Here is a 115,343-nt window from a genome sequence, read left to right on the forward strand (position 1 = left end):
CTATCCTATACGAGGAGCGATTCACCGATGTATATCGTTATCGCGATCCTGAGTCTCAGGGAAAATAGGCAGACTAATGTTTAACACCAACTGCCTGAACACAAAAAATCTGACATTCCCGCAGGGACCGCCGGAACATGCCCGGCCAGCCCTGTGCAGCACCGCCGCGCCTCAAGAAACCTGAACGTTCTCGTAAATACGGCGATGCAACAACGCAGCCGCCAACCCTTAACGTATCGGCAACCCGTACATCAACCCCCCATCCGTCCACTGCGCATTCAACCCGCGCTGGATCTTCAGCGGACTATCCTGCCCAACCGTACGCTCAAAGCTCTCGCCATAATTGCCGACTTGCTTGATGATGTTATAGGCCCATTTCTCATCCAGCCCCATATTCTTGCCGGCCCCCTCCGTCACCCCCAGCAACCGGCTGACATTCGGATTAGGACTCTTGAGCTGCTCATCCACATTCCTGGACGTCACGCCAAGCTCCTCCGCGCCGATCATCGCCTGCAGCGACCACTTGACCACATTGAGCCAGCCATCATCGCCCTGCCGCACAAAGGGACCGAGCGGCTCTTTGGAAATAATTTCCGGCAACACCACATACTCGTCCGGATTGGACATCTTTGAGATCCGAATCGACGCCAGGCCCGAGGCGTCCGTCGTGAACACATCACAGCGGCCTGCCGCGAACGCATTCACCACCTCATTGAACTGCTCAATCACCACCGGCTTATAGTTGACATTATTGGCACGCGCCCAGTCAGCCATCGTGTTTTCATTCGACGTGCCCGTCTGCATGCACACCGATGCGCCATCCAGCTCCTTGGCGCTCTTGACGCCCAGCGACTTGGGCACCAGAAAGCCCTGGCCATCGTAAAAGTTTATGCCCGCCGCGATGGCGCCCAGCGCCGTATCACGCTGCTGAGTCACCGTTGTGTTGCGTGCAAGCAAATCGATCTCGCCCGACTGCAGCGCCGTGAACCGCTGCTGCGAATTGAGCGGCACCGCCTTGAACTTGGTGGCGTCCCCAAACACGGCCGCTGCCACAGCCCGGCACATATCCACGTCCAGACCCTGCCACACGCCCTTGGCGTCAGGCGCCGAAAAACCGGCAAAACCCGTGGTAAAGCCACAGTTGACGACACCCCGCTCCTTGACCACATCAAGCGTGGCGGCCTGGGTTGTCTGCAGACCTGCCAGCAGCATGGCGGCACCCAGAGCGTATTTGAACTTGCGCATAAGACTTCCCCTGTAAGAAACAAGATACTTTTTTGGCATCTTACTTCAATCCCGGCCACAGTCCGCGCCACGCACTTACATAAGCTTATGCCCCCGCGCCAGGCGCCACATCCCATCCGTTGTCAGGGATGGCGGCCCGCTGCGCATAGCGGGGCCCGGCGATGCCCGGCCAAAGCAAGGCATTGCCGGCCAGCACCGCTTCAATCGTAGCTGCGGATATCCTCGATCACCTTGCCGTCATTGGGCAGGCTGCCCGGCGCCACCGGTTCGATGTCCGCACGCAGCTTGGTCAGTTCGCGCACGGAGTCCGCCAGCCGCGACAGCGCTTCCTCGCTGGCTTGCTCGACCTCCGCCTTGAACACCATGACGTCGTGACCCATGCTGCCGCTCACAATCAACCTGGCCTTGCGCACTTCGGGATGCCGCTTGAGCACGCCGGCCACCTGGCCCGGATGCACAAACATGCCGCGCACCTTGGTCGTTTGATCCGCCCGACCCATCCATCCCTTGATGCGCATATTGCTGCGCCCGCAGGGCGACGCCCCTGACAGGATCGCAGACAAATCACCCGTGCCAAACCTGACCAGCGGGTAGTCCGGATTGAGCGTGGTGACGACGACTTCGCCCACCTCTCCGGGCGGTACAGACTGCCCCGTCCCCGGCCTGACAATCTCCATAATGATGTCTTCATTGACCACAAGCCCCTCGCGCGCCGGCGTTTCGTACGCCATCATGCCCAGATCGGCGCTGCCATAAGCCTGGTATCCGTCGATACCGTGTTCGGCAAACCAATCCCGCAGCGATGGCGGAAAAGCCTCTCCCGAAAACAGCGCTCGCGTCAGCGACGGCAAGGCAACGCCCATCTGCCCGGCCTTTTCAACGATGATGCGCAAAAAACTTGGCGTGCCCACATAGCCTGCTGGCTGCAGGTCGGCAATCGCCTGTACTTGCTGCTCGGTCTGCCCCACGCCGCCCGGGAATACCGTGCACCCCATCGCGTGCGCAGCCGTTTCCATCATGGATCCGGCAGGCGTAAAGTGATACGAAAAGCAGTTGTAGACGAGATCGCCAGGCCGGAAACCCGCTGCATACAGCGAACGGGCGAAGCCCCAGTAGTCCGGCCGGCGGCTTTCAGGCTCATAGATGGGGCCAGGCGACGCAAATACACGCGCCGCTTCGCCCCAGCCTATCGCCGAGAACCCGCCGAAGATGCGACTGACGGCCGGCAGGTCGCTACCCCCCTGGCCCTGCCGCATCGCAAGCTGCGCCTGCAACAGCTCGCTCTTGCGTATCACTGGTATCTGTTCCAGATCGGCGCGGCTGCGTATGTGCGCGGGCTCCACACCCTGCAATTGCTGCGCGATGGCAGGCGCCCGCTGGCGGGCCCTCTCCAGCGCGGCGGGCAGGCGCTCAAACAGGGCCTGTTCACGAGCATCTGGCGCGGCAGCCTCGCGTTCCTCGTAATAGTTTTCCATGCTGTTTCCTTGCGGCTCGCCCAGCTAGGCGAGCCAGCGCTTGCGGCGCCGGTAGAATTTGGTGTCTCGGAAATTCTTGCGCTCGCCACTGGATACGCCCAGGTAAAACTCCTTGACGTCCTCATTCTCGGCCAGGGAGCTTGCTTCGCCGTCCATCATCACACGGCCATTTTCAAGAATGTAGCCATAGTCGGCATAGCGCAACGCAATGTTGGTATTCTGTTCGGCAAGCAGAAAACTGACCCCCTCCCGCTGATTCAGATCGCGCACGATTTCGAAGATTTCCTCGACAATTTGCGGCGCGAGCCCCATCGACGGCTCATCGAGCAAGATCATATTTGGACTTGCCATCAGCGCACGGCCAATCGCCGCCATCTGCTGTTCGCCGCCGGAGGTATAGCCTGCCTGGCTGCCGCGACGCTGCTTGAGTCGCGGAAAATACTGATACACCTTATCCAGCGACGCGCTGATTTCACCGCGGCTGACCTTGCGTGTATAGGCGCCGGTCAGCAGATTCTCTTCGATGGTCAGATGAGCAAAGCAGTGCCGGCCCTCCATGACCTGCACAACACCGCGTTTGACCAGATCCGCAGGGGTCATCCTGTCGATACGCTCGCCTCGATAATCGATACTGCCTTTCGTCACCTCGCCGCGTTCGGCCCTGAGCAGATTCGAGACGGCGCGCAGCGTCGTCGTCTTGCCGGCGCCGTTAGCCCCCAGCAGGGCCACAATCCTGCCTTCGGGCACACAAAGCGATACGCCCTTGAGCACCAGAATGACGTGGTTGTAGATGACTTCTATGCCGTTGACATTCAGAAGGATAGTGGACGCCAGCTCAGCAGGCGCTCCGGCGTCGGCCGCGCGCGCATCGGCAGCAGCGACGCCTGTCTGCGTAGTGTCTGCGGCAGTGGCTTGCCGGGTTGACTGGACATTCGGGTTCATGTTTGTATTTCCTGCCTTGTCTTGTGGCCGATCGCCGCGAAACAGCGGCGGCCGGTCAAAGAGGCTTGACGCGCGACGTGGTTTCTCCATCCCGGTTACGCGGCTCAAACCACGCGACCGGGATGGCCACCGTCATGCTAGCCCTTGCTGCAATCGCGTTGTTCCAGCTTCTTTTCCTTCGCATACTTGGCGCCCAATTCCTTGATGAGCGGTTCGACGTATTTCTTGTCGGATTGATACCAGTCCGACACCACGTTGAACTTCTTCCCATCCCACTGAATCACACGCGCCCAGTCATCACCCATGTGATCGGCGCAACTGGTCTTGACCGGCCGCATCAGCTTGGCAAAGCCCAGTTCTTCCAGTCGTTCCTGAGTAATGTTCAGGTTCTCCATACCCCACTGCGCCTGCTCGGGCGTCACATGCTTGCCCTTGCCGAATTTTTCCTGCGCCGTGCGAATAGCCTCGACCTGCAGCATGGAGATCATCATGCCGCGGGTATAGCCGATGGTGCCAAAATACTTGCCATCGGTATCGGAGCCCATCCCCTTGTCGTAGACGTATTTCTTCATGTCTTCGTGCACACGCCCGTGTTCGGCGCTGTTGTGGATGGTCAGGCCGTTATAGCCCTTGGCGACATCGCCAAGATCCTGCACGTCGTTTTCCGAACTGGCCCACCAGATGGCGTACATCTTGTCGCGGGGATAGCCAACCGCCTGAGCCTCGCGGATGGCGGTTGGCGTCATGATGCCGGCGCTCCAGAGCAGCACGTAATCAGGCCGGTTCTTGCGCACCTGCAGCCAGGTGGACTTCTGCTCCACCCCCGGCGCCGTGACCGGATACAGCAAGAGCTCAAAGCCATTGTCTTTGGCACGCGACTCGAGCAGCGGAATAGGCTCTTTGCCGAAGGGGGAGTCGTGATAGATCAGCGCAATCTTCTTGCCTTTGAGCTTATCTTCGCCGCCCAGCTTCTTGGCGATGTCCTGGATCATCACATCCGCGGCGGTCCAGTAGGTGCCCAGCAGCGGGAAATTCCACTTGAACACGGAACCATCCGCCGACTGCGACAAGCCATAGCCCACCGTCAGCACAGAAACATGGTCGGTAAAGGCCTTGTCGGTTACTGCAAAGGTAATGCCCGTGGATTGCGTATCGAAGCTCGATGCGCCGCCGTTCTTGTTCTTGAGACGCTCATAGCATTCCACGCCTTTGTCCGTGGCGTAGGCGGTTTCGCATTCCTCGTAAACAATCTTGACGCCATTGATGCCGCCGTCGCGCTCATTGACCAGCTTGAGATAGTCCATTTTTCCGTCCGCCCAGGGTATGCCCAGCGGCGCGAAAGAGCCGGTGCGATAAGCCAGCAGCGGTATGAATTGAGTTTCGTCGGCGGCGGCGGCCGGCAGCGAAACCGTTGCCAGTGTCCCCCCTAACGCCAGTAGCGTAGCGGCCAGTTTGATACGTGTTTTCATCTCCAGTCCTCCTGATGGTGTCTGTAGCACCGTTTGGATGTTGGCCGGACGAAACGCCGCGGCCAGTTTGCTGATTGACTGCGATGTGCAGTCGGGTCCAAAAATATTTTGCCGTGTTGATAATCCTTGGTTGATACCTGCATCTTCTGTCGCCGCGTCGTGAACGAAAAGCGCGTCAATGCGGGAACGGCCATAGCCGCAATTTCTCCTTGCCTATGCTCCAAAGCCTGGCCAGCCCATGCGGCTCGACGATCAGAAAGAACACGATCAATGCGCCAAATACCATGTGCTCGATATGCGAGGCCGTATCTACCGCCAGTGTGATGCCGAACAAGTGCGGCGCGTTGGTCAGAAAGACGGGCAGCAGCACCATGAAAGCAGCGCCGAAAAAGCTGCCAACAATGGATCCCAGCCCGCCGATGATCACAATAAACAGCAACTGCAATGAACGGTTGAGATCGAAGGCCAGCGGCTCCCATGATCCAAGATGGATATAGGCCCACAGCGCCCCCGCCACGCCGATGATGAACGAGCTGACGGCGAAGGCGGTCAGCTTGGCATAGACAGGCCGGATACCGATGACCGAGGCCGCCACGTCCATATCGCGAATGGCCATCCACTGGCGCCCTATTGCGCCGCGCACCAGATTCTTGGCAAGCACGGCAAACACCAGGACAAAGACAAGCACGAACAGATAGCGTTGCATGGGCGTCTGGATGGGCAGCCCAAACGCACTAAGCGCCGGCACAGAGACGTTGCCTGACGAGGAGTAATTGGTGAAGAACGGAATGCGCAGGAAAGCCCAGTCAACAAAGAACTGAGCCGCCAGCGTCGTTACCGCCAGGTACAGACCGCGTATCCGCAGGCTGGGCACGCCGAAGACCACGCCCACCAGCGTGGCAAACACGCCGCCCAGCAGAATCTGTGCCACCAGCGGCATGGCGGGCATGCGCACACCGAAGTTCCACGCAGCATAGGCGCCTACCGCCATGAAAGCGCCCGACCCGATCGATATCTGGCCGCAATAGCCGACCAGGATATTCAGACCGATGGCGGCCAGCGAGAGAATCAGGAACGGCGTCAGGATCGCCTGCAAGAAGTAGTTGGACGCCAACAGCGGAACCAGCACGAAGGCAACGGCCAGCAGACCCAGCATGAAGACCCTGTCCTGCCGGATAGGAAAGATCTGCTGGTCGGCACGGTAGCTGCTTTTGAACTGGCCATTTTCACGGTAGAACATAATCGATCCCTGGTCCGCTTGCTACTGCCTGCCTGCTGATTCCCGCAGGGGACGGCCGTATGTTGCGTGTTTTCTGTTTATTGGAATACTGCATGTCGGGGTTTGAATACATCGTTAAACACGATCGATGATTTTCTCGCCGAACAGGCCCTGTGGCCGGAACAGCAGGAAGACCAGCGCGAGCATGTAGGCAAACCAAATCTCAATACCCCCTCCCACGAAAGGCCCGAGATAGACTTCGGAAAGCTTCTCGCCCACGCCGATGATGAGTCCGCCGATAATGGCACCGGGCACAGACGTCAGCCCGCCCAGGATGACCACAGGCAGCGCGCGCAGGGCGGCGGTTGAAAGCGTGAACTGCACGCCGAATTTCGATCCCCACACAATGCCCGCCACCAGCGCCACCAGACCCGCGACCGTCCAGACCACCACCCAGATTCGATTCAACGGAATACCAATGGACTGTGCCGCCTGATGATCATCCGCGACAGCGCGCAGCGCGCGGCCCACGGCGGTGTACTGAAAAAAGAAAGCCAGTATCGCCACCAGCGCGGCCGCCACCACGGCGGCTGTCAGATCCTCGAGGCTGATGAGCACCCCGCCTTCGAACATGGACTCCAGAACAAAGATCGGGTCCTTGGGCATACCCACATCAATGGAATAAACGCTGCTGCCGAAGATGAGCTGACCCATGCCATCCAGAAAATAGGCAATGCCGATTGTCGCCATGAGCAGGGTCGTGCCTTCCTGATTGACCAGATAGCGCAAGACCCAGCGTTCGATGACGATGGCGATCAGCCACATGAACACGGCCGTCACAATGAAGGCAAGAATATTGGCCAGCACCAGGCTTTCAATTCCCAGCCAATGCGGTATCCAGGCAGAGAAACGGGCCATGGACAGCGCAGCGATCAGCACCATGGCGCCCTGGGCAAAGTTGAATACACCTGATGCCTTGAAAATCAGAACAAAACCCAGCGCCACCAGCGCGTACAACATGCCGGACATCAGGCCGCCAAACAGGGTTTCCAGGAAAAATGCCATGACTGTATTTCCTTGCTCAGTGGCCGGCGCCAAGATAGGCGCGTATGACGTCGGGATTCTGGCGCACCTGGTCAGGCATGCCATCGCCGATCTTCTTGCCGTAATCCAGGACGACAACGCGATCCGAGATATCCATCACCACGCCCATATCGTGTTCGATCAGCACAATCGTCGTGCCGTACTCATCATTGACGTCCAGGATGAAACGGCTCATGTCCTGCTTCTCTTCGATATTCATGCCGGCCATGGGCTCATCCAGGAGCAGCATGCGCGGCTCCATCGCCAGTGCGCGGCCAAGATCAACCCGTTTCTGCAGGCCGTAGGGAAGACGCCCGACCGGCGTCTTGCGGTAGGCCTGAATTTCCAGAAAATCGATGATGTTCTCAACGAACTCGCGATGCGCGATCTCTTCGCGTTCGGCTGAGCCCAGGCGAAAGGCCTGCGCCAGCACGCCGCTTTTCATGCGCAGATTGCGACCCGTCATGATATTGTCGAGCACGCTCATGCCCTTGAACAACGCCAGGTTCTGGAACGTGCGCGCAATGCCCATCTCTGCGGCGCGGCGCGAACTCATCCGCGAAAACTTCACGCCTTCCAGCGTGATCTCGCCCTGCTGCGGTGTGTATACGCCATTGATGACATTGAGCATCGAGCTCTTGCCGGCGCCGTTGGGCCCGATGATCGCGCGTATTTCATGTTCGCGCACGTCAAAGGAAATATCCGTGAGCGCCTTCACCCCGCCGAAAGCCAGAGAAATATTATTCATGTCGAGGATGACATCCCCGATGCGTTGACCCCGATCGCCTTCACTCATCATGCAGCCTTCTTGGTATTGGACGGGTAAACGGTGGCAGATGCAATCCGCAAATCCGCCGCAATTTTTCCCGACCGGCCATCTTCGAATTTCACCTCTGTCTCGATGTATTGCCTGTCCTTGCCTTCAAACAGGGCATCCACGAGCACGCTGTATTTCTGGGCGATGTAGCCGCGCCGCACTTTGCGCGTGCGGGTCAGCTCATCGTCATCGGGATCCAGCTCCTTGTGCAGGATCAGAAAGCGCGCCACTTGCGAGCCAGCCAGCTTGGGGTCCGTCGCAAGATCGGCGTTGACCTGATTGACGCAATCGCGGATCAGCGCATACACCTCGGGCTTGGCGGCCAGATCGGTGTAGCCGGCGTAGGGCAGGCCGCGACGTTCGGCCCAGTTTCCCACTGCCTCCAGATCGATATTGATGAAAGCGCATACCTCTTGCATCCCATTGCCAAAGGCCACGACTTCCTTGATGTGCTGGAAAAACTTGAGCTTGTTCTCGATATACTTGGGCGCAAACAAACTGCCATCTGCCAGCTTGCCCACGTCCTTGGCCCGATCGATGATCTTGAGCTGGCCATCGTCGTCCAGATAGCCGGCATCGCCGGTGTGATACCAGCCATCAGCGGTATAGGATTCCGCCGTGGCTTCGGGATTGCGGTAATAGCCGGTGAACAGGCCCGGGCTGCGCACCTGGATCTCACCATTTTCGGCAACGCGTATCTCCACCCCCTTGACGGGTGGCCCCACCGTATCCGCCCGCACATGGCCATCGGCCTGCACACAGACAAAGACCGAGGTTTCTGTTGAGCCGTACAACTGCTTGAGATTGACCCCGATGGAACGATAGAACACAAACAGGTCAGGCCCGATCGCTTCGCCTGCGGTGTAGGCAACGCGCACGCGGCTCATGCCCAGCGCATTGCGCAGCGGGCCATAGACCATCAGGTTGCCCAAGGCATACTTGAAACGATCCCACAGGCCCACGGTCGCGTCCTTGTCCAGGATGCGCACACCTACACGGCGCGCCAGCCCCATAAAGGCGTGAAACAGCTTGCGCTTGATGGCGGACGCATCCTCCATGCGGATCATCACATGCGTCAACAGGCCTTCGAGCACCCGCGGCGGCGCGAAGTAATACGTCGGTCCAATGTCGTGCATATCTATCGACACCGTCTCGGGCGACTCGGGATGATTGACCGTAAAGCCAGTGACCAGAAACTGGGTGTAGGAGAACATGTTCTGTCCTATCCATGCCGGCGGCAGATAGGCCAGCACATCTTCCTGGTCGGTCAGGTGCTCCAGTTCCTGGATGGCGATGGCGCGATCGATCAGGGCATTATGCGAAAGCACTACACCTTTGGGCTTGCCTGTCGTACCGGACGTATAGAACATGGCGGCCGCATCATCGGGCTTGATGGCGGCCATGGCCTCATCCACATACCGGGGCTGGGCCGCCGAAAACTCGCGGCCCAATTCCTGCAGGCGCTCGAACGACAACAAGCGGCTCTCTGCGTAATTGCGCAGGCCGCGCGGATCGTCATACACCACCCATTTAAGCCCGGGACACCGGTCAGAAATCTCCAGCATTTTGTCCACTTGCTCTTGATCCTCGACCACCGCGACGTGGATTTCCGCATCCTGCATGACGTACTGCATTTCCTGCGCGACCGCGTCCTGGTACAAGGGCACAGGGATGGCCCCTATGCACTGCGTCGCCATCATCGAGAGATACAGACGCGGACGATTCTCGCCTACAATGGCGACGTGCTGGCCAGGCTGTATGCCCAGCGACGCCAGCCCATTCGCCAGCTCGCGCACCTGTTCGGCGAGCTCCGCCCACGTGATTGTTTGCCAGATACCCAGGTCTTTTTCCCGCATGGCCGGGCGCTGTCCGCGCACACTGGCATGATGCATCACCAAGGCTGGAAATGTGCGGGGCCCTGCGTGTGTCGTCGGCGAGGTTTGCACCACGTTGTCTCCTTCTGCCTTTACCTTGTCGTTATGACAGGACTCTAGCTGGTTTTTGTATCCAGTTGTTTTATTTTCAGATCAACCGCATGTAAAGTTATAAGTTGCACCGCACTTCAACTGTCACGGATATGACATTCACGCTTTTTCTAGGGTAAATCCCCATGCACCCGAAAGATTCACTGCAAGATACCGCTGCATGGTTCGGCCTGCTCGATCAGGAGCAACAAACGCGCGTTCGCCACGATGTCCAGTTCACCCACTACACGGCGGGCGCAATGATAGAGCGCAAGGGCGGCCAGGCATATGCCTGGATCGGTGTGCACGCCGGCTTGGTGAAAGTATCCGTCGGCAACCCTGAAGGAAAAATGGCGTCGCTCACCGGCGTGCCGGTGGGAGGGTGGATAGGAGAAGGTTCGCTGCTCAAGCACGAAGCGCGCAAATACGACGTCGTGGCGCTGCGCGACAGCGTCATCGCGCGCCTGCCCGAATCGACATTCAACTGGCTGCTGGACAGCAGCATTCCCTTCAACCGCTACTTGCTGCACCAACTCAACGAACGCGTGGGCCAGTTCATCGGCAAGGCCGAATACGATCGCCTGCTGGCGCCTGATGCGCGTGTGGCGCGCTGCCTCGCGGAGCTTTTTAATCCGCTGCTGTATCCAGGCAAAGGCGAAATGCGCCTGGACATCACCCAGGAAGAAATCGGGTTTCTGGCGCGTACTTCACGCCAGCGCACCAACCAGGCCCTGCGGGCGCTGGAAGACGCGCAATTGCTCAAGGTCGAGTACGGCGCCGTCCAGGTGCTCAACCTGGACGGGCTCAAGAGCTATGGCCAGTAAGAGGCCTGGCGATGCTTAGTCAAGCTTGATGCCGGCTTTGTCGATAACCTCGGCCCACTCCGTGCGCTGAGCATCGGCATACTGCTTGAAATCCTGGGCCGTCATGGGCAACGGCTCCACCCCCATTGCACGTATCTTGTCGGCGATTTCCGGTTGCTTGAGCGCGGCTTGCAAGTCGGCACTCAGCTTCTTGACGGCTTCGTCAGGCATGCCCGCAGGCCCAACCAGCCCTTGCCAGGCATAAGCATTGAAGTTTTCCACGCCAGCCTCGGCCATCGTAGGCACGTCGGGCAGCAGCGCAATGCGCTCGGGCGTGGCCACCGCCAGCACTCGCAATTTGCCAGCCTTGATGTTGGACAGCGCCGCAGCCGAATCGACAAAACCGATATCCACCTGGCCCCCGATCAGATCCTGCAACGCGGGCGCTGCGCCTTTGTAGGGAACGTGCAGAATGTTCACATCCGCCCGCTGCTTGAACATTTCGAGAGCGAGATGGTGGGGCGACCCGGCGCCCGCGGAGGCCGAGCTCAGGCTGCCTGGCTTTTCCCGCGCGGCCTTGATGACATCCTGCACGGTCTTGAAAGGCGACGCTTCATTCACCGCAAGCATGAGCGGAAAGCGCGCCAGACCGCCAATATAGGTAAATTTCTCAGGATCATATTGCAGCTTGGAATACAGCGATGGGTTGTACGCGAGCGTGCCCGAGTCTGCCGTGCCCATCACATAGCCATCCGCCGCCGCATTCTGAACGAATGTGGCGCCGATAATCGTCGCCGCGCCAGGCTTGTTCTCAACCACCACCGTCTGCCCCAGCGATGTTTCCAGGCCGGTGGCCACCAGACGCGCGATCACATCCGAACCGCCCCCCGCCGGATAGGGCACCACCCATTGCACGGCGCGCTCCGGCCACGCTGCCTGCGCGCCTGCCGCCACGGTCACCAAAGCGACAGCCGCCAGCGTTTTAACGGAATTCATTAATTTGGACATAGACTTTGGCTCCTTGGACTGTTCAGGTTCACCAGTATGCAACGGGTTCGTCGATTTTGAAATAAGGACCGACCCCGAGACCATCATTCGGCGTAAAAACCACACGTGCGTCCCTATTTATTTTTATAGCGTTTTATCAGGGACAGACACGCCCGTTGATTTAGAATAGTTGCATCCTCGGTTTCTTTATCCCATTGTCCACTCCCATCCAAAGCAAGGTTGATGTCATGTCAGAAAACCCCAAGCATTCTTTACCCTCTTACCTCGACGCCAAACATTTGGGGCCGTGGGGCGTCTATCTTGAGCAGGTAGAGCGTGTAACGCCCTATCTGGGCAAGCTGAGCAAGTGGGTCGAGACGCTAAAGCGCCCCAAGCGCGCTTTGATCGTCGATGTACCCGTAGAACTGGACGACGGTACGATCGCACACTTCGAGGGGTATCGCGTCCAGCACAACACATCGCGCGGCCCCGGCAAAGGCGGTGTGCGCTTTCACCAGGATGTCACACTGTCCGAAGTCATGGCCCTGTCCGCCTGGATGTCGGTCAAGGCCGCAGCGGTGAACCTGCCATTCGGCGGCGCCAAGGGCGGCGTGCGGTTGGATCCGCACAACTACTCCAAAGCGGAACTGGAGCGCATCACCCGGCGCTACACCAGCGAAATCGGCGTCATCATCGGGCCCAACAAGGATATCCCCGCCCCCGACGTCAATACCAATGCGCAAACCATGGCATGGATGATGGACACCTATTCCATGAACGAAGGCGCCACTGCCACGGGCGTCGTAACCGGCAAACCGATTTCACTGGGTGGCAGCCTCGGGCGTGTCGAGGCTACCGGCCGCGGCGTCTATGTCGTGGGCTGCGAGGCCGCGCGCGATGCGGGCATTCCCATCAATGGCGCCCGTATTGTCATCCAGGGTTTTGGCAATGTGGGCGGAACGGCCGCCCGCCTGTTCCATGATGCCGGCGCTAAAGTCATTGCGGTGCAAGACCACACGGGCAGCATCCACAATGCCAACGGGCTGGATATTCCGGCCGTCCAGGCCTACGCGCTGGAACACGATGGCATTGCCGGCGTTGCCAACGCGGAAGTCATCGCTCCCGAGGACTTCTGGACGCTGGAAACCGAATTGCTGATCCCGGCCGCACTCGAAAGCCAGATCAACAAAGACAACGCCGATTCGATACGCGCCAAGGTCGTGATCGAAGGCGCCAATGGCCCGACCACGCCGGAAGCCGACGACATTTTGGTTTCCAAGGGCACGCTGGTCGTGCCCGATGTATTGGCCAACGCTGGCGGCGTGACGGTCAGCTATTTCGAATGGGTGCAGGATTTCTCCAGCTTCTTCTGGAATGAAGCAGAAATCAATCACCGCCTCGAAGCCATTATGCGCTCGGCGTATTCTTCGGTTTCCGCGGTTGCTGCGGAGCACAAGGTCAGTCAACGCACGGCTGCCTTCATCACCGCCTGCACGCGCATACTCGAAGCACGCGAAGTGCGCGGCCTTTATCCATAATCACGCTGGGGGCCCAGCACCAGACGCTAGGCCCCGCTCATGCTCGCTCGAAACACCGCCACGGGCAGCTGTTTCAATACGCTGGATAGCCCTAGCCGAGCCTGTGCATCGGCTGTCAGGTTTACGCCCGACAGCCCTTCCCTGAGCACCGCGCCTGCCAGCGACGGTGGCAATACCAATTGTGTTCCTTCCCAGAACGCAGGTGCTGCCATGGGCAGGCGTGTGTCTTGGCCGCTGTCGTCGTAATCACCATGCGCTTCGTGGCTCCCGCACACCGCTTCCGCACAGAGGCGCGGAACGATGACAATCAGCGCCTCGCCCGCCCAGGTCCGCATGAAGGCCAGCACATTGCCGTGGCAGGGGCCTTCCACCGCCAGCGGGTGGTACTCGCCCATCGAAAACAATGCCGGGGCTTCGCGCCGCATATGAAGCAATCGCGCAATCATGGCTTGCTTGACATGGCCTGTGCGCCATGTGGCGAGCAGGCCGGGCACGGTGGAATGGTCGTCTCCGATACGCGACAAGGCTTCGTTGCGCGCCTTGAAATCCACCTCGCTGCGATTATCCGGATCGACCAGGCTAAAGTCCCACCACTCAGTGCCCTGATAGAGATCGGGAACCCCCGGCACGGTCAGCCTCAATACGACTTGCGAGAAGCTGTTCAGCGCGCCCGCTGGCGCGATATAACGCGCAAATCTTCCAATATCGCGAATCAGTGCATGATTTTGATGTTCCAGCACCATGCTGATCAGGAAATCTTCCGCAAGCTGCTCGTACCAGTAATCGGGCGAAAACCAGCCGGAGCGGCGCTTGGCCTCACGCAAGGCTTTGGTCTGCCATTGCACCAGGCGGCGAACATAATTGCGCAGGCTGGTGCCATCGTCACGCAATAAGTCCAGGTCCAGCGGCCAGGCTCCCACGATAGTCTGAAACAGCATATAGCGCTCGCCTGCCTGAACGGGATCCGTCTGTGAATCGCTTATCCCGGGCCAATGCAGCCAGCGATGGCAGGCATGCAGCCATTTGGCCGGCAGTTCGCTCAGAACCGCGAGCCGGGCTCGCGCATCCTCGCCCCGCTTGTGATCATGCGTGGCCGTGCAAAGCATCGCCGCGGGTGCGCTGCGTGCGCGCCACGCATTGACATGGTGAAACGCCTGCGGCGTCATGGAAAACACACCCGGATCGGACCCCACCTCGTTACGCGAGAGCAGACGTCCGTAGCGATAGAAAACCGTATCCTCCTGCGATTTCGCGGCAAGTGGCGGGGTCAGTTGCTGGAATCGCTGTATCGATTCGCGCGTCGCACCAAAAGGCGCCCGCTGCGAATCCATATAGCTGCGGTACACCGGAAACGTGGACAGCATGCCATCTATCATCTTGCCGGCCAGTGCGGGCGTCCAGTGCACCGCATCATCAGGGGTGGCTATCGACAGACAACGCAGCAAGGCAGCGCGCTCGGCCACAAAGTGACGGCGCAGCAGTTGCATGCGCGCATCGCGCACATGCTGCGACACGGTTCTATGATCTGCGCTGATCTTTTGCCAGGCCTCGGTCAGCGGAAGACGGCCTCCTTCATCGTGCAGCACCGCGCCGACCTGATCCATGAAATCGTAACCTGTCGTCCCATCGACATGCCATTCCGAACTCAGACGCTCGCCCGGCGCGAGGATTTTTTCAACAATGACCCATGGGGCTTGCTGGCGCAGCTCAGGCGGCCGCAGCCCACGCCTGTCTTCCAGCGCAGCGCGCAACGTCCGGCAATAGCCGGGCGGTTCGGCCAGACCATCGACATGATCGATACGCACCCCGTCGATGATGCCTTGCGCGTAAAGACGCAAGGTCATCGCATGAACGGCTTCAAAGACTTCGGCATCTTCCACGCGCACACCGATCAGATCATTGATCTCGAAAAAACGGCGCCAGTTGATGCAGCGCGCGGCGCAACGCCACCATGCCAGCCGATAATGCTGACGGGCCAGGAGGTCTTGAAGGCGCTTGCGCCCCTCGACATCCTCCGGGCCATGGCGCTTGAGCACATCCTGCTGACTCAAGCCCGATTCAGGCAAGGAGCCCGGCGCCAGCGGGTAGCGGGCCTGGCCCGCCTTGATCTGAAACACGCCAGCCGCGCTGTCATGCACCAGCCTGATCTGCCCGTTCTTGAGGCTGTGTTGAAACGAGCCTGGCAGAAATGGAGCCAGAACGCGCCCCTTCAGGCTGGTAAGATCCGAATCCCAGTCGATGTCGAACCAACGCGCGTACTTGCTGTCACGGCCATGGGTCAACACATCCCACCACCACGCATTACCCGCATGCGTGGCCATATGGTTTGGAACAATGTCAACGATCAGTCCCATCCCCCACTCTCGGGCATCCCTGGCCAACGCCAGCAACGCCGCCTCGCCACCCAGCTCCGGATTGACGACATTGTGATCGATCACGTCGTAGCCGTGCGACGACCCTGGTCGGGCGCGGGATATCGGAGACAAATAGAGATGGCTGATGCCCAGGCTGCTGAAATAGCCCAGATGTGCACGCGCGCCCTCCAGGTTGAATGCCTGATTCAATTGCAACCGAATAGTGGCGCGTACGCTATTCATGGAGACCCCGGCGTTATTGTGGCAAAGGTATCCTGCGGCAGGATGGTGTCCGGCCGGCTGGTTCTACCATGCATTTTTCTACCCGCGAAGATGATTCTCTCCCGCTCCAGGGCAGGCGCAGGCAGAGTCACCGTACTGCCTGACAGGTTGCAGTATAGGCAGAGCACACTGCCATTGCCCATACGCCATGAGGCGTGTATGGCGAGCGGCCCAAGCACCTGGGCATCAAGCGCCGAAGCACCATCAAGACAGGGCAGAATTTCTTCGCGACGTATGCGCAGCAAGTTCTGGTAAAAAACCCGCCACGCCTGGTTTCGCTGCTGTTGCAGCGCGGGTAGCGCGCGGGATGCCTCCCAGGTTTTTACGTCATTGGGATCGGGCACTGTGCCGGCCTCGTGAACGTGGCCCGCATCTACAAATTCATTGCGCCGTCCGTCGCGCACCGCCTGGGCCAGCGCCGGATCGGAAAAACTGGTGAAATACAAAAATGGCGCGGTCGCTCCGTATTCCTCGCCCATAAAAATCAACGGAATCTGTGGCGACAGCAATTGCAGGGCGACCGCTGCGCGCAGTGCGGCGACGTTATCGGCACACAGCGTGGTAAGCCTTTCGCCAGAGGCCCGATTGCCGGTCTGGTCATGGTTCTGCAGAAAAAAAACAAAAGCAGATGGGGCAATGCCCTGGGTCGGCTCACCGCGCCGCTTGCCCTGCCGAAAGCGGCTGGGCTCGCCCTGATAATCGAAGCCCTGCATCAGGCATCGCGCGAGGCGCGCCTCCGGATGATCGGCGTAGTCAGCATAGTAGCTCTGCGATTCACCAGTCAGCATATGATGCAACACATGGTGGATATCATCGTTCCATTGCGCCGCGAAACCCTCGCGCAGCAGGCTGGATGCGTTGTCGTCGTTTTCGATGATCAGATGCACATGACGATCCGGCGATAGATGCTGGCGGACATAGGCCGCCATCTCGCGCAGCCACGACTTATCGTCAATGGCATGCACCGCATCCAGCCTCAGCCCATCCATTCTGTATTCCCGCAGCCAATACAATGCATTCTCGGCAAAAAAGGCTCTTACCTGAGGCTGTCGAAAATCAATCGCGGAGCCCCATGGCGTCTGGATATCATCGCGAAAGAATTGCGGCGCATAGGCATGCAGATAATTGCCATCCGGACCAAAATGGTTGTAGACCACGTCCAGGATCACTTGCAGACCCAGACTGTGCGCCGTATCAACCAGCTCCTTGAGCTCATCAGGGCAACCATAGGCGATGTCAGGCGCATAAGGCAGCACGCCGTCGTATCCCCAGTTGCGGGGCCCAGGAAAATCCGCGATGGGCATCAGCTCAATGGCGGTGATGCCCAGCTCCGCCAGGTCGGGCAGGCGTTCCTGCACGCCGCGAAAACCACCCAGCAATCCGACATGAATCTCATACAACACCGTTTCTGTCCATGGGCGACCGCGCCAGCCTGAGGTCTGCCAGCGATAGGCGGTATCCGGAACCTGGCTTTTGCCATGCACATCGCCAACCTGCTCGCGCGACGCGGGATCAGGCACACGCAGAGCGCCGTCTATACAAAAGCAGTAAGACGCACCGGGTGCGCAACTGGCCACCGCCTGAAAGAAGCCGTCGCCGTCGTCCCGCATCGGAATCGGCGAGTCTGATGCAAGGACCAGGCTGACTTGGGCTGCGCCCGGCGCCCATAGCCGGAACCGCGTCTGGCCATCGGGCAGCGGATGTGGCCCGAACGTGTAGGCGTAGGGTTGGCTAAGCTCCTGTGCGTTCACGCGCGCACTCATGATGTAGACTCACCAAAAGGCCTAGGCATTTCAGACGGCAGAGATTTCTCGCCCGCCAATCGTTCCGGAGTCCTGGCTGCTGCGCCGCCGCGTCATCGCATTGGCCACGCCCAGTGTTGCATTTGCGCCTGCGGGACCTGCAAGGGTTCTGCCCGGTTGCAGAATACGTGGGCCGAACAGCGTACGGCGCTGTTTCTCCGGGATGCGTCCCATGATCACGTCGGGGCGCAGGCTCTGATAGGCTGCCATGTAAGCAGGCGAGGCCGTCCGCCAGCTGAAGTCTGCGCGCATGCCATTGACTTGCATGGCGCGCCAGACATCGGGCAGCCGGTGCAACGACATGGCACGCGCAACAGCCCTGACCATGTCCTGCGCAGTCTCTCCACGGAACAGTACGCCAGTCGCCGTACGCATCGCGCCCGGCGGCACGCCCGGGCCAGGATCCAGTATTGTGTCCACCATGCCGCCGACCCGCGAACCGATGGGTATGGTGCCATAGCGCATCGAATATAGCGGGGTAAGTCCGAACGGCTCGAATCTGCTGCCATGCAACAGGATGTCCGCGCCCGCATGCAACAGGTGGGAGCGTGCCTCATCAAACCCGATCCACACCGCGCAACGACCCGGGTAAGCTTGAGCCATCGTGCGCAGCGCGTGCTCCAGCCCTTTGTCCCCTTGTCCCATCACGCAAACCTGCAGCTCGGGGTGCGCCTCCAGGGCCTGGGGGATTGCCTCAGCCGCCAGATCCGCCATTTTTTGCGTGGTCAACCGGCTGCACATGACCATCAACGTGGCGTCCGCACGCGCCTGGAGTCCAAAGGCCCGCTGCAGCTCGTACTTGCAGACGGCCTTGTTGCCCAGCTGGAAGGCGTTGAAAGGATGCCCGCGCAGATAGCGATCGGCCTGAGGGTCCCATTCGGTTGTGTCGATGCCATTGGGGATGGACACGATGTCGTCACGGCGGCTGCGCAGCAAATCCTGCAAGCCGCAGCCAAATTCCGGCGTCAGGATTTCACGCGCATAGTTATGGCTGACGACAGTGATCAGGTCTGCGCATCGTATTCCGGCTGACAGAAAATTGATCTGGTCATAGAGCTCAAGCGCGCTGCACGCGGCGGGCTCGTCTCCCATGCAGAGATCCTGCAAGCTGCCAAGCGGGAAATTGCCCTGAAAGGCAAGATTATGCAGCGTGAGCACCGTCTTGACATCGTCCAGCCCCTGTTGCCGTATCAACAGGGGTGCAAGTGCTGCATGCCAATCGTGCGCGTGCACAATATGGGGGCGCGCAATGCCGTCGATACCGCCCGCGATACGCGCAGCGGCGTGCGACAAAGCCGCGAACCTGACATGGTTATCGCCGTACACATCGCCTTCGGGAGACAGGTACAGGCCAGTTCGGTTATACAGCGCGTCATTCTGGAGCAGCAGCACAGGCAGATCAATTTCCAGGCAATGCCCTCCGATCAAGCTGGCCCGGCCTCCCGGCAAGCCGTCCAGCACCGCCAGTTCCCGGGGCGCACGCAGCCGGGAAACTGTGCCCGGATACGCTGGCAGCAACAGCGTCACGCCGAGGCCTTCCGTACTCAATGCATGGGCCAGACCGCTGACCGCATCGCCCAACCCTCCCGTCTTTGCCAGGGGAAAGGCTTCCGCACTCACAGCAAGTACATTTAACGTCACATTTATTCTCCCGCCCCCGGCTCAGGGGCCGGGGAATTATCGCTGTCGCGCCGGAAATCCAGCGTCTGCATCCAGCCCGGCCAGCACATACGGTAAAAAATACCGGCGGTCGTAAAAGCTATACGAGGCGCTTGCGATGCCAAGGGCGGGACGTGTCCTTCATCCAAGATCGAAGCAATATCCATGCCAGTCGCCGTGCCCATCAAGGCAAACCATGGGGGACGCCGTTGCGCGCAGGCATGAGATTTGCAGGGAATGGGCAACAAGGCACGCGGCAAGCAGTTGCTATTGCGCGCTTCGTATCAGACCCGGAATGGAGACTCTTTATGAAAACAATCACACAGACTGCACAGCCGTCCGCCGCCGATATACGGGGCGCCGCGCAGGGATGGATGTATGCGCATGTACCGGAGCCGCCAGAGCACGACCCGAATGTGCCGCCGGGACATGATCCGAACACGCCGCCGGAGCAACCTCCTGTCGAGGATCCAGACAGGGATATCGATCTGCCCCCGAGGGAGGCGCCCGAAGAAATTCGAGACCCCATGCCTCGGCCAGACAAGCAACCTCCGCAGCGAGGCGAGGGGCAATGGCACGCCTAGCGAAGGTCCTTGCCGGTCGGCGCGCTGTCGTCGCTTTCGCCGTATTCCTCAAGCCGGTTGTAAAGGGTTTTGAGACTGATGCCCAGCATCTTGGCGGCTGTCTTCTTGACGCCGCCGCATTGTTTGAGCGTGGCCAGGATGATTTGCCTGTTGGCATCGGCAAGGGATGCACCCACAGGCACCAGGACGTCGCTGTTCAGTTCGGGCGCGTGAGCGTTGAGTTCGAACGACTTGATATCGCCGTCGAGCACGTCATCTCCCAATATATAGCTACGGTATACGTAATTGCGCAGCTCGCGGATGTTGCCCGGCCATGCATACTTTTGCATGGCGTCGCGTGCCGACTTGGAAAACGCCTTGCTGCTGCCATGCTCTTCGTTCAACTTGCCCAGGAAGAAATCAGCCAGAATGAAAATATCGTCGTCACGCTCGCGCAAGGGCGGCAGCTCCAGCGGGAAGACACTGAGTCGATGGTAGAGATCTTCACGCAGCATGCCATTGGCCACCGCCTGCTCGGGGTTTCGGTTCGTGGCGGCCACAACGCGGACATCCGCCTCGGTTTCCTCGTGGGTGCCCACACGCATGAATTTCCCGCTCTCAAGCACGCGCAGCAAACGCACCTGCAAGTCCATGGACATCTCGGTGATTTCGTCGAGGAAGATCGTGCCGCCCCGCGCACGTTCAAAATAACCCTTGTGCTGGCGGTCTGCACCCGTGAAACTGCCTTTTTCGTGGCCAAAGAGCTCGCTTTCGATGAGATGAGGCGAAATCGCGCCGCAATTGATGGGGATGAAAGGATGGTCGCGGCGCGTACTGGCCAAATGAATGGCTTCGGCAGCCAGCTCCTTGCCGGTTCCGCTTTCGCCCACCAGCAGCACGGTGGCCTGCGTCGGCGCCACCTTTTCAATATGCGCACAGAGCAGCTGCATGGCGCGCGACTGGCCTATCATTTTGGCAAAACTGTCCGACGAGACAGGCGGCATGGCCTTGCCTGCCATCAACTTGATTTCGCCAAGAATCCCGCGCAGCCGTCGCAGGCTGACAGGCTTGAGCAGGTAATCGATGGCACCGCAGCGCAGCGCTTCGATGGCGCTGTCTACGCTGGAGTAACCTGTAATAAATGCAACGTGCGTGTCGGGAAGTTCCAGCTCCCGCCAGAACTCCATGCCATTTCCATCCGGCAGATTCATGTCCAGAAAGACAACATCGGGTTTTTGTCGTTCTATCTGTATACGGGCCTGGCGGATGTCGGCGGCCTGTGCCGTTGTGTAACTTTCGTCCGCTGCGATATCAGCGATCAGCTCTCTGATTGCAGCATCGTCGTCGACGATCAAAAGATGCGGCATATGCGTTTGTTCAACAAGATACGTCGTCCCAATCCCTGTTTCCGTCTGTGTGGGACACTGCTACGGGGGAGGTTTTATGGCAATGTGGACAGATACTGATGGCAGTTAGACCAGCAAATTTAACTTTCATTAACCAATCGTACGCGGTTTTCTCACTATCATTTGAAAACAAAAGCATCTAATGCAAGAAATTACTATTTTACCGAACCCCAGAGGCCTTCGTTATCAAACTGCCAGCCATGATCAAATCTTCTAAAATCCTGGGTCGCTCCGGGGCAGCCTTTGACTTGGCGCGCTCTATTGTCAAAGCTGCTCCTACAACTGCCTCGGTACTGATTATCGGTGAAAGCGGCACCGGTAAGGAAATCGTCGCGCGCGCAATCCACAATCGCAGCGAACGGAAGAATGCGCCCTTCGTCGCCATCAACTGCGGCGCCATCACGCCATCGCTGGCCGAAAGCGAGCTCTTCGGTCACGAAAAAGGCAGTTTCACCGGCGCGTCGGCAACCACCATGGGCTGTTTCGAGCGCGCGCACCCCGGCACGCTCTTTCTGGACGAAGTCACCGAAATGCCGCTGGCGATGCAGGTGCTGTTGTTACGCGTGCTGGAAAGCAGCCGGTACAACCGGGTAGGCGGCACCGAACAAATCAATGTGGATCTGCGCATCATCGCCGCAACGAACCGCGATCCCAAGGAAGCCGTGATGGCCGGCACATTCAGGTCGGATCTGCTCTACCGGCTTGCGGTGTTTCCGATTCGCGTCCCCTCGTTGCGCGAACGCAAGTCTGATATCGCCTACCTGGCGCAGCGCTTTCTGGATGAACTCAATCAACAGGAAAAATCAAGCAAGCGCTTTTCCAAATCGTCGCTGGACAATCTTGAAGGCCACAGCTGGCCTGGCAATATCCGCGAACTCAAGAACATTATCACCCGAGCCTTCATCCTGGCGGACAATGAGCTCGATATCCCACCCTTCAGCCCCACGCGCCGCCCCGGCAGCCTTGAAGTGAAGCAAGGCTTCCTGAAGATTCCGATCGGCACCCCGCTGACCAATGCCCAGCGAGCCATCATCATGGCCACCCTCGAGCATTTCGCGGGCGACAAGCAACGGGCCGCCCTGGCGCTTGGAATCAGCCCCAAGACGCTCTATAACCGTCTCGAACGATTCGGGGATAGCCCAGACACCTGAACAATCCCCTGACGCCGCCCCAATGGTCCTGACGCCCCTTGCTGTTTGCACATCTTACACACATCGGTAAGTTTGCCCTTTGATGCGCGCAGGCACGCCATGTGCTTTCCCTGAGCAAACCCCTGAATCCAAACTTGGCATGGTTTTTGCTTGAATCCCTGGTAGAACACCGCTGGAATGCGGTCGCCAGACAAGTAAAAAAAGGGGATTCAAATTGATACAACTCGTCTATGAGCTGCAGGCCAGGCAACAGACTACCCTGACACCCCGGCTGCAACAATCCGTTCGACTGCTGCAGATGTCCACCCTGGATTTCAAGCGCGAAGTCGCCGAAGCGCTTGCCAGCAACCCTTTTCTGGAGGATCAGGAAGAAGGAGGCGCCGGGCAGGATAGCGCGTCGGGCGCGGACAATGCGAAACTGGACGTCGAAGGCAGCCACGACGCCTATGCCCACGCAGGCGATCTCCATGAGCCCGACCGCGACGCCGCCGCGACCAACGGTATGGGCGACGCGGACAGCTACGACGAGGCACCCGAAATCCAGCGTATCGCCTCAGCGCCTGTCGAATCGCGGGCCTACTCCGGCGACTATCCCGCCACGCGCCAGAACAGCGAACGCAACACCGATGTGGGGCAATGGGCGCGGGCCGAAACCAGCCTGCAGGATGCGCTGTACGCAAATCTGTGCGGCTTTTCATTGAGCGAGCGGGACAAATGCCTGGCATTTTTCATCATTGAAGCGATTGATGACGATGGCTATCTACGCGAACCGTTAACGGAACTGGCCGACCCGGCGCAGTTCTCGCCCGCACCAACGCAGGCGGAATGGGAGGTTGCACTGCGTCTGGTTCAGCATCTGGGCGCGCCAGGCATCGCCGCGCGTGATTTGTCTGAATGCCTTGCGCTGCAGATCGAAGCCATGCCTGAGGACACGCCTGCGCGTGCGGTCGCCTTGCGCATCGTCAAAGACCAGCTCGAGCGTCTGGGCCGCTGCGACTACCAGGGCATGGCCAAGGCCACGCTGTGCAGCGTCGAGGACGCACGCACCGCAAGCCTGCTGATCCGCACGCTGACGCCGCGTCCGGGGCGCCGCTACGGCGCGGTGGATCCATCCAGCTACGTGATTCCGGATGCCTACGTCCGCAAGGTGGGCAAACTATGGATCGCCACGGCCAACAACGAGGCCATCCCGCAGGCACAGATCAACGACGCCTATGCGCGCCTGTTTCGCAAGACACGGTACGACGAACGCGCCATGATGGCGCAGGCTCTGCAGGAGGCGCGCTGGCTGATTCGCAGCCTGGAACAACGCACTCAGACCATACAGCGGGTAGCCCAGGCGATTGTTGCGCGTCAGCAGACTTTCTTCGACTATGGCGAGGTGGCGCTTCGTCCATTGATGCTCAGCGAAATCGCCGAGGAATTGGATATGCATGAGTCGACCGTCTCCAGGGCCACGAGCAGCAAGTACCTGGCGACGCCTCGGGGCATCTATGAGTTCAAGCATTTTTTCACGCGGGAGCTGGCCACCAAATCTGGCGGCAGCTGCTCGGCCGGGGCGGTGCGGGCACTCATCCAGGAAATGATCGACGACGAAAACCCCAAGGAGCCCTTGTCCGACGTCACACTTGCGGACAAGTTGGCGCAGGAAGGGATCATGGTCGCCCGCCGCACGGTGTCGAAGTACCGGGCCCAGATCAAATATCCACCTGCGGAATTGCGCCGCGCGCCATGATGGCTAAAATGGGCGGGCCCTCTGGTTTCTGGAATTGTCCATGCCCCATTACCGCCCGCCCGTCATTGCCCTGCTCGGCACTGGCGGCACGATTGCCGCCACGGCGCCCAGCACAACCGCCGTCGCCGACTACACCGTCACGGAAGGCGTACAAGCCTTGCTTTCGGCCGTTCCCGAAATCAATGCGCTGGCTGAACTGCGGCCCCAGCAGGTCTTCAATGTAGATAGCCGCTGCATCGACAACGCCATGCTCTTGCAGCTTGGCACAGCCGTCGACAGCCTGCTGGCCGATGACGCCATCGATGGCATCGTGATCACGCACGGCACCGACACACTCGAGGAAACCGCTTATTTTCTCAATCTGGTCATCAAAAGCCACAAACCGGTTGTCGTGGTAGGCGCCATGCGGCCGGGTTCGGCCATGAGCGCCGATGGGCCGCTCAATCTCTATAACGCCGTCCTGCTGGCCACCTCGCCACACGCCCAGGGGCTCGGGGTGCTGGTGACGCTCAATGATGCCGTGCATGCGGCACGCTATGTGCGCAAGGCCCACACCACGCATGTACAGGCCTTCAGTTCCGAAGATGCTGGCTGCATCGGCCGCATCCACAACGGCCGCGTGATGCTCTCCCGCGGGCCGGCTCCATGCCATACCCGCGATACGGAATTCTCAATGCAAGGGCTTCAAGGGCAACATCAGCTGCCCTGGGTGGATGTGCTCTACGATCATCAAAATGCCGGACTGCATCTGTACCGGGCCGCCATCGAGGCAGGCGCGCGCGGCATTGTCGTTGCCGCATGCGGCAACGGCAGCCTGTCTACGCAAGCTGAAGAAGGCTGCAGGCTAGCCGTGGCGCAAGGCATTGTCTGCGTGCGCAGCAGCCGCACCGGCGCCGGCCTGGTTTCCGCAAGCCAGCAGGATGCCGCGCGCCGCCTGGTGTCCAGCAACACACTCAATCCGCAAAAGGCGCGCATCCTGCTTATGCTCGCGCTGACGCGCAGCACCGACCCAGCCGCCATTCAAGCCTGCTTTGATCGCTATTGACTGGCGTTTCACGCCGCGCATGAAAGCATGCACGCCACGCCCGGCCTGCATGCCGGCAAGCGGCGACTCAACGCTGCAGCTGCCGCGCACTTTCGAATACCCGCTGCGCGCCCGTAAAAGGATCCTTGAACGCGACGCGGCGCGCCAGCAATTGCAGCGGCCGCGAAAAATCATCGTCCCGTAGATATGTTTTCAGCACAGGATAAAGCCTGTCGTTGACAATGGGCATGTCCAGCGCGCTCATATGCGCGCGTAGCTGGTGCTTGCGCCCCGTCAATGGCAACAGCCGGTACAGGCCCAGCCCGCCGCCCAGCGTTTCCATCAGCTCAATGCGCGTTTCGCTGTTGGGCATTTCCGACAGCCGCGATGTCACCACGAACGCCCCGGGTGCCGTATCGATGCGGCTTTGATACACGCAGGGCAGTGCCAGGCCCTGGTTCAACGCCGCGATCGCCTCGTATTCCTTGTAAACAGCCCGCGCCTGGAACAGTGATTGATACGCGCCGCGTGCCTGCGGATCCAGGCAAAACACCAGTACGCCCGCGGTATCGCGATCCAGTCGATGCACAGGCGCAAGCAGTGGAAGGTCGAACTGCAATCGCAAGCGTGTCAGGGCGGTTTCGTGCAGGTGACGCCCACCGGGAATACTGGCCAGGAAATGCGGCTTGTCCACGACCAGCAGACGCTCATCGCGGAACAACACCGGCAGATCAAAAGGTACGGCAGGCTCGCGCGGCGCTTCGCGGTAATACCACAGCCAGATGCGTGGACGGTATGCGGCGCCGGCATGCTGGGCGACACCGGTCTCATCCACAATGTCGCCACGCGCCAGCCGCTCAGCCAGGATATCCGCCGGAACATGTGGAAACCGCTGCGAAAGATACTCGCCCATGGTCAGCCAAGGTCCGTCCGGCAAATAAACACGGCTGGCGGCCACGCCCTGCCGAGGCGGCAAGGGCGCAACGGCCGGCAGGCGGCCGCCCGACCCGGACTTGCGCCGTGCCGGACGTGGACCATTCAGCATGTCATCAAGAGCGCCCAAGCAAACCTAACCCACGCGTTCAAGCCGGAACAGGATCAGGCAAGCCCTTGCGGCGCATCCGCACGCCTTGCTTGAACCAGATCAGCGCAAGAATCAGCAGCGCAGGCAAATACACCCAGAACTCGGAAGGCCGATCCGGATTAGGCACCAACACCTGATCAATGTCCCAACCCTGCTCCCAGCCCGCCTTGCGGGCCTGACTGCCGAAACGCACCGACGCAATCTGGGCCTGGTCGCCCATCGCCATGACGGTGAGCCCCGCCGCCATCAGGCGCTGCTGACCGGCCGCATCGCCGGTCGCCGTATTGCCTTCGGGCAAGGCAGGCAAGGGAACAGCCACGGTTTTCTGCAGCTCATCGCCTTCCAGATTCATGCCTTTCAATACCGTGACCAAGCGTCCCTTGGCGGGCATGTCGGCGGTAATCTGCAGCAGTTGGGAGGGCGGATGCGCTTCGTACTTGGCATAAAGGTGATTCATGAACCAGTCTGGGCGGAACAGCATGAAGGTCACGACAAACAGCAGCGCCACTTCAATCCATGTTGCCTTGGTGCGCATCCAGAACATGGTGCCGGCGGCAAACGTCAGGGAAGCAAGCGTCGCGCCGCCAACCACCAGAAACAGCTCCCACCAACCATTGATATCGATCAGCAAGAGCATGGGATTGAAGATGAACATAAAGGGCAAGACCGCCGTGCGCAGCGCATACGTCACACCCTGCACGCCCGTCTTGATGGGATCTTCGCCCGAGATCGCCGCCGCCGCGAACGTTGCCAGCCCAACCGGTGGCGTGATGTCCGCCATGATGCCGTAATAAAAGACAAACATATGCACGGCAATCAAGGGAATCACCAAGCCACTTTGCGCGCCCAGTTCAACGACAACAGGCGCCATCAAGGTCGCCATCAGGATGTAGTTGGCCGTAGTGGGCATGCCCAAACCCAGCACCAGGCACACACCGGCCGTGAAGAACAGCATGGCCAGCACGCTGCCCATGGAGACCAGTTCCACAAACGCGGTCATGCGCAGCCCCAGACCCGTCAGCGTGATGGCGCCCACAATCAGCCCTGCGGTACCGCAGGCGATGGCAATGCCTATCATGTTGCGAGCGCCTTCCTGGAGGCCGGTAATGGCATCGGACAGACCTTGACGCAGGCGCGGCGCAATCGGTTCCTTGCGGAACAGCGCCATCAATGGCCACTGCGTCACCATTTGCGCCAGCATGGTCACCACCGCCCAGAAGGCGGACAGGCCAGCCGAGAACTGTTCTACGGTGAGACACCACACCAGCACGCCGATCGGAATAAGATAGTAAAGGCCTGCGCGCACGGTCGGCCATGGCTCGGGCCTGACCGGATTGGTAATGCTGATTTCGGTGGGCAGATCCGGATGCGACGCGGCGATCTTCACCAGCCACAGATAAAGCAGCACCAACAGCCCCATCAATATCCAGATGGCTGCATCGCCGGCAACCCCCTGTACGCCCACGCCTATCCAGTAGACCAGGCCCATGACGATCACGCTGCCCGCGATCCCCATGCCCCATCCCGCCATCTTCTGCAGCGCCGTGCGCGGCTTGCCAGCCGACATCATGGGCTCTATGCCCAGCTTGAGGGCTTCCAGGTGAACGATATAAAACAAGGCCACGTAGGAAATCGTTGCAGGCAGCAGGGCGTGGCGAATGATATCGGTATAGGGGATGCCCACATACTCGATCATCAGAAACGCTGCCGCCCCCATGACAGGCGGCATGATCTGGCCGTTGACGGACGACGCGGTCTCGATGGCGCCCGCGCGTATGCCGCCATACCCGGCCCGCTTCATGAGCGGAATCGTGAAAATCCCGCCTGTCACCACATTGGCCACCGAGGATGCGGAAACAATGCCATTAACCGCCGACGAGACCACCGCCACCTTGGCGGGGCCGCCCCGCAAGTGGCCCAGCAAGGCGAACGACACCTGCATCATGTAATTGCCCGCGCCGCATCTGTCCAGCAGCGATCCGAGCAAGACAAAAATAAAGATATAGGATACCGACACGCCCAATGCCACCCCGTAGACGCCTTCGGTGGTCAGCCACATGTGCGACACCAGCCGCTCGATGGAGGCGCCGCGGTGCGCCAGCGCGTCGGGCAGCCAGGGCCCGAGAAAGACGTAAGCGACAAAGATAATACCCAGGACCGCCATCGGCGCGCCCAGCGCGCGCCGCGTGACTTCGAGCAGCAGCAGCATGCCGATTGCCGCCGTCACGACGTCCATGGTCGTGGGGATGCCGGGCCGGGTCGCCAGTTCCTGATAGAAGAAAAACAGGTAGGCGCCGCAAAAGCCAGCCATCAGGGCCAGCACCCAGTCGAACCAGGGCATCTGGTCGCGCGGCGAGCTCTTGCGCGCCGGATAGGCCAGATAGCCAAGAAACATGGCGATGCCAAGATGCAGCGCGCGGGCTTCGGTATCGTTGAAAATCCCGAAATTGAATGTGAAGGGCAGCGGTGACGCCGTCCAGAGCTGGAACAGCGACCAGATAATTGCGCCGCCAAATAGCACGGCACCCGTGATGCCGCCTACGTTGCGCCCGCCGCGATCCACGTCCGCGACCAGCTGTTCCAGGTGAGCATTCGTCTGCTGCGCGGCGGTAGCCGGCGATGGTGTCGTGCCCATGAGCGTTTCCTATTGTGTTGCTATGTGAATCGCCTCGCCAAACAGCGCGTCGTGCTGGCCAGGACAAACGTGCATGCCAGCTTGTGGCCACGGGCATACACACAACCGCGAGCATACCTCACAGGGTATGCCCGCAGCCCTGCCGCTTACAGCAGGCCTTTTTCCTTGAAGTACTTCTCGGCACCCGGGTGCAGTGGCGCGGACAAGCCGTTGGACACCATGTCCTTGGGCTCAAGATGTCCGAACGCGGGGTGCAGTTTCTTGAAATCCTCGAAGTTTTCGAACACGGCCTTGACGAGCGTGTATACCGTTTCTTCGGGTACATCGGCCGATGTCACGAACGTTGCCAGCACGCCATAGGTCTCGGTATCCTGGGGATTATTGGGATAGAGCCCCGCAGGAATCGTGGCCTTGGCATAGTAAGGGTACTGCTCAACCAGCTTGTCCACGGCCGGGCCCGTCAGCGAGACCAGTTGCGCACCGCAAGTCGTGGTTGGATCCTGGATGTTGGCGGAGGGATGGCCGACTGCATAGAAAAAGCCATCAATCTTGCCGTCGCACAGCGCTGAGCCATGCTCATCGGGCTTGAGCTCGGACGCGAGCGAGAAGAACGAGTAATCCTCGCCACGTGCCTGCAACAGCAGATCCATGGAGGCACGTGTGCCCGAACCAGGATTGCCGACATTGAAGCGCTTGCCCTTGAAGTCATCAAACGATTTGATGTTGGCTTCCTTGCGGGACACAACGGTAAAAGGCTCGGGATGAATGGAGAAGACCGAACGCAGCTTATCGAACTTGCCGGCGTCCTTGAACTGGCCTTCTCCGTTATAGGCATTGAAGCCAACATCGGATTGCACCACGCCCAGATCCAGCTCCCCGGCCTTGATCGTGTTGATGTTGAAGACAGACCCGCCCGTGGACTCGACCGAACAGCGGATACCGTGGGACGAGCGGTCTTTGTTGACCAGACGGCAGATCGCGCCGCCAGCGGCATAATAGACGCCGGTTACGCCGCCCGTACCGATACTGACGAATTTTTGCTGGGCTGCGGCGGGCAGCGGTGCCGCCACCGCAGCGACCATGGCTGCCGCACTGGCGGTCAGCGCCAGTCGCTTGCCGAGTGAAGACGTAAAGAATTTACGCATTGACGATCTCCCTGATGACATACTGGAAAGAAGCCGGCTCGTAGCCGGCAGAGTGTGTACGCCTGCGGTCTTGGCGCAAGCGACTGCGAGAACAATACACGGCCTGAGATTGCGCGAATGCACGTAAGAAAACCGCCTTGGCAATTTAACCTTGGATATTTAAATTTGGCGGTGCGGTTCAGTCTCCGAGGCTGACCACAGACCTGTTGCACGAACGAATATGATCCCAACGCCGAAGTATCAAGTCTTAACAGGCGATATGCTACATCGGCTCGCCACACTGTAAGCAACTATTGCGTCGGGGTTTTTCCTAATATTCAGTCAAGCAAGGTAAAAAATGCCGGGTTCGCGAATCACCCAAGCGCCGTATCCAGCAGCATCATCAGGACAAACCCCGCCATCAAACCGATTGTGGCCGCGGTTTCATGGCCCTGGCGGTGTGATTCGGGGATGATTTCGTGGCTGATGACAAAGAGCATGGCGCCAGCGGCCATCGCCAGGCCCCAGGGCAGCAGCGTGGCCGACAGGCCGATCACCACCACGCCCACAATGGCAGCCAGAGGTTCGATCAACCCCGACAATACGGCTACGCCAACAGCCATGCCTCGCGAATAGCCTACCCCTGTCAGGGCCAGGGCAACGACCAATCCTTCGGGGATGTCCTGAATGGAGATACCGGTTGCCAAGGCCTGGCCGCCTATCATATCCGGCCCTGCAAACCCTACCCCGATCGACAGCCCTTCAGGAAAATTGTGCAGACAGATCGCCAGCACAAACATCCATACGCGCTTGAGCTTGCGCGCGCCCCCGCCCTCCACGCCTTTGATGAAATGCTCGTGCGGCACAGCTTTGTCTATCCATAGCAGCAGCCCGGCCCCCAGCAAAATGCCGGCGCCAACAATGCTGCTGGATCCCCAACTGCCGGCCCCCTGATCCTGCGCCACCTGCAAGGCAGGAATAACCAATGAAAACGAACTGGCCGCAAGCATCACGCCAGCGCCAAATCCCAGCATGGCATCATGCGCGCGCTGAGAAAACCGGAACGACAGGACGACTGGCAAGGTGCCCAGCGAGGTGGCCGCCGCCGCGACACAGCCCCAGGCAAGCGCATTGAGCAAGGTGTCGTTGCCGGGAACCATAACGCCGTATACGCCCACCATCGCGAGCACCAGCGTGATCGCGCCGATAAGGATGCTTACGGCATAGAGCGGCCGCAAGGCCGGGGTGTGGTCAAGCGCTGTCATGAAACGATCCAGTCGTACGAAAGGTTACTAGCTTACTCCCGCTGGGCCAGGCCGTGAGCGCCCTGGCTCACGTGCTACATCCTGATTGCGCCTGATCGCCTGTGGAAGGCGCTGCATCGTCGTCAGCACGGGCTTCGGTAACGATCAGGGTTAGCCTTTCGCCCTCGACATCGACGTTCAGCGGTTCGAGCGCGGGCAGCGTCTTGTTGGCCCGGGAGGAAAGCTCGCTGAACCGGGAAGCCTTGCCGTAGAGCCCTTGCTGGCCAGCCACGGCAATGACGGTGCTGTTGTAGTGCCGGCTGACGGTTTCCAGCGTATCGCCCAGTTTTTTCAGGCGCTCGGCCACCAGCACCACCTGATTATAGAGATCGCCGGCGCGCGCGCTCAGCTCATGCGCCTGCTCATTGCTGCGTGCAGTCATCCACAGATTGGCGACAGTCTTGAGAATGGGCATCAAGGTAGTGTGCGACACCATGACGACATTGCGCTGATAGCCATAATTGAACAGGTCGCGATTATGCTTGAGCGCCTCGATGTAGGCGGGTTCTATGGGCATGAACATCAACACGAAGCTTGGGCTGCGCATGCCCACCAAATTGCTGTAGTCCTTGCGCGCCAAGTCGTCAATATGGTTGCGCACGGCGCGCACATGCGCATCGAGCGCTGTTTGCATCTCTTCTTCGGTTTGGGCTGCCACGGCACGGTCGTAGTCCACCAGCGACACTTTGCTGTCGATGATCATGTGTTTGCCATCAGGCAGTTTGATGACGAAGTCGGGCTGGCGGCTGTTGCCCTGCGCGTCCCTGAAGCGGGGCTGGGGTGTGTAGTGGTCTTGCTTGACCAGGCCGGCCAGCTCAAGGGTACGTTCGAGCTGCATTTCACCCCAATTGCCTGTGGTTTTCTTTTCGCCCTTGAGCGCCAGCGCCAATGTGCTGGCCTCCGCCCCGATGCGCAGCCCCATGTCCATCACGCGCCGGATTTCCACGCTCAGCGAGGTATTCCCGCGCACGGTTTCGTCGTGTACCTGATTGATACGATTCTGGAACCTGTCGATCTGATCGCGCAACGGCTTGAGCAAGGCATCGAGCGAACTCTGGCTGTTTTGCGTGAGATTGCGCCCTTTCTCTTCCAGAATCTGATTGGCCAAATTCTGGAACTCGATCTTGAGCTGGGCGCGCGACTGCTCGAAGCCCGCTTTCATTTCCTGGAAACTGGCCAGTTTTTCCGCATGAATGGCCTGCAGCTCGATCAGGTCTTTATCGACCGAACCCAGACGCTCCTGCAGCGACTGGCGCGCCGCCTCGCCCGCCTGCAGGTCGTGACGCGCCTCGGCCAGCCGCTCCTGCAGGCTCTGAATGGTTGATTCGCTATGCGCCAACTGGCGATCCAGCCGCGCGCGCGCGGCCTCTGTGGCGACCAATTGGGTACGGCTCTGCTCCAGCGTGTCGCGCACTTCTTCAAGCTGCTCTCCGTGGTGCCGCGCCATCGACTGGGCCTGAAAATATTCGGCGCGCAGCAGCGCGAGACGGCGCCCCATCACGAGCACGGCCAATAAAATACCCGCTGCCACACCCGCCGCAATCAACCATATTTCAACGGGTCCGATGGACAGATGAGTCATGCGTGATTCCCTTGTGACCATGCAGTTTCTGCAGGCATGATAAATTACACTCGCTAACCATCATAGTATTCCAGGCAGGGCTGCAGCGCCTAGCGCGCACGGCCCGCACAGACGCAACGGACAGCATCATGCGCAACCCCTTTGCCCATGTGGTCGGATTGGCAGTGTGGGCGCTGATCGGCATCGCCCCTGCCGTTGGGGCTGACTGGCCTCCCGAAAACAGGGCGATACAGATTATCGTGCCTACCCCCGGCGATGCCGGCATTGGCGTGGCCGTCGCCAGGCTACTGGCCACGCAGCTTGAGGCCCAGCTTGGCGGCCACTTTTCCGTATCGACCTACCCCGCCAACCATGGGCCGGGCAGCACTGCATTCCTGGACAACGAACCCGCTGATGGCACCACGCTGCTGCTGTGCAATACCACGCTGCCCGGCTCAGGCTTTACGTATGCCCGCATTCTTTCAGGCCCTGAACAGCGCCTGGACGCCATCGGCCTGGTCGCGCAGCTGCCCAATGTGCTGGTCGTCAATAACGAACTGCCCGCTACTACCCTGGCGCAGTTCACTTCCTATGTGGCCCGCCATCCCGGCGTGATCAATTTCGGGTCTACCGGCAACGGCAGCGCCATGCACCTCGCGGGTCAGTTATACATGACAGAGACAGACAGCAATATGGTTCATGTGGCGTACAGCTCGGCGGGCATGGCCACCAACAATCTGATTTCGGGCCAGATCCAGTCGATGTTTCACCTGATGCCCAGCATTTTGCCGCAAATACAGAACCGTCAGGTCAGGCCGCTGGGCGTCATGAGCGCGCAGCGTCTGGCGGTGCTGCCCGATGTTCCCACCATGGCAGAACAAGGCTATCCAACGCTGCAGTTCGGCGCGTGGATGGTGCTGATGGCCCCCAGCGGGACGCCTCGCTCAGTGATTGATCAGGCCAATCGGGCCCTGAACCATATTCTCCAAGCCCCATCAGCGCAACAAAGGCTTGCCGACATGGGCGCCATCCCGGTCGGGGGCTCGCCCGAAGCCGCCCAGGTACGTCTGGCGATAGAACACGAAAAATGGCAGTCCATTATGTCGCAGGTTGTGCAGCCCGTGCACTAGCCTGCCAGGCTGCCGCTGTTCAGGTTTTCTTTACGCCAAAGCAGTTCTCCAGCCCGGGAAACTGACCGTCACGCACCTCGCTGGCGTATTGTTCGACCGCCGTCTTGATCACCGCGCCCACATCGGCAAATTGCCGGGCGAATTTCGGAATGCGGCTGCCGCTCAGCCCGAGAATATCCTCGGTGACCAGTATCTGCCCATCGCAGGCTGGCGACGCGCCTATCCCTATGGTGGGAATCGTTAATGTCTCGGTGATTTCCCGGCCCAGGCGCTCCGCCACGCCTTCAAGCACGACACCAAAAGCGCCCGCCTCCTGGTGCGCCCGGGCATCGCGCAGAATGCGCTGGGCGGATTCGTCTGTCATGCCCTGCGCCTTGAAGCCGCCCATTGTGTTGACATACTGCGGCATCAGGCCCACATGGGCGAGCACGGGGATGCCGCGCTCGACCAGAAAACGGGTGGTTTCTGCCATGACCTCACCGCCTTCGAGCTTGACGCCGTCGGCGCCGCTGGCCGCGAGTATTCGCGCCGCATTGTTGAAGGCCTGGGCAGGCGACTCCTGATAACTGCCAAATGGCATGTCGGCAATCACGCATGCGTGAGACGTCGAGCGCACAACGGCGGCGGCATGCGCAGCCATCTGCTCGACCGTGAACGACAGCGTGTCCGGCAGGCCGTAGCCGACCATGGCGGTGGAGTCGCCAATCAGGATAAAGTCCAGGGCGTCGTCCAGCAGCCGCGCAAAGGGCGCACTGTAAGCGGTGAGCGCCGCGATCTTGCGCTCTCCCTTGCAGGCCATTAACTGGGGCACGCTGATACGCTGCGCCTGCCGATGCACACTCATTCTGTTCTCCTTGCTGTCTCATTAGCGAAATTCGGCGCGGGATACGATTTGAATCTCTCCCGCACTGCACAAACCGTATAATCGACCAGAATCACAACGAAAACAAATCAAACAGACATTCATCGGCGCCGGGCATATTGCTTTATCGGCGCCACGCAGGGAGAACCAGCATGGCCGAAGTCACTAACACCGTATTGTTTCACGATGGTCGCAGCGCGCCCCGCCTGGGGTTCGGCACCTGGCAGGTCGATGACGACACCGCTGCCACCGCCGTCCGCACCGCACTGGCAACCGGCTACCGGTCCATCGACACCGCAGCCTTCTATGGCAACGAAGCAGGCGTGGGCAAAGGCATCGCCGAATCAGGCGTCCCTCGAGATCAAATCTTTGTGGCCACCAAGCTCTGGAATGATCAGCATGGCCACGACATCTCACGGGCCGCGTTCAACGAAAGCCTGGAGAAACTGGGCATGGACTACGTGGACCTGTACCTCATCCATTGGCCCGTGCCCAAGAACGATCTGTATGTCGAAGCCTGGGAAACCCTCATTCAATTGCGAGACGAAGGTGTTGCCAAGTCCATCGGCGTCTGCAACTTCAATATCAATCACCTGGAACGCCTGCTGGACGAAACCGGCGTGCTGCCGGTGGTCAATCAGGTCGAGCTCCACCCACTTTTTCAGCAGGCAGCGCTGCGCCAATACCATGCGGAGCAGGACATCATCACCGAAGCCTGGAGCCCGCTGGGCCGCGGCCAGCTCTGGGAACATCCCACCCTGGTCAGCATTGCCGACAAACACAAGCGCTCGGTCGCGCAGGTCATCTTGTGCTGGCACATGCAACTGGGCAATATGGTGATTCCAAAGTCGGTCACGCCATCGCGTATCCGCGAGAATTTCGGCAGCTTCGACTTTACGCTGGACGAACAGGACATCGCCGCCATTGCCGAACTGGACAGCCCCGACGGCCGGCAAGGGCCTGATCCCGAGCTGTTCCGCCTGCCCAAATAAAATTAAGGCCCGCCGCAGGCCAGTTAGTAATGAGGGGGCTTCTCGACGGTGTAGGCGTCTGCGCCGCCCGCGTCGCTGGCCGCCTCGCTCAGACGCTTGACGAGCGCCGCGCACAAAGCCTTCAGCTCGGTGATCTGTTTCTGTTGCTCGTACACTTGCTGATTAAGGGCCTGAAGCAGGTCTTCCTGCGCCGTCAGCTTGATTTCGATCTCGATCATGCGCGCTTCTGTCGTCATGCCAGCCTGCCTGAAAAAGTTTATTTTAATCCCGGCTGAGTGCAGCAATCAGCGGTGTGCCCGTGTGGGGATCCGGCACCAGCACGCAGCGCACCCCATAGCACGCGGCCGCCGCGTCAAGACCCAAAAACAAGAATCCCCTTGAGCCGGCGCACGACAAGCCGGGCCAAGGGGGATAAACGTACGGCGTGTAGGCCGGCTCAGTCGCGGTTCAGGAGATTGCGCAAAACAAACTGCATGATGCCGCCATGACGGTAGTAATCCGCCTCGCTGGGGGTATCAATGCGCAGCAAGGCATCGAATTCGATACTGCCGGCCCTGACCTTGACGGTGGCCGGCGTCTTGCCTTCGTTGAGCGCCACCACACCCTCGATATCAAACACTTCCTCGCCCGTGATACCCAGCGATTCAGCGTTCTGACCTTCGGGAAACTGCAGCGGCAACACGCCCATGCCCAACAGATTGGATCGATGGATGCGTTCGTAGGATTCAGCAAGGACTGCGCGCACGCCCAGCAGCACCGTACCCTTGGCTGCCCAGTCACGGGACGACCCCGAGCCATATTCCTTTCCGGCGATGATGACCAGCGGAATCCCAGCATCGATATAGGCGCGTGATGCGTCGTAAATGGTCGTGACCGGCCCTTCGGGCTTGGTGAAATCCCGGGTGTAACCGCCTTCGGTGCCGGGCGCCAGTTGATTTCGCAGCCTGACGTTGGCAAAAGTGCCGCGTATCATGACCTCGTGATTGCCGCGGCGTGAACCATAGGAATTGAAGTCCGTGGGCTCGACACCGTGATCCATCAGATATTTTGCCGCGGGTGAATTCCTGGCAATGGAGCCCGCCGGACTGATGTGATCGGTGGTAACGGAATCCGCCAGCTTGGCCAGCACGCGCGCGCCGCGTATATCCCGTACCGGATCAGGTGTGCGCGGCATGTTCTCGAAATAGGGCGGATGTCGCACATAGGTGGACTGGTCGTCCCACTGAAAGATGTCGCCTTTTGGTGTGGGAAGATTCTGCCAGCGCTCGTCGCCTGCAAACACGTCGGCATAGCCGCTTTTGTACATGTTCGAGGCAATGGCGCCGTCGATCGTCTGCGCGACCTCGTCCGCCGAGGGCCAGATGTCCTTCAAATAAACGGGCTTGCCATCCTTGCCCGTGCCAAGTGGATCGTTGAACATGTCGATGTCCATCGTGCCGGCCAGCGCATACGCGACGACCAGTGGCGGCGACATCAGGTAGTTCATCTTGACCTCGGCATGAATGCGGCCTTCGAAGTTGCGATTGCCCGACAACACCGACACCACGGACAAGTCGTTGCTGGTGACCGCCTGGCTGACTTCAGGAATGAGCGGCCCGGAGTTGCCGATGCAGGTGGTACATCCATAGCCCACCAGGTTGAAACCCAGCGCCTCGAGATAGGGCGTGAGCCCTGCCTTGAGAAAATAATCGGTCACCACGCGCGACCCGGGCGCCAGGCTGGTCTTGACCCAAGGCTTGCGTGTCAGCCCGGCTTCAACCGCTTTGCGCGCCAACAGGCCGGCCGCCATCATCACGGCAGGGTTGGACGTGTTGGTACAAGAGGTAATGGCGGCAATCACGACTGATCCATGGCTGACTTCGCCCTGCGCGCCGTCGGCAAGCGTGATCGGCACGGCATTGGCGACAGGCGCAGGGATCGCAGGGGCATCCTTGACATGGTCCGTCGGCGCATCATTGCGCGGCTGCTTGGCATCCTGAGCCGGAGGATCCGAGGCGGGAAAGGACTCGGCCACGGCTTTGTCGTAACCCTTGGGCTTGCCCGAGGTGGCCGTCAGCATGGCCAACGCCCCATGGAAAGCCTCTTTGGCGTCGGCCAGGGCAATGCGGTCCTGTGGCCGCTTGGGCCCGGCAATGGACGGCTGCACCGTCGAGAGATCCAGCTCCAGCGTTTCCGAGTAATGCGGCTCCGCATCGGGGTTGTGCCACATCCCCTGAGCCTTGGCATAGGCCTCGACCAGCGCGATCTGCTCGTCGCTGCGGCCCGTCAGCTTGAGATAGGCGAGCGTGACGTCGTCGATGGGGAAGATGGAGATCGTGGAGCCATATTCCGGACTCATGTTGCCGATGGTGGCGCGGTTGGCAAGCGGGACGGCCGCCACCCCGGGCCCGTAGAATTCCACAAACTTGCCCACCACGCCATGCTGGCGCAGACGCTCGGTGATGGTCAGCACCAGGTCTGTGGCGGTTGTGCCTTCGGACAGGGCGCCGGTGAGCTTGAAGCCGACGACACGCGGAATCAGCATGGAGATCGGCTGGCCCAGCATGGCGGCTTCGGCCTCTATACCCCCGACGCCCCAGGCAACCACCCCCAGGCCATTGACCATGGGCGTGTGCGAATCTGTGCCCACACAGGTATCGGGATAGGCAGACACGGTGCCGCTGTCGTCGCGGGTGAACACCACGCGCGAGAGATGCTCCAGGTTGACCTGGTGCACAATGCCAGTGCCGGGCGGCACCACGCGAAAGTCATCAAAGGCGCTTTGGCCCCATCGCAGGAACTGATAACGCTCCATGTTCCGGCCGTATTCGATCTCTACGTTCTGATCGAAAGCGGTCTTGTTGCCAAAGACATCGACGATCACGGAGTGATCGATCACCAGCTCCACCGGCGCCAGGGGGTTGATGCGCGAAGCGCTGCCACCCAGGGCCTTCATGGCCTCGCGCATGGCCGCCAGATCCACCACGGCAGGCACGCCGGTGAAGTCCTGCAACACCACGCGGGCCGGCGTGAACGCGATTTCTTTGCTGGGCTGCGCATTGGGATCCCAGGACGCAAGCGCCCGGATATCATCGGCGGTGACATCACCGCCCTCATTGCGCAGCAAATTCTCAAGGAGAATCTTGAGCCCGTACGGCAATCGCGCAATATCCAGACCATGTTCCTTGAGCGCATCGAGCCGGTAAATCTGATAAGACTTGCCGTTGACGTCCAATGCGCTCCGGGCGCCAAAACTGTTCGGGTGAGCCATCGCGTATCCTCCTACATAAGTGTCCGCTGCAGGTCAGCAATAGATTTCATCTTACACGCAATGGCGGGCATCTCTCCAGCATGCCCCGCAGCCTTCAGGGGCCATGTCCTGCAAATCGGCATGCCATCTGGTTCAGACGACTTTACGCACACCATCATCCGCGGCGCGGGAACGCACGACGGCGGCAAACGAATTGACGATTTTTGACGGACACAGCAGGAACTGAAACGTAGAATGCATTGTCAAATGTTTTGCAAAGTATATTTACAAATTTGGAAACTCCCTTTCCAAGCGCAGCCCCAGTCATCATCACGTTGGGCGCCACAACATGAAGCTTCACATTATGATCATTCTGTCCCGGCTACTCATGATAGCCGCGGCCTGGCTGGCCCTTCCTTTTGCGCACGCCGCCGATCACATCGCTGTCGCCAGGGCCGGCCAACAAGCCTTGATCCAGCCCGGGACAATCGACGTAGACAGATCGACGCAATGGCCGTATGCCGTCGCAAACCATCTGCTGATACACGAGGATGCTTCCCTGAGGCAAGACCTCGGCGCCGTGCTGGCGCTGCCGGTCGGACCGGGAGGCTGGCAGGCCGTCCCCCACGCAGCGAAGCCTTTCCAGTCAACATCCGCATGGTGGGTGAGACTGCAGGTTCGCAATTCGGGGCACGCACCCCTCAAGCTGCGATTCGCCTTTGACACCGGCAACTTCGGCCTCCTGGATTTCCACCTGAAACAGAATACCCATTGGTCGCATTATCAAACCGGCGAAATCACCCCCAGGCCCGCCCTCATCGATACCGGGCTTCGACGCATGGCCTATCCGTTTGTACTCGAGCCCGGCGCTCATGCCGATATCGTGGCGCGCATCCGCAGCGATAAGCGCATCGTGCTTCAGCCACGCCTGTACTCAGAACAGGCGTTCAGCGTGAACAATGGTCGCCAGATGATCTGGCAGGGCATTCTGGCGGGCGGTCTTGCCGCGCTGACCATCAGCACGCTTTTCATTGCGCTGTTCAGTCGCAGCCGGGTCTTTTTTCTGCTCAGCGTGCTTGCACTGACTGTTACGCTGTATGAGGTCACCGTCAGTGACTACGCCCGGTTTTACATCTGGCCAGACGCGCTCTGGTGGATTCCCCGTGCGTCCTTCACGCTAGGCCTGGCTTGCCTGGCACTGTTTCTCTGTTTCGTGATGGAGATGGCCAAGGCGGCCGACGTGCGATGGCCGGCCAGGCGGTGGTTCCAGACACTGATGTGGCTGCAGGTCGCGCTGGCCGCTATGGCATTGTTCGGCCAGATATACTGGGTTTCGTCCCTGATCGGCTTTGACATCTTTTTGTTTGGGCTGAGCATTATCGCTGCGGCCGGCCTGTTGCTCAGGCAAGCCCTGCCGGGCGGGCGAGCCATGTTGCTGGTCAGCGTGTATTTTCTGGTGCAGGCCATGCTGACCTACAGCGGCTCGACCGACATACTGCCACGCTGGGCGGCAGAGCTCACCATGAACAACGGCAGCAATAATCCCTTGACCGACCTGGTGGGTTTTTACATCAATCTCGCCGTACTGATGGCCTGGCTGGTGCTGGTGGGCCGACAACGCTCCCAGGCACAGGCGGACCTGGCCCGCTTGCAGCACGAAGAGCAGGATAGACTTGGCGCCGAGGTGGCGCGCCAGACAGAAGCCCTGAACAAAGCCTTGCTTTATGCCAAAGAGAAAAATCAGCAGAAGACTGAAATGCTGGGCTACATCAGCCACGATCTGCGCGCACCCCTGGCCACCATTATCAGCTATTCGCAGTTGTTGCTGCAGCGTGACCAGGCGCCCGAGCAGCGTGACCACATACAGGTGATCAAACGCAGCGCCAGCTACCAATTGAGCCTGATCAAAGAATTGCTTGAGTATGCCCGCCATGAGCTGCAGCCGCTCGATCTCAGGGCCGAGGCATTGCCGCTGGGATGCTTTCTGGACGACATGGTGCGTTATGCGCAAGCCTTGAGCGCGCAGCAAGGCAATCAGTTCGAGTGTTTTGCAACGACGCCGCTACCCACCTGTATACGAGCTGATGCCAAACGCCTGCAACAGGTATTGCTGAATCTGCTGAGCAATGCCGCCAAGTTCACCAAAGGAGGAAAAATCGAATTATCGATCGGGGCTGAACCGCAAGAGGAAGACGCATGGAGACTGCATTTTGCCGTACGGGATACGGGCACGGGCATCGATGCAGCCAACCAGGCAACCATATTTTCAGCCTACTCCCAGGTACGGCGCGATCAAGGGGGCACGGGTCTGGGGCTGTTCATCGCACAACGTATCGTGGCCAATATGGACGGAACCCTGACCGTCAGCAGCACGCCGGGTGAAGGCAGCGAATTCAGCTTTTCCATCCGTATCGCTGTCGTCGATGCAACGCCGCTCCATTGGCAGGCACAGGCTTTTGAACCGGAGCCTGCGCTACCCGTTACCGCTGACGACGCCGAGATTGCCTTGCCCCCGGCGCATGCGCGCATGGAGTTGGCCGAACTGGCCAGGGACGGACGTCTGTCCGACATCGAGGACTGGCTCACACGCATGCTCGACACGCAGCCAGCGTACCGCGCGTTTGTCGAAAAAGTTCAGGCCGCGTTGCATATTCTGGATCTCGAGCATATTGAATCTCTGGCGCTGTCACCTGACCGCCAATGAGTTGACACCTTACAGCGCAAGCATGCTGGCATCAGGGCCGCACCAGTGGCCACTGACCAGCGGCTCTGGCCTTGCCCGCGCAATCACGCGCGCGGCATCGGCCCAGGCATCGAGCCGCACACGCAGCCCGGCGTAAACGCCATGGCCTTGCCCCGGAAGAATATCGCCCGCAGCGGCCAGCCCTTCGCCCGCACGAATAGCGCCATCGGCAACGATATCGCTGCCCGACAGCATGCCCCAACCGGCTTCAAGATGATTGCCCGCGATAATGGCATCGCCCGCCTGAATGCCGCGTTCCACCCGGATGTCATGGCCGGCCTCGACCTTGCCCGCCACTTTCATCCCCTGCCCGCACACAATCGAACCCCCGGCGGTCAAGCTCTGGCCGGCACGCAAGTCACCTGACACGGCGATCCCCTGGCCCGCGCTGATATCCCAGCCGGCACGTAGTTGACCGCCGCATTCCAGCCGCGATGTCGCGGCGATCCCCCACTCTGCGCTGATATCACCCTCCGCCCGGATATGGCCGCCACAAATGATGCCGCCCTTGGCATCGATATCCGCCCCCGAAACGATCTCTGTTCCCGCCCGGATACCGGCCCCGCTGCGTATGCCGCCGCCAGCGCGCACCACGGTGTCCACATTGATGTCCTGCCGCACAATCAGCGTACCGGCAAAGACGATCGCGGCCGCATCGATCACATCCACCGACATGCGCGCATCAGTTGGGCCAAACTGATCGAGCAACCAGCAGGCGTCATCCACCCGGCCGGCCGCCACCAGCGCATCCAGAATAGCCTGGTAGTCCCCGTGGCCATTCTGATCCCGCAGAAACCATTTATATCCCGAAGCGCAAGGGTTCTTGGCCTTGACGAAGTTTTTTGATAATTGCATGACAGTGATTTGCTTTCGCAAGAATAAATGCTGCGCACAGGCGGCTGCCGACGTTACGAATGCGGGAAGCGGGTTTTGTGCACATGCGCAAGCACGGCCCGCCCGAGAGCGGTACCGCGAACAGAAGACGCAAGAATAGCGGGGAGCGCCCGCCATGCGGCAGGCATCCGCAGGCGTTTAGCCGGGCTTGGCGCGCGCGTAGGCTTCGCGCACAGCGACATCCTGAGAGGCCAGGAAGATGGCGCGCAGGGCGTGAGAGCATGCCACGCGGGTGGCGTGCTCTCGCAGCAATTCAAATTGACGCATGAAAGTCAGCATACCGGGATTTTAATCCAGGCGGGCATACGCGCCTATGCCCGCCGGGCACATATCAGGCAATCTGTTCTCAGTATTGATAGGAATACAACAACTGCAATGCATTCAGCCCGGCATTGGGCCGCTTGATGTCGGCATTGGAAAAATGAGAGAACCGCAACCCAATACGGCTATTGCCGGACAAATACACGCCACCGCCAATGTGGTCGCCAAACTGAAACGCCGTGCTGAGCGTCTTGTTGGCAAAGCGTGTCCGGCTTATCAGCGTGGGCCCTGCGCCGGCCTCAAGATAGTAGCCATTCCCGAATGACCACCTAAGCATCGGGATGGCGCTGAACTGCCAGAGATTGGCGGGCGAATCGCGGCCTGACGCATGCCAATAGGCTGCGCCCAATTCCGCAACCAGATCGAGCCGGCTGCCGTTGCCGGTAAAACGGTGTGACCACAGTGAAGGGGATTCCCAGGCCAGTTCAACGCGATGGTAGTGATCTGCGCCGCCCGCCCGAATGCTCACGGCTGGCTTTTCTTGCGCTTGAACCTGCATGGGACAGGTAATCAAAATAGCGAAGGCTGACAGTACTGCTAACAGATGTTTTTGTTTGGATGACTTGCTCACACTCTTCATCATGCAGTTCCTTGTTCTGCTTTGTGGAAAGTGTAGCAGGAAGCATGCCCGCCTCCGCTTGGGCGCGTGAGGGGCGCATGCCTGAAGCAGCCCGAGGCTGCTTCAGGCGGGGGTGGCCGGACTCAGGGCTTGACGTAGGCGTACCCTTCCTTGTTCTGAAGCTCTGTGATCCGCACCACGCCGGACGGCACAAACTGGGCTTCCATCACAAAATCATCTTTTGTGAGTTCCTTGCGCTTCATGGTGATTTCGCAGACTTCGAACTGCACGCCACGCGAGGCCAATCCCGAGATCAGGGGGCCCACCGTATCGGCATCGTCGTAGTCGTTTTCAAGAAACTCAATGCCATCCGCATGGGCAACCGCAATAATCTTGGCCTTGGGGTCGGTGTCCAGCTGGTTGCGCATATTGCGCAGTGCGGACAGCGCCTGACCCTTGGAATCGTTAATGTGATAGATGACCTTGGCTTGTTCGCTGCTCGCCTCCGTCGTTGTATTCTGAGCCGATGCCGGCAACGTGGCGCCTGCCAGGGCAATGCCCAGGGCGAGCGTAAGCGTGGCAAATTTATTCATGATGCATCTCCTGAAAAATGAACAGTACCAGACAATGCATTACACAATGCCGTGATTTCCGTCCACCCCTTTGATTCGGGGCTCGTTCAACTTGACCGCAGTGATGGTCTTCTTGTCGCGCAGGTAGCGTGAAACCACCTCCCACACAGGTTCGCCTTCCGCCCCTTCGGCCACCGGCGCCCAGCCCGCCACCTTGTATGTCTTGTCGGCCTCGATCGGCTTGCCATCCAGCATCATGTCGCTGATGCGCTGGCCGGCATCCTTGAGCGGATCAATGGTGTACTGCATGCCGCCCACGCGCACCATATCCCCCCCTTGCTGGTAATACGGGTCCGGATTGAACAGGTTGTCGGCAACGTCCTCGAGTATCACCTTGATCTGACTGCCCGGAATGTCGCTCAGCGTCGTATAGGGATAGGTAATGGCCGTCTGATCCATCAGATGTTCCATCGTGATGTCCGATCCAGGCAGCAGGCTGGTGCCCCAGCGGAAGCCGGGCGAGAATGCGATCTGGGCCTCTTTTTGAGTGATCAGCGCATCGAGGATGAGCTGGTCAAATGTGCCGTTGAAGTTGCCGCGGCGATACAGCATATCGTCTGTGGTCGCCAGCGTTTCGGCCAGTTGCTCGGCAAAGGGCGAGCGAATCTTTTCGATGAGCGCGGCCATGTCCGGATCAGCATCCAGGAAGTTGGCAAATACCGGCATCAGCTTGTAGCGAAAATCGGAAACCTTGCCGTCCCGGACATCAAAATCCAGCACGCCCAGGAACTTGCCGTTGCTGCCTGCATTGGTCACCAGCGTTTTGCCGCCACTGTTTTCAACCACTACGGGCGCGGGCATGCCATCGTGTGTGTGTCCGCCCAGAATCGCGTCCAGGCCACGCACGCGGGAGGCCAGCTTCAGGTCGACATCCATGCCGTTGTGCGAGAGCAGCACCACGGCCTTGGCTCCCTTGCCGCGTACCTCGTCTATCACTTGCTGGAGCTGGCTTTCCTGAATCCCGAAAGTCCAGTCTGGCACCAGGTAGCCCGGATTGGCGATAGGGGTGTAGGGAAATGCCTGGCCAATGACGGCCACTTGAACGCCGTTCATTTCGCGCAAGGTATAAGACGGAAATACAGGGTCGCCGAAATCGGACGTCTGGACGTTCTGCGCAATGAAATCAATTTTGTCCTTGAGATCCTTGGCGATGATTTCCTCGACTCGCTCCGACCCCAGGGTGAATTCCCAGTGGGCCGTCATGATATCCACGCCCAGCGCCAGGCAGGCATCCACCATGTCCTGGCCTTTGGTCCACAGCGCCGTCGCCGACCCCTGCCACGTATCTCCGCCATCGAGCAGCAGCGCGCCGGGTCGACTGGCCTTCATTTGCTTGACCAGCGTCGCCATGTGCGCGAACCCGCCCACTTTTCCGTACTGACGCGCGGCATTTTCGAAATTCAGACAGGTGAAGGCATGGGCCTGCGCGGTGTCCGGTTTTATGCCGTAATGCGCCAGAAAATGCTCACCGACCAGATGAGGCGGGCGATTCAGCGCCGATCCAAGTCCGATATTGACACTGGGTTCGCGAAAATAAATGGGCTGCAACTGCGCGTGACAGTCCGTGAAGTGCAGAAAATGCACATTACCGAAGCGCGGCAGATCATAAAACTTGGCGGCAGCCTCTTCGGCAGCACGAGCGGAATGGGAAAACGTCATTCCACCGGCGGCGGCAATACCCAGCACTTGTAGGAACTCGCGGCGACTAATCATAAAAACGGCTTCCTGCTGATCAATAAAATAAAAAAACAGACGAAACAAACGTCCAAATCAGGGCTGATCGGTTGCGGCGGGCGCATACTTGATCAGACCCAGTACATCTTCCTCGAACATTTCACCGGGGATGACTTCAGCCACCTGGCCATCCGCCTTGATGACAATAATATTGGGTACGACTTTTCTTTTGCCCAGAACATCGCGCAGGGCCTGGGTCTCCATGGCAACCGGAAACGTATAGCCATGCTTCTTCATGTAATCGGCGGCAAGCGTGTCCGTACGGTCTATGCTGACGGTCAGTATCTCCAGCCCCGAGCCCTGCGCTTCGTGCCAGAGTTTCTGGACGTAGGGATTTTGGCGCGCGCAAAATGGGCACCAGGTGGCCCAATATTCAATGATGACCGGCTTGCCATTGAAATGCCCCTCTGCAAGGGTTTCTCCATCCAGAAGGTGGATTTCAGGAAGCGACACATGATCGCCAACCTCGACAACGGCCTGCGCCGGCGGCGCAAACGCGACGCCGGCTGCCAGCCCGACTCCCACCAACAGCGCGGCGAGTCCTGAATTCCACATACCTGCCCCTTCTGCCTGCTTATTGCGCAACGTCATCCTTGTTGACCGGCGACTCCGGATCAAACAGCAGCGCCATGACGTCTTTCAGTTGCGCTTCGGTCAGAATGCCCGCCGCGCCAAAACGCGGCATCGCAGAACAGGCCGCATAGGCATGCGAATCATAGATCTTGGCCCAGGTGTATTCCATGATCTCTTTGGAAGATCCGCGCTGCTTGCCATAATGCAGCAAAGAGGGCCCGATGTTGCCGAAAGAGATTTCAGCCTTGGTCATCTGGTGGCAGGCATAGCAGTTTCCGCCATTGACCGCCCCCTCTTTGTCGCTGAACTGCAGTCCGCGTCCGTTCTGAGCCACTTTCTCGCCAGCCTTCCAGTCGCCCAGAAACTGGCCCTCAGCGGGGTATTTGATGGACGCCAGGGCTTCCTTGGCGATCATCGCCGCGTCTTCCTTGGACAAAGGCTTGCCCGTCAAATCGGCCTGCGAGCACGCCTTTTGCATGGGCGATTGCTCAAGACGATCCAGTTTTGCAATACCTTTGGGCTCGAACGAAGCCTTGAGTACCGCCTGCACATCTTCGGGGCTGGTGCCTGTCACGGGTTCGTCCGCCTGGGCGCCGGCAGTCATCAGCAACAGCCCTGCCAGCACAGCGAGCGGCGCGATAGTAGATTTTTTCATGAGCATCTCCGCTTACCGTTTAAGACCAGGGGCGTCCATTTCGCCGCCATTGGCATTGACCGCCAGGAACACTGACAGATCGACCGATGCCTGCGAGCCGTACTTGAGGTAAGGCATGCGCTGCTGGCGGAAGCAGTCGTTCAGTCGCCACTGCATGGAACGCAGCGCGCCCTGGGAGACACGATAGGCGGGCCAGGAGGTATAGGCCTCTCGCGCTGGACCGGATTCGGTCAGATTGGGAAGATCCTGCAACCGGATGCGTTGACCGTCCACGCTGTGGCAGGACGCACAGGCAAAGTCATAGGGGCCGCCACGGAAAAAGAAAATCTGCTTGCCGCGTTCGAACGCGGCCTTTTCCTGTGGATGGTCCTGCGGCACCGCGAGCGGCGTGCCGCGCGACTGGCCCACCACATATCCCACCAGTGCTTCCAGGTCTGTTGAATAATCGCCGCTGCCCGAGAAGGGTTTCTTGGTCACTTCTTTTTCGTCCATGCCCTGCAGATTGACCATGCAGTACACAAGACGGGATTCCAGATCCATCACCCGCCCGGCATCTTCAAAAAAGCGCGGCATATGCGCGTAGGCGTCTTTGACCACGCCCGGGCCCTGCCCCAGATCGCACTGCTCAAGCGACGCGCTCTTGGGGCCGCGCTTCTCCGCCCACAGCTCCTCGCCCGTCATCTCGATCAACTCGGCCGGATTGCCGCCTTCGCCCAACATCTCACGATATTCCGCGATACCGTCGGATGTACTCTCTTGCGCGACGACCGCCGACGCTGCAAACATCGCGCCGGCCGCGAGCGCCAGTGCCGCGGCGCCACTCAGTTTTTTCTTCATGTCTCCTACCTCCCTGGTGGATACGTATGACCTACCTCTTGCTTTTTTACGCAACAAAAAACCTAGCGGATCTCTGTCGTGTCGGTGCGGCTCTCACCTTTGTTGTCCTTCCAGGTGATTTCAACCTTGTCGCCCTTGTTGCCGCCCTTGAACTTGAACGACAGGAAGGGATCGCGCGATACCGCCGGACCCCACTGAGCCGACAGTACTGTCTTGTCGTTGCACTTGGCTTCGACCAGGTCGATGAAGTGGGCGGGAACGAGGTTGCCCTCGCTATCCTTGCGCTGGCCTGTTTCCATGATGTGGCTCATCAAAGCCTTGACTTCGGTGACATCGTCTTTCTGTACAGCGCGAATGCGCATTGGTCTGGTTGCCATGATTATTCCTCGTGTATCGTTGATGCGGGATGGTGTTCGGCGTGTCAGGCGATCAACCGCCGCAGCCGCCCAGCGTTACCTTGATTTCTTTGTGTACGGTATAGAACTTGTCGTCGGCCTTGACCAGCGCATAGACGTCTGACGTTCCGCCCATCTTGATGCGTGTCGCCACATCAGGCATCGTACCTTCAGCGATATCGAAATGCGCTGTCAGGGTACTCGGGTTGTTCGGCACAAGAATCGAGATCTGCGTCGTGTTGGGCAAATCACTTGTTACGCCAACCGGCACCACGGCGCCATTCTCGGCAATATCCGGTGCAACCAGCTTGATCTTGTCACTTTCGGCAGCCTGGTCGCCGCCAAAGGCCTTGATCACGTCATCGACCGAAGTGGCCGAAAAGGCGCCCTCGTTCCACTCTTGCTGAACGGCCCATGCCTGCTCTGGCCGCAATATACCGGCGGTAACCGCCAGACTCAGCACGGTACCCAGCTTGAGCACGTTTCTACGCTGCTTGTTCATTTCCTGCTCCTCTGACTAATCGGATTTGATTGTTGAAAACTGTGTTTACTGCCCAGTTTCGGCGAGCATCAGCTCGACCATAGCCTTGGCATCATCGTCGGATAATGCGGGATGCGGAGGCATTGGAATTGCTCCCCATGCACCCGAACCGCCCTTCTGCACCTTTGCGATCAACTTGCCGACCGCATCGTCCTGACCCTTGTATTTGTCGGCGACATCCGCGAATGAAGGTCCAAGCACTTTTTTGTCCCGCGCGTGGCAGGCCATACAGCCACTGTCGGTCATCTGGGCCAGGGTCTGCTGCGCCGATGCGTCCTGCGCGCCGTCTTTGGCCTCGCCCTGAGGCTTGGCGGCGGGAGCCGCCGCGGCGACCAGCGTGCTGCGGGCATGTTCCTTGACCTTCTCCACGTTGTCGGCCACTGTGCCGGACAGGGCAGGTTCGCCAGTGTTCACACCGCGCACCCCGCCAACAAGACGCATCTGTGCGGCAAGATCGCCGTGGGCATCGCGCGCATGCGGTGGCAGTGTCGACGACGGCTTGCCTGAGGTTTCGCAATCGCTCATGCAGGCCACATTATCCGTATCCGGCTTGCCATCCACCTTCCACAAGCCATCCCAGAACTTCATGCCGTTGCGGTTGGGCATCTTGTCCTGCACTTGCGCGATGTTCTCATCGGACAAGGTAAAGTCCGAAGGCACGATTTCCGCCAGATTGAGCAGATAGGCCAGCACGGCATAGACGTCGTCGGGCTCAAGCGATTTGGGATTATCCCAGGGCATGGCCCGGTGGATGTAATCCCATAGCGTGGAGACCGTGGCCACTTTCATGAAGGTGGTGCGCGAAGGCTGCCCGCCCCCCGTCAGCGCGGCCACGTGGCCGGTTTCGATGTCGTCCAGCGTGGTGCCACCCACCAATGGCGCAAAGACGGAATTGCTCTCGCCAAAGGCGCCGTGGCAGGTCGCACAGGAGGTATCCCATATGTCCGCGCCCTGGTCGACGGTGCCGCTGCCCTTGGGCAATCCCTTGAAATCCGGCCGCACATCAATATCCCACGCCTTGAGTTCAGCCTCGGTCGCGGGCCGGCCAATATCGTACGACCTGGCGGTATCGTCGGCGAAAACGGGTGTACAGAACACAGCGCCCAGCGCGCACGACAACAGAGCGCGCTTAGTCCATCTGAACATTGAAAACCTCCCCGCTTTGCGCGATCTGCCAGGACTGGATCGCGTTATTGTGATACGTAGATCGCGTACCACGCACCTCGCGCAACTGGCGATAGCGTGGCTGAACAAAACCGGTGCTGTCGATGGCACGGCTTTGCAGAATGACGGGCGAACCGTCCCATACCCAATCAATGTTGAAACGCGTCAGGCATTTGTCCAGCACGGGGGTTTCGAGGCGCGCGGTCTTCCAGCGCTTGCCGCCATCGAATGACACATCGACCTGCTTGATCTTTCCGCGACCGGACCATGCCAAGCCGCTGACGTTATAAAAACCCTTGCCCATCAAGGCCTGGCCACCCGACGGCGAGGTGATCACTGACTTGCATTCCTGGATGGAGGTGTACTGGCGATGGATGCCATCGGGCATCATGTCGATGTAGTGAGAGGCTTCATCCTTTGCTCCCCAGGGCTGATCGCCCACCTCGATGCGCCGCAGCCACTTCACCCATGACACGCCCTGCACGCCCGGCACAACCAGACGCAGGGGATAGCCATTTTCGGGGCGCAACATCTCGCCGTTCATGCCCCAGGCCACCAGCGCGTCGTCCAGCGCGGATTCCATGGAGATCGTGCGCGTCATGCTCGACCCATCATTACCCTCAGCCAGAACAAACTTGGCATTCTTGAAGTCGGCGCCGCAGTCGTCCAGCAGCACCTTGAGCGGCACGCCCGTGTATTCGCAACAGGACAGCATGCCGTGTGTATATTGGACCGTCGGCACGGCGGCATTGCCCCATTCCATGCCGGTATTGGCGCCGCATTCGATAAAGTGGATGCGCGATACCGAGGGCAGGCGCATCAAGTCATCCATGGTATAGACCTTGGCCTCTTTGACCATGCCGTTGATCATCAGTCGATGCTGCTCGGGATCAACATCGACCCAGCCCTGGTGATGGCGCTCGAAATGCAGGCCGGATGGCGTAATGATCCCGAAAAACCCTTGCAACGGCGCAAACGCTACCGACGCCTGGGCAGTTTGCGTCAGCCCGGGCGACTGCCGGCGCTGCAAATTGGCTTCAAAAGGCGAGGGCTGGCCGTATGGTTTGAACGCCACGGGATTGCCCAGCTTGGTGCTCCAGGGACGCGGCTCGAGAATCATTGGATCCCCGGCGGCCTGTTTCACCGATTCGGCCAAGGCAGGGCCAGCCGTCAGCGTCGCCGCCGCGGCCAGAAAACTCCGCTTCAGAAAGCCCCGCCGCTCCTCACTCAAACCGCTGGCATTGATTTCGTTCGCCAATGTTGGCGGCACGAAATTTTCGGGCGCCTTTTTCAGGCGACCAATGGGTATTGATCGCTGGTCCCTGCTACGACTCACACTTATTCTCCTGGGATGATCCGGTACTCTGTAAGTATACTATTTAATATAAGCTCATAGCTTAAAGCTATAAACAAGGGAAATCACCCCTCTGAAGATTCTTGACAAATTCAAATATGCCAAGAAATTTCATATTTCAATGAATAAGTGCTGCAAACCGCCTGTTTCGCAGCTGTGGCTCAGGTCAGCATGTCGGCCCAGATCGCATGCGCCCAATCCAGCGCCATTTGGCCTTCATCTGCCGTGGCATGCTCAGACACGCCTCCCCCGCCCTTGACAGGCAGCATCGTGCCTTCTTCCTGGCTATAGCGGTGCACGCTGGCCACGTGCATGGCATCCTGGGCATTCACAAAGCTGTAACAAATGCTGGCATAAAGCGGATCCTGGTTCACTTCCTGACCCAGCAGCAGGGCCGCGACCGCCGCGGCACAGGTTTTGCCATGCTGGCTTGCCATGTGCCCGGCCTTGGGCATGACCGGTGCGATCTGCACGGAATCGCCCAGCACATGAATGCGATCGTCGACGATGGAAGAAAACGTCAGAAAATCCACCTCGCACCAGCGATCATTGGCCGTGGCCAGCTCCGCCTGTCGTGCGATATTGCCGGCCCGCATTGGCGGTATCACATTGACCACGTCGCCCTGCTCCTCTTCGCCCAGTTCAAAGATGACAGTGCGCGTGTCGGCATCGACATCCACCGCCTTGAAGGCGGGGTTGTACTCAATCATGCCGGGATACCGTTCTTCCCAGGCCTGATGGAACTGTTCGGCTTCTGACGTCACCTCGGCGTTGGCGTCGAAGATATGCACCGTTGCGCGCGGCTTGTGCTGCTTGAAATAAGCCGCCACCAGGCAAGCTCGCTCGTAGGGGGCCGGCGGACAGCGGTAGGGCGTCTCGGGAATGGTCATGATGAAACGGCCGCCATCGGGCATGGCCTCCAATTGCTGCCGGAGCAATTGCGTCTGGGGCCCGGCCTTCCAGGCATGCGGCATGGCATTGCGCGCATCCTCGGTCTTCAGCCCCGGGATACGCTCCCACATGAAATCAATCCCTGGCGAGAGTATCAACCTGTCCCAGGACAGCGGATCACCCTGCCTGAGCTCAAGCGTGCGCCGCGTGGCATCCACCCGCACAGCCTCATCACGCACGTGGCGCACGCCGTATTGCGCCAGCCCCTCATAGCTGCGTGAGATATCCCGCATCGACAGCCTGCCCTCCAGCACCAGATTGGACAGAGGCGTGGAGACAAACTCGGCGCGCGGCTCGACGAGGGTAACCCGTATGCGCCCGCCACTGAACAGATGCAGATACTTTGCCGCCGTTGCACCGCCAAAGCCACCGCCAACGACCACGACATGCGGCGAGGCTGAAGACCGGGCCCCGGCCAGCACCGGACAGGACACCGCCGCCAGGCCCGCGAGCGACTTGATGAAGGAGCGACGCTTCATGACTGTGCTTCTTTGTCGCGGGGTTGGCTTTCGTACCACGCGCCGATCCGCCGCAGCACGGCTTCATCATAGCCGCGTGCCATCTGCTGCTTGAGCAGTCCGGGACGTTCGCCGCTCGCATAGGCCTGCATGGCTTTGACGATGTCGTCCGCCGGCATGCCTGCCAGCGTGGGGATATTCTTGACCGCACTGTGCCCGATGCCATGGCAAGTTGCACAGGAATACGCCCAATCCCTGGCCTGAAGGTCGCCTGTGGTCTGCGCGATACAGGCTGGACTCACACCCAGCGCCACGCAAATCGCCAGACCCACAGGCCAGCGTTTCAGCGTAATGATTGCACCCTTCCAGCGCATGACCAACATGGCGCTCCTCCCTTGTGATGGCAATGCATTCCGCTCGCCGGAGCGGATATGCGCGTGACAAGGTAAGGGATGATGGCCCAGCATCTGCGCCGCGTCAAACGCAGCGGCATTACGGTCGAGAATTGAATGCCGCGCAGGGATTAGGGCGCTGGGCGGGCGGCACGACCACATCGCGGTCGTACAGACCGGCGGACGCCGGCGTTTCGGTAAAGCCTACCGCCAGCGCATCATCGAACCAGCGGGGTACGCCAAGGTCCTTGCGAACGTGGCCATTACCCGCCAGCAACACGACGGGCGGGCGCTGGCCGGGGCTGCCATGGCCAGCGGCACGCTGGATGGTCAGCGCCATCGTGGCGTCGCGGGCGATTTGCGCAGTCGCCATGCCCGTGTGCAGGTGCTCGGGCAGCATGCCGCAGTGGCCTTGGTCCACTTGTTGCGCCTGCGCCCGCAACAGTTCCGGCTCGGGCCCATGCTGCAGGCCAAGTTGGGCCAGCGCATCGGGCGAGAAAACGGCTTTCAGCCCGTGCTTCACCACCCGGCTGGCCTGCGGCCGCGAGAGATTGGCAGCCACCACAGGCAGGCGATAACGCATCGCCAGCTCAATAACAGGACGGTAGTAGTCCCAATCCCATCCCTTGGCGTTGATCGACGTGTGCTCGATCACGCAGCTGGCGTTGTGGCAGGTGGCGAGCGCCTGGTCCAGCGCAGTCTGCTGATCGCTGTCGAACTGCTCCATCGCCAGCACTGGCCGCCATCCGGCCGCCAGCGCCGCGGCGAGCGCTTCGCGCCTGAGCGTGTGACCCACCGCATTGTCATGCACCTCGCCCAACACGACGATGGGGTATTGCGGCATCAATGCTGCCAGTGCCGCCATCCCCGCAGGACTGGCGTCGATCACACTCGAGGCAGCTTGCGGCCTTGGTGATTCTTGCGCGCTTTGCCCGGCCGCCGCCTGAGAAGTAGCCTGTTGGCTTGCGCTCACCCCAACCATTTCGCCAGTCGTGCCGGTAAGCACGCGTTCGCCGTGCTCGCTACACGCCGTCAAGGCCACCAGCAGGCTGGCCATCACAGCACGGCGAAACACAAGACAACCCATTACAGAATAAGCAGCAATCACACGCATCACCGGAGACAGATTATGGCTGGATTATAGGTGTGCATCTGGCGTGGCATTATCGTTACCAATTGCAAATACAGCAGGGTAAACCCTCGTTTTCAACGAAATTTAAACACCGCAGGTTATATACTTATAAACACAAACGCTACATTGCTTAAGCTCGGTGAGCGTTGTTTTTAATCCCGGTGCAGCATCCCTTCTCCTTCCTCCGGTTGTCCCTTAGGCCCGCTGCACTCAGCAGGAGGCATTCATGGCAAAAGCCATTTCATCCCGCCCATCTCTTGCGCCAGTCTGTATCACCTTCTGCCTGGCCCTTGCCGGTGCCGGGCCTGCCCTGGCCGACCCTATCGCAGACGGACAGGCGCTGGCCACCTCCGGCGCGGCAGGCGTCGTTGCCTGTGCAACCTGTCATGGGGCCCAAGGCGAAGGCATGGCGGCGGCCGGCTTTCCCTACCTGGCCGGCCAGAACGCCGCCTACCTGGCGCTGCAACTGAAAGATCTGGCGTCTGGCAAGCGTGAGAACGCCGCCATGGCCCCCATTGCCAAGGCCATGAACGATGCCCAGATCCAGGCTGCGGCCGCTTATTTCGCGCAGTTGCCCGCCCCTTTCGACAGCCAGGCCCTGGCTGACCATGAAGACAGTTATCCTGCCAAGGACGACATCGGCGCGTGGCTGGCCAACCGTGGCGACTGGGACCACAATCTTCCCGCCTGTGTCCAGTGCCATGGACCTGGCGGCGTGGGCGTCGGCGAGCATTTTCCGGCGCTGGCCGGCCAGCCTGCCAAATATATCCGGGATCAATTGCTTGCCTGGAAAGAAGGAAAGCGCGATCCCGGGCCCCAGTCGCTGATGGGTGATATCGCCAGCCGTATGAATGATGCGCAGATGACTGCCGTCGCCGATTACTTTTCAGCGCTGCCCACCTCGATTCAGGCCGCCACCGACAAGGGAGGCAAACAATGAAACCGTTATTCACACCCTCCGCCGCGGCGCTGTTTCGTGCCGCCATCGGGTTGGCGCTGTGCTGTGCCGCCTCGCCTGCAGCGTTCGCCCAGCAGGCAGCCGCAACTGCCGACCCATCCGCAACCGCCAAAGACAGCGCGCCAGCCAAGCCCGCCGCGCCTGCATTTACGCCGGTTGACGCCGATGCCATCCCCGACGGTCCATTCGGCGAGACCGTCAGACAGGGACAGAATATCTTTCTGCATACCAGCAAGTACGCCAAAGAGTATGTTGGCAACGCGCTGAATTGCGCGAGCTGCCACCTGGATGCCGGACGCCAGAAGAACTCCGCCCCCCTTTGGGCGGCCTACGTGCTTTATCCTGCCTATCGGGACAAGAACAAACACGTAAACACGCTGGCCGAACGCCTGCAGGGCTGCTTCCAGTACAGCATGAATGGCGCCATGCCACCCGCCGACAGCGAAACCATTGTCGCGCTCGAAAGCTATATGTATTGGTTGGCCCAAGGCGCGCCAACTGGCGTCAAACTTGAAGGGCAAGGCTATCCTGAACTGGACAAGCCCGCCAGCAAGCCCGACTATACGCGCGGCAAGGCCGTCTTCGCGCAGCATTGCGCGCTATGCCACGGTGCGGATGGCGCCGGGCAAAAGGCCAACGGAAAGATGGTATTCCCGGCGCTCTGGGGCGATGAATCCTTTAACTGGGGCGCCGGCATGCACAGCGTAGCCAACGCGGCATCCTTCATCAAACACAACATGCCGCTGGGACAAGGCAACACGCTGACCGACCAGCAGGCGTGGGATGTTGCGTATTACATGAACAGCCATGACCGCCCGCAGGATCCCCGCTTCAATGGATCCGTCGAAGAAACCCGCAAGGCGTTTCACGACACGCCGAACAGTCTGTACGGCCAAACAGTGAATGGGAAGGTCTTAGGCGAAAATGCTACGCCGCCGGGCGGCGTGCTGCGGGACAAAAAGCAGGGCTGACCCTGCAAAAACGCGGCGCACCGACTGACATCACCGGTGCGCCGCGCTCGTGTCAGGGGCAAGACATGGCCCCGGTCAATCAGGCACCCACAAAACTGGCATGGCTGGAAGCGTAGTGATTCAGCTCCGCCTTCACTTGGGCGCGGCTCTTGTCAGACTGCTGCGCAATCACTGGGTATTGCAGGTCTTCACCCACCGTGACATAGCCGGCTGCCTCAGCTGCCTGCAATTCTGCCAGCACTTCAGCACGACGCAGGGTGGATGACGCACGCTCAACGGGATAGGCTTGCTCGCCGAGCGTGACCAGGCCCTGGGCCTGAGCTTCGTGCAGTTCGGCCACGACCTGGGCGCGTGTTTTAGGGGTATCGGCAGCAGCGTGGGCAACGCCCGCGACAGTTGAAAAAGCAAGCATGGCTGCGATAGTAAGGGCTTTCATAATAAGAACTCCGTTCAAAAATAAACCAGGCGGCTAATGCGTTCTGGATCAAGACTTTGTTTTGACGGGTTCAGTATGTGACAGACGGATGAAGAGATAAATATGGCAAAAATGAATTCATTATTCCAAATTTCATAGTAATCGCTAATAATTAAAGCGCGCCACATCCATCCGCCTCGCAACGACGGCCACCGCCATCCGTTCAATCCGTGCGCGAGCGATGGTCAGTTGGCCGGAAATGCTGGCCTGCTGTGGAGACTTCGTATACTGGCGATGTCGTACTGCTTGCGCATGTGCACGCCGGGCCTATTCACCACATCATAAAGGAGCAGCATGCAACACTTGTTGACACGCCACTCAGCTTTCTATGCAGTCGTATCCGGAACAATATTGTTCCTGATTCTGGGCCTGGCGTTCAGCCCCTGGTGGCTGCTGCCCGCCTGTATTTTTGGCGCATTGATGCTGCTGGGCATCTACGACATGCGCCAGACGCGCCATGCTGTGCGCAGAAACTACCCCGTCATCGGCAATCTGCGCTATTTCTTCGAGATGATTCGACCGGAAATGCGCCAATACTTCTTTGAGAACGATACCGACAAAGCGCCATTTTCCCGCGTGGACCGCTCGCTCGTTTATCAACGCGCAAAGCAGCAGATCGACAAGCGCCCCTTCGGCACTCAGGGCGATGTCTACCAGACCGACTTCGAATGGATCAACCATTCCATGGAGCCGACACATCCCGAGAACAGCGATTTTCGTATCAATGTGGGCGGGCCCGACTGCACGCGCCCCTGTTCGCTGTCGGTGTTCAACATTTCGGCCATGAGCTTCGGCGCGCTGTCGGCCAATGCCGTCAAGGCACTGAACAAGGGTGCTGCAATGGGGAATTTTGCGCATGACACCGGCGAGGGCGGCGTCAGCCGTCACCACCTTGAGCATCATGGCGCGCTCATCTGGAATATCGGTTCCGGCTATTTCGGCTGCAATGACAGCAAGGGTCATTTTTCCGAAGAGGCCTTTGCGCAACGCGCCAACCTGGACAACATCAAGATGATCGAAATCAAGCTGTCGCAAGGCGCCAAGCCAGGTCACGGCGGCATTCTTCCTGGCGCCAAGGTAAGTCAGGAGATCGCTGACGCGCGCAGCGTTCCCGTGGGCGTGGATTGCGTTTCACCCGCCAGCCACAGCGCCTTCAGCACCCCCATTGAGCTCATGCATTTCATCGCCAAGCTGCGCGCGCTCTCCGGCGGAAAACCCGTGGGATTCAAGTTGTGCATCGGCCATCCGTGGGAATGGTTTGCCATCGCCAAAGCCATGCTCAAGACAGGCATCACGCCCGACTTCATTGTGGTCGATGGCGCCGAGGGCGGTACGGGCGCTGCGCCCATCGAATTCGTGGACCATGTCGGTACGCCGCTGCGCGAAGGGTTGCGCCTGGTGCACAATACGCTGGTCGGCATAAATCTGCGCGACAAGATCAAGCTGGGCGCCTCCGGCAAAATCATTACCGCCTTCGACATGGTGCGCGCCTTCGCGCTGGGCGCCGACTGGTGCAACAGCGCACGCGGTTTTATGTTTTCGGTAGGATGCATACAGGCGCAAGCCTGTCATACCGACAAGTGCCCCACCGGCGTGACCACACAGGATCCGGAGCGCCAGAAAGGGCTTGACGTGACGGACAAGTCCGTGCGGGTACGGAACTATCATGCCAATACCCTGAACGCCCTGGCTGAGCTGCTGGGCGCGGCTGGCCTGAAGCATCCGGGCGATCTGCGGCCCCACCACATCGCCAAGCGGCTTGCCAATGGCGAAGTTCGCGTGCTGTCGGCCCTTTTTCCCGACCTGGAAAAGGGCGAACTGCTAACCGGAAAATTCCGCCATACGATTTTCCGGACCGCCTGGCCCATGGCGCAGGCCGAGTCGTTCGCCCCCCTCTACAGCCTGAGCGCGGCGCTGTCCGGCAATGCAGCCGACATGCCGCCCAACAGCACTTCAGCGCAACGCGCTGCGACGCATCAGTAGATAATGCAGCGCCCCGCCCAGCAGCGCGCCAAAGATCCAGGAAAATCCTGACAGGGCCTGCAGGGCAGGCGTCCAGACGGACGCCACGGAAAATAGGGCTGCGATGGCGAAAGCCACCAGCGCCTTCCTGTTCCAGCCCTTGGTGTAGTAATAAGCACCGGCCGGATCTGCCGAAAACAGGGCCTGCACATCCAGGGTTTGGCGCCTGATCAGGTAATAGTCCACGACCAGTATGCCGTACAGCGGCGCCAGCAATGCGCCCAGCGTGTCCACGAACCCGGCAATCCCCATCTGACTGATCACCGATACCCAAAGCCCACCGATAAAGAACGCAATGACGGCGGCAATAAGGCCGCCAGTGCGCGCGCTGATATGCTTGGGCGCCAGATTCGCCAGGTCGTAAGACGGTGGAATGAAGTTTGCGACCAGGTTGATGCCCACCGTCGCGACAAAAAAGGTCAGCGCAGCGATGACCGTCAGCAGCAGGTTGTCCACCTTGCCGACGATATCGGTGGGATTGGTGAGCGTTTCGCCGAACAGCACGGCAGTGCCCGCCGTGATGAACAGCGCCAGGAAAGAAAAGAAGGCAAGGCTTATTGGCAGGCCCAAGAAGTTGCCCAGCCGCATGTGCCCCTCGGATTTGACGAAGCGCGAGAAGTCGCCATAGTTAATGATAACGGCCGCGAAATAGGCCACCATGGTGCCCACCACCGCCGCGAACGCGGCCACCGGCCCCCCCGCGTAATCGCCCTTGCCCTGGAAGATGCGATCAACTTCTGCCGGCAGGCCGCTGCCGGCCTTGATCCAGATAATGGCCAGCAAAATGACCATGACCACATACACCAGAGGCCCTGCCCAGTTCAGAAAACGGGCAATCCAGTCTATCCCGCGCACAAAAAGCCCGATCTGGAACAAGGCCACGAAGGTATACGAGATCCAATCGATCCCGGTCATGCCGAGGAAGGTCGCCCCGCCCGATGTGCCCAACAGTGAATTGAGCAGCAGCGCAACTGCGGTAGACGCGAAATACGTTTGTACGCCATACCAGAAGATCGCCACAATGCCGCGAATCAGCGCAGGAAAATTGGCGCCGCGCACGCCCATGCTGGCGCGCGCCATCACAGGATAAGGGATGCCATACCTGACGCTGGGCTTGCCGGTTAAATTGACCAGCACCATCACGATAAAACCCGCGAGAATGATGCCCGCAAATACCGCCGTACCGCTCAGCCCGTAAGAGATAAACAGCGTTGCCGCAAGCGTATAGCCGAACAGGCTCTGGATATCGTTGGACCAGACGTTGAATATTTCGAACCACGTCCATTTGCGCCGCGCATGCGGCAAGGGCGCAAGGTCCTGGTTGTGCAGCGATTGATCGATGTTCCTGATTTCAAGATCGTCGGTAGTCATCCACACCCCCTTTTTCGCCTTTTAGTGATCACTGCCAGGTTGCTGCCGGGTATTGCCTCGCAACTGTATATCCATTATGAAAAATGTGGAACGCTTTTTTTCAAGGGTTAACCCTTGTTTCAGGTGGGGAGGACAAGGCGGCGCAACCCGGTTCTGTCCATATCGATCACAGGCTCGAGATGAGAAACCGCGCGTTTTTGCCTTAGAACAAACTGAGCTGAGGCGCGACCGGCACGGGACATTGAAAGCGGGAAATATCCAGCGGCCTGCGTTCCCGGTTTAAGCCAGCCTTGACGCATGCGCGGCGAAACCGTTGTTCTATGAGCTCGGCAAAAATACCCGTGCCTTTCATCCGCGTTGCGAAATCCGCGTCGTAAAGCTTGCCACCGCGCATCTGCCTGATCAGATTCGTGACGTGAGCGGCCTTCAGCGGATAATGCGTCTGCAGCCATTCCTGAAACAAGCCAGCGACTTCGGACGGCAGGCGCAGCAGTACGTACCAGGCATCCACCGCGCCCGCCTCCTTTGCCTCAAACAGGATTTTTTCCATATCGTGATCATTCAACGATGGGATGACAGGCGCAACAATCACGCCGGTTGGAATCCCCGCCCCGCATAATCTGCGGATGGCCTGCATGCGCGCATGGGGGGCGCTGGCCCGCGGCTCCAGCGTGCGCGCCAGCTCGCCATCCAGCGTGCCGATTGAAAGGCTGACACGCACCAGGTTTTTGCTGGCCATGCGGGCCAGCAGCGCCAGATCCTGCGTGATCGAGGCCGACTTGGTCGTGATGGCAACGGGATGGTTGAATTCATCCAGCACACGCAGAATGGATTCAGTAATGCGCAGGCGCCGCTCTATAGGTTGATAGGGGTCGGTATTGGCGCCGAGCACAATGAACCGCGGCGTGTAAGAAGGATGCGACAAGGTCTTGCGCAACACCTCGGCCGCGTTGTGCTTGGCGTATAGCCGGGTCTCGAAATCAAGCCCTGGAGAATGATCCAGATAAGCATGTGTTGGCCGCGCATAACAATAGATGCAGCCATGCTCGCAGCCCCGATAGGGATTGATGGACTGATCAAAATAGATGTCGGGCGACTGATTGCGCGAAATAATCGACCTGGCCGTTTCGGCATACACCGTGGTCGCAGGCCTGGCCGGCGCCTCCGCGTCATTGCCGGGCCATTCGTCGTCAACCGCCTCGCGCTGGAATGCCTGATAGCGCGGGGTGTGGTTAGAGATGCTGCCCCGGCCTTTTATCGGAGAGATTTTCATGGGAAGCTCTGTTTATACTGTTCATATAAACAGTATATTCCAGAACGGCGGCGCCTGAACCCCGCGTCGGCCTGATTTTTTAAAGGGCAAACTAAGCCCACGCCCGCCTGGACGCACCGACCAGGCCCGCGCACTACAACCCGCGCTGCGCCGCCTTGCTCACGGTTCTATGGACAGCGGCGCAAACGACTTGATCAGATCGTCCAGCGCCTTCAGCTGGGACAAAAACGGCTCAAGCTTGTCCAGCGGCAAAGCGCTGGGCCCATCGCATTTGGCATTGCGCGGGTCGGGGTGCGCTTCCAGAAACAGGCCTGCCAGACCAACGGCCAGCCCCGCGCGCGCCAGGTCGGCGACCTGCTCCCGGCGCCCGCCCGACGCCGCGCCCAATGGATCCCGCTGCTGCAAGGCATGCGTGACGTCAAAAATCACGGGGCGATTACCGCATACTTTTTTCATCACGCCAAAGCCCAGCATATCGACCACAAGGTTGTCGTATCCAAAGCACGTACCCCGATCGCACAAAATCAATTGTTCGTTGCCCGCTTCTTGAAATTTTTCGACAATATTCAGCGTTTGCGTCGGGCTGAGAAACTGCGGCTTCTTGATGTTAATGACGCGCCCCGTTCTGGCGAGCGCGACCACCAGATCGGTCTGGCGTGCCAAAAAGGCAGGCAATTGAAGAACATCCGCCACTTCCGCAACCGGCGCTGCCTGCCAGGGCTCATGTACATCGGTGATGACCGGTACGCCGAACTCCGCCTTGACCGCCTCCAGTAACTTGAGCCCCTCTTCCAGGCCCGGACCGCGATAAGAGTGAATGGACGAACGGTTGGCTTTATCGTAAGAGGCCTTGAACACGTAAGGAATGCCAAGCTTGCGTGTTACGCGCTGATAGGTTTCGCCAGCACGTAATGCCAGATCTCGGGATTCGAGTACATTGATGCCGCCGAACAGAACAAAAGGCCGGTCGTTGGCGCAATGGATATCGGTGGGAAGGGTCACAGTCTGTGCGTTCACGGGGGTTCTCTCCAAGGATTATGTGAATGATACCTTGTGTATTTGGCGCCAAGTGCCGACACCGCCCGCTGCGCCGACTGTCAGGGTGCCGTCACTGAAACCGAATAAACTGGTATCTTTTTTTGAGTACGCATGATTACCCCCTTTGAGGCGCTCGCCTGTCCTTTGGACGGCAAGCCACTGGCGCGCCATGGCGCAATCTGGCGTTGCGAAGCGGGCCACAGCTTCGATGTCGCAAGCCAGGGCTATACCCATCTGCTTCCCGTGCAGATGAAGCGCTCGCGCGACCCCGGCGACAGCAAAGACATGGTGGCGGCCCGGCGGCGCTTTCTGAATGCCGGGGGATACCAGCCCATTGCGGCGGACATGGCTCAAGCAACGCTGGAAGCGCTGCCGCCGAATACCATCGCCTCGTGCATGGATGCCGGCTGCGGCGAAGGCTATTATCTGCGTCAGCTCGCCAGGGCGGCGGGCGATCGACAACCCATCGCCATGCTGGGCCTGGATATCTCCAAATGGGCGGTCCAGGCAGCCGCCAGGCAGGACAAACGCCCTGGCTGGGTCGTGGGCAGCAATGCCTGTCTGCCTGTATGCAACGCAACACTTGACCGTGTGCTGTGCGTGTTTGGTTTTCCCGTTTACCCGGAGTTTGCACGAGTGCTCAAACCGGGCGGCCTGCTGATCAAGGTCGATGCCGGCCCCGATCATCTGCGCGAACTGCGGGAAATCATCTATCCCACGCTCAAGGCGGGGCGACGCCTGACGGCAGCGGCGCCAGAAGGCTTCACGCAGCAAACCGTCACCACAACGCGCTATCGTCTCGATCTCGCCAGCAAGGAACAAATCATTGACTTGCTGGCCATGACCCCGCATCTCTATCGCGCCAGTACCGAAGGCCGGGCCAAGGCCATGGCATTGACCTCGTTGTCGGTAACCGTGGATGTACAGATCGCTTGCTGGCGCCGCAATGCGGCGGCCTCGCCGTGACGGCGACAACGGCGAGCCATATCCTGCGTGCGTGGCGCGATCGTGCCACGCACGCCAAAGTGTGGGCCTTGGCGCTGCCCATGATCCTCTCCAACCTGACGGTACCGCTTGTCGCGCTGGTGGACAGCGCGGTCGTGGGGCATCTGCCCCATGCGCACCAACTGGGCGCCGTAGCGGTCGGCGCCAGTTTCTATACCGTGCTGGCCTCCCTGACCAGCTTTCTGCGCATGGGCACAACAGGCTTTGCCGCGCAGGCCGCCGGAAAAAACGATGGCGGCGCGATGCGCCGCATCTTTCTGCAAAGCCTTGCGCTCGCCTGGATACTCGCCGCGATCCTGGCTATCGCGGCACTCCCGCTTGCCACCGTGGCCTTCGACATCATGAAGCCTTCGCCCGAACTCGAAACGCTGGCACATCAGTTCTTTCGCATCCGGCTGTTCGGACTGCCTGCCACGCTGACGCAGTATGCGCTCATTGGCTGGCTGCTCGGATCGCAAAACGCCCGTGCTCCGCTGGCCATCATGCTGGCGACCAATATCGGCAACATTGTCCTGGTCCTGTGGCTGGTGCTGGGTCTGGAATGGGGTGTCGAAGGCGCAGCCATCGCCAGCGTCTGCGCAGAGTGGATGGGTGTCGCGTTAGGCCTGCTTCTGGTTCGCAAGCGGCTGGCCCGCATTTCCGCGCCCGTCGATTGGCGCGCCATGCGACGATGGGAAAACTGGGCCCCGCTGCTGCAGACCAATCGCGACATTTTCATTCGCTCGCTGGCGCTGCATTGCGTCTTTCTGTCGGTGACGATACGCGGCGCCCACTTGGGTGATGCCACCGTCGCCGCCAATGCCCTGTTGTTAAATGGCCTGCTCGTGTGCGCTTATGCGCTGGATGGGCTTTCGCACGCCGTGGAAGCCTTGTGCGGCCATGCGATTGGCGCCCGGCGACAAGATACGCTGCTGCGCGTGCTGGTGGTCTCAGGTGGCTGGGCGCTACTGATCAGTACGCTGTTTGCGGTGCTCTTCACTTTCTTTGGCGACCTGTTTATCGCCATGCAGACCGATATGCCCGCCGTACGCGCAACGGCCCAGGTGTATCTTCCGTATCTGGCCGTACTGCCGTTGATTGCTGTCTGGAGCTATTTGCTGGATGGGCTGTTCATCGGCGCCACGCGCGCCAGGGAAATGCGCAACGCCATGGTGCTCAGCGTCGCGCTCTGCCTGCCGCTCGCGTGGGCCATCCGCACTGACGGCAACCATGGCCTGTGGATAGCCCTGCTTGCCTTCATGACGATCCGCGCCGTCACACTGGGCGCGGTCGCCTGGAACATCAAGCAACGGAATTTGTGGATACCGGCATGACGGCCACGCTGCGGCGGGACCCGTTTTGGGAACGTTTGTTATCATCCCAGACATCGCCACACTTAATCAAGGACAGCTGTATCGTCTGATGACCAAGGCCAAGAACACACATTCGAACTCCCTGGACGCCCTGCGCGGGCTCGCCGCCCTGAGCGTCATTTTCTCCCACGTTTTTCTGCTCTATTACAGCGAATTGCACTCCGGCCAAACGCCGGCGCAGGCGTCCACGCTGGCGCTCAATATTTTCAATTCGCCCTTTACGTTCTTCTATCGCGGCGGTGCGGCAGTTCTGCTTTTCTTTTTGCTGAGCGGTTACGTCCTGTGCGCCGCCTGTATCAAGAAAGCGCCACACGACAATCGCTATGTGTCCATTGCCGCCAGCAAACGTTATCTGCGGCTGGGCTTGCCTGTCGCCGCTGCCGTATTCATCGGCTATCTGGGCATCGTATTCAATCTTTTCCCCGCCGCGCCAGCCGGCATCAATGCATTCCTTGATTTCCCCGATCCCAGCCTGGGCTTTGTCCAAATGCTCAAGTCCGCCTTGTACGGCAGCATGCTGTTTGGCGACGGCAGTTTCGATTATGTCCTGTGGACGATCTCGATCGAGTTTTATGGCTCGCTGCTGGTCTTCGCGCTCTATGCTCTGATCGGCAGAAACAGGCGTTTTTCCATCGCCTTCTGCGCCGCCCTGGCCAGCTTCCTGCTTTTTCTTCCCAGGAACTTGAGCACCTATAGTCTTTTTTTCTGGGGAGCCGCATTGGCGCATGTCGATTTCGGTGCCGTGAAGACGCGGCTCGGACGCCGGGCGGCCGTGGTTTCCCTGCCGGTACTCGCGCTCGGCTGCTATCTCGTTGGGTTCTTTGAGAGCAGCGCGTCCTACCAGTGGCTGCAACCCGTTACGGCCGCGATTCACGTCTTCGCGACCCACGCCAACCCTTCCATCCTCTATCCCGCGCTCGGCTCGCTGTGCATACTGATCGCAATCTTGATAGGCACCGGCCAGCACAAGCCATCGCGCGGCACAGGCGCAGCGCTGCTTGAGTGGATAGGCAAGCTGTCATTTTCTGTATATTTGCTGCACCCGTTCGTTCTGGCCACAGCGGGAAAGTATATTTTCCTGGAGATGGGAAAAAACACGCATTCGCTATTGCTATGCCTGGCTGCGGTGTTCTCGGGCACGTATTTCTTTTCCTACTTCTTCTACAAGCACGTTGACAAGCCGTCGATGAAAATCGCCAATCGGTTCGGCAAACAGCTCGTCCTTGCCCAGCGGCCCAGCTGATACGCCCCGCGCCGCGGGCCAGGCCCCTGCGCGCAACGCCTCAGGCCCGCTCAGCCGCTATGCGTCTTCACCCAATCCACATAGCGGTCGACCCAGCCCTGCAAAAAGGCCTTGCTGTCAGCACCGATATTTCCGTCTTCATCGAACAAGCCCTCTTTGGCATGGATGAAGGCCTCTGGCTGCCCCATGGTGGGCATGTCGAGATAGGCCAGGGTGTTTCTCAGGTGCTGCTGCGCCAGCGAGGTTCCGATTGAGCCGATCGACACACCCAGCACACCGGCCGGCTTGCCGGCCCAGGCGCTTTGCCCATAAGGGCGTGAAGCCTGGTCGATGGCATTTTTGAGCACGCCGGGGACGGATCGATTGTATTCTGCCGTGACGAAGACAACGCCCTGAGCGTCCGAAATCTCGGACTTCAGGCGCTTGACGGGCGGCGCCTGGTTGGCGTCATCATCCTGATTGTAGAGAGGCAGGTCTCCGATTTCGACCTGACTGAAGGAAAAGTCCGCTGGCGCCAGCTTGGCAATGGCGCTGGCGAGCTTGCGATTGAACGAATCCTTGCGAAGGCTTCCCACAACAACAGCGATCTTGTATTGACTCATGCACATCTCCCGTTAACGTAGAGGCTGAATTCAGAACCGTGTAGTGACACGTAGATTCTAACGGGAAATCAGGCAGGCCGTTATGCGGGCATCAAGGGCGGATAATCAATGTAGCCCATGGCGCCGCCGCCATAAAAGGTGCTGGAATCGGGGGCATTCAGCGGCAGGCCTTCGCGCAACCGCCGTACAAGATCAGGGTTGGCCAAGGCCCAGCGCCCTACCGGCGCCACATCGGCCAGCCCGGTCTCAATGTCCTGTGCGATCAGTTCAAGAGGCCGGTTCCCGCGATTGACCAGCAGCGTCGTGGGCCATGCCGCGCGGATAGCCTTGAGCAAGGCTTCGTTGCCATGATGAGCGATATGCAGGTAAGCCAATGCCCGCTGCGCAAGTTCGCCAACAAGATAGCGATACAGTTCATCGCCCTGCGCGCCCTCATCGATGCCGCCCAGCCGCGAACCGGGAGACAGGCGGATGCCTGTGCGATCCGCGCCAATTTCATCCGCGACAGCGGCTGCGACCTCCAAGGCAAAGCGGGCGCGATTCTCGATCGTGCCGCCATAAGCGTCATCGCGGTGGTTGGCGTTTTCCGCCAGAAACTGCTGGATCAAATATCCATTGGCGCCGTGAATCTCAACGCCATCAGCACCCGCTTCGATGGCTTTTCTGGCGGCACGACGGTGATCATCAACGGTTGTGGCGATCTCTGCCAGGGTCAGGGCACGTGGCGTGGGAATATCCTTCATGCCGGCTGCGGTATACATCTGCGCGCTGGGATGGATTGCCGATGACGAGACGGCCTGCCGGCCGTGCGGCGTATTGTCCGGATGCGACATCCTGCCTACGTGCATGAGCTGAATGTACAAATGGCCGCCCCTGGCGTGCACCGCGTCCGCCACTTGCCGCCAGCCTTGCACATGCGCGTCAGTATAGATACCCGGCGTATTGAGATAGCCCTGCCCATCGGCGCAAGGCTGGGTGCCTTCTGAGATCAGCAATCCGAGCGATGCGCGCTGCGCGTAATACGCCGCGGCCAGTGGCCCGGGCGTGCCATCAGAACGGGCCCTGCTGCGTGTCATGGGCGACATCGCCAAACGATGCGGCAGGGCCAACCGACCAAGGTTCACCGGATCCCACAATGTATTGACAGCCATGTTGATTCTCCTGGATAGCGTAAAAGGATGATGCGTACAAAGCACTTGACGCTACGATAGATTGTTTCAAATACGATGAGAAGATACTAATATCTGTACATATTGTCTTGAATATGGAACAAGCATGGATCTTTCCTCACTCGCGGATTTCAATCTCGTTGCGCTGCACGGCGGCTTTGGCAGAGCCAGCCGAGTCACCGGACGGCCCAAGGCCACCCTCTCAAGACGAGTGATGGATCTGGAACAGAGCCTGGGCGTCCGGCTGATCGAACGCGGCGCGCGCGCGCTGCGTCTTACCGAAGAAGGGCGCGCCCTGTATGAGCGCACGCACGGCCTGTTGGGGGAAATCATCGAGGCAGGCAGCGACGTGGCGGCGGGAATCGCCGAACCCCGAGGCGAGCTGCGGGTGAGCGCACCGGTGTTGTTTTCGCATGCCATGTTTGGCCCCATCGCGGCGGGCTTTATCCAGACCTATCCGGAAGTGCGCCTGACCATCACTGCCGAAGACCGCAGCGTCAACCTTATCGAAGACGATTATGATGCAGTCATCAGAGTGAATCCGCATCCGGATGCCACGCTCGTCGGCCGCTGTTTCGCGCGCGACGAAATATTGCTGGTGGCGCCCTCGTCGCTGCCGCGCCCCAGACACGCTAAAGGTCAACCGGCCACCCTGCCCGCCGTGGTACTGGGCAATAATTTCGACCCGGGGCCTTGGCATTATCACGATGGCAAAACGATGCGCACCGTCATGCCCCAGGCCAGGCTGGGCCTGTCTTCACTCATTATGGTGCGCGATGCCGTCCTTGCGGGCGCTGGCGCGGCGCTCATACCCCGATCACTGCTGGAGCGCCTGGGCCCTGAACCAGGCCTGTCCGTCTGGGGAAAGCTGCCGGACCGGCCTGTCGAACTCTGGGTCTTGCACCATTCCCGCCGCCTGGCAAGCACCAAGGTTGTTCGCTTCGTGGAATACCTGTGCGATGCCTTCCCTTCCCGAACACTGCAAGACAGGAACTTGCCCACGCGCTGAGAGTCCAACCCCCCATGTTTGCGCGCCTGCCCTCTCTTTATCGACGACTGCTGGCTATCGGCCTGTTCACCGCCGCCAGTGTGGTCGGCTGCACGCAACTCGACTCCTGGCAGCGGCAGGCTATTTTCTCGCCAGCGGGCGACCAGCAGCGATGGTGGCGCGAACCCCTTGCAAACACAGAAGTCTTTGATCTGACGCTCGACAACGGCGATCAGGTGCACGCGTGGTACTGGCAGCACGCCAACGCCCATGCCCCCACCGTTTTATACTTGCACGGCTCGCGCTGGAACCTGAACGGCAGTGTCTTTCGCATGGAGCGCTGGACCCAAATGGGCTATTCCATCCTCGCGATCGACTACCGCGGTTTTGGCCAATCCACGCCCCTGCTCCCCTCCGAGCGCACAGCCGTCGAAGACGCCACAGCGGCACTTCACGAACTGGCGCGACGCCAACCTGATCCCGCCAAGCGCTTTGTTTATGGCCACAGCCTGGGCGGCGCCATTGCCATCGACCTGGCGTCACGCGCCGATCTGCCGACATTTGCGGGCCTGATTGTCGAATCCAGCTTTACCAGCATCCCGGCCATGCTGGGCACGCTGCGCTGGGGCAGTCTGCCTGGCGCAAGCCTGTTGGTCACCCAGCCTTTCGATTCCGTGCAAAAACTGGCATCCCTCACCACGCCCATGCTGATCGTGCATGGCACCGCCGACCGCGTGGTGCCGCACACCATGAGCGACGAGCTGTTCGCCGCAGCCACCAATATTCCCGCAGGCCTGAAGCGCCTGGTCAAAATCGAAGGCGCTTCCCACTCTGGCGCGGTGCGCAGCGGCAAAGCCTACGAATCCGCTGTCACGCGTTTTATTACGGATGCCAGCCAGGCGCATGCATCGGCACATCACGCCGAGCCTTCCAGCCAGTCCAGAATGCGCCGCCTGTCCTCATCCAGGTCCGGCGCCCGGTCAGCCACGGGCGGCAGTCCTGCTGAAAATCTCACCGGAAACATGGCCCCGTCTGAATCCGGCGCACATAGCCCTTCAGAAACCACATGAGGATCGGTCGCCACTTCGCGGCAATCAAGCACAGGCGCCCAGGGGATCTCTGTATCCCCCAGGCAAGCTTCCCAAGCCGACCTGGTCTTGCCAAGAAAGATCGTCTGCAACAGCTCGTGCAACTCGCGCCTGGCCGCCATGCGGCCTGCCCTGCTGCAATACGCGGGAGACCATAGCGCGGGATACTCGCCGCCCAGGCGTTCCCGCAGCGCCACCCAGAATTTCTCCTCCTGAATTCCCAGCGCGATGTAGCGTCCGTCCGCGGTCTGGAACAGGTCGTTGTCCGGCATGACATGCGGCGTCGCATGGGTGTCGTTGCCAGTATGGCGCAGCATCTGGGCGATGCCTGGCCAGGTCCAGGCCAGCGTGGCGGCATGAAGCGACACATCCAGATGCTGCCCCTGGCCTGTCTGCTGCGCCGACATCATCGCGACCACCATGGACAGCGCGGCGTGCAGCGAGCCACAGTAATCCGACAATCTCACGCGCGGGCGCGCCACCACATCGTCAACCTGGGCGGGGACCGCCCAGTACCCTGCCAGCGCCAGATAGTTCAAATCGTGTCCGGGCCTGTGCGCGTAGGGGCCGGTTTGGCCAAAGCCTGAGATCGAACACATGACAAGTGCGGGATTGATGCCTTGAAGCTTGTCGTAAGCCAGACCCAGGCGTTGCATGACGCCAGGTCTAAATCCCTCGATCAGGCCATGCGCACGTCTCACCAGACGGAGCAAGATGGCGTTGTCCTCCGGCTGTTTCAAATCCAGCTGAATCGCCAGCTTGCCCTGGTTATATCTGACAAAGGTCGCCTGGCCCAGCGTGCGGGAGGTATCGCCTCCTGGACGCTCCACCTTGATCACGGTCGCCCCCAACTGACCCAGCAGCATCGCGGCGTGCGGGCCCGGATGCAACTGCCCAAGATCCAGCACAATCTTTCCGGTCAGACAGGTTGTGGTTGTCATTGCACCTTCCCTTGGTCAGGACAGGATTGCCTTGGCAATCGTATTGCGCTGGATTTCGCTGGTGCCGGTCACAATACGATATAGGCGCAATCGTCGGAAAATGAACTCAACCGGATGATTCCTGGTGACACCTACATTGCCATGAATCTGCATTGCCTTGTCCGCGATCTCGAAGCATTTCTCGGAGACGAACAGCTTGCACATGGAGGCTTCCTTGCGAATATCCTGGCCGGCATCGGCCATCTTTGCGGTCGCCATGATCATGCTCGTGCAGGCATACAAGCTGGTCGCCATATCGGCCAGCATATGCTGTATGGCCTGGAACCGGCTGATCGGTCCGCCGAACTGCTGCCGCTTGCCGGCATAATCAACGGCCAGGTGATAAGCCTGCCGTGCCAGCCCCGTCATGGTAGGGCAATGCAGGAGCCGGTTCACGCTGATCCTGCCCATCGCCGTCCTGAAGCCCTGCCCTTCTTCGCCGAGCAGGTTGGCACGCGGAACTCTGACATCACGCAGCACGATATCGGCATCCACATGCTGGCCGGTCATCGGAAGATAATCGTAGGTCAGGCTGACCCCTGGCCTGTCCAGTTCGATCAGGATGGCCGAGATTCCATCGGACCCCTTGTCCGGATCGGTTACACACATCGTAATCGCGTAATCCGCGAATGCGCTTGCGCTGATGTAGTGCTTATGTCCGTTGATAATATAATCGTCGCCGTCCCGTACAGCCCGGGTTCTGATGCTGGCGGCATCCGACCCGGACTGCGGCTCTGTCATCGCAAAACAAGTGCCCAGCTCGCCCCGCACGACGGGCAGAATAAAACGCTCAATTTGCTCGGGACTGGCGTACTTGACGAGATTGCCGATTCTGGCGGGGCCGCCCCAGTCGCCCAATACGTGCGGAAACAATATCGCGCCCGATGCCGCGACATCGTCCTTGAGCACACACAGGTCCTGCACACCCATGCCCTGGCCACCCAGTTCGCAAGGCACCTGCAATCCATAAAATCCCAGTTCCCGCGAACGTTTCCATACTTTGCGCACGACTTCCTTGGAAAACCGGTCTTCATAGCCAAAGCCATTTTCCTGTTCGAAAGGAATGAGTTCCTCGTCGAGATAGGCACGCAGACGTACACGCAGGGTGTCAAGGTCAGGGTAGCTTGTCATCGTATCCATAATGGTGCGCCGCTTTTTCGTTAAGGGAATACAGATATTGACAGTGCGGGCCTGGATGCTGGATTATCGTTTCGTCAATTTCAATAACGCAGGGGAATGTCGTGCGGCTCGAAGACCTGAATTATTTCCTTGCGGTGGCTGATACCGGCCATGTGGGACGCGCCGCAGACAAGCTCGGGCAAACGCAACCCGCCTTGACCAAGGGCATTCAACGTCTGGAAAACGAGCTCAAGCTGCAGCTTTTCGAGCGCACGCCCAAAGGCATGGTGCTGACAACGGTCGGACGCACTTTTTACGAGCGCGCGCACAGCGTACAACTTGGCCTGAACGAGGCGGTCCGCGAAGCGCAAGACTTGCACCTGGGCGCCATAGGTCTGCTGCGGGTGGGCTTGCCCCCGAACTATGCCGATTACTTTGCCTCGGCCTGTGAGCTCTTGCTGCGTCAGCGGCCAGCCGCCCGGGTGCAGGTCACGCTCGGCCTGAACGATATGCTGTTTTCCGCCCTGCGCAACGGCGACCTGGATCTGTGCATCAGCGGTCAGCACAACGCGGCAAATCCCGATTTTGAGCAGCAGCCGCTGTTTGACGATGATTTGCGTATTGTTGCCCGCGAAGGCCATCCGTTCTTTTTCCGCAACCCGCTGCGTTTCGCTGCGCTGGCCGAAGCCGCATGGATTCTGCCGAGCAACAAGATTGTCGCGCGCCGATGGGTAGACGCGCGTTTTCTTGAGCATGGCTTGCCGACACCCCATGTCGTGGTCGAGTCGAGCTCGTCGAGCGTGTCGCTGATACGCATGGTACGCAGCTCGGATCTGCTTACCATCGCCACCGAATCATCGTTGCGACAGCCGGAATGTAAAGGACTGCGCCCCATCCCCTTGCGCGAAGCGGCCTGGCGTCGCGTTGTGGGCATCACAACTCGCCGAGGCGCTTATCTTTCACCGCTGGCGCAGCGCTTTATCGACCTGCTGCATCAACACAAGCCTGTCGACCTTCTGCGCAACGATATCGACGGCTAGACCACCCTGCGCGCATGGCCGCTCCAGTAAGGATCCTTGAGCGCCTTTCTCGCTATCTTCCCGTTTGCGTTCTTGGGCAGCGCTTCCAACAGAACGATTGAGCGCGGTTTCTTGAAATCCGCGAGCAATGTCTTGCAATGGGCCGCAAGATTATCCGCGTTGGCCTGGATGCCAGGTTTCAAGACCACTGCGGCCATCACGGACTCACCCCATATCTCGTCCGGTACGCCGAACACACAGGCTTCGTACACGGCGGGATGCCGGTATAAAACCTGTTCCACCTCGGTTGGATATACATTGAAGCCACCGGAGATGATCATGTCTTTCTTGCGATCCACGATATATAGATAGCCCTCGTCATCCATGCGCGCAAGATCCCCTGTGTGGCACCAGCCATCGCGCAGCGCCTGCGCGCTCAGCTCGGGTTCGCGCCAATAACCTGCAAACACATCGGGACCGCGCACCGCGATCTCACCCACCGCGCCCGCATCAACCGGTTGCCCGTCATCGCCCAGCAGCCGCAGCTCGGTTTCCCCAAAGGCACGGCCGCAAGAGAGCAATAACTCCTCGCGTTCGCGCAATGCACGCGCATGGTCATCCGTTGCCAGCAAGACCATGCCACCCGTCGTCTCGCCTGCGCCATAGCCCTGACTGAGCACCGGGCCCAACGCGTCCCATGCCTCTCGGATGCGTGCGGGCGCCATGGGCGCGGCGCCATAGGACACCTGGCGCAATGAGCGCAAATCGTAGCGATGCAAGGAAGGATGCGCGATGAGCATATTGATCATCGTTGGCACCATAAAGGTGAAGGCTGCACGATGGCGCTCGACCGAGGACAGAAACTGTTCAGGATCGAACCGCTCATGCAGCAGGATTGTCCCCCCCTGAAAAAGAAAGGGTTGGATAAACATGCCGCTGGCGTGCGTGATGGGGCCGGACAGCGCCAGAACATCACCCGCATTGGCCCGCATACGGCCCATGACCACCTTGCGCAGCGAGGCCAGCCGGTTTCCCACCGTTTGCATGGCCGCCTTGAGCTTGCCCGTGGACCCTGATGTAAAGTGCAGGACCGCCAGATCGCTGGCTTGCATTTGAACGTCCGGATTCCGGGGCGACGCAGCCATGAGCAAGGTCTCGTACTCGCTGTCTTCGCCATAGCGCTTGCCCATGGCGATGGTGCGTTCCACGCAATCGAGCTGTGTCCTGACCGCCTCGGCTCCCTCGCGATGCGCCTCATCCAGAAACAGAAAACGCGCTTCGGCGTTGCTGACAGTTTCTATCAGTTCCTGGGGAGACAGCCTGGCGTTCAGCGCCACCTTGACCAGCCCGGCCTTGTAAAGCGCGCATTCGAGCTCAATGATCTCAGGCCGGTTCCAGGCCTGTATGGCGACCCGCTCGCCCTTGCGCAGGCCAAGTCCGATAAGCGCGTTGGCGAGGCGGCTGGAACGCGTATCCAGATCGCCATGGCTGATCGTCTGATCGTTGAAAATAATGGCAGGCCTGTTGCGCCAATACTGCGCATTGCGGCTGATGAAACGTCCTTGGTTCATGGAAATAGGCCTCGAAGAGAAAGAGGCCTCATGATGAGGGCCGGCAGCGAACTTCGTGATAACGCCACGCCAAGACTTGATGACGTGCCGTTATCGGTTCGGACGCCATGCTGTCGTGGCCGGCTGACACGCTCAATGGGCGGACGATGCCGTTGCGTTATCGAATCGCAGTATCAGGGAATGAAGCGCCGGGAGGCGGTGAAGTATAACGTTTCCATCATGCAGTCGGCATCAGCGCGACACGCACACGACAACTACCTGGAGACATAGCATGCGTATTCTATCGTTCACCTCGCGCCTGGCGGCGGCGGTTACCTTGGGCATTGCCACCTTTTCCTCTGCCATGGCAGCAAGCAGCGATTATCCTTCGCGGCCCATACAACTGATCGTGCCGTTCAGCGCCGGCGGCCAGTTCGATTTTCTTGCCCGCGTCGTTGCGGAATCCATGAGCAAAAACCTGGGACGCCAGATGATTGTTGAAAACATCAGTGGCGCCGGCGGAAATGTCGGCGGCGCCAAGGCGGCCAATGCCAAGCCAGATGGCTACACGCTCCTGGAATACGGCGGCAACTATGCCATCGCCAAATATCTGACCAAGAATCTGAGTTACGACCCGCTGGGAGACTTCAAGCCGGTTGCGGCCATCAGCCTCGCACCGCATGCAATCTTGATCAATGCCAAGCTGCCCATCAACAGCTTTGAGGAGCTGGTTGCGTATGCCAAGGCCCATCCCGACGCATTCAACTATGCAACGCCGGGGGTGGGCACCTCCATGCAGCTAACCTTTGAAGAAATCAAATCGCATTTTGGATTCCCCGCCACGCATATTCCCTATCGAGGCGGCAGCAATGCGCTCAATGATCTGGCCAGCGGCCAGGTTTCCGCAGGCATCGTCGCTGTTGCGCCAGCCATGCCCTTTATACAGTCGGGCCAGATAAAAGCGCTGGCTATAACCGGCCCCGAGCGCGTACAGCCACTACCCGATGTGCCCACGATCTCGGAGCTGGGCTATACGGGGTTCAGCAGCGGCAGCTGGGCCGGCATCGCTGTTCCCAAGGGAACGCCGGACGAGATCGTGGAACGGCTTCACGCATCGGTGCAGGCAGCCTTGAGCGATCCCGACCTGCTGGCGCGATTTGACGCACTTGCGTTTACGGCCTTGCCGGGCACGCAAGCGGATTTTCAGGCACGCATCGACGACGAAGCCCAGCGCTACGGGCCGATCATTGAACGACTGCAGCTCCAGCGCTGAAATCAGCGGTCCGCAGAAAGCCGGCGCCAGGGCCGGCCTGCGGATGCGCCGCGGCCCGACTGAAAGCGGGCAACAATACCCTCATTGGCATACAAAATAGCATTTAAGCGATGTGACGCGCCTCGTTGATCGACAAAAAACAAGTAAAATCTGTCAACACTAGCCCTTCCCCTCGCAAAATACGGGCTTATCACAGCCCGCTGGCGCCATTCCCGTTTTCGCGGGAGCCATGATCTGGCAAGACGCGCCGCTCCAAGTTGGTATGCCAAATGAGAATGAACGATGCACACAACACCCTTGCCGCAGCCGCGCAGACAGAAGACGTCGACATAACCATCGACCGGCGCACCCTGCCTACTGCTGTGGCAGAGCGCCTGCGCGACATGATTATCGAGGGTGAGCTGCCAGCGGGAACGCGTCTGAATGAGCGCACATTGTGCGCTCGCCTGCAGGTGTCGCGCACACCTTTGCGGGAAGCCTTTCGCTTGCTGTGCGCCGATGGCTTGGTGCGCATGCAGCCCAACAAAGGGGCTCAAGTCGTGGCGCTGTCCCAAGACGATATCAGACAGAGCTTCGAAGTCATGGGCGCGCTGGAGGCATTGTCCGGCGAGCTGGCTTGCCAGCACGTGACAGATCGCGAAATTATCGAGATCCGCGCATTAACCTTCGAAATGCAGGCCTGCCATGCGCGGGAGGATCTCTCTTCCTACTACCGCATCAATCGCGAAATCCATGATCGCATCAACGCCGCATCCCGCAACGCCCTGCTGGAAGATGTCTACCGCAACATCAACCTGCGCCTGCAAAACCTGCGTTTTCGCTCCAACCTCAACCACGACAAGTGGGACCGCGCCATGCGTGAGCACCTCGATATGGCAGACGCCCTCGAAGCGCGCGATGGCGCACGACTCTCCAGAATCATGCGCGATCACCTGAAACGCAAAGGCGAAACCGTGCTCGAAGACCTTCAACAACAGGCCGCCTTGCCAACAGCACAAAACGGCGATTGATCAGCTCCGCTTCACCGCCTCGAGTATCTGGCCGAACAATTCGTCCGCATGCGAGGACTCAAGCCAGCGTACGATGACCACAAGCTTGTGTTCGGGCTCTACCCAGGTAAACGAACTGCCTGCGCCTATGCCAAAGAAGCTGGTCTCGGGCAGGCTGGGGAATATCTTGCGCGCGTGATTGAGCCAGATCAGGTAGCCATAGTAAGGCGCAATATCGCAAGGCCGACGCATTTGCGCAATCCACTCCGATGAGAGCACGCGCTTGCCATCCGCCATGCCATCGTTCAACAGCATCAGCCCCACTTTGGCCTGATTGCGCGCGCTGACCGACATCCCTCCGCCCCAATGCGTACCTCCGGTTACGGACTGAACCCGCTTGCCCGCAATATCGACCCAGGCATTGTCATAACCTACCCACTGCCAGTCTTCACTGGCGCCCACAGGCCGCATAATGGCTTCGCGAAACACCTCTGGCAACGGCTGCTGAAACAGGTGCAGCAAGGCAAACGCCAACTGATTGATGCGGACATCGTTGTATTCCCAATAGCTGCCCGCTGCCTGCAATGGCCGCGCATCGCCTTTGCGCCCAGACGGAGGTTCGCCGAAGGTGACAGCCCGGTAGCGATCGGCCTGGTCGGGAATATCCCAAAGCGTGCCTTCCCACTCGCTGGTTTGATGCAGCATATGCTCCCAGGTGATGCGCGCATTGTTGCCTTCGTCAAAGCCTATCCCCGGCAAACGCTGTCCTATCGGCTCGCGCACATCAGGCAGCAAGCCGCGATCATGCGCCACGCCCGCCAGTAGCGCAAGATACATCTTGGCCACGCTGAAGGTAAGATCCGCGCGGTCCGGCTCTCCCCAGGCTGCCAGCTCCTTGCCTTCGCGCAGAATCACCCCCGACACAGGGCCCCTTGAATGGATGGGTCCGTACAGTCTGTTCCAGGGAGGCGGGTCATTCAGGTGCACACCGAAATTGCCGCTGGCGTCCCGATCCCAGGTTGATTCGTGGGCCTGCGCAAAAGCGATGGCTTGGTCAAATGTCGTCATGCTTGTCTCAAGGTCGATTAATGGTATACAAAATTATTTTGCGTAATCATAATAGGCATGGCCATCTCATTATGGCAAGATGGTATCAGGTATGAGCCCCAGAAGCTCACCGTGCGCAATAGGCCAAGTTGGTATACAAGGCCGCCTACCGTTACCCGGAGGAAGACAAAATGAAACCACTGATGCAAACCCTGGCCATGGGCCGCCCTGGCATGTGGCGAGGCCTGGCCGCCAGTCTGATCACAGCAGGACTCCTGAGCGCCAGCTTGCCGGCGCTGGCGAACAAAGCGGATGACACGCTGCGCATGGCTTACGACCAGGCCCCCGAAAGTGTCGATCCGTATTTCAACAACGTGCGGATCGGCGTCATCATCGCCGCGAACGTATGGGATACCCTGCTGTACCGCGACCCGATGACCAACGAGTACAAAGGCCAACTGGCGGAAAGCTGGGAACAGGTGGATGACCGTACGCTGGAGTTCAAACTGCGCCAGGGCATCAAGTTCCACAATGGTGAACCGTTCAATGCCGACTCGGTGGTCTATACCCTGAACTTCGTGTCCGACCCGGCCAACAAGGCCACGACGCAACAGAACGTGAGCTGGATCGATCACGCCGAAAAAATCGACGATTACACCGTACGCGTGATCAGCAAGGAGCCTTTTCCTGCCGCCAAGGAGTTCCTGTCAACCACCGTCGCCATCCATCCCGCCAAGTATTACAAGGAAGTCGGCCCGCAGGGCATGAGCGCCAAGCCGGTGGGCACGGGCCCCTATAAAGTCGTCGAGTACATTCCCGGCAAATCCATTTCTTTGGAACGCAATACCGATTACTTCAAGGACTCGCCCAAGCGTCAGCCCACCATAGGCAAAGTCGTTATCCGCTTCATTCCCGATCGCCAGACCCAAATGGCTGAAGTGATTTCAGGCGGTGAGGATTTCATCATGCACGTGCCCAAGGACCAGGCCGAGCAATTGAAGTCCATGCCCAATCTGCAGGTAAAAAGCGGCAACACCATGCGCATCGTCTTCATGCAGCTGAATACCCGCGACGACACGCCTACGCCGCAACTGAAGGATGAACGCGTGCGCAAAGCCATTGCACACGCCATAGACCGCAAGTCCATCATCAAGAACATCGTGGGCGAAGGCGCCGAACTGCTGGAAACGATCTGCACGCCATCGCAAACCGGCTGCACGCACGAAGGCGCGCCAACTTACGATTACGATCCCGAACTCTCCAAGAAACTGCTCGCCGAAGCAGGATATCCGAATGGATTCGAGACCAGCATCGTCGCCTATCGCGAACGCAACCAGACAGAAGCCCTGATCAACTATCTGCGTGCGGTGGGTATCGATGCCAAGCTCAACTTCCTGCAGTACGCCGCAATGCGCGACATGATTCGGGCGGGCAAGGCATCCATGACGCACCAAACCTGGGGATCGAATCTGGTCAACGATGTATCGGCTTCGACACCAGTGTATTTTGGCGGCGGCGCGGACGATGTCACCGGCGACAAAGAGGTACAGGCCTTGCTGGCGGAGGGCGCCGTCACTATCGATGAGGATAAGCGCAACGACCTTTACAAGCAGGCGCTCACCCGAATCGCCGAACATGCTTATGCCATCCCGTTGTGGTCCTTGCCGGTGTATTACGTGGCGAGCGGCGATGTGGACTTTACGCCCTATCCCGATGAGCTCATACGCTTCTGGGACATGAGCTGGAAATAACCCACTGAAAAGCCAGACGACACTATGCCGATCTATATGCTGAAGCGGCTGGGGCTGTCAGTGCTGGTTGCACTGACAGTCTCCATCATCGCCTACCTGTTGCTGCATCTTTCTGGCGATCCCGCCATCGCGCTGGCGGGAGAAGGCGCTCGCCAGGTGGATATTGACATGATCCGCAAGACCTATGGGCTGGACAGACCGGTGGTTGTGCAGTACGCGGACTGGCTCTGGCATATTGTGCGCGGCGATTTCGGCACGTCGGTTTACTTCAAGACAGAGGTCGGCCCGCTCATCCTGGAAAAACTTGCCACGACCGTCAAGTTGGGGCTCTATGCGCTGGCCTTTTCCCTCTTCATTTCCATTCCGCTGGGCGTACTGGCCGCCCTCTACAAGAACTCATGGATAGACCGCCTTTGCCTGGCAGTGGCAGTCCTGGGCCAGGCCCTGCCCAATTTCTTCTTTGCCTTGCTGCTGATCATGCTGTTGTCCGTGACGTGGCGCCTGCTGCCCGTATCCGGCAGCGGCACCTGGCAGCACTTCGTCATGCCTGCCATTGCGCTGGGCTACTACGTCGCGCCTGCCTTCATGCGACTGATCCGGGCCGGCATGATCGAAGTACTGAGCGCCGACTATATCCGGACTGCCCGCGCCAAAGGGCTGCCGGCATCGCGCGTGATTTTCAAGCACGCCCTGCGCAATGCCATTGTGCCGGTGGTCGCCCTGGCCGCAGTGCAACTGGGTTATCTGCTTGGAGGATCAGTCGTGATCGAAACCATTTTTGCACTGGATGGCCTGGGGTACCTCGCCTACCAGAGCATTACCTTCAAGGATTACCCGGTCATGCAATCCATTGTGCTGCTGCTTTCCGTCATCTATGTACTGCTGACACTGGCTGCCGACCTTGCCAACGCTTGGCTTGATCCTCGCATACGGGTATCGTAATTCATGGCTAGCTTACCTCCCGTCATCGCCTCGCCCACCGTCCCGCCTCCGCAAGGCGGCTTCGGGCGCCGCCCGCTCTGGCGACGCGTCCTTGCCAACCACGCCTTGTCCGTAGGCGGCGGTCTGCTTCTGCTGATCATGCTGCTTGCCTTGTTCGCCCCCTGGCTTGCGCCCCACGACCCCTATGTACAAGATCTGGCCTACCGCAATGCGCCGCCCATCTGGTTCGACAAGGGAACGTGGCTGCACCCGTTGGGCACGGATCAGCTCGGCAGGGACTACCTCTCTCGGCTGCTCTACGGCGCACGTATTTCGCTGATCATCGGCGCCAGCGTCGCGCTGATTTCCGGCATCATCGGCACCACCATGGGCCTGCTCGCCGGCTACTTCGGCGGCAGAACCGATATGGTGGTTTCTTTTCTGGTCACCACCCGGCTGGCCATGCCAGTCATCCTGGTTGCGCTGGCCACCGTGGCCATTGTGGGCGGATCGCTGGGTGTCGTCATTCTCGTGCTGGGCCTGCTGAAATGGGATCGCTTTGCCGTCGTCATGCGCGGCGCGACGCAGCAGGTGCGCACCCAGGAGTATGTGGCAGCCGCGCAAGCGGCAGGCGCCTCCACCCTGCGCATTGTCATGACCGAAGTATTGCCCAACGTCATTCCGCATCTCATCGTGATCGCCACCCTGGAGGCTGCAAGCGCCATTCTGCTCGAAGCCGCGCTGTCCTTTCTGGGCCTGGGCGTGCAGCCGCCCCTTCCGTCCTGGGGGCTGATGATCTCCGAGGCCAAAGCCTATATGTTTTTCTCGTTCTGGCTGATTGCCATTCCAGGCACGGCGCTGGCCGTATTGATCTTCGCCATCAATCTAGCAGGCGACGGCCTGCATCATTTTCTGACTCCCGAGGAGCGCGCATGACTGGGAACCATGCCGATAGCGTGTTGAGCATCGAAGGCCTGAAAGTGGATATCGACACGCCAGGCGGCGTGCTGCACGCCGTGCGCGATATCACATTCGATGTCAGGCGCGGCGAGACCCTGTGCCTCGTCGGTGAATCGGGCTGCGGAAAGTCATTGACGTCGCTGGCCCTGATGGGATTGCTGCCCCGCCAGGCAAAGCGCTCCACGCGGCGCTTTATATTTCAGGGAATTGATATGAGCTCCGCCGGCAAGCGGCAGATCAATACGCTGCGAGGCAACAAGATGGCGATGATATTCCAGGAGCCCATGACGGCGCTCAATCCCGCCTATACCATCGGCGATCAGTTGATGGAGCACTATATCTTCCACCGGCAGACAACACAGGAGCAGGCGCGTGCTCGTGCCGTCGAGCTTCTGGAAAAAGTCGGGATTGCATCCGCCGCGCGCCGCCTCGGTCAATATCCGCATCAGCTATCAGGCGGGCTGCGTCAGCGTGTCATGATTGCCATGGCCTTGATGTGCGGGCCTGAACTGCTGATCGCCGACGAGCCCAGTACCGCGCTGGATGTCACGATTCAGGCGCAAATCCTGCGCTTGCTGGCAGACCTTCAGGCCGAACTGGGCATTGCCATGATTCTTATTACACATGACCTGGGCATCGTGGCCAGAATCGCTGACCGGGTGGCCATCATGTACGCTGGCGAAATCGTTGAAGAAGGCGACGTCGCGGATATTTTCGATCACCCGCACCACCCCTATACGCGCGGCCTCATGAGCTGTATTCCCGTACCTGGCAAAACCGCGCCAGGCGGCAAGCTTGGCACCATACCGGGCGTCGTGCCCTCGCTCGTGGGCCCTCAACATGGCTGTGCGTTCCGGGACCGCTGCAGTTACGCGCAAGCAGAATGCGCGGACACCATTCCTGTTCATGGCAACGCGTCGGGCCAGCGCTGGCAGTGCATTCATGAGCAGCTGGAGGTGCCCGCATGAGCCCGATTCTTTCCACGCATGGCTTGCGGCGCGACTTTTCGATAGGCGGTGGCATGTTCAGGCCGCGCCAGACGCTGCATGCGGTCAACGGCGTTGATCTCTCCGTACTGCGCGGAGAGGTCCTCGGTATCGTGGGCGAATCAGGCTGCGGCAAGTCCACCCTGGCGCGCATGATGCTGGGGCTGATCGCGCCCACTCAGGGCACCATGAAGCTCGATGGCGAAGACATCAGCGGCATGAGCCGCCGCGCCATGTCGCGACGCGTGCAGCCCGTATTCCAGGACCCCTATTCTTCACTGAACCCGCGCCGGACTGTCGCGGAGATCGTAGCGCTTCCGCTGGAAGTCCATGGCATAGGCACACGCGAGCAGCGGCGCAATGAAGTCATGGACATGCTCGAACGTGTTGGCCTGAGTGCGCGCCATGCCGGCAGTACGCCTGGCCAGCTATCAGGCGGCCAGCGCCAGCGTGTCGCCATCGCGCGTGCGCTGGTGATGCGCCCCGATGTGGTCATCTGCGATGAGCCAACCTCCGCGCTGGACGTATCCGTGCAAGCGCAGATCCTCAACCTGCTGCTGGACTTGCGCAAACAGTTCGATCTCACGTACGTGTTCATCAGCCATAACCTGGCGGTCGTGGAGCACATCGCCACGCATGTTGCCGTGATGTACTTGGGGCGTGTTGTGGAGTACAACCGCACCCGGGATCTCTTCCGTCAACCCCGCCATCCCTATACCCAGGCACTATTGGCCTCCGTACTCACTCCCGAGACAGGCCAAGGCATTCCTGACATTGGTCTCGGGCTTTCTTTTCCCGACCCGGTCAATCCGCCCCCAGGGTGTACTTTCCATCCCCGTTGCGCGCAACGCTTGAATTTTTGCGACCAAAAGATACCCATGCCCGTTCACCGGGACGGCGCCATGGTCGCTTGCCACCTCTATCCCGACATTGTTGAAGAAGGACAGCCGTCATGACTCGCGAACTCGCTCTTTCCAATGCCAGCACCTGTTTTGATACAGGCGCATTCAAGGCAACCCTGGCCCGCCGCATCGCCATGCCGACGGAAAGCCAGAACCCGGAGCGCAAACAAGTATTGGCCGATTATCTGGAGATGGAAATACGGCCCGCGTTTGAAGCCATGGGCTTTCACTGCGAGACGCTGACGCATCCCGATGCCCTTGCGCCCTTTCTTTATGCGGAACGCCAGGAAGGCCAGCACCTGCCGACCGCGCTGGGCTATGGCCATGGCGATGTCATTCGCGGGCTGGAACCCGAATGGAAGGAAGGCGTGGGCCCCTGGGCGCTGACCGAGGCGGGAGGAATGTGGTATGGACGCGGTATTGCCGACAACAAAGGGCAGCACACCATCAATATGGAAGCCCTGCGCATCGTGCTGGAAACACGAGGCAAGCTGGGGTTCAATGCCAAGTTTCTGATCGAAATGGGCGAGGAGACGGGCTCGCCGGGCCTGCGACAAATATGTGCCGCGCACCGAGACATGCTCCAGGCCGATTTGCTGCTGGCCTCGGACGGCCCGCGGCTGAACGCCGAACGCCCCACTATTTTTCTGGGGTCTCGGGGCAGCGTAAACATCGATCTGGTTATTGATGCGCGTGCCGGCGGCCATCATTCGGGCAACTGGGGCGGCCTCATCTCCAACCCCGGCATCCAGCTGGCTCATGCTATTGCCAGCATTGTCTCTGCCAATGGTCAGATCCGCATTCCCGAATGGGTGCCGACAGAACTGCCCGACTCGGTGCGCCGTGCGTTGGCGGATTGCGAAGTGGACGGCGGGGCGGATGGCCCCACCATCGAGCCCGAATGGGGCGAACCAGGCCTGTCTCCCGCCGAACGCGTATTTGGCTGGTGTTCATTTGAAGTGCTGGCCTACAAGACCGGCAATCCGGCAACTCCCGTCAATGCCATACCGCCGCGCGCGTGGGCCCGCTGCCAGCTACGGTTTGTCGTCGGCATAGACCCCGAACAGATTCTGCCGGCGCTGCGGCGCCATCTTGATCGGCAGGGTTTTCCAATGGTGCGCATCGAATCCACCGGCGAAACCATGTTCCAGGCGACGCGCATTGATCCCGAAGACAAGTGGGTAAAGTGGACTGCAGACTCACTGGCCCGCACAACCGGCAAGAAACCTGCCATCCTGCCCAACCTGGGCGGATCACTGCCCAATGACATATTCACCGACGTGCTTGGCCTGCGTACCGTGTGGGTGCCGCACTCCTATCCGGGCTGTTCGCAGCATGCACCCAACGAGCACCTTCCGCCGGACGTGCTGCGCGAAGGCCTGCTGGGCATGACGGGCCTCTACTGGGATCTGGGCGAAGGCGGACCCACGTAGCGTTCTGAAAAAGTGGCCCCTCACCGTCTATGCACACGACGCGCCCCACATGTGAAATACGGACAAAACAGTCATAGAAAGTTGTTTTTTCACATTTGAAATGCTAACGTAGCGGTGTGTACATTAACGATGTGCAACCGCACCATGCCTGCCCTGCACCACCTCATGCCATCGCCCAACGTCGTGCTTGCCAAAGCCGTACTCAAGGCCGCCGATCAGCTTGGCCTCAAGCAAGCTGATCTGGCTGCCGTGCTGGGTGTGCACCGAACGGCCATCAGCCGCCTCAAGCAAGCGCCCTCGCTTGACCCTGCATCCAAACAGGGTGAACTTGCCCTGATTCTCGTACGCATCGCGCGTGCACTGTTTGCGCTGACGGGCGGCGACCAGGAATGGATACGCCACTTCATGCACACGCCAAACAACGCGACCGGGGGCGTCCCGGCCAAGCAGATCGAACGTATCCAAGGCTTGATCGCTGTGCTGGAATTCGTCGACGCCCTGCGAGGCAAGGTATGACGATCTGGCAAGCGTGCAACGGGCCGCAGCACATCGGCCCACTCCACGGTCTGCTCAGCCGGCTGGTCGAAAGCCAGGAGCAGATCGCAACCATGGGCTATGTCGATACGCTCGAAGAACAAGCGGTCCTGGAGGCCTTGCTCGAAGGCGTGAAGCCGCCTTATCCGAAACACTGCGATGGCTACCATTACCTGCTGAAAACGCCGTTTCGCTATCCGCCACTCAAGTGGGGCTCGCGATTTGGCCGCATACATGAACCTGGGATTTTCTACGGCGGCTGCAGCACAGACACCACCTTGGCCGAATCCGCATACTACCGTTTTGTTTTTTGGAATTCGATGAGCGCCAAGCCCATCAAGCCTGCCATCCACAGCCAGCATACGCTGTTTTCCGTGGGCTATAGAACTGCCAAAGGGATACGGCTGCACAACGCCCCGTTCGACGACCATCACTCCGAGCTCACCCATCCATGCAGCTATCACGCCACCCAGGAAGTCGGCACAGCAATGCGAGAAGCCGGCGTAGAGGCCTTTGAGTATTCATCGGCCCGCGATACCCGCCAAGGCCGCTGTGTCGCGCTGTTTACCCCGCTGGCACTGGCACAGAAAACACCCCGGCTAATTACGCAATGGCTTTGCGAAACCCGCGCCCAGGAAGTCGTCTTCAAGCAGGCTGGCGCCAGTACGACCATCACCTATGGTATTGGCCAGTTCCAGGTCAATGGCGGTTTGGCGGCGCCGGCCACACGCACCCCTGCCCCCAGCAGTCATTAATGCGCCCGCAAATGCCTTGCACGAATGCTGTTTGTGCAACGGCCTGCCTTCGCAACAAACTGAAACCGATGCACCGCCAGGCGCGGCGAATGAATATGAGATTTATTCTTATTTGATGATAACATTCTGCCCAAACGTCTAATCATCAACTATGAATTCCAAGCCCGATCCTGCACGCCGAGCCTATTGGCTAAAAACCCTGCACCGCTGGCACTGGATCAGTTCTGCCCTGTGTCTCGTGGGCATGCTGATTTTCGCGGCAACAGGCATCACGCTTAATCACGCTGCATCCATTGAATCCAGCCCCCGCGTCGAATCGCGTATGGCCGAGCTCCCGCCCGCCCTTCAAGCGCAGGTCGAGGCAATGGCCGCGGACATCAAGCAAAAAACACCGCTGCCGCCCGCTTTACGCGCCTGGCTGTCCGAGCAACTTGATATCGACACCGGCGACCGTCTGGCCGAATGGTCAAACGATGAAATCTATGTATCCCTGCCGCGACCCGGCGGCGACAGCTGGCTCAGCGTTGATCTCGCCACCGGCGAGATCGAGTACGAAGTGACCGACAGAGGCTGGATTTCCTATCTGAACGACCTGCACAAAGGTCGCAACACAGGTTTGGCCTGGAGCTGGTTCATTGATCTGTTTGCAGTGGCTTGCCTGATTTTTTCCTTTACGGGGCTGTTTCTGCTCAAGATGCACGCCGGCAACCGTGCAGCGACCTGGCCGATGGTTGGACTCGGCATCGTGGTGCCCGCCATCTTGGCCCTTGTTTTCATACATTGACGAGAATACCCATGCGCTTTCTGCTTCGTTCCTTTGCCCTGACGGCGACACTGGCCCTGCCGGTTCACGCGGCCAGCCTCACCGTCGACATCGATATACCCAGGCTCGATGTTGCCTCCTACCACCGGCCCTACGTGGCATTGTGGATAGAACAGCCAGACCACCGCGTCGCTGCCGATCTGGCGGTCTGGTACGAATTGGATAACAAGAACGACGAAGGCACCAAATGGCTCAAGGACTTGCGACAGTGGTGGCGGCGCAGCGGTCGCAACCACAGCTTTCCCATCGACGGCGTCAGCGGCGCAACCAAGCCCGTGGGCAACCACCTCGTCACGTTCGAAGACGGCAAGGCTCCCTTGGCCACCCTGCCCGCAGGCCAGTACAACCTGGTCGTAGAAGCCGCACGCGAACTGGGCGGGCGCGAACTGCTACGCCTGCCGTTTACCTGGCCGCCAAGCAAAAACGAACAAACCACCGCGCAAGGCGAACACGAACTGGGTGTCGTCACGCTGGACCTCGCCCCCTGAATCCACCCATATCCTTAGGAGCCTTTTCATGAAACCTCTCATTCGCCTCGCCGCCGCGCTTGCGTTTTGTCTGCCCGTCGCCTCTCAGGCACATGACGTCTGGCTATTGCCATCCGCCACCGTACTGTCGTCAGACAAAGGCTGGATCACCGTGGACGCCGCAGCCGGAAACGACAAGTTCTATTTCAATCACAATGCGCTGCGCCTGAACGGCCTGACAGTCACCGCGCCAGACGGCACGGCCGTCGAACCACAAAACACCAGCACCGGCAAACTGCGCAGCACCTTCGACCTCAACCTGACCCAGGCGGGCACCTACCGCCTGGCGATTGTCGGCGATGCGATCGCCGCGAACTGGGAAGAAGGCGGCGAACGGAAACGCTGGTTCGGTCAGCCTCAGGACGCCGCGCAACACATACCCGCCAAGGCCGACAAGCTGAAGGTATGGCAATCCGTGCGTCGTATCGAAACCTTTGTCACTGCCGGCAAGCCGACCGATGTCAAACCCAGCGGCAAGGGGCTGGAACTCGTGGCGCTCACGCATCCAAATGACCTCTATGCGGGCGAGACCGCACAGTTCCAGATGATGCTGGACGGCCAGCCCGCATCCGGTCTCGAGGTACTCGTCGTACCCGGCGGCAGCCGCTATCGTGACCAGGTCAATGAAATCAAGCTCAAGACCGACGACCAGGGCAAGTTTTCGGTCAAATGGCCGCAGGCCGGGATGTACTGGATGGATGTGGATGCCGAAGACGACAAAACCGTGAGCGATCTGGCTTCCGAACGCCGTCTTGCCTACGTTGCCACCTTCGAGGTCTTGCCCCAGTGAATATAGCGGTTTCGTGGAGCCTGCTGCCGCGCCTGTTGATGGCGTGGTTGCTGGTTGCCGCCTGCCCTGTGTCAATGGCCGCAGGGCTTGCGCAGCTGTCTGGCGAAAGCATGGGAACACGCTGGTCTGTCAACGCTGTGCTACCCGTCGGTGTAACACGCTCACAGGCGCAATCGGCGGTGCAAACGGCGCTCGATCAGGTCGTGGCGCACATGAGCACCTGGGAAGCCGAGTCCGATATATCAAAACTGAATCGGGCGCCTGCCGGATGGCAGGCCATCCCCAAACCCTTCTTCAGCGTTCTGGACTATGCCTTGAGACTGGCACAGGAGACCCACGGCGCTTACGACCCCACGATAGGGCCCCTGGTTGACGCGTGGGGATTTGGTGCAGAGAAACGCCCCCACCAGCCGCCGTCCAGTGCCGAGCTCACCGAAGCGCGGGCGCTCGTGGGGTGGCGCAGGCTGCGCCTGGACGCCGACACCTTGCGTGTACACAAACAAGCAGGCACACGCGTGGATCTCTCCTCTGTCGCCAAAGGCTTTGGCGTGGACCAGGCAGCCCGCGCCCTGGACACGCTGGGCATTCATGATTATCTGGTCGAAGTCGGCGGCGAGTTGCGTGGGCGCGGCCAGCGCCCCGACGGCCAGCCATGGCATGTGGCCATCGAACAGCCCGGCTCAGGCCTTGAGCCGGCCGTTGCGGCAGTCATTTCCCTGAACAACCTATCCGTGGCCACATCAGGCGACTATCGGCGCTTTTTCCGCAAGGGTGCCAAGCGCTACGCACACATCATAGACCCGCGCACAGGCTATCCTCTGGAACACGCATTGGTATCGGTCACCGTCGTGCATCCCGATTGCATGCAGGCCGATGCCTTGTCGACCGCCCTGACCGTGCTGGGTCCAGACCAGGGCATGAACTACGCCCGGCAACACAAACTGGCCGCGCTATTCATGATCTCCACAGCAAACGGCCTTGAGCCGTACATGACGCCTGAGTTCAAGGCGCTTTCTGAATCCAGGTAACATCATGGCGGAACGATACCTGGCCGCTGCGAGCCTATTGCTGTTCTGGCTGATCCTGTGTCTGCACACATGGATTGCGCATCGGCGGCGCACACGGCAGGCCCTCGCTGCATCCACCGCGGCCGGCGCCCAGGCGCAGGCCGACGCTTCAACCACAGTGATCGCCTACGCCAGCCAGACCGGCGTTGCAGAAGACATTGCCACCCGCACCGCCCAGAGCCTGGATGCGGCAGGCATCCCAACGCTGATTCTGCCACTAAGCCTGATCGACGCCCCGCTCCTGGCGCAAGACAGGCACATTCTGTTTATCGTGAGCACCACAGGCGAAGGTGATGCGCCAGACTCGGCCTCAAGCTTTACCTCGCAACTCATGGCCAATGCAGGCGGCCACCATGGTCAGCTTGGCGCATCGTCCCCTTTCGGCGCCCTGCATTATGCTGTCCTCGCGCTTGGCGATCAGGAATACACGCACTTTTGCCAGTTTGGCAAAACACTGGATGCTTGGCTGCACAGCCAAGGCGCGCACAGCCTGTTTGACCGCATTGAGGTCAACAATGGCGATACGACGGCGCTGCAACGCTGGCAGCGTCAGGTTGCCCAGGCGCTCAGGGCGCCTGACTTGCCCGCCTGGCAATCCCCGACATACGGCGCATGGCAACTGACAGCATGCCGTTTGCTGAACCCCGGCAATGAACACGCCCCCTGTTTCCATCTGGTGCTGCAGCCATGCAATGGCGCTCTGCCCGACTGGCAGGCTGGCGACATTGCAGAAATCAGCATCCCGCAGCCTACGTCCGACAACGCAACGCCAGCGCTCAGAGAGTACTCCATCGCGTCCTTGCCGTCCGAAGGTGCAATTCACCTGCTGGTTCGCCAGATGCGTAGCCCTGATGGCAATCTGGGCCTGGCCAGCGGTTGGCTAACCACACAGCTCAGGCCGGGCGATACCTTGTCGCTGCGTATCCGGACGAACCGCAATTTTCATGCGCCCGAGCCCGACCGGGGCTTGATTCTGATTGGCAATGGCACGGGCCTGGCCGGACTGCGGGCCCACCTGAAGGCCCGCGCCGACACAGGAAACTATAAAAACTGGCTGGTGTTTGGCGAGCGAACACGCAAGCACGACTACTACTTTCAACACGACATCGAGACGTGGCAGCAACGTGGCGCACTGCAGCGGCTGGATCTGGCATTTTCCCGCGACCAAACCGATAAGGTCTATGTCCAGCACCACTTGCGCCAGGCAGCCACCAACCTGCGCGCCTGGGTCGAGCAGGGCGCGGCCATTTATGTATGCGGCAGCCTCAAAGGGATGGCACAGGACGTGCACCATGTATTGACCGAGACGCTGGGCCCAGCGCAGCTGCAGCAATTGATCGACACCGGACGCTACCGGCGCGATGTGTACTGAGTCTGCACGCTTTGAGCGTGCAGAGAAGCTGGCATTTCGGAGCGTCCAGGGACATCGGTGGATTTCGTTTCCCGATGCCGGTTATCCTTATCCTTTTGAAACCTTGGCCTCACGCTGTAATGACTGACTTTCCCTTTGACGCCGTTCTGTTCGATTGCGATGGCGTGCTTGTAGACTCCGAACCCATCACCAATCGCGTTCTGACGCAGATGCTGAACGAAATCGGCTGGCCCATCTCAACCGACGAATGCATGCGCATATTCATCGGCAAAGCGGTCAAAGATGAAATCATGCTGATCGAGGAGCGCACAGGCGTGCGCCTCGATGCGGACTGGATGGCGCAGTTTCACGAACGCCGCAACAACGCGCTGGATCAGGACCTGGTCGAAATCCCCGGCGCGCCGCAAGCTGCGCGATGGCTGCATGATGCCGTGGGAGGACGTGTTGCCGTGGCCTCCGGCGCAGATCGCCGCAAAGTCGAACTGCAGTTGAACAAAATTGGCCTGGCCGACTGTTTCAACGGCAGAGTCTTCAGTGGCCAGGAATTGGCACGCAGCAAGCCTTTTCCGGACGTATACCTGACCGCCGCAATGGCCCTGGGCGTTGATCCGGCCCGCTGCGCCATCGTGGAAGACACCACCACCGGAGCCACCGCCGGACTCGCGGCTGGCGCAACGGTATTCGGCTACAGCCCCGACAACACGGCGCACAGCAGCGCGGATGCGTTGCGGGCAGTGGGCGTGCAGCACGTATTTGCCAACATGAGCGAGTTGCCGGCACTGTTGAAGCAATGGCGCCCAACCGTGAGCTAACCTGCACAGCCAGCAGGCGCCAGCCGCGTGCGAAAACCACGAAATACGGTTAACGCAGCAATCAGCAGCACCGTGGCGCTACCCAGCACAACGCCTCGGGCGCCGCTGGCGTCAAACAAGACACCACCCGCGGCAGCCCCCATTGTAATTGCCAGCTGAACGGCCGCAACGATCAGCCCGCCACCGCTTTCCGCCTCATCAGGTACGACACGCGTCAGCCAGGTAGACCAGGCGACCGGCACAGCGCCGAACGCCATCCCCCATAAAGCCACCAGTCCGGCATCCGCGACGGGCGCTCTTCCCACGCTCACCAGACTCAAGCCCACCGCGCCCATGATCAGCGGCATCACCATCAATGTTGCCTTGAGATTGCGCTCAAGCAAAAAACCCGCGAGCGAAGTGCCCAGGAAATTGGCCAGCCCAAAACCCAGCAATATGGCAGACACCCCTGTCACCCCCATTCCCGTCACATGCTCCAGATAGGGCCGCAGATAAGTGAAAAATGCAAAATGGCCCGTAAACACCAAAATACAGGCCAGCATCCCCACCGCAATGCGCGGGCGCCGCAGTACGTCTACCATCGTACCCAACCGCGCCGACCCCGATGGCGCCATACTCGGCAACGTCAGCAGTTGCCACACAAAAGCCAGCAAACCTAATGCCGTCGCCACCAGGAAAACATTGCGCCAACCGATCACGTGGCCAAAATAGCTCCCCATCGGCGCCGCAGCGACCGTTGCTGCCGACACGCCCGCAAAAATCATGGCCAGTGCCCGGGGCACCTGCTCGACGTTTACCAGCCTCATTGCGGTCGCCGCCGACATTGTCCAGAATCCGCCCAACGCAATGCCCAGCAACACGCGGGCTGCCAGCAATGCAACCAGATTCGGCGCACAGGCGACCAACAAATTGGATGCCATCAACAAAACGGAAAACGCCAACAAAACATATCGCCTGTCAATGCGACGCGTCACCGTCGCGATCAACAAGCCAGTTACAAGCGCAACCAATGCAGTGACGGTTACCGTCTGGCCTGCCAGACCCTCGCTAATGCCAAGCTCAGATGCCATCGGGGTCAGCAAGCTGGCTGGTAGAAACTCTGCGGTTACCAATCCGAACACGCCAAGCGCGAGAGAGAATACTGCGTTCCAGGCGGGCCTGGAACACACCGGGGATGACCCGACCGTGTGGGAGGATGAATTCATGGACAACTTTTTCCTAATACGTGAAGCCGTAGCGTAGATCAGCAGAAACGGATGGTCTATGATATGGAGTCCGATATTTTTGATTATTCGTCCGGATTTTCATGCCAATCACTACACATGCTTCACCTGCGCCGTCTGTACCACAAATGGTTGCACAGGCGCCCTCGTATGATCTGGCCAGTGAGCTGCTGCTGGGTATGCGACTGGTCGGTGTGAAGTACCGGCGCATCGATATGACGCCGCCATTCGGTCTGGCATTCAGCCAAGCGGCAGGGCGTGCCCAGTTTCACTTCATTGGTCGCGGCCCGGTGCTGCTCCGCACAGCAACAGGCAAACAGTTTGAATTGGGCACAGGCGATGCATTGCTATTGCCGCAAGGCGTTGCGCACGAACTGCTGTCTGGGCCACATGCTACAAGCCGAAACATTGATGTATTCGCAACGACAGACCTTTGCCCTACCGTATGCGCCATCTCGCCGAACGCCCGACAGACAAACGTTGCGGAGGATGGTGCATTGATTTTCAGCGGCTGCATGGAATTCGACCTTGGCGGCATGCAGTTGCTGGTGGCCTCCATGCCCGAAGTGATGCTGGTCAGCACGCTACTGGATCGCAATCCTGAGATCCGGCCCATGCTAGAGGCCATGGAACACGAAGCACTCGCCCGGCGCGCGGGTTTCGCAGGCATCCTGTCACGGCTGGCGGACGTTGTATCGGCGTTTATCGTGCGGGGATGGGTGGAATGCGGCTGTGGTGATGCAACAGGATGGGTACAAGCGCTACGCGACCCGCGCTTAAGCAAGGTTTTCCTCGCACTACACCGCGAGCCGGGGCGGAACTGGACCGTCGCGGAGCTCGCTGCGGAAATGGGCAGTTCACGCTCGGTGTTCGCCGAGCGCTTTCTGGCTGTGACCGGGATGACCCCTGTGCGCTATCTGACCGAACTGCGCATGCGCCTGGCAATGCAGTGGATCAGCCGCGACCAGGAAAACATTGAAGTCGTGGCATATCGCTTGGGATATGGCTCATTAGCTGCTTTCAGTCGCGCCTTCAAACGCGTGCTTGGCTACCCGCCCGGCGAACTGCGCAAAGCCCAACGTCTGGTCTAAGCACGCCCTGCTTTCATTTGACAGGCCTTGCGTCAGCGCGTTGTGGAGCAGCTCAGGCGTCCAACCTTGCGCGCCGGTACGGTAATTGCTGTGTTACTGGTGCAGGCCATTCTGGCCATGCCAAGGAGATTCACATGAAGAAACTACTCGCAATATCGCTGTGTGCCCTGCCGCTCATGATGTCCCCAATCGCTTTCGCGCAAGGCGGCGGTGACGCAGGCACTGTCAGCAACTCTCAGCCGGGCACCGATACGCCCTCGAACACTGGAAACGATGCCACCAGCGGCGGCAGCATGGACACCACGCCACGCACGCCAGGCGGCTACAGCACTAACGACCAAAGCGCCCCGAACTCGCCAGAGATGAGTGGCACAATGGACCATAAGACGCCCGGCGAACAACAGGCAGAAAAAAGCGATAGCACGCAAATCAATGGCAACAACGGCGCCGCGACGGGTGCACCCCGCAGCCAGTCCGGCGGTAATTAACGTCGCAGGGGGGCTGATACCGTTACGGGTCGGGCCGTCCGACTTGACTTGCACAGCACGCTGAACACGGCGCAAGCGCCGCAATACCGATGGACTTGCTGATCTCAACCGCCGCCCGCATGCTCGCGGCCGGCAACCCCCTTGAGGCCCTGAACCTTGTCGCGTTGCGCAATGATGCGTCAGCGCTGGCGCTGCGCGGCATCGCGATGGCGCAATTGGGGGATTTCGCTCGCGCACGGAAACTCATACGAAGCGCTGCACGCGCCTTTGGACCGAACGAAGCGATGGCGCGCGCCAAATGCGTCATCGCGGACATCGACATCGCACTTGTCTCGCGTGACCTGGGCTGGCCGGCCAGGACACTGGACGCGGCGCGCCAAACGCTCGAACGCCACGGTGATCACGTCAACGCGGCTCATGCGCGATATCTCGAAGCCAGACGCCTGCTTCTCATTGGGCGTCTCGACGAAGCTGAGTGTACGCTTGGCGCACGTGGCCAAACCCGCTTGCCGCCGGCACTGGCTGCCGCGCATGACCTTGTGGTGGCAGGAATCGCCATACGACGCCTGCAGTCGAGCGCGGCGCATAAAGCGCTCACCAGCGCTGCCCGAGCGGCGAAACGCGCGGGCATCCCGGGCCTGCAGGTGGAGGTTGAACAAGCCTTCGCTGCCCTGAACAATCCCGTCGCACGTCTGATTGGCAGCGACGGAGAACAACGCCTCGTGCTTCAAGAGCTGGAAGCGTTGCTGAATGCTCAGGCGTTGAACGCTCAGGTGCTGATGGTGGATGCATGTCACCATGTCGTTCGCCACGGGAACGCCATCATTTCGCTTCTTGGTCGCCCCGTGCTGTTTACGCTCGCACGCATACTGGGCGAAGCATGGCCAGCGGACGTGAGCAGGGAACAGCTCATCACCCACGCATTCCGCATGAAAGTGGCGGATGAGTCACACCGCGCGCGCCTGCGCGTTGAGATGGGTCGGTTACGCAAAGTGCTGCGACCCGTGGCGCAAGTATCCGCAACGCCGCGAGGCTTTGTTCTGAAGTCGCGCGGCTGCTGCAAAGTCGTTGTGCTGGCACGGCTTGCCGACGAAAAACATGCTTCGGTGCTCGCACTGCTCGCCGATGGCGAGCCTTGGTCGAGTTCCACCCTGGCGCTGGCGCTGGGTGCCAGCCAACGCACTATTCAGCGCGCGCTGGAGGCGCTTGCGTCCGCAGGCAAGGTGCAAACCTATGGTCACGGTCGTGCCCGCCGCTGGATGATGCCACCCGTGCCGGGATTCACGACAATCTTGTTACTCCCCACACCGCTGCCCAACGATTAGCATGAAAGCGTGGAGATTTTCCCTTTCGTGAACAAATCATTAGGAGACAGACATGAATGCATCTACCGCCAATATCACCCGGACAGCCGCCACCATCCTGCGTGAGTACGGACCGCTGCCTGACGTGGGCGCCGTACACGGCATCACCTACGATGGTCGGAATATCTGGGTGGCCACCGGCGATCAACTCCTCGCACTCAACCCCGACAATGGCTCGATGCCGCAGTCCATTGATACAGCCGCTAATGCCGGCACCACATTCGACGGCCAGCACCTGTACCAGATCGCCTCTGGCATCATCCAGAAAATCGATCCCGCCAGCGGTCAGGTGGTCAGTACGATTCCTGCACCGGATGGAGAAGGCAACTCTGGACTTGCATGGGCGGAAGGGTCGCTATGGGTGGGCAGGTACGCTGACCGCAAAATCCACCAAGTCGATCCCTCCACCGGTACCGTGCTTCGCACACTCGAGTCCAATCGCTTTGTCACCGGTGTCACCTGGGTTGACGGCGAGCTCTGGCATGGCACGTGGGAAGATGGCGAGAGTGAACTGAGGCGGCTCGATCCGCAGTCCGGCGAAGTGCTCGAAGTACTGGAAATGTCTGCAGGACTAGGCGTATCGGGGTTGGAATCGGATGGTGATGGGCTGCTGTTTTGCGGCGGTGGAGACAGCGGCACGGTCAGGGTTGTTCAGCGGCCTAAAGCGTCATAGCAGCCGCTCGCAGCAAACCCTGGCGCCGCCGCGAATACAATCCATCTGAAACGCATCGATGTGATGTATTAACTCGCCAGTACTATTCGTTATGGAAATCCGATCCTATCAACCAAACGATGAAACAGCGGTCATTGCCCTTTGGCATGCTTGCGGCCTGGTCCGGCCCTGGAATGATCCCCATCGTGATATCGCCCGCAAACTGACGGAACAGCCCGAGTTGTTTCTTGTCGGCACCGAGGCCGGACAACTGATGGCCAGTGCCATGGTCGGTTTCGATGGGCACCGAGGCTGGGTCTACTACCTGGCGGTCGACCCCGCCTTTCGTCAGCGAGCCCATGGCAAAGCGCTTATACATGAAGCCGAGCGTTTGTTGATCGCTCGCGGTTGTCCAAAAATAAATCTTCTGGTACGTAGCGACAATACCCAGGCGCTGGAATTCTATCGGCGCCTGGGCTACGTGCAGGACGAGGCCATCAGCCTGGGGCGCAGGCTAATCCCCGATACGCCTGCGCAGTAAGAATGGCCCATCCTGCCCTGGCTCAAATCGCCTGCCCTCCAGACACCTCAATTCTCTGCGCGAGAAGCCCAGGCGGCGCGCACATGGGTTGCCTTATAACTCTTTATCGGTCAACAGCTGCCGCAAACCCGACATAGGTATGCGTGGCTGCAGCTTTACAGAAACCTGCTGCGGACGCCGCCGATACCACACTATCGCCAGCGCCACGCAAGCAAGCGACATTGTGACTACAACACCATACAACGCGAAAGGCTTGAGCAACGCAATCGTTTTCGCCACAGTGTCCTGAAAGGCATATCCCAAGGCCAGGGCGGATCCTCCCCATATGGCGGAACCCACCGCGTCGAAAACAATGAAGGTTCGCAGGCGAGCCCCGCTCGTTCCGGCCAGCAAAGTTGTCATGGCGCCCGCACCGGGACAAAACTTTGCGATCAAGAGTATCCGGGGTCCATATTTATGATAGAAGCTGGCGCTGCGCAAGACGCACGCCGTTGGGGAGAGCGAGAGGCGGCAGATCAAGTGGGTCAGCACGCTACCGAAGCGGCGCCCGGCCCAGTACCATGCGATGTCTGCCGCCAGACACGCGGCAACGACCACGCCCAACGGCCCGAGCAGAGAAGCGGCGCCAGCCATCCTCGCCGAAAGCGCGCCTGCGATGATCAGTGAGGGATAGGCCGGCACCGGCAAGCCCATCTGCTCCAGTACAACGACGCCAAACAAAAGCCATTGCCCGTACTGCTCGAGCAGCGATTGCATAAAATACAGGTCATCCATCGCGCTGCCTCCCTCCCATTTATTATGTTGTGAGAACTTTCCTGTACAGGGCGCACCAGACATGATCAGCATCTTGCAGATCGAACCCGTCGTGGCGCGGCCACCCTGTCAGGCAAATTCTAGGAAGTCGACGTTAAGCGCGGTAGACCTGTGGAAGGTCCCACTCTGTTGTCGCCAATGCATCAATCGCGTGCTTTTCCATCAGTACGGACGTTGGCGGCCAAGGCGTCAGCCAGAGTACATGCGCGCCCATACAGCCCATGGACAAACCAAACGCCCAGCAATACTATTTCCGATGCGCATACGCCTGTCGGGCGTATGCGCGGTTCATCCCGGAATATCGCAGGGTTACAGCCCGTCGTTCAAGTGGGCAACAGAAGCGATCAGTCAGCGTACCGCCTGGCCGCCGCGTCAATCGCTCTCTTGGGCGTGCTGGTGATCAAGTGTTTGCAGCGCAAGCGCCGAGTGTGCGAAAGCGCCACCTGCCCGCATTTCGGCAGCGACCCAGATTGCCTCCATGATCTGCGCCTCGCTTGCTCCGGCGCGCACCGCAAGTTCGGTGTGTCCTTTGATGCAATACGGACACTGTGTCACATGGGCCACCGCGACGGCGATCAGTTGCTTGGTCTGTGCATCCAGCGCGCCAGGCGCGAAGACGGCCTTGCTGAATGCCTTGAAGGCGGCAAGCGGCTCGGGCGCCAGCGCTTTACGTTTGCGAGCGAGCGCGGCGGTAGGTTCGGGGAACATTGCGTGGTCCATGAGGCCTCCTGAGTTGATCATTGCAGTACCCATCATAGACCCATCCATGCCCAAGGAGTCTGCCCATGGACCACGCCGCCGATACGTTTAATGAGCTTCGCCCGAGACTGCAGAAAATTGCCTATCGCATGCTTGGCTCCGTCGCAGAAGCGGAAGATGTCGTGCAAGACGCCTGGCTACGCTGGCATGGCGCAGCGCAACAGAACATTGATAATACAGAAGCCTGGCTTGTCGCCGTCACAACACGGCTATCCATCGACCAGTTGCGCGCTGCCAAGCGGCAGCGAGACCACTACCCTGGCATATGGCTGCCGGAGCCTCAAATGTCGGAATCTCCGGCAACGCCAGAAGAAATCAGCGAACGCGCCGATGACATATCAATGGCTTATCTGATGCTGCTCGAACGACTGACCCCCGAAGCCCGCGCCGCGTTTCTCTTGCATGATGTCTTTGATGCCGATTACGCCCAGATCGCGGAAGCCCTGGGAAAAACACAGGCGGCATGCCGGCAGCTGGTAAGCCGCGCAAGAACACAGTTGCGCACTAAGCAGTCACGCTTCACGGTGCCCCGGGAAACCTATCATCATCTGCTGAGAGCCTTTGCGCAAGTGCTTGAACAAGGCGATTTTGCGGGGATCAACGCCTTGCTGGCGGAAGATGCGGTGTTGATGGGCGATGGCGGCGGCAAGGTAACCAGTTTTCCCAAACCCATGGTTGGGGGGCGCCGTATTGCACAGCTTTTTCTTGCCGCAGCGCTGCGCCACAAGACCGCGCTACGCATGGAACTGGTCATGCTCAATCAGCAGTGGGCGCTTTTACGCTTTATCCAGGGACAACTCGAATCCGCGTTGATGTTCGACATCAGTGGTGAACACATCCAACGCATTTATGTTCAGCGCAACCCCGACAAGCTGGCACGAATCGCCGCGGCAAGCGCCGGCCGCTGAGCTGCGGTCTTTAAAACGTTCCGGCGCTTTCCACTTCTCCGACATGGAGGTTTGGTGCGCATCGGGCAACACGGTGAGCCCATTTGCATGCCTACCGCACGGCGCGTCAGCTGTCTACGATAACCACATGCGGCTCTCCGCCGTGACCCGTGCCCAGCAATTCAGGGCACTACCATTGAACCGAACGGTTTGCGAGCCAAGTGCTCGGGCCGTCCACTTGGGAGTCCCTTATGTTTAGCCTAGAAAATGCCGCCATAGCGCTCATCGTCATAGCCAGCTCGCTGGCTGGGGTAGCCCACGCTGAACCGCCCCAGGCGATCGTCAAGCAAGTCATGGCAGAATCGTTGTCCGATTACCCCGGTAAAGAAGCACTCATGATTACGGTGGACTATCCTCCCGGCGCGGTCGATCCGGTGCATCGGCATGACGCACACAGCTTTGTCTATGTGCTGGAAGGCTCGATTGTCATGCAGGTAAAAGGCGGGCAAGAAGTCACGCTGACACCAGGGCAGAGCTTCTATGAGGCCCCGAATGATATACACACCGTTGGCCGCAACGCGAGCCAGACCCTGCCGGCGAAATTCCTCGTGGTGTTGCTGAAAGACCAGAACAAGCCATTTTTCATCACGGAGCACTAGCTTGCGCTCTGAAAAATGTAACCGTTCAAAAAAATCGGGAGGCGGTGTCACAACAAGCAATGTCCATACGTCTAGCCGAGTATGGATACTTCGACCTGCCCCTCTTTTCCGAACGAACGGCCGCACCACGCAGTTTCTGGCGTGGCAGACGCGCTTGCCAGCAGCTTTGTCACCAGCTATGCCGGTGTCGTGGCGTTTCTGGCGGTTGCCAACGAAGGCAGCTTTTCCAGAGCGAGCGACCGCCTGGGCATAGGCCGTTCGGCGGTCAGCCGCAATGTGCAGAAGCTGGAAGCACAACTGGATGCCCGCCTTTTCCATCGCACAACACGAAGCACATCGCTCACCCGCGAAGGCGAACTGTTCTACGAAAACTGCCAACCAGGCGTCGAGCGCATTATTCAAGCACTGGAAGACATGCGGGAGCTGCGCAACGGACCGCCACGGGGTCATCTGCGCATCCACTCCACGCCGGGGTTCGGGCGCAAGGTCATCGGCCCCCTGTTGCGCGATTTCTACGCTCAATACCCGGCTATCACGCTCGAGCTTCTGCTGGATCCCCGCCCCGCAGACTTCACCGCTGGCCGCATCGATGTTTCCTTTCGCGATGGCCGCATGGAAGACAGCGACATCGTGGCGCGGCAGTTGATTCCCATGCAAATGATTGTATGCGCCTCCCCCAGCTACGCTCAGGCGCACGGATTGCCACGCCACGTCGACGACCTGGACGTTCACCACTGCATTAACTTTCGCAGCGCTTCCGGGCGTATTCGAGAATGGGAGTTCAAGGTGCAGGGCCTGGCGCAGAAACGCCATCCTCCCGCCGCGCATATATTCAATGACATCGATCTGGTTCTGCAGGCCGTGCTGCAAGGACAAGGCATCGCACAGTTTCCTGCATACCAGGTGTGCGATCTGCTCAGAAGCAAACAACTGGTCGCCTGTCTGGCGCAGCATGCGCCCGATGACGGTGGGCACTATCTGTGCTACTTGAGCCGAAAGCAGCTTCCTGCACGAATTCGCGCGTTCGTTGACTACATCATCGAGCAAACACGCGCCCTTGATCTGCAATGCCTGACGACATTAAGCAATGCTTCCGAAGGCTGACGGCAACTTCATCGAAACACGCTTGCTTCGCTGATTGCGCCGGATTGATGCTCCTGATGCAACACCATGGGTCCCTTTGCGAATCTACCGCAAGAACAGGGTCATCCCTACAATTTTTCCTACACACACTCACATCAGGAGAACGTCATGAAAATAGTCGTTATCGGAGGCACTGGCCTCATCGGCAGCAAAGTGGTCCAGCATCTGACTGCCAAAGGTCATCAGGTCGTTGCCGCCGCGCCGGCAACAGGCGTTAATACCATCACCGGGGAAGGTCTGGCAGAGGCCATGGCGGGCACAAGCGTGGTCGTAGATCTCGCGAACTCACCTTCGTTCGAAGACGCAGCGGTTCTCGAGTTCTTCGAGACATCGGGCAGAAACCTGTTTGCCGCCGAAACCGCCGCGGGCGTGCGGCATCATGTGGCGCTTTCAGTGGTAGGTACGGACCGACTGGCGCAAAGCGGCTATTTTCGCGGCAAGATTGCCCAAGAGAAGCTGATCCGTGAATCCGGTGTTCCCTACACCATTGTCCACTCCACCCAGTTCTTCGAGTTTCTCGGCGGCATCGCACAGGCAGGCAGCACAGGTCAAACGGTTCGATTGTCTCCCGCATTCTTTCAGCCGATTTCCTCGGATGATGTTGCGGCTGCCGTTGCAGATTACGCACTGGGTGCGCCTCGCCAGGGCATCGTGGAGATTGCCGGCCCCGAGCGCGTGAGAATCTCCGATCTGGTAGGGCGCTACCTGAAGGCAATCGCCGATTCGCGCACTGTGGTGGAGGACGAGCATGCGCCTTACTTCGGCGCCGAACTCAAGCATGACACCCTCATCCCAGGCACACATCCCCGCATCGGAACGCTGAACTTCGACACCTGGTTCGCTCAGTCTCAGTTGTCGAGATAAACAACAGGCACTTCACATCATGGCTACTTTGCAACCCCCCCCCTTGTCACTGCTCGACAAGTACAAGGGGCGCGATACCCAGACGCTGTACTCGACCACCGTGACCGTAACGGGTGGAGACGCGAGCCATGGGCGAGCGTCGGGCATTGCGCGTTCTGATGACGGCAATCTGGATGTCCACCTGCGCTTGCCCAAAGCGCTTGGCGGCCCCGGCGGCGGCACCAATCCGGAGCAGCTGTTCGCGGCTGGATATGCCGCCTGCTTTCATGGCGCGCTAAGCCTGCTGGCCGCGCGGGCGGGCATCCCGGTTCCCGGCAGCGCGGTAAAAGTTACCGTCGAGTTCAGCCGCGACCCCATGGACGGCTTGTTTGTGCTCGCCGCCCATACACGCATCTACCTGCCTGGCGTAAAGCGGACCATCGCTGAAGAACTGGTCCGCAATACTGAACGCTATTGCCCCTATGCCAAGATGGCGCGCCAGGGCATCACCAACATCGTTTCGCTCGTCCTGTCGGACGACGATGAAACGCCGTAGCACACAGCGATTGATAGATCCAAACACATTTTCAACAGAGAAGCGAAATGAATCATTTCAGGAACAAAGTTGTGCTGGTGACCGGCGGCGGCGCCGGCATCGGCCTGAGCGCCGCCACCCTGTTCGCCCGGCAAGGTGCACGTGTCGTCATTACCGGACGCAGGCAAGCAGCACTGCAGCACGCCGCGGATAGCGTCAACGGGATCGATTACCTTGTTGCTGACGCAGGCAATCCCTCCGATGCGGCGCGCACAATTGAAGAGGTTGCCGCCCGCCATGGGCGCCTGGATGTCCTGGTTAACAACGCGGGCGCAGGCGCCATATTGCCATTGTCGCAGGCCAACTTTGCGCGAATCAGCGAGATTTTTTCAATCAATGTTTTCGGACCATCGCTACTGGCTACCGCGGCACTGCCACACCTGAGGCGGGCAGCAGGCAATATCGTAAATGTATCCAGCACCTTTGGGCATAAACCCGCACAAGCGTTGTCGCATTATGCCGCCAGCAAGGCAGCCCTGGAACACATGACCAAGTGCTGGGCACTCGAGCTCGCTGTCGAAGGCATACGCGTGAACGCTGTTGCAGCGGGCCCGACCGAAACGGATTTTCTGTCGGAACGAATGAAGCTGTCGGCAGATCAGATAGAGAACGTCAAGGCGAGCGAGCGTGCCCGCATACCGCTTGGACGCCGAGGGTTTCCAGAAGATGTGGCCGGATGGATTGTTTCACTGGCCTCACCTGATGCGGCCTGGGTCACCGGCCAGGTCATCACTGTAGATGGAGGACTGGATGCAACCTGATCCAGGCAAGTATGCCTGGGCGATAGCGCCCGGCAGATATTCAATTCACGTTTCACAACCCCGAACCCATTGCGGTTCATATCCAAGGAGTCAACCATGAAAGCCCTGAAAACCATCGCATTGGCCGCTGGCCTCGCACTTGCAAGCGGCGCCTACGCGCAGAGCATCCACAGCAACAATGATCAAAGTCGACACCGCTTCAACAGCGATGTGCAACAGCCCTCGCCCCCTATCGAGCCTTTCGAAAACGGAAAAACCCGGGCTGAGGTACTGCAGGAGCTGCATCTGGCCATCGCAACCGGCCAGATCTACGAGGGGGAGGCCAATGAGCCCCTTCCCCCCGCCCACACGGATGCTAACGTTACCCGAGCCCAGGTATTGCAGGAGTTGACGCATGCGAGGGAAGCCGGCAACCTCTCTTACGGCGAACTCGACTATCCGACAGCATCGTGATGCACCTTCGTTTCACTGAACCTGGTGTTACAGGCAATTCGCCGGTCGGGCTGTCAGAACTAGTTCACCGTAATGTTCCCTTCTTTGATGACTTTCGCCCATTTAGCGATTTCCGTATCAATAAAGGCAGCCAGCTCTTGCGAAGTGCCCTTGCCGGGCAGCGCGCCCTGCGTCTCGAGCTTCTCCTTGATGTCAGCATCAGCCAGGACCGCTGCCGTATCGGCATTGATCTTCTGAACAATATCCTGCGGCGTCCCGGCGGGCGCCACAAGCGCCGTCCAACTATAGGCGCTAAAGCCTGGCAACGACTCCGCAACCGTCGGAACGTCTGGCCAGGCATCTACGCGTGACTCGGTGCCAATTGCGATCAGCTTTAGTTTGCCCGATTTGACATGAGGGCCCGCCGAGAGCGCGCTGTCAAACAACACATGACAAACGCCCGCGATGGTGTCCACCAGAGCAGGACCGCTGCCTTTGTAGGGAACGTGCGTCATTTCCATGTTCGCGGTCGACTGAAACAGCTCGGCGGCCAGATGGGAAGGTGACCCCGCACCGATTGAACAGTAATTCACTTTGCCTTTGTTGGCATTGGACCACTCGATAAACTCCGGCACGGTAGAAAATGGCGAGTTTGTTTCGGTCACCATCAGCAAGGGCAGTGTCGTAGTCTGAATAATGGGCGCAAAATCCCGTACAGGGTCGTAGCTCAGGTTATTGAACAGACTGACATTGATCGTGTGGGGGCCACTACCGTTCATCAGCAGCGTATACCCGTCCGGCGCGCTTCGGGCGGCGGCGTCGCTGCCGATAATACCCGACGCCCCGCCCTTGTTTTCAACAACAACAGGCTGTTGCCATTTCTGGGAGAGCGCATTCCCGAGCAAACGGGTGATCGCATCGGTGGAACCGCCCGGCGGATAAGGAACGATGATCCTCACAGGCTTGTCCGGATAACCGCTCGCAACGGCCGTGCCGCTGCTCACGGAAAACGTTGCCATACAGGCAAGCAGGATATAGCTTGCACGACTCATCATAGATTGGGCAGCCATGATTTCTTCTCCTCTGGTTTGTGTTCTGAACGATCTGTGTCAGGCGGTCGCCAACTCTTCCGAAAACCCCAGCATTGCCTGGGCGAGTCCGTCCTGCTCCGACGCCGAAATCGTGATGCGAACAATGGATCGAGCCTCGCCGCCCCGCCATGGTCGGCCACGATGCATGGTTGCCCGGTTATCCCACATCAACACATCTCCCTGTTGCCAGCTATGGCTGTACCGATGTTCAGGACGCGTCGCCTGCTCCATCAATCGTGCCAACAATTCCTGCGCCGCAGACGGTTCCATGCCTTCAATCGCGCCGGCGTGTGATGCCAAGTACAAAGCGCGGCGCTCATTGACTGGATTGAGCCAGGTCATGGGCTTGCGGACAGGTGGCAGCGCTGCGCGCTCGGCTGCGCTCATCATGCCCGGATCTATCTGGTCGCGCGAGGTGGCGTAGCTGTGTATGGCTACTTTGTCTATCAGGCTGTCGCGGGTTTCCTGATCCAGCCTGCTCCACGCGGCGCGTGTCGAAACAAACTCTGTATCGCCGCCGTTGGAAGGGATGACGCGCGCCGACAGAACGGAAGCAACCGCCGGCAGTGCCTTGAATGAACTATCCGTATGCCATAGCTGATTAGCCTTGGCAATCAGCAGCGCACGGTCGTTGGGCGGCACCACGTTGCCATCTGGCCCCATATTGTTCATGCGCGAATAAAACGTGCCATGACCCGACGAACCCACCTTGGTACGCTCAAGTGCGCCAAAGGCACGCGAGAACGTTGCCTGTATATCGTCCGTTACGTCCTGCCTGCGCCACAGCAACAGAGAATACTCGTCAAACGCCGCGCGAACCCTGGCAAAGGCCTGGGCGTCGCAGACCGCATCAATCAAATCCAGTCCTTTGATCTCCGCGCCAAAATCAGCGTGCAAGGGCACCAGTTCCATATCCATCCCCCTTTCCAAGTACCAAGTGTCGATTCAGTTGTCGACAGTTGTAGAAGCCTTTACTGCCAAGGCAACTTGCCAAGGGGACTTTATCATCGGTTCAAGGACGACGGACGTATAGCGAGCGCGCGGACTGCATTTACATGTATGTGAAAATAAAGCGGGACAATCGATGTCTGGTCAAACAGGGTTAGACTTCATCTCAAGTTTTTGAATGCCGGTACGAAGCTGCGCAAGAATGGCCTCACGCTTTTCGGCCAGGCGCTCGACGGGCCCATGCACGCCCATCGCAAAGACGCGGCCAAAACGTCTTTCCGGCAACAGCATGGCGATGCTGCCGGCGCCAGGTTCCAGCGTATGCTGCGAAAACACAAAACCGTCGCGACGCCCCTTTTCGATTTCGACCATCAAACTATCCAGCGCGATACGCCTACTCGCATCGCGCTCTCGAAAATTCACGCGGCGCAGAATCCGATCGATCTCCTCATCAGGACGGACTCCAAGCATTAGCCAGCCGATGCCAGACCGCGCAATAGGACGTGTCATGCCGATCGGCACCGTATACCAGATTGGCAGCCGCGACGGAATCAGATACACGTATTGAACGAACAGATCACTCTGGGCGCCGAGCGTGATGGTCTCTCCGGTGGTCTGCGACAGCGCTTGCATGAGCGACAATACGTCGCCCTCGCCGAACAGCGCGCTGTGAACCCAGTTGCCCAACGAGGCCAGACGCATCGTGGGCATGTAAGTACGCGAGAAACGATCGTAATCAAGATAGCCCAACACGACCAGGCTTTTGAGCAGCGCCGATGCACTTGACGCAGGATAATCAAAGCGCTGCACAAATTCCTTCAAGGCCATGGGCCGCTGTACGTCTTCGAATGCTTCCAGAATTTCGAAGGCACGCTTGGACGTCTTGATAGGCCGGTTAGTCATGGCAAAGCATCCCGTTGACGAGCGTGATGAGTGTTCCCGACATGTGTCCGCCTGCGCTCTGTGGCTGACGCAGGCGTATCTGTGGCGGCCGCGGCAAGCTCCAAGGGCAAATCCCGCAGACCTTTCCTGAAAAAACGCCGCTCGTTCGGCTGCAGCGCTGGCGACATCGCCGCGAGACGCTCGGCCGCATTGTAAGCCTGAACACAGAGGCCATGCTCGTGCGCACTGAACCATGCCATTTCCAGCAGCACGTTGGCCAGCTGCAACGGCCCATACTGGGCATGCCCGCTATCGTGCTCTTCCAGCGTGAAACGCGCAACTTCCGACCAACTGACATACCCTTTGGCCGGCGAAAACGGCGCATGGTAGGGATTCGTGGCGTCCAGGACCTGCCGGACTGAAACCGGCCGCTGCGCCTGGAACTGCGACAATGTGACCGGCCCTTTTGCATTGCATCCCCCGCGCGCAATTCTCAACAGAAAGATTGTGTTCCACGCCGAGCCGCCGCCCACGCCAAAACGATCGCAAATCCATTCCGACAGACCTATCCAACGAATCGCCTGCATGCGCAAGAGCTCTTCTCGCTCCGGATGCTTCTGGTCGATCAGGCCATTGGTCCAGAATAGCCATAACGACCAGCCGATATTAGCTGCTACGTCCTGGGCGGCTTCGATGGAATCGGCTTCGTAGGCTGCCTGCAGCGCGCCGGACAGATCCTTCATCGCACGCATCGCCGACTCGGTACGCTCCATGAGCGGTATCGTCTGCAACGCCATGGCGACTGACTTACCCAACAGCGCGCGCAGATTGAGGAACTCGAAGCGAACACGGGGGTTGTAACGAATGACCGGCTGCAGCACAAGATCAGATTCAACCTGAGCGAGGGCTCCCTGTGCCGCGGGCACATTACCTTGTGCGTATAGGTTCCATGCGTGCGCAATCGCCGCCATTGCCGAAAATGATGGCAATGCTGCGTAGTCACCCCGAGATTCAAGATAAGGGCGCAGGCGCAGCAATGCGTCTTCGCTGCGCCTGACATGGCCATGCCGACGCCAGATCAGGCTTTCCTTCAGTAGGGATAACGAAGCCTGGAACTCATCCTTGGCAGCGGCTTGCGCCCTGCCAAAATGTTCAGCCACGCCGTGCTCCGTCGACGCGGCGACGCCGTCTTTAGCCATGCGCAAAGCCTGCGTGAGTTCGCTCCAGTATCGAACATCATGCATGACATACTCCAGGGAAGCCTCCTGACTGTCCAGCAAAGACGCCGCACCTAGAAAACCGGCAAGCTCAGCCAGTTCGACATAGCGACCATCTAGCCGGATATCCAGCCGCCGAGCCTGTCCGGCAGCAAGCCAAAAGGGCCCCTGGCTACGCCTGGCGCGATTCAGCAGGGCGGGGGCTTTATCCGTATCTCTTCCCCATCCCGCGGATATCCCCCAATCGGCAAAATCCGCGTAAGCGCGTGAAATTCGCATGCGCAGACTGCTCGCGCCAGGAAAGCGGGCCAGTATCGCCGAAACATGCACTGGCCCGCCGCAGCTCTGCTCGGCGTAATAAAGGCGCAGCAGAAGCCAGAGCGACTGGTATCTGGCCGGACGCCCATTTACGCGATAGCGCGCTGCGCCAAGTTCTATACGGATTTTCTTGCCAGACATGGTTCAGGAATAGCGTTAGCGTGCACGTTGGCTGCAACGGCCAAACTCAGGTTACGCGAGTTACGGTAGCGTGTTTTACCCAGCCCTGTCACGCACTTATTCTTACCCCGCCATCAACGGATCGGCCAGTTCAATCCGAGCATCATGCTCAGACACTACACAAAAGGATCATCATGTTGAATCTCACCCTACTTCGACCATTGTTCGCGGCCTGCGCGCTGGCACTGCTTGCGGCCGCGCCCGTTCATGCGATGCAAGACTGCAATGATGAACCGGCCCTGGCCAAGCTATTTGACCAGGCCAGCGCCCACGGCACCTTCGTTCTGCTCGATGGCCAGACCGGCGAGCTCATATGCCACGACAGCGTGCGCGCCGAGGCGGGCTTCCTGCCCGCCTCCACCTTCAAGATTCCAAACACCGTTATCGCCCTGGAAACAGGCGTCGCCAGCGGCGCCGATTTCGGGCTGCCTTGGGACAGCCGCCGCGATCCCAGGCAGGACTGGTGGCCGGAAACCTGGGCGCGCGACCAGACCCTGGCCACCGCGCTGCCCAACTCCGTTGTGTGGTTTTACCAGGCGTTGGCGCGGCGCATCGGCACGGACCGCATGCAGGCCTATGTGGACAAGTTCGATTACGGCAACCGCAATATACAGGGCGACATCGATCGCTTTTGGTTGACAGGGGATTTGCGGATATCAGCATTGCAGCAGGTCAAGTTTCTTCAACGTTTTTACACCGAGGCGCTGGGCGCGTCTCATCGCTCAACCCAGATCGTCAAAGAGGCGCTCGTGCTCGAGCATACCGATGAATACCGCTACAGCGGCAAGACCGGGTGGGCTGGCATGGGCGACGCGCACGCGCAACAGACCGGCTGGCTGGTGGGCTACCTGGAGCGCAAGAACAAGGTGTACTTCTATGCGTTGAACATGGATATGAACAACCCTGGGGACGGCCCAGCCAGGCTAGCCATTGTCAAAGCCATATTGCAGCAGCGTGGGCTGATGCCTGCGGCAAAGGAGTAGGGAGTGGGATGCCGAGGGCTGAGGCCGATGTTCCTGCGCCACACTACAGCAGCCACTCCACCGGCAGGTGCGTAAGTATCTCCACGATCATGCGTCGCCAGAGGCTCGCGCCCGGCTCGCTATCATGCCGCAACAGTTTGCCATCCTTGCGCTCCAGCCAATACAGGTCGCCTTCTTCCGACAGTCGCACCTCATAGGCCGTCATCGGCACCTTATCGAGAAAAATCTCGCTAATCTTCTTGGCCAGCGCGGGGCTGTCGATGATAAATCCCAGCTCTGTGTTGAGCTGGGCTGATCGCGGATCGAAATTGAACGAGCCGATAAAGACGCGAGACTCATCCGCCGAAAATGTCTTGGCGTGCAGGCTGGAGCTTGAGCTGCCAAACATGCTGCTGCTTTGCCCTCCGCCCCCCGAAGGAAGCCGCCTTAACTCATAAAGCTTGACACCGGCTTGCAGCAAGGGTTTGCGCCGCTTGGCGTAGCCAGCGTGCACTGCGGCCACATCAGTCGCCTCAAGCGAATTGGTCAGAATTCTGACCGTCACGCCGCGTCCGGCCATCTCGACAAAGCCTTCCACACCCGTCTTGGTGGGCACAAAATAGGATGAAACCAGATCGGCGCTGACCTTGGGTTTGCCGACGATGCGCTCCAGATCGTAAGTGAGCAATTGGTCGGGCGGCAAGTTGCCCAGCCCTTTGGCAGGATTATCACTCACCATCTGCGTCCTGGCCCAGTCCAGATCAATATCGCCTTGATGCAAATGCTTGATCAAACTCGATTTCTCAAGCGCTTCTACATACAACGCCGCCTCCGGCGAACTGCGCCACTCGGCTGCGCGCGATTGCAAGCCCGCCAGGGCCTTGTCATCCGGCTTCGGAAGCAGGCGGTCTACGGGATAGGCGGATTCACTGCGCCAGTACTTGTCGAAATCTTCCGACACATCCCGGACAACCGGGCCGACAGCAAGAATGTCGAGATCCGAAAACAACACATCGTGCGTTGCGCCGAAATACTCGTCTCCAATGTTTCTGCCGCCAATGATGGTGGCCATGTTATCGGCAGTGAACGACTTGTTATGCATGCGTCGATTGACGCGCGAAAAATCGGTGACGTAGGACAGCCAGCGTGGAGAGCGAGGCACGAAGGGATTGAACAGCCGGATCTGAATATTGGGATGACTGTCCAGCGCAGCTAGCAACGGGTCCAGCCCGGCGGTATTGATGTCGTCCAGCAGCAGCCTGACACGGATGCCGCGATCCGCCGCATCGCGCAAGACATCAAACAACAACGTGCCGGTAAGATCGTCGTGCCAGATATAGTATTGAATATCCAGGGTACGCTCGGCGGACCCCGCCAGCAGCGCCCGGACCGCAAACGCCTCGTGGGGGTCGTTCAGCGGATAGATGCCACTTTGTCCCGGGTGCCTGGCCTCTATCCCCGACAATGTCTGGCCAAGCTCAGTGCGCCTGGCCTCCTGAAGCGTCAGTGCCGTGGAGACGCTACGGCCATCGAGCGTTGGCAAAGGGCTGCATCCCGCAACCAGTATCCACGCGCAGGCCACGGCCAATGCACGCCAGACACGGCGAACTGTCCAATCGAAGGACGTATTCATGATGAGGCCCCCAGCCCTTTACAGGAAGGGGAATAGATTACCCGATATCAACGCGCACAGCTTGATCCACATGACCGTCGGGGCGTAGCAAGACCGCGTCGACGCCGCTCAGCCTTTCATCCCTCCGATCAAGCGCAGCATGAACTATTGTGACCCATCGTGGGTCGAGATCAGGAGTAAAGCGCGCGCCAGCCTCCGTGATTCGCAACAGCAGCCACTTACCGTCTTGCATCAACGTATAGAGCGAAAGCAGTTTTCCCTGCCTGTCGAGCAACGGCCAATCAGGCACCCGACGACCCGTCCATTCCGGCACGGGCGCCCATCCACCCACGGATCCGCCAAGCGGCGCCGAATAGGCAATGCCGAATCCTGACAAGTCTTGTGCGAGCGTATGGTTCAGCGCGGGCAGCTTGAGCAACGCGCTGAAGGTTCTGCGCAAAGCCTGGCCTTCAGGATCGAAGCTATTCAACAAGAGCGAACTTTGTGCCATGGTATTCTGAACCAGTGCAGCGCCAACCTCATGGCGCTCCGCGTGATAGCTGTCCAGCAAACTTTCGGACACCAGGCCATTCACGACACCTGCCAGCTTCCAGCCTAAATTCATTGCGTCTTGCATGCCTACATTCATTCCCTGCCCTCCCGCTGGAAAATGCATATGGGCGGCGTCGCCAACCAGAAAGACCCTGTCTTGTCGATAACGCTCAGCCAATCGGGATTCATTGGAAAATCGCGATAGCCACAACGGCTCGTGCATGCCGAAGTCTTGGCCAGCCACCTGCCGCATCGAAGCGCTTAGCTCTTCCTGGGTAAGCGCCTCGGACACAGGCACATGCATTCTTTCGGGATTGATGACGATAGCCCGGTACAGATCGCCCCCCATGGGAACAATCATCAGCCCGCCTGCTTCGCTTTCCAGCGACAAAGCTCCTTTCGGCGGGGGAGCGCTCATGTGGACATCGCCCATCATGACCGTCCGGGTGGCAGCATGCCCCTCAAACGCAATACCCGCAGTTTCCCTAACCATGCTGCGGGCACCATCCGCGCCAATCAGATACGGGGCGGAAAAACCAAGGGACTTGCCATCGCGAGTTCCCTTTACCAGGACTCCATTCTTGGTCTGCGCAATCTGCTCAGCGACCGTTCCGCGGTACAGCGCTACGCCTGACTCCACAGCCCAAGCTTCAAGCAGGTGCTCAGTCATGCTTTGTGGAATGAAGAGCGTATAAGGAAAGGCTGTATCGATGCCCGAGAAATCCAGCCGAGTATCCAGAGAGGCGAAATGGCCAGTAAGAATTTTCATGCCGTGGCCAATAAATCGCTCTGCGACGCCACGCAGGGCCAGCATCTCCACCGTCCTGCCATGCATGGTCAAGGCGCGTGACTGGGCGACCGGCGCGGACCGTCGCTCCAGCACAGCAACCCGCAGCCCTGCCAGGCGCAGTTCGCAGGCAATAGTGAGCCCGGTAGGGCCCGCGCCGATGACAATCACATCCGACTTGATATATGTCTTCATGAAATCTAACATTGTTAGTTGAAAGTTTTATTCTCAATCTAACAACGTTAGGTTGTCAAGGAAAAATACGATGGCGCTTGAACGAGACACTGTAATTACTGCGGCACTGAACCTGCTGGATGAAGTGGGCCTGGATAACCTGACCATGCGCCGGCTGGCGAGTGTGCTCGAGATCAAGGCGGCCTCCTTATACTGGCATTTCGAGAGCAAGCAAGCGCTGATGGATGGCATGGCTGACGCCCTGATGGCCGATGTCGCGTGCGAGCCACCCGTCAGACAACGCAAATACCAAGACGCGTTCGCTCGTGTCACCCGCATTGCCCATGAAATACGCGGCGCGCTCCTTGCGCGCCGGGACGGAGCCCGCGTTTACGCCGGAACATATGTAGTCACCGATAATGTGATGCGTGTCGCGGAGGCGATGATCCGCCCTCTGCGAGAGCAAGGCGCCACCACCCGCCTGGCAAGCTGGAGCGCATTCAGCATCCTGGACTATGTATTGGGCTTTGTGATGGAAGAACAGGGCTTTTCTTCGAGCGATATATCCCCATCCGAGATGATCACTCGCCGCGCTGCTTTTGAAGCGCTGGCTGCACAGTCATACCCTCATGTGGCCGCATCAATGGATGATGTTTTCAATCTGGACTTTGACAGCCGGTTTGAGTTGGGGCTGAATATATTCATTGCCGGCCTCAGGCTGCACCTGAGTCCTCCCCTGGAAACTGCAAGCTAAAACGTATGACTCCTTGATCCGATGCGGACGCTGTCGCGCTGCCGCCGTGAATGGTCATGATGGCCTTGACCAGCGCCAGGCCCAGGCCATTGGACTCCGTGTATTCGCTGCGGGATTTATCGCCGCGATAAAAACGGCCGAACATGAGATCTATCTGATTCTGCGACATCGGCGGGCCAAGATTTTCAACGGCTACGGTCGACGTTTGCTGATCAGCGTGCGCGCACAGCTTGATGACTGATCCCGACTTGCCGTAACGGATGGCGTTGATCACCAGATTATTGACGGCGCGCCGCCACATGACGGGGTTGGCATACCCTGTGCCGCTGGCGTCGACCTCGAAGCGCATGTCGCGCTCCTGGGCCAGGCCTTCGAAATAATCGGCGATACGGATCAATTCTTCTGACAGCACCAGCGGCGTGCGCTCGATGACCACCGCATCCTGGTCGGCACGAGACAGAAAGAGAATATTCTCCACAATATGCGCCAGTCGGGTGAACTCTTCGAGGTTTGACTCGAGTAGCTGCTCGTACTCCGCCGGGCTTCTATCCTGGCCCAGCGCTACCTGTGTCTGTCCCATCAGCACATTGATGGGGGTACGTATTTCGTGCGCCAGATCCGCCGAAAACTGCGATAGATGTTCGTAGCCTGTCTGCAGTCGATCCAGCATGGCGTTGATCGCGACAACCAGTCGGCGCAGCTCGGTGGGCGCATCTTCATCTCGCAGGCGCACGGACAGATTGGCGGGTGATATCTGCGCTGCGCGATTGCTCATGGCGGTCAAGGGCCCCAGACCTCGTCGGAGCAGCATGAACCCCATCAAGGTTGTCAGCAACACCGCCAAAGCAATGGCCCCAATGACACGCAGCCGGTACACAGCAAGCATGCGCGCCTCTTGCACCATTACGTAGGCCGCAGTTATCTCAACGGTGCCGCCATCGTCACCAATTTCGGCAAGCGCGGAGACCCATCGGACGCGAATGCCGTCATCCCGCTTCCCTGCCCGCAACGCATCTATCGTCAATGACCGCGCCACCGGGACCGGCACCAGGTCTGGCGGCGTCATCTTGTCTGGATTCACATTGATGAACGGCGGTTCACCTGCTCGCCTGAAAATACGCACATCCTGCTCATTGCCCAGCATGCTTTCGAAAATGCCGGGACGCGCTTCCATTTGCCTGACGTTGTACAGATCATGAAGCAGATTGCGAAAGCGCTCGACCCGGCCAATCAACGTGTAGTCAGCGCGAACTTCCAACGCCTGCTTGACGGAAGCATACAGATATACGCCGAGTCCGGATACCACCAGACAGGAGATCAGCGCGAAAGACAGCGTCACTCGTACCGTTAGGGAACGTAGTGGCCGGCGCTTCAAGGCTGCTCCGAGAACATATAGCCTATGCCACGCACGGTATGGATCAGCTTGGTATCGAACGGTGCATCAACCTTGGCCCGCAGCCGCTTGACCGCCACATCTACAACATTGGTGTCGCTATCGAAATTCATATCCCACACCTGCGAGGCGATCACCGCGCGCGACAAGGCTTCTCCCTGCCTTTTGACCAGCAAATGCAAGAGCATGAATTCTTTGTTGGTCAGCACGATATTGATGCCCTGACGCGTGACCTTGCGACGCAAGGGGTCAAGCTGCAGGTCTGCCAGCTGAAAGGTTTCCG

Annotated in this window: 104 protein-coding genes and 1 pseudogene (1 of these 105 running past the window's edge); 48 read left to right on the forward strand and 57 right to left on the reverse strand. The window is 59.6% G+C overall.

The genetic code is table 11. The annotated features are described in order from the left end of the window. Positions 1-228 precede the first annotated feature (228 nt). The 8 genes from ERE07_RS15765 to ERE07_RS15800 all read right to left on the reverse strand — a co-directional run bounded on the left by ERE07_RS15765 (position 229) and on the right by ERE07_RS15800 (position 10,142). Positions 229-1,245, reverse strand: a complete 1,017-nt coding sequence (locus tag ERE07_RS15765; RefSeq protein ID WP_130010004.1) for an amino acid ABC transporter substrate-binding protein — start codon at positions 1,243-1,245, stop codon at positions 229-231. A 200-nt stretch (positions 1,246-1,445) separates the two neighbouring features. Next, positions 1,446-2,720, reverse strand: coding sequence for a phenylacetate--CoA ligase family protein (locus ERE07_RS15770; protein ID WP_130010005.1), 1,275 nt, complete (start codon positions 2,718-2,720; stop codon positions 1,446-1,448). A 24-nt stretch (positions 2,721-2,744) separates the two neighbouring features. Beyond that, entirely contained in the window at positions 2,745-3,662 is a 918-nt protein-coding gene (locus ERE07_RS15775) for an ABC transporter ATP-binding protein (RefSeq protein WP_245153747.1), read from the reverse strand. Positions 3,663-3,799: 137 nt separating this feature from the next. Further along, positions 3,800-5,137, reverse strand: a complete 1,338-nt coding sequence (locus ERE07_RS15780) for an ABC transporter substrate-binding protein (protein ID WP_130010144.1) — start codon at positions 5,135-5,137, stop codon at positions 3,800-3,802. A 169-nt stretch (positions 5,138-5,306) separates the two neighbouring features. After that, positions 5,307-6,371, reverse strand: coding sequence for a branched-chain amino acid ABC transporter permease (locus ERE07_RS15785; protein WP_130010006.1), 1,065 nt, complete (start codon positions 6,369-6,371; stop codon positions 5,307-5,309). A 114-nt stretch (positions 6,372-6,485) separates the two neighbouring features. Next, positions 6,486-7,415, reverse strand: a complete 930-nt coding sequence (locus tag ERE07_RS15790; protein ID WP_130010007.1) for a branched-chain amino acid ABC transporter permease — start codon at positions 7,413-7,415, stop codon at positions 6,486-6,488. 16 nt (positions 7,416-7,431) lie between these two features. Next, the gene (locus ERE07_RS15795) at positions 7,432-8,229 is read right to left on the reverse strand and encodes an ABC transporter ATP-binding protein (RefSeq protein WP_130010145.1); all 798 of its coding nucleotides are present in this window, start codon (positions 8,227-8,229) and stop codon (positions 7,432-7,434) included. Then, complete coding sequence (locus ERE07_RS15800; RefSeq protein ID WP_130010146.1) at positions 8,229-10,142, reverse strand: AMP-dependent synthetase/ligase; 1,914 nt, start codon at positions 10,140-10,142, stop codon at positions 8,229-8,231. The genes ERE07_RS15795 and ERE07_RS15800 overlap by 1 nt, the downstream gene beginning before the upstream one ends. Positions 10,143-10,360: 218 nt before the next feature. Between ERE07_RS15800 and ERE07_RS15805 the strand changes: the two genes are divergently transcribed. Next, positions 10,361-11,038 (forward strand): Crp/Fnr family transcriptional regulator, encoded by a 678-nt coding sequence (locus tag ERE07_RS15805; RefSeq protein ID WP_130010008.1) that lies wholly within the window; start codon positions 10,361-10,363, stop codon positions 11,036-11,038. A 15-nt stretch (positions 11,039-11,053) separates the two neighbouring features. Here the strand turns inward: ERE07_RS15805 and ERE07_RS15810 are convergent, their stop codons facing one another. Beyond that, positions 11,054-12,025, reverse strand: coding sequence for a Bug family tripartite tricarboxylate transporter substrate binding protein (locus tag ERE07_RS15810; RefSeq protein WP_130010009.1), 972 nt, complete (start codon positions 12,023-12,025; stop codon positions 11,054-11,056). 227 nt (positions 12,026-12,252) lie between these two features. Here ERE07_RS15810 and ERE07_RS15815 point away from each other — a divergent pair, with 227 nt between their 5' ends. Next, positions 12,253-13,542: a Glu/Leu/Phe/Val family dehydrogenase gene (locus ERE07_RS15815; protein WP_130010010.1), complete on the forward strand. Its 1,290-nt coding sequence runs from the start codon at positions 12,253-12,255 to the stop codon at positions 13,540-13,542. Between the two features lie 26 nt (positions 13,543-13,568). On the opposite strand, the gene treY is transcribed toward ERE07_RS15815, so the two are convergent. The 3 genes from treY to glgA are packed head-to-tail and all read right to left on the reverse strand — an operon-like array spanning position 13,569 to position 19,621. Beyond that, complete coding sequence (treY, locus tag ERE07_RS15820; RefSeq protein ID WP_130010011.1) at positions 13,569-16,139, reverse strand: malto-oligosyltrehalose synthase; 2,571 nt, start codon at positions 16,137-16,139, stop codon at positions 13,569-13,571. Further along, positions 16,136-17,941, reverse strand: coding sequence for a malto-oligosyltrehalose trehalohydrolase (treZ, locus tag ERE07_RS15825; RefSeq protein WP_130010012.1), 1,806 nt, complete (start codon positions 17,939-17,941; stop codon positions 16,136-16,138). Before treZ ends, treY begins: the two co-directional genes overlap by 4 nt. Positions 17,942-17,971: 30 nt before the next feature. Next, positions 17,972-19,621: a glycogen synthase GlgA gene (glgA, locus tag ERE07_RS15830; protein WP_245153748.1), complete on the reverse strand. Its 1,650-nt coding sequence runs from the start codon at positions 19,619-19,621 to the stop codon at positions 17,972-17,974. Positions 19,622-19,947: 326 nt separating this feature from the next. Here glgA and ERE07_RS15835 point away from each other — a divergent pair, with 326 nt between their 5' ends. Then, the gene (locus tag ERE07_RS15835) at positions 19,948-20,223 is read left to right on the forward strand and encodes a hypothetical protein (protein ID WP_130010013.1); all 276 of its coding nucleotides are present in this window, start codon (positions 19,948-19,950) and stop codon (positions 20,221-20,223) included. Here ERE07_RS15835 and ERE07_RS15840 read toward each other — a convergent pair. Continuing rightward, positions 20,220-21,569, reverse strand: coding sequence for a sigma-54-dependent transcriptional regulator (locus tag ERE07_RS15840; RefSeq protein WP_130010014.1), 1,350 nt, complete (start codon positions 21,567-21,569; stop codon positions 20,220-20,222). The two genes, ERE07_RS15835 and ERE07_RS15840, sit on opposite strands and share 4 nt — an antisense overlap. Before the next feature lie 239 nt (positions 21,570-21,808). On the opposite strand from ERE07_RS15840, the gene ERE07_RS15845 reads away from it, so the two are divergent. The 3 genes from ERE07_RS15845 to ERE07_RS15855 all read left to right on the forward strand — a co-directional run bounded on the left by ERE07_RS15845 (position 21,809) and on the right by ERE07_RS15855 (position 25,539). After that, positions 21,809-22,759, forward strand: coding sequence for a sigma-54 interaction domain-containing protein (locus tag ERE07_RS15845; RefSeq protein ID WP_130010015.1), 951 nt, complete (start codon positions 21,809-21,811; stop codon positions 22,757-22,759). A 214-nt stretch (positions 22,760-22,973) separates the two neighbouring features. Next, the gene (locus tag ERE07_RS15850) at positions 22,974-24,494 is read left to right on the forward strand and encodes an RNA polymerase factor sigma-54 (RefSeq protein ID WP_130010016.1); all 1,521 of its coding nucleotides are present in this window, start codon (positions 22,974-22,976) and stop codon (positions 24,492-24,494) included. 40 nt (positions 24,495-24,534) lie between these two features. Further along, positions 24,535-25,539, forward strand: a complete 1,005-nt coding sequence (locus ERE07_RS15855; protein ID WP_130010017.1) for an asparaginase — start codon at positions 24,535-24,537, stop codon at positions 25,537-25,539. 67 nt (positions 25,540-25,606) lie between these two features. Here ERE07_RS15855 and ERE07_RS15860 read toward each other — a convergent pair whose 3' ends face one another. From ERE07_RS15860 to ERE07_RS15880, 5 genes are all read right to left on the reverse strand, one after another. Then, the gene (locus ERE07_RS15860) at positions 25,607-26,563 is read right to left on the reverse strand and encodes a pseudouridine synthase (RefSeq protein ID WP_130010018.1); all 957 of its coding nucleotides are present in this window, start codon (positions 26,561-26,563) and stop codon (positions 25,607-25,609) included. A gap of 37 nt (positions 26,564-26,600) precedes the next feature. Beyond that, positions 26,601-29,237: a TRAP transporter permease gene (locus ERE07_RS15865; RefSeq protein ID WP_130010019.1), complete on the reverse strand. Its 2,637-nt coding sequence runs from the start codon at positions 29,235-29,237 to the stop codon at positions 26,601-26,603. 146 nt (positions 29,238-29,383) lie between these two features. Next, entirely contained in the window at positions 29,384-30,382 is a 999-nt protein-coding gene (locus ERE07_RS15870) for a TAXI family TRAP transporter solute-binding subunit (protein ID WP_130010020.1), read from the reverse strand. A 353-nt stretch (positions 30,383-30,735) separates the two neighbouring features. Next, positions 30,736-31,542 carry a ZIP family metal transporter gene (locus tag ERE07_RS15875; RefSeq protein ID WP_245153756.1) on the reverse strand — a complete coding sequence of 269 codons (807 nt, stop codon included), beginning with the start codon at positions 31,540-31,542 and terminating at the stop codon, positions 30,736-30,738. Positions 31,543-31,693: 151 nt separating this feature from the next. Next, positions 31,694-33,247 (reverse strand): DNA recombination protein RmuC, encoded by a 1,554-nt coding sequence (locus ERE07_RS15880; RefSeq protein ID WP_245153749.1) that lies wholly within the window; start codon positions 33,245-33,247, stop codon positions 31,694-31,696. 128 nt (positions 33,248-33,375) lie between these two features. Here ERE07_RS15880 and ERE07_RS15885 point away from each other — a divergent pair, with 128 nt between their 5' ends. Then, a complete protein-coding gene (locus ERE07_RS15885; RefSeq protein ID WP_130010022.1) occupies positions 33,376-34,356 on the forward strand; it encodes a Bug family tripartite tricarboxylate transporter substrate binding protein in 981 nt (326 codons plus the stop codon). A gap of 19 nt (positions 34,357-34,375) precedes the next feature. Here ERE07_RS15885 and panB read toward each other — a convergent pair whose 3' ends face one another. Then, positions 34,376-35,200, reverse strand: coding sequence for a 3-methyl-2-oxobutanoate hydroxymethyltransferase (panB, locus tag ERE07_RS15890; RefSeq protein WP_130010023.1), 825 nt, complete (start codon positions 35,198-35,200; stop codon positions 34,376-34,378). A gap of 170 nt (positions 35,201-35,370) precedes the next feature. Between panB and ERE07_RS15895 the strand changes: the two genes are divergently transcribed. Next, positions 35,371-36,210 carry an aldo/keto reductase gene (locus ERE07_RS15895; protein ID WP_130010024.1) on the forward strand — a complete coding sequence of 280 codons (840 nt, stop codon included), beginning with the start codon at positions 35,371-35,373 and terminating at the stop codon, positions 36,208-36,210. 23 nt (positions 36,211-36,233) lie between these two features. Here ERE07_RS15895 and ERE07_RS15900 read toward each other — a convergent pair whose 3' ends face one another. Next, positions 36,234-36,446, reverse strand: a complete 213-nt coding sequence (locus ERE07_RS15900) for a SlyX family protein (protein ID WP_130010025.1) — start codon at positions 36,444-36,446, stop codon at positions 36,234-36,236. Positions 36,447-36,646: 200 nt separating this feature from the next. Continuing rightward, positions 36,647-39,460 (reverse strand): aconitate hydratase, encoded by a 2,814-nt coding sequence (locus tag ERE07_RS15905; RefSeq protein WP_130010026.1) that lies wholly within the window; start codon positions 39,458-39,460, stop codon positions 36,647-36,649. Between the two features lie 328 nt (positions 39,461-39,788). Here ERE07_RS15905 and ERE07_RS15910 point away from each other — a divergent pair, with 328 nt between their 5' ends. Beyond that, a complete protein-coding gene (locus ERE07_RS15910; RefSeq protein ID WP_130010027.1) occupies positions 39,789-42,143 on the forward strand; it encodes a sensor histidine kinase in 2,355 nt (784 codons plus the stop codon). 9 nt (positions 42,144-42,152) lie between these two features. On the opposite strand, the gene ERE07_RS15915 is transcribed toward ERE07_RS15910, so the two are convergent. From ERE07_RS15915 to ERE07_RS15980, 15 genes are all read right to left on the reverse strand, one after another. Then, entirely contained in the window at positions 42,153-43,037 is an 885-nt protein-coding gene (locus ERE07_RS15915) for a hypothetical protein (protein WP_130010028.1), read from the reverse strand. A 177-nt stretch (positions 43,038-43,214) separates the two neighbouring features. Continuing rightward, a complete protein-coding gene (locus ERE07_RS22190; RefSeq protein ID WP_280634377.1) occupies positions 43,215-43,343 on the reverse strand; it encodes a hypothetical protein in 129 nt (42 codons plus the stop codon). Positions 43,344-43,422: 79 nt separating this feature from the next. After that, the gene (locus tag ERE07_RS15920) at positions 43,423-43,980 is read right to left on the reverse strand and encodes an acyloxyacyl hydrolase (RefSeq protein ID WP_245153750.1); all 558 of its coding nucleotides are present in this window, start codon (positions 43,978-43,980) and stop codon (positions 43,423-43,425) included. Between the two features lie 119 nt (positions 43,981-44,099). Further along, the gene (locus tag ERE07_RS15925; protein WP_130010029.1) at positions 44,100-44,549 is read right to left on the reverse strand and encodes a DsrE family protein; all 450 of its coding nucleotides are present in this window, start codon (positions 44,547-44,549) and stop codon (positions 44,100-44,102) included. A gap of 39 nt (positions 44,550-44,588) precedes the next feature. Continuing rightward, positions 44,589-46,298, reverse strand: a complete 1,710-nt coding sequence (gene soxB, locus ERE07_RS15930) for a thiosulfohydrolase SoxB (protein WP_130010150.1) — start codon at positions 46,296-46,298, stop codon at positions 44,589-44,591. A 60-nt stretch (positions 46,299-46,358) separates the two neighbouring features. After that, on the reverse strand, positions 46,359-46,877 hold the full coding sequence (locus tag ERE07_RS15935; protein WP_130010030.1) for a redoxin family protein: 519 nt from the start codon (positions 46,875-46,877) through the stop codon (positions 46,359-46,361). 19 nt (positions 46,878-46,896) lie between these two features. Next, a complete protein-coding gene (soxX, locus tag ERE07_RS15940; RefSeq protein WP_130010031.1) occupies positions 46,897-47,550 on the reverse strand; it encodes a sulfur oxidation c-type cytochrome SoxX in 654 nt (217 codons plus the stop codon). A gap of 12 nt (positions 47,551-47,562) precedes the next feature. Continuing rightward, positions 47,563-48,387, reverse strand: coding sequence for a sulfur oxidation c-type cytochrome SoxA (gene soxA, locus ERE07_RS15945; RefSeq protein WP_130010032.1), 825 nt, complete (start codon positions 48,385-48,387; stop codon positions 47,563-47,565). Between the two features lie 62 nt (positions 48,388-48,449). Then, a complete protein-coding gene (gene soxZ / locus ERE07_RS15950) occupies positions 48,450-48,764 on the reverse strand; it encodes a thiosulfate oxidation carrier complex protein SoxZ (protein WP_130010033.1) in 315 nt (104 codons plus the stop codon). 52 nt (positions 48,765-48,816) lie between these two features. Beyond that, positions 48,817-49,284, reverse strand: a complete 468-nt coding sequence (soxY, locus tag ERE07_RS15955; RefSeq protein ID WP_130010034.1) for a thiosulfate oxidation carrier protein SoxY — start codon at positions 49,282-49,284, stop codon at positions 48,817-48,819. 45 nt (positions 49,285-49,329) lie between these two features. Continuing rightward, the gene (locus ERE07_RS15960; RefSeq protein WP_130010035.1) at positions 49,330-50,469 is read right to left on the reverse strand and encodes a c-type cytochrome; all 1,140 of its coding nucleotides are present in this window, start codon (positions 50,467-50,469) and stop codon (positions 49,330-49,332) included. Further along, a complete protein-coding gene (gene soxC, locus ERE07_RS15965) occupies positions 50,453-51,823 on the reverse strand; it encodes a sulfite dehydrogenase (RefSeq protein ID WP_130010036.1) in 1,371 nt (456 codons plus the stop codon). Before soxC ends, ERE07_RS15960 begins: the two co-directional genes overlap by 17 nt. Positions 51,824-52,002: 179 nt before the next feature. Next, a complete protein-coding gene (locus tag ERE07_RS15970; protein WP_130010037.1) occupies positions 52,003-53,271 on the reverse strand; it encodes an NAD(P)/FAD-dependent oxidoreductase in 1,269 nt (422 codons plus the stop codon). Next, entirely contained in the window at positions 53,268-53,633 is a 366-nt protein-coding gene (locus tag ERE07_RS15975; RefSeq protein ID WP_130010038.1) for a c-type cytochrome, read from the reverse strand. The genes ERE07_RS15970 and ERE07_RS15975 overlap by 4 nt, the downstream gene beginning before the upstream one ends. Before the next feature lie 109 nt (positions 53,634-53,742). Next, entirely contained in the window at positions 53,743-54,750 is a 1,008-nt protein-coding gene (locus ERE07_RS15980) for a ChaN family lipoprotein (protein ID WP_167670942.1), read from the reverse strand. A gap of 250 nt (positions 54,751-55,000) precedes the next feature. Here ERE07_RS15980 and ERE07_RS15985 point away from each other — a divergent pair, with 250 nt between their 5' ends. Together ERE07_RS15985 and ERE07_RS15990 are read left to right on the forward strand one after the other, a co-directional pair. Next, complete coding sequence (locus ERE07_RS15985) at positions 55,001-55,714, forward strand: c-type cytochrome (protein WP_130010040.1); 714 nt, start codon at positions 55,001-55,003, stop codon at positions 55,712-55,714. Continuing rightward, the gene (locus ERE07_RS15990) at positions 55,711-56,703 is read left to right on the forward strand and encodes a c-type cytochrome (protein ID WP_130010041.1); all 993 of its coding nucleotides are present in this window, start codon (positions 55,711-55,713) and stop codon (positions 56,701-56,703) included. Before ERE07_RS15985 ends, ERE07_RS15990 begins: the two co-directional genes overlap by 4 nt. 79 nt (positions 56,704-56,782) lie before the next feature. Here ERE07_RS15990 and ERE07_RS15995 read toward each other — a convergent pair whose 3' ends face one another. After that, complete coding sequence (locus tag ERE07_RS15995) at positions 56,783-57,139, reverse strand: DUF4148 domain-containing protein (RefSeq protein WP_130010042.1); 357 nt, start codon at positions 57,137-57,139, stop codon at positions 56,783-56,785. 333 nt (positions 57,140-57,472) lie between these two features. On the opposite strand from ERE07_RS15995, the gene ERE07_RS16000 reads away from it, so the two are divergent. Continuing rightward, on the forward strand, positions 57,473-59,161 hold the full coding sequence (locus ERE07_RS16000; RefSeq protein ID WP_130010043.1) for an FMN-binding glutamate synthase family protein: 1,689 nt from the start codon (positions 57,473-57,475) through the stop codon (positions 59,159-59,161). Here the strand turns inward: ERE07_RS16000 and ERE07_RS16005 are convergent. The 3 genes from ERE07_RS16005 to kdsA form a co-directional block, all read right to left on the reverse strand. Next, positions 59,132-60,571, reverse strand: a complete 1,440-nt coding sequence (locus ERE07_RS16005) for an NCS1 family nucleobase:cation symporter-1 (protein WP_130010044.1) — start codon at positions 60,569-60,571, stop codon at positions 59,132-59,134. The two genes, ERE07_RS16000 and ERE07_RS16005, sit on opposite strands and share 30 nt — an antisense overlap. A gap of 202 nt (positions 60,572-60,773) precedes the next feature. Beyond that, positions 60,774-61,844 (reverse strand): PA0069 family radical SAM protein, encoded by a 1,071-nt coding sequence (locus tag ERE07_RS16010; RefSeq protein WP_130010045.1) that lies wholly within the window; start codon positions 61,842-61,844, stop codon positions 60,774-60,776. 159 nt (positions 61,845-62,003) lie between these two features. Beyond that, positions 62,004-62,861 (reverse strand): 3-deoxy-8-phosphooctulonate synthase, encoded by an 858-nt coding sequence (gene kdsA, locus ERE07_RS16015; protein WP_130010046.1) that lies wholly within the window; start codon positions 62,859-62,861, stop codon positions 62,004-62,006. Positions 62,862-62,993: 132 nt separating this feature from the next. Between kdsA and ERE07_RS16020 the strand changes: the two genes are divergently transcribed. The 3 genes from ERE07_RS16020 to ERE07_RS16030 are packed head-to-tail and all read left to right on the forward strand — an operon-like array spanning position 62,994 to position 66,482. After that, positions 62,994-63,848 (forward strand): putative RNA methyltransferase, encoded by an 855-nt coding sequence (locus ERE07_RS16020; protein ID WP_130010047.1) that lies wholly within the window; start codon positions 62,994-62,996, stop codon positions 63,846-63,848. Continuing rightward, positions 63,845-65,200 carry an MATE family efflux transporter gene (locus ERE07_RS16025; protein WP_209021164.1) on the forward strand — a complete coding sequence of 452 codons (1,356 nt, stop codon included), beginning with the start codon at positions 63,845-63,847 and terminating at the stop codon, positions 65,198-65,200. The genes ERE07_RS16020 and ERE07_RS16025 overlap by 4 nt, the downstream gene beginning before the upstream one ends. Before the next feature lie 25 nt (positions 65,201-65,225). Further along, complete coding sequence (locus ERE07_RS16030) at positions 65,226-66,482, forward strand: acyltransferase family protein (protein WP_130010048.1); 1,257 nt, start codon at positions 65,226-65,228, stop codon at positions 66,480-66,482. Positions 66,483-66,532: 50 nt separating this feature from the next. Here ERE07_RS16030 and ERE07_RS16035 read toward each other — a convergent pair whose 3' ends face one another. Both ERE07_RS16035 and ERE07_RS16040 read right to left on the reverse strand, forming a co-directional pair. After that, positions 66,533-67,084, reverse strand: coding sequence for an NADPH-dependent FMN reductase (locus tag ERE07_RS16035; RefSeq protein ID WP_130010049.1), 552 nt, complete (start codon positions 67,082-67,084; stop codon positions 66,533-66,535). A gap of 80 nt (positions 67,085-67,164) precedes the next feature. Further along, entirely contained in the window at positions 67,165-68,235 is a 1,071-nt protein-coding gene (locus tag ERE07_RS16040; protein ID WP_130010050.1) for an alkene reductase, read from the reverse strand. 124 nt (positions 68,236-68,359) lie between these two features. On the opposite strand from ERE07_RS16040, the gene ERE07_RS16045 reads away from it, so the two are divergent. Together ERE07_RS16045 and ERE07_RS22065 are read left to right on the forward strand one after the other, a co-directional pair. Further along, complete coding sequence (locus tag ERE07_RS16045; RefSeq protein WP_130010051.1) at positions 68,360-69,262, forward strand: LysR family transcriptional regulator; 903 nt, start codon at positions 68,360-68,362, stop codon at positions 69,260-69,262. 14 nt (positions 69,263-69,276) lie between these two features. Further along, positions 69,277-70,311, forward strand: coding sequence for an alpha/beta hydrolase (locus tag ERE07_RS22065; protein WP_130010052.1), 1,035 nt, complete (start codon positions 69,277-69,279; stop codon positions 70,309-70,311). On the opposite strand, the pseudogene ERE07_RS16055 reads toward ERE07_RS22065, so the two are convergent. Together ERE07_RS16055 and ERE07_RS16060 are read right to left on the reverse strand one after the other, a co-directional pair. Next, a pseudogene (locus ERE07_RS16055) lies at positions 70,257-71,270 on the reverse strand (CaiB/BaiF CoA transferase family protein); the annotation flags it as partial. The gene ERE07_RS22065 and the pseudogene ERE07_RS16055 overlap by 55 nt on opposite strands. A 15-nt stretch (positions 71,271-71,285) precedes the next feature. Next, positions 71,286-72,440, reverse strand: coding sequence for an acyl-CoA dehydrogenase family protein (locus tag ERE07_RS16060; RefSeq protein WP_245153751.1), 1,155 nt, complete (start codon positions 72,438-72,440; stop codon positions 71,286-71,288). Positions 72,441-72,550: 110 nt separating this feature from the next. Here ERE07_RS16060 and ERE07_RS16065 point away from each other — a divergent pair, with 110 nt between their 5' ends. Next, positions 72,551-73,468, forward strand: a complete 918-nt coding sequence (locus tag ERE07_RS16065) for a LysR family transcriptional regulator (protein ID WP_130010055.1) — start codon at positions 72,551-72,553, stop codon at positions 73,466-73,468. On the opposite strand, the gene ERE07_RS16070 is transcribed toward ERE07_RS16065, so the two are convergent. Next, the gene (locus tag ERE07_RS16070) at positions 73,465-75,018 is read right to left on the reverse strand and encodes an acyl-CoA synthetase (protein WP_130010056.1); all 1,554 of its coding nucleotides are present in this window, start codon (positions 75,016-75,018) and stop codon (positions 73,465-73,467) included. The two genes, ERE07_RS16065 and ERE07_RS16070, sit on opposite strands and share 4 nt — an antisense overlap. A gap of 271 nt (positions 75,019-75,289) precedes the next feature. Between ERE07_RS16070 and ERE07_RS16075 the strand changes: the two genes are divergently transcribed. Beyond that, positions 75,290-76,270 carry a Bug family tripartite tricarboxylate transporter substrate binding protein gene (locus ERE07_RS16075; protein WP_130010057.1) on the forward strand — a complete coding sequence of 327 codons (981 nt, stop codon included), beginning with the start codon at positions 75,290-75,292 and terminating at the stop codon, positions 76,268-76,270. A gap of 275 nt (positions 76,271-76,545) precedes the next feature. Next, positions 76,546-77,280: a GntR family transcriptional regulator gene (locus tag ERE07_RS16080; RefSeq protein ID WP_130010152.1), complete on the forward strand. Its 735-nt coding sequence runs from the start codon at positions 76,546-76,548 to the stop codon at positions 77,278-77,280. Here ERE07_RS16080 and ERE07_RS16085 read toward each other — a convergent pair whose 3' ends face one another. Beyond that, the gene (locus ERE07_RS16085) at positions 77,281-78,327 is read right to left on the reverse strand and encodes a serine hydrolase domain-containing protein (RefSeq protein WP_130010058.1); all 1,047 of its coding nucleotides are present in this window, start codon (positions 78,325-78,327) and stop codon (positions 77,281-77,283) included. It abuts the gene before it with no gap. A 170-nt stretch (positions 78,328-78,497) separates the two neighbouring features. Here ERE07_RS16085 and ERE07_RS16090 point away from each other — a divergent pair, with 170 nt between their 5' ends. The 14 genes from ERE07_RS16090 to ERE07_RS16155 all read left to right on the forward strand — a co-directional run bounded on the left by ERE07_RS16090 (position 78,498) and on the right by ERE07_RS16155 (position 91,939). After that, positions 78,498-80,057 (forward strand): ABC transporter substrate-binding protein, encoded by a 1,560-nt coding sequence (locus tag ERE07_RS16090; RefSeq protein ID WP_245153752.1) that lies wholly within the window; start codon positions 78,498-78,500, stop codon positions 80,055-80,057. Between the two features lie 24 nt (positions 80,058-80,081). Next, positions 80,082-80,999, forward strand: coding sequence for an ABC transporter permease (locus tag ERE07_RS16095; protein WP_130010059.1), 918 nt, complete (start codon positions 80,082-80,084; stop codon positions 80,997-80,999). Positions 81,000-81,002: 3 nt separating this feature from the next. Further along, positions 81,003-81,914 carry an ABC transporter permease gene (locus tag ERE07_RS16100; protein WP_130010060.1) on the forward strand — a complete coding sequence of 304 codons (912 nt, stop codon included), beginning with the start codon at positions 81,003-81,005 and terminating at the stop codon, positions 81,912-81,914. Continuing rightward, positions 81,911-82,906, forward strand: coding sequence for an ABC transporter ATP-binding protein (locus tag ERE07_RS16105; RefSeq protein WP_130010061.1), 996 nt, complete (start codon positions 81,911-81,913; stop codon positions 82,904-82,906). The genes ERE07_RS16100 and ERE07_RS16105 overlap by 4 nt, the downstream gene beginning before the upstream one ends. Next, positions 82,903-83,880, forward strand: coding sequence for an ABC transporter ATP-binding protein (locus ERE07_RS16110; protein ID WP_130010062.1), 978 nt, complete (start codon positions 82,903-82,905; stop codon positions 83,878-83,880). The genes ERE07_RS16105 and ERE07_RS16110 overlap by 4 nt, the downstream gene beginning before the upstream one ends. After that, the gene (locus tag ERE07_RS16115) at positions 83,877-85,259 is read left to right on the forward strand and encodes a M20 family metallopeptidase (RefSeq protein ID WP_130010063.1); all 1,383 of its coding nucleotides are present in this window, start codon (positions 83,877-83,879) and stop codon (positions 85,257-85,259) included. Before ERE07_RS16110 ends, ERE07_RS16115 begins: the two co-directional genes overlap by 4 nt. A gap of 144 nt (positions 85,260-85,403) precedes the next feature. Then, positions 85,404-85,775 (forward strand): MbcA/ParS/Xre antitoxin family protein, encoded by a 372-nt coding sequence (locus tag ERE07_RS16120; RefSeq protein ID WP_130010064.1) that lies wholly within the window; start codon positions 85,404-85,406, stop codon positions 85,773-85,775. Further along, complete coding sequence (locus ERE07_RS16125) at positions 85,772-86,548, forward strand: RES family NAD+ phosphorylase (RefSeq protein ID WP_130010065.1); 777 nt, start codon at positions 85,772-85,774, stop codon at positions 86,546-86,548. The genes ERE07_RS16120 and ERE07_RS16125 overlap by 4 nt, the downstream gene beginning before the upstream one ends. A 151-nt stretch (positions 86,549-86,699) precedes the next feature. Continuing rightward, positions 86,700-87,332: a PepSY-associated TM helix domain-containing protein gene (locus tag ERE07_RS16130; protein WP_130010066.1), complete on the forward strand. Its 633-nt coding sequence runs from the start codon at positions 86,700-86,702 to the stop codon at positions 87,330-87,332. Positions 87,333-87,343: 11 nt separating this feature from the next. Beyond that, positions 87,344-87,859 (forward strand): DUF2271 domain-containing protein, encoded by a 516-nt coding sequence (locus ERE07_RS16135; RefSeq protein ID WP_130010067.1) that lies wholly within the window; start codon positions 87,344-87,346, stop codon positions 87,857-87,859. 28 nt (positions 87,860-87,887) lie between these two features. Beyond that, complete coding sequence (locus ERE07_RS16140; RefSeq protein ID WP_130010068.1) at positions 87,888-88,688, forward strand: DUF4198 domain-containing protein; 801 nt, start codon at positions 87,888-87,890, stop codon at positions 88,686-88,688. 38 nt (positions 88,689-88,726) lie between these two features. Then, the gene (locus ERE07_RS16145; RefSeq protein WP_130010154.1) at positions 88,727-89,716 is read left to right on the forward strand and encodes an FAD:protein FMN transferase; all 990 of its coding nucleotides are present in this window, start codon (positions 88,727-88,729) and stop codon (positions 89,714-89,716) included. Positions 89,717-89,720: 4 nt separating this feature from the next. Beyond that, positions 89,721-91,127 (forward strand): sulfite reductase subunit alpha, encoded by a 1,407-nt coding sequence (locus tag ERE07_RS16150; RefSeq protein ID WP_130010069.1) that lies wholly within the window; start codon positions 89,721-89,723, stop codon positions 91,125-91,127. A gap of 119 nt (positions 91,128-91,246) precedes the next feature. Beyond that, positions 91,247-91,939 carry an HAD family hydrolase gene (locus ERE07_RS16155; protein ID WP_130010070.1) on the forward strand — a complete coding sequence of 231 codons (693 nt, stop codon included), beginning with the start codon at positions 91,247-91,249 and terminating at the stop codon, positions 91,937-91,939. Here the strand turns inward: ERE07_RS16155 and ERE07_RS16160 are convergent. Next, positions 91,936-93,144 carry an MFS transporter gene (locus ERE07_RS16160; RefSeq protein ID WP_130010071.1) on the reverse strand — a complete coding sequence of 403 codons (1,209 nt, stop codon included), beginning with the start codon at positions 93,142-93,144 and terminating at the stop codon, positions 91,936-91,938. The genes ERE07_RS16155 and ERE07_RS16160 overlap by 4 nt on opposite strands. Before the next feature lie 146 nt (positions 93,145-93,290). On the opposite strand from ERE07_RS16160, the gene ERE07_RS16165 reads away from it, so the two are divergent. The 5 genes from ERE07_RS16165 to ERE07_RS16185 all read left to right on the forward strand — a co-directional run bounded on the left by ERE07_RS16165 (position 93,291) and on the right by ERE07_RS16185 (position 97,298). Then, positions 93,291-94,253 carry an AraC family transcriptional regulator gene (locus tag ERE07_RS16165; RefSeq protein ID WP_130010155.1) on the forward strand — a complete coding sequence of 321 codons (963 nt, stop codon included), beginning with the start codon at positions 93,291-93,293 and terminating at the stop codon, positions 94,251-94,253. Positions 94,254-94,387: 134 nt separating this feature from the next. Continuing rightward, positions 94,388-94,741: a hypothetical protein gene (locus ERE07_RS16170; protein WP_130010072.1), complete on the forward strand. Its 354-nt coding sequence runs from the start codon at positions 94,388-94,390 to the stop codon at positions 94,739-94,741. A gap of 89 nt (positions 94,742-94,830) precedes the next feature. Beyond that, on the forward strand, positions 94,831-96,066 hold the full coding sequence (locus tag ERE07_RS16175; protein ID WP_130010073.1) for a winged helix-turn-helix domain-containing protein: 1,236 nt from the start codon (positions 94,831-94,833) through the stop codon (positions 96,064-96,066). Between the two features lie 73 nt (positions 96,067-96,139). Further along, positions 96,140-96,778 carry a Vgb family protein gene (locus ERE07_RS16180; protein ID WP_130010156.1) on the forward strand — a complete coding sequence of 213 codons (639 nt, stop codon included), beginning with the start codon at positions 96,140-96,142 and terminating at the stop codon, positions 96,776-96,778. Positions 96,779-96,869: 91 nt separating this feature from the next. Further along, entirely contained in the window at positions 96,870-97,298 is a 429-nt protein-coding gene (locus ERE07_RS16185; RefSeq protein WP_130010074.1) for a GNAT family acetyltransferase, read from the forward strand. A 93-nt stretch (positions 97,299-97,391) separates the two neighbouring features. Here the strand turns inward: ERE07_RS16185 and ERE07_RS16190 are convergent, their stop codons facing one another. Both ERE07_RS16190 and ERE07_RS16200 read right to left on the reverse strand, forming a co-directional pair. Further along, entirely contained in the window at positions 97,392-98,072 is a 681-nt protein-coding gene (locus tag ERE07_RS16190) for a DedA family protein (RefSeq protein ID WP_167670944.1), read from the reverse strand. A gap of 411 nt (positions 98,073-98,483) precedes the next feature. Then, entirely contained in the window at positions 98,484-98,831 is a 348-nt protein-coding gene (locus tag ERE07_RS16200; RefSeq protein WP_130010077.1) for a carboxymuconolactone decarboxylase family protein, read from the reverse strand. Between the two features lie 65 nt (positions 98,832-98,896). Here ERE07_RS16200 and ERE07_RS16205 point away from each other — a divergent pair, with 65 nt between their 5' ends. The 7 genes from ERE07_RS16205 to ERE07_RS16235 all read left to right on the forward strand — a co-directional run bounded on the left by ERE07_RS16205 (position 98,897) and on the right by ERE07_RS16235 (position 104,211). After that, positions 98,897-99,778, forward strand: a complete 882-nt coding sequence (locus tag ERE07_RS16205; RefSeq protein ID WP_130010078.1) for an RNA polymerase sigma-70 factor — start codon at positions 98,897-98,899, stop codon at positions 99,776-99,778. 230 nt (positions 99,779-100,008) lie between these two features. Beyond that, complete coding sequence (locus tag ERE07_RS16210) at positions 100,009-100,416, forward strand: cupin domain-containing protein (RefSeq protein ID WP_130010079.1); 408 nt, start codon at positions 100,009-100,011, stop codon at positions 100,414-100,416. Positions 100,417-100,497: 81 nt separating this feature from the next. Next, positions 100,498-101,520, forward strand: coding sequence for a LysR family transcriptional regulator (locus ERE07_RS16215; RefSeq protein WP_130010080.1), 1,023 nt, complete (start codon positions 100,498-100,500; stop codon positions 101,518-101,520). Positions 101,521-101,667: 147 nt separating this feature from the next. After that, positions 101,668-102,423 (forward strand): SDR family oxidoreductase, encoded by a 756-nt coding sequence (locus tag ERE07_RS16220; protein ID WP_130010081.1) that lies wholly within the window; start codon positions 101,668-101,670, stop codon positions 102,421-102,423. Between the two features lie 19 nt (positions 102,424-102,442). After that, entirely contained in the window at positions 102,443-102,958 is a 516-nt protein-coding gene (locus ERE07_RS16225; RefSeq protein WP_130010082.1) for an Ohr family peroxiredoxin, read from the forward strand. Positions 102,959-103,005: 47 nt separating this feature from the next. Beyond that, positions 103,006-103,758 (forward strand): SDR family NAD(P)-dependent oxidoreductase, encoded by a 753-nt coding sequence (locus tag ERE07_RS16230; protein WP_130010083.1) that lies wholly within the window; start codon positions 103,006-103,008, stop codon positions 103,756-103,758. A 96-nt stretch (positions 103,759-103,854) separates the two neighbouring features. Continuing rightward, positions 103,855-104,211: a DUF4148 domain-containing protein gene (locus ERE07_RS16235; RefSeq protein WP_130010084.1), complete on the forward strand. Its 357-nt coding sequence runs from the start codon at positions 103,855-103,857 to the stop codon at positions 104,209-104,211. Between the two features lie 59 nt (positions 104,212-104,270). On the opposite strand, the gene ERE07_RS16240 is transcribed toward ERE07_RS16235, so the two are convergent. The 4 genes from ERE07_RS16240 to ERE07_RS16255 form a co-directional block, all read right to left on the reverse strand. Continuing rightward, a complete protein-coding gene (locus tag ERE07_RS16240) occupies positions 104,271-105,260 on the reverse strand; it encodes a Bug family tripartite tricarboxylate transporter substrate binding protein (protein WP_130010085.1) in 990 nt (329 codons plus the stop codon). A gap of 39 nt (positions 105,261-105,299) precedes the next feature. Next, positions 105,300-106,199, reverse strand: coding sequence for a TauD/TfdA dioxygenase family protein (locus tag ERE07_RS16245; protein ID WP_245153754.1), 900 nt, complete (start codon positions 106,197-106,199; stop codon positions 105,300-105,302). A gap of 174 nt (positions 106,200-106,373) precedes the next feature. Next, positions 106,374-107,132, reverse strand: coding sequence for an IclR family transcriptional regulator (locus ERE07_RS16250; RefSeq protein WP_130010086.1), 759 nt, complete (start codon positions 107,130-107,132; stop codon positions 106,374-106,376). Beyond that, positions 107,129-108,787, reverse strand: a complete 1,659-nt coding sequence (locus ERE07_RS16255) for a hypothetical protein (RefSeq protein ID WP_130010087.1) — start codon at positions 108,785-108,787, stop codon at positions 107,129-107,131. Before ERE07_RS16255 ends, ERE07_RS16250 begins: the two co-directional genes overlap by 4 nt. Positions 108,788-108,960: 173 nt before the next feature. On the opposite strand from ERE07_RS16255, the gene ERE07_RS16260 reads away from it, so the two are divergent. Further along, the gene (locus tag ERE07_RS16260; protein WP_130010088.1) at positions 108,961-109,809 is read left to right on the forward strand and encodes a penicillin-binding transpeptidase domain-containing protein; all 849 of its coding nucleotides are present in this window, start codon (positions 108,961-108,963) and stop codon (positions 109,807-109,809) included. Between the two features lie 43 nt (positions 109,810-109,852). Here ERE07_RS16260 and ERE07_RS16265 read toward each other — a convergent pair whose 3' ends face one another. Then, positions 109,853-111,421, reverse strand: a complete 1,569-nt coding sequence (locus ERE07_RS16265; protein ID WP_130010089.1) for a phospholipase D family protein — start codon at positions 111,419-111,421, stop codon at positions 109,853-109,855. A gap of 37 nt (positions 111,422-111,458) precedes the next feature. Beyond that, a complete protein-coding gene (locus ERE07_RS16270) occupies positions 111,459-112,934 on the reverse strand; it encodes an FAD-dependent oxidoreductase (RefSeq protein ID WP_130010090.1) in 1,476 nt (491 codons plus the stop codon). 70 nt (positions 112,935-113,004) lie between these two features. Between ERE07_RS16270 and ERE07_RS16275 the strand changes: the two genes are divergently transcribed. Next, complete coding sequence (locus tag ERE07_RS16275) at positions 113,005-113,667, forward strand: TetR/AcrR family transcriptional regulator C-terminal domain-containing protein (RefSeq protein WP_130010091.1); 663 nt, start codon at positions 113,005-113,007, stop codon at positions 113,665-113,667. On the opposite strand, the gene ERE07_RS16280 is transcribed toward ERE07_RS16275, so the two are convergent. Both ERE07_RS16280 and ERE07_RS16285 read right to left on the reverse strand, forming a co-directional pair. Then, entirely contained in the window at positions 113,627-115,042 is a 1,416-nt protein-coding gene (locus ERE07_RS16280) for a heavy metal sensor histidine kinase (RefSeq protein ID WP_130010092.1), read from the reverse strand. The genes ERE07_RS16275 and ERE07_RS16280 overlap by 41 nt on opposite strands. After that, positions 115,039-115,343, reverse strand: partial view of a heavy metal response regulator transcription factor gene (locus tag ERE07_RS16285; protein ID WP_130010093.1) — the final stretch only. Its footprint extends 367 nt past the window's final position; only the last 305 of its 672 coding nucleotides appear in the window; its start codon lies beyond the right edge, outside the window; it ends in the stop codon at positions 115,039-115,041. The genes ERE07_RS16280 and ERE07_RS16285 overlap by 4 nt, the downstream gene beginning before the upstream one ends.

The sequence above is a fragment of the Allopusillimonas ginsengisoli genome, assembly GCF_004153455.1.
Classification (GTDB): domain Bacteria; phylum Pseudomonadota; class Gammaproteobacteria; order Burkholderiales; family Burkholderiaceae_B; genus Allopusillimonas; species Allopusillimonas ginsengisoli.

Bases quoted from the DNA above. Each gene is read 5' to 3' on its own strand.
- ERE07_RS16100 (WP_130010060.1), top strand. From the start codon at position 81,003: ATGGCTAGCTTACCTCCCGTCATCGCCTCGCCCACCGTCCCGCCTCCG.
- soxZ (WP_130010033.1), bottom strand. From the start codon at position 48,764: ATGGCAACCAGACCAATGCGCATTCGCGCTGTACAGAAAGACGATGTC.
- ERE07_RS16155 (WP_130010070.1), top strand. From the start codon at position 91,247: ATGACTGACTTTCCCTTTGACGCCGTTCTGTTCGATTGCGATGGCGTG.
- ERE07_RS15985 (WP_130010040.1), top strand. From the start codon at position 55,001: ATGGCAAAAGCCATTTCATCCCGCCCATCTCTTGCGCCAGTCTGTATC.
- ERE07_RS16130 (WP_130010066.1), top strand. From the start codon at position 86,700: ATGAATTCCAAGCCCGATCCTGCACGCCGAGCCTATTGGCTAAAAACC.
- ERE07_RS15880 (WP_245153749.1), bottom strand. From the start codon at position 33,247: ATGACTCATCTGTCCATCGGACCCGTTGAAATATGGTTGATTGCGGCG.
- ERE07_RS15905 (WP_130010026.1), bottom strand. From the start codon at position 39,460: ATGGCTCACCCGAACAGTTTTGGCGCCCGGAGCGCATTGGACGTCAAC.
- ERE07_RS16190 (WP_167670944.1), bottom strand. From the start codon at position 98,072: ATGGATGACCTGTATTTTATGCAATCGCTGCTCGAGCAGTACGGGCAA.
- ERE07_RS16125 (WP_130010065.1), top strand. From the start codon at position 85,772: ATGACGATCTGGCAAGCGTGCAACGGGCCGCAGCACATCGGCCCACTC.
- ERE07_RS15975 (WP_130010038.1), bottom strand. From the start codon at position 53,633: ATGTTGGTCATGCGCTGGAAGGGTGCAATCATTACGCTGAAACGCTGG.
- ERE07_RS16145 (WP_130010154.1), top strand. From the start codon at position 88,727: ATGGCGTGGTTGCTGGTTGCCGCCTGCCCTGTGTCAATGGCCGCAGGG.
- ERE07_RS15785 (WP_130010006.1), bottom strand. From the start codon at position 6,371: ATGTTCTACCGTGAAAATGGCCAGTTCAAAAGCAGCTACCGTGCCGAC.
- ERE07_RS16070 (WP_130010056.1), bottom strand. From the start codon at position 75,018: ATGAACCAAGGACGTTTCATCAGCCGCAATGCGCAGTATTGGCGCAAC.
- ERE07_RS16120 (WP_130010064.1), top strand. From the start codon at position 85,404: ATGCCTGCCCTGCACCACCTCATGCCATCGCCCAACGTCGTGCTTGCC.
- ERE07_RS16200 (WP_130010077.1), bottom strand. From the start codon at position 98,831: ATGGACCACGCAATGTTCCCCGAACCTACCGCCGCGCTCGCTCGCAAA.
- ERE07_RS16005 (WP_130010044.1), bottom strand. From the start codon at position 60,571: ATGACTACCGACGATCTTGAAATCAGGAACATCGATCAATCGCTGCAC.
- ERE07_RS15895 (WP_130010024.1), top strand. From the start codon at position 35,371: ATGGCCGAAGTCACTAACACCGTATTGTTTCACGATGGTCGCAGCGCG.
- ERE07_RS16170 (WP_130010072.1), top strand. From the start codon at position 94,388: ATGAAGAAACTACTCGCAATATCGCTGTGTGCCCTGCCGCTCATGATG.
- ERE07_RS15870 (WP_130010020.1), bottom strand. From the start codon at position 30,382: ATGCGTAAATTCTTTACGTCTTCACTCGGCAAGCGACTGGCGCTGACC.
- ERE07_RS15860 (WP_130010018.1), bottom strand. From the start codon at position 26,563: ATGCTGAATGGTCCACGTCCGGCACGGCGCAAGTCCGGGTCGGGCGGC.
- ERE07_RS15900 (WP_130010025.1), bottom strand. From the start codon at position 36,446: ATGACGACAGAAGCGCGCATGATCGAGATCGAAATCAAGCTGACGGCG.
- ERE07_RS16075 (WP_130010057.1), top strand. From the start codon at position 75,290: ATGCGTATTCTATCGTTCACCTCGCGCCTGGCGGCGGCGGTTACCTTG.
- ERE07_RS15920 (WP_245153750.1), bottom strand. From the start codon at position 43,980: ATGATGAAGAGTGTGAGCAAGTCATCCAAACAAAAACATCTGTTAGCA.
- ERE07_RS16090 (WP_245153752.1), top strand. From the start codon at position 78,498: ATGAAACCACTGATGCAAACCCTGGCCATGGGCCGCCCTGGCATGTGG.
- ERE07_RS16265 (WP_130010089.1), bottom strand. From the start codon at position 111,421: ATGAATACGTCCTTCGATTGGACAGTTCGCCGTGTCTGGCGTGCATTG.
- ERE07_RS16160 (WP_130010071.1), bottom strand. From the start codon at position 93,144: ATGAATTCATCCTCCCACACGGTCGGGTCATCCCCGGTGTGTTCCAGG.
- ERE07_RS16010 (WP_130010045.1), bottom strand. From the start codon at position 61,844: ATGAAAATCTCTCCGATAAAAGGCCGGGGCAGCATCTCTAACCACACC.
- ERE07_RS16115 (WP_130010063.1), top strand. From the start codon at position 83,877: ATGACTCGCGAACTCGCTCTTTCCAATGCCAGCACCTGTTTTGATACA.
- soxA (WP_130010032.1), bottom strand. From the start codon at position 48,387: ATGAAGAAAAAACTGAGTGGCGCCGCGGCACTGGCGCTCGCGGCCGGC.
- ERE07_RS15800 (WP_130010146.1), bottom strand. From the start codon at position 10,142: ATGCATCATGCCAGTGTGCGCGGACAGCGCCCGGCCATGCGGGAAAAA.
- ERE07_RS15840 (WP_130010014.1), bottom strand. From the start codon at position 21,569: ATGCCGCATCTTTTGATCGTCGACGACGATGCTGCAATCAGAGAGCTG.
- ERE07_RS15795 (WP_130010145.1), bottom strand. From the start codon at position 8,229: ATGAGTGAAGGCGATCGGGGTCAACGCATCGGGGATGTCATCCTCGAC.
- ERE07_RS16230 (WP_130010083.1), top strand. From the start codon at position 103,006: ATGAATCATTTCAGGAACAAAGTTGTGCTGGTGACCGGCGGCGGCGCC.
- ERE07_RS16205 (WP_130010078.1), top strand. From the start codon at position 98,897: ATGGACCACGCCGCCGATACGTTTAATGAGCTTCGCCCGAGACTGCAG.
- ERE07_RS16185 (WP_130010074.1), top strand. From the start codon at position 96,870: ATGGAAATCCGATCCTATCAACCAAACGATGAAACAGCGGTCATTGCC.
- ERE07_RS22190 (WP_280634377.1), bottom strand. From the start codon at position 43,343: ATGCGTCAATTTGAATTGCTGCGAGAGCACGCCACCCGCGTGGCATGC.
- ERE07_RS15875 (WP_245153756.1), bottom strand. From the start codon at position 31,542: ATGGTGGGCGTATACGGCGTTATGGTTCCCGGCAACGACACCTTGCTC.
- ERE07_RS16175 (WP_130010073.1), top strand. From the start codon at position 94,831: ATGGACTTGCTGATCTCAACCGCCGCCCGCATGCTCGCGGCCGGCAAC.
- ERE07_RS16085 (WP_130010058.1), bottom strand. From the start codon at position 78,327: ATGACGACATTTGACCAAGCCATCGCTTTTGCGCAGGCCCACGAATCA.
- ERE07_RS15995 (WP_130010042.1), bottom strand. From the start codon at position 57,139: ATGAAAGCCCTTACTATCGCAGCCATGCTTGCTTTTTCAACTGTCGCG.
- ERE07_RS16135 (WP_130010067.1), top strand. From the start codon at position 87,344: ATGCGCTTTCTGCTTCGTTCCTTTGCCCTGACGGCGACACTGGCCCTG.
- ERE07_RS15885 (WP_130010022.1), top strand. From the start codon at position 33,376: ATGCGCAACCCCTTTGCCCATGTGGTCGGATTGGCAGTGTGGGCGCTG.
- ERE07_RS16165 (WP_130010155.1), top strand. From the start codon at position 93,291: ATGGTTGCACAGGCGCCCTCGTATGATCTGGCCAGTGAGCTGCTGCTG.
- ERE07_RS16045 (WP_130010051.1), top strand. From the start codon at position 68,360: ATGGATCTTTCCTCACTCGCGGATTTCAATCTCGTTGCGCTGCACGGC.
- ERE07_RS15990 (WP_130010041.1), top strand. From the start codon at position 55,711: ATGAAACCGTTATTCACACCCTCCGCCGCGGCGCTGTTTCGTGCCGCC.
- ERE07_RS15910 (WP_130010027.1), top strand. From the start codon at position 39,789: ATGAAGCTTCACATTATGATCATTCTGTCCCGGCTACTCATGATAGCC.
- ERE07_RS15765 (WP_130010004.1), bottom strand. From the start codon at position 1,245: ATGCGCAAGTTCAAATACGCTCTGGGTGCCGCCATGCTGCTGGCAGGT.
- ERE07_RS15960 (WP_130010035.1), bottom strand. From the start codon at position 50,469: ATGTTCAGATGGACTAAGCGCGCTCTGTTGTCGTGCGCGCTGGGCGCT.
- treY (WP_130010011.1), bottom strand. From the start codon at position 16,139: ATGAATAGCGTACGCGCCACTATTCGGTTGCAATTGAATCAGGCATTC.
- ERE07_RS15935 (WP_130010030.1), bottom strand. From the start codon at position 46,877: ATGTGGAATTCAGGACTCGCCGCGCTGTTGGTGGGAGTCGGGCTGGCA.
- soxX (WP_130010031.1), bottom strand. From the start codon at position 47,550: ATGAAAAAATCTACTATCGCGCCGCTCGCTGTGCTGGCAGGGCTGTTG.
- ERE07_RS15865 (WP_130010019.1), bottom strand. From the start codon at position 29,237: ATGGGCACGACACCATCGCCGGCTACCGCCGCGCAGCAGACGAATGCT.
- ERE07_RS16260 (WP_130010088.1), top strand. From the start codon at position 108,961: ATGTTGAATCTCACCCTACTTCGACCATTGTTCGCGGCCTGCGCGCTG.
- ERE07_RS15970 (WP_130010037.1), bottom strand. From the start codon at position 53,271: ATGAAGCGTCGCTCCTTCATCAAGTCGCTCGCGGGCCTGGCGGCGGTG.
- ERE07_RS16035 (WP_130010049.1), bottom strand. From the start codon at position 67,084: ATGAGTCAATACAAGATCGCTGTTGTTGTGGGAAGCCTTCGCAAGGAT.
- soxY (WP_130010034.1), bottom strand. From the start codon at position 49,284: ATGAACAAGCAGCGTAGAAACGTGCTCAAGCTGGGTACCGTGCTGAGT.
- ERE07_RS15915 (WP_130010028.1), bottom strand. From the start codon at position 43,037: ATGCAATTATCAAAAAACTTCGTCAAGGCCAAGAACCCTTGCGCTTCG.
- ERE07_RS16275 (WP_130010091.1), top strand. From the start codon at position 113,005: ATGGCGCTTGAACGAGACACTGTAATTACTGCGGCACTGAACCTGCTG.
- panB (WP_130010023.1), bottom strand. From the start codon at position 35,200: ATGAGTGTGCATCGGCAGGCGCAGCGTATCAGCGTGCCCCAGTTAATG.
- ERE07_RS15845 (WP_130010015.1), top strand. From the start codon at position 21,809: ATGATCAAATCTTCTAAAATCCTGGGTCGCTCCGGGGCAGCCTTTGAC.
- ERE07_RS16000 (WP_130010043.1), top strand. From the start codon at position 57,473: ATGCAACACTTGTTGACACGCCACTCAGCTTTCTATGCAGTCGTATCC.
- ERE07_RS22065 (WP_130010052.1), top strand. From the start codon at position 69,277: ATGTTTGCGCGCCTGCCCTCTCTTTATCGACGACTGCTGGCTATCGGC.
- ERE07_RS15925 (WP_130010029.1), bottom strand. From the start codon at position 44,549: ATGAATAAATTTGCCACGCTTACGCTCGCCCTGGGCATTGCCCTGGCA.
- ERE07_RS16270 (WP_130010090.1), bottom strand. From the start codon at position 112,934: ATGAAGACATATATCAAGTCGGATGTGATTGTCATCGGCGCGGGCCCT.
- ERE07_RS15835 (WP_130010013.1), top strand. From the start codon at position 19,948: ATGAAAACAATCACACAGACTGCACAGCCGTCCGCCGCCGATATACGG.
- ERE07_RS16235 (WP_130010084.1), top strand. From the start codon at position 103,855: ATGAAAGCCCTGAAAACCATCGCATTGGCCGCTGGCCTCGCACTTGCA.
- ERE07_RS16110 (WP_130010062.1), top strand. From the start codon at position 82,903: ATGAGCCCGATTCTTTCCACGCATGGCTTGCGGCGCGACTTTTCGATA.
- ERE07_RS16150 (WP_130010069.1), top strand. From the start codon at position 89,721: ATGGCGGAACGATACCTGGCCGCTGCGAGCCTATTGCTGTTCTGGCTG.
- ERE07_RS16255 (WP_130010087.1), bottom strand. From the start codon at position 108,787: ATGTCTGGCAAGAAAATCCGTATAGAACTTGGCGCAGCGCGCTATCGC.
- ERE07_RS16140 (WP_130010068.1), top strand. From the start codon at position 87,888: ATGAAACCTCTCATTCGCCTCGCCGCCGCGCTTGCGTTTTGTCTGCCC.
- treZ (WP_130010012.1), bottom strand. From the start codon at position 17,941: ATGAGTGCGCGCGTGAACGCACAGGAGCTTAGCCAACCCTACGCCTAC.
- ERE07_RS15770 (WP_130010005.1), bottom strand. From the start codon at position 2,720: ATGGAAAACTATTACGAGGAACGCGAGGCTGCCGCGCCAGATGCTCGT.
- ERE07_RS16225 (WP_130010082.1), top strand. From the start codon at position 102,443: ATGGCTACTTTGCAACCCCCCCCCTTGTCACTGCTCGACAAGTACAAG.
- ERE07_RS16105 (WP_130010061.1), top strand. From the start codon at position 81,911: ATGACTGGGAACCATGCCGATAGCGTGTTGAGCATCGAAGGCCTGAAA.
- ERE07_RS16220 (WP_130010081.1), top strand. From the start codon at position 101,668: ATGAAAATAGTCGTTATCGGAGGCACTGGCCTCATCGGCAGCAAAGTG.
- ERE07_RS15810 (WP_130010009.1), bottom strand. From the start codon at position 12,025: ATGTCCAAATTAATGAATTCCGTTAAAACGCTGGCGGCTGTCGCTTTG.
- ERE07_RS16080 (WP_130010152.1), top strand. From the start codon at position 76,546: ATGAACGATGCACACAACACCCTTGCCGCAGCCGCGCAGACAGAAGAC.
- ERE07_RS15855 (WP_130010017.1), top strand. From the start codon at position 24,535: ATGCCCCATTACCGCCCGCCCGTCATTGCCCTGCTCGGCACTGGCGGC.
- ERE07_RS16060 (WP_245153751.1), bottom strand. From the start codon at position 72,440: ATGACAAGCTACCCTGACCTTGACACCCTGCGTGTACGTCTGCGTGCC.
- ERE07_RS16240 (WP_130010085.1), bottom strand. From the start codon at position 105,260: ATGGCTGCCCAATCTATGATGAGTCGTGCAAGCTATATCCTGCTTGCC.
- ERE07_RS16040 (WP_130010050.1), bottom strand. From the start codon at position 68,235: ATGGCTGTCAATACATTGTGGGATCCGGTGAACCTTGGTCGGTTGGCC.
- ERE07_RS16210 (WP_130010079.1), top strand. From the start codon at position 100,009: ATGTTTAGCCTAGAAAATGCCGCCATAGCGCTCATCGTCATAGCCAGC.
- ERE07_RS16245 (WP_245153754.1), bottom strand. From the start codon at position 106,199: ATGGATATGGAACTGGTGCCCTTGCACGCTGATTTTGGCGCGGAGATC.
- ERE07_RS15790 (WP_130010007.1), bottom strand. From the start codon at position 7,415: ATGGCATTTTTCCTGGAAACCCTGTTTGGCGGCCTGATGTCCGGCATG.
- ERE07_RS15815 (WP_130010010.1), top strand. From the start codon at position 12,253: ATGTCAGAAAACCCCAAGCATTCTTTACCCTCTTACCTCGACGCCAAA.
- ERE07_RS16250 (WP_130010086.1), bottom strand. From the start codon at position 107,132: ATGACTAACCGGCCTATCAAGACGTCCAAGCGTGCCTTCGAAATTCTG.
- ERE07_RS15805 (WP_130010008.1), top strand. From the start codon at position 10,361: ATGCACCCGAAAGATTCACTGCAAGATACCGCTGCATGGTTCGGCCTG.
- ERE07_RS16095 (WP_130010059.1), top strand. From the start codon at position 80,082: ATGCCGATCTATATGCTGAAGCGGCTGGGGCTGTCAGTGCTGGTTGCA.
- ERE07_RS16020 (WP_130010047.1), top strand. From the start codon at position 62,994: ATGATTACCCCCTTTGAGGCGCTCGCCTGTCCTTTGGACGGCAAGCCA.
- ERE07_RS15775 (WP_245153747.1), bottom strand. From the start codon at position 3,662: ATGAACCCGAATGTCCAGTCAACCCGGCAAGCCACTGCCGCAGACACT.
- ERE07_RS16215 (WP_130010080.1), top strand. From the start codon at position 100,498: ATGGATACTTCGACCTGCCCCTCTTTTCCGAACGAACGGCCGCACCAC.